The 94,644-nt window shown below is 53.7% G+C and carries 82 protein-coding genes and 1 riboswitch (1 of these 83 cut by a window edge); of the genes, 48 read left to right on the forward strand and 34 right to left on the reverse strand.

Annotated elements, in window-relative coordinates; genetic code table 11:
- Window positions 1-353: the 5' portion of a LexA family protein gene (locus tag BLP45_RS09150; RefSeq protein WP_090371907.1), read on the reverse strand. It extends 271 nt beyond the left edge of the window; only the first 353 of its 624 coding nucleotides appear in the window; it begins with the start codon at window positions 351-353; its stop codon lies beyond the left edge, outside the window.
- Between the two features lie 305 nt (window positions 354-658).
- Between BLP45_RS09150 and BLP45_RS09155 the strand changes: the two genes are divergently transcribed.
- The 12 genes from BLP45_RS09155 to pnp all read left to right on the forward strand — a co-directional run bounded on the left by BLP45_RS09155 (window position 659) and on the right by pnp (window position 16,622).
- Complete coding sequence (locus BLP45_RS09155; RefSeq protein WP_090371909.1) at window positions 659-1,222, forward strand: anthranilate synthase component II; 564 nt, start codon at window positions 659-661, stop codon at window positions 1,220-1,222.
- Between the two features lie 41 nt (window positions 1,223-1,263).
- Entirely contained in the window at window positions 1,264-2,307 is a 1,044-nt protein-coding gene (gene trpD / locus BLP45_RS09160; protein WP_090371911.1) for an anthranilate phosphoribosyltransferase, read from the forward strand.
- Window positions 2,308-2,310: 3 nt separating this feature from the next.
- Window positions 2,311-3,144, forward strand: coding sequence for an indole-3-glycerol phosphate synthase TrpC (gene trpC, locus BLP45_RS09165; RefSeq protein ID WP_090371913.1), 834 nt, complete (start codon window positions 2,311-2,313; stop codon window positions 3,142-3,144).
- Window positions 3,145-3,405: 261 nt separating this feature from the next.
- Window positions 3,406-4,668 carry a porin gene (locus BLP45_RS09170; protein WP_090371914.1) on the forward strand — a complete coding sequence of 421 codons (1,263 nt, stop codon included), beginning with the start codon at window positions 3,406-3,408 and terminating at the stop codon, window positions 4,666-4,668.
- Window positions 4,669-5,153: 485 nt separating this feature from the next.
- On the forward strand, window positions 5,154-6,263 hold the full coding sequence (gene hpnH / locus BLP45_RS09175; protein ID WP_090371916.1) for an adenosyl-hopene transferase HpnH: 1,110 nt from the start codon (window positions 5,154-5,156) through the stop codon (window positions 6,261-6,263).
- Between the two features lie 253 nt (window positions 6,264-6,516).
- Window positions 6,517-7,146 (forward strand): HpnM family protein, encoded by a 630-nt coding sequence (locus tag BLP45_RS09180; RefSeq protein ID WP_090371918.1) that lies wholly within the window; start codon window positions 6,517-6,519, stop codon window positions 7,144-7,146.
- Between the two features lie 50 nt (window positions 7,147-7,196).
- Window positions 7,197-9,854 (forward strand): efflux RND transporter permease subunit, encoded by a 2,658-nt coding sequence (locus tag BLP45_RS09185; RefSeq protein WP_090371919.1) that lies wholly within the window; start codon window positions 7,197-7,199, stop codon window positions 9,852-9,854.
- 197 nt (window positions 9,855-10,051) lie between these two features.
- Complete coding sequence (locus BLP45_RS09190; RefSeq protein ID WP_090371921.1) at window positions 10,052-10,882, forward strand: MlaA family lipoprotein; 831 nt, start codon at window positions 10,052-10,054, stop codon at window positions 10,880-10,882.
- A gap of 251 nt (window positions 10,883-11,133) precedes the next feature.
- Entirely contained in the window at window positions 11,134-13,080 is a 1,947-nt protein-coding gene (gene shc / locus BLP45_RS09195) for a squalene--hopene cyclase (RefSeq protein ID WP_090371925.1), read from the forward strand.
- A gap of 17 nt (window positions 13,081-13,097) precedes the next feature.
- A complete protein-coding gene (locus tag BLP45_RS09200) occupies window positions 13,098-13,811 on the forward strand; it encodes a phosphorylase family protein (protein WP_090372058.1) in 714 nt (237 codons plus the stop codon).
- Window positions 13,812-14,110: 299 nt separating this feature from the next.
- A complete protein-coding gene (gene rpsO / locus BLP45_RS09205; RefSeq protein ID WP_090371926.1) occupies window positions 14,111-14,380 on the forward strand; it encodes a 30S ribosomal protein S15 in 270 nt (89 codons plus the stop codon).
- Window positions 14,381-14,513: 133 nt separating this feature from the next.
- Complete coding sequence (gene pnp, locus BLP45_RS09210; protein WP_090371928.1) at window positions 14,514-16,622, forward strand: polyribonucleotide nucleotidyltransferase; 2,109 nt, start codon at window positions 14,514-14,516, stop codon at window positions 16,620-16,622.
- 130 nt (window positions 16,623-16,752) lie between these two features.
- On the opposite strand, the gene dksA is transcribed toward pnp, so the two are convergent.
- Window positions 16,753-17,175 carry an RNA polymerase-binding protein DksA gene (gene dksA / locus BLP45_RS09215; protein ID WP_090371930.1) on the reverse strand — a complete coding sequence of 141 codons (423 nt, stop codon included), beginning with the start codon at window positions 17,173-17,175 and terminating at the stop codon, window positions 16,753-16,755.
- Between the two features lie 477 nt (window positions 17,176-17,652).
- On the opposite strand from dksA, the gene BLP45_RS09220 reads away from it, so the two are divergent.
- The 5 genes from BLP45_RS09220 (at window position 17,653) to BLP45_RS09240 (ending at window position 21,710) form a co-directional block, all read left to right on the forward strand.
- Window positions 17,653-18,063, forward strand: coding sequence for an EF-hand domain-containing protein (locus tag BLP45_RS09220; protein WP_090371932.1), 411 nt, complete (start codon window positions 17,653-17,655; stop codon window positions 18,061-18,063).
- A 12-nt stretch (window positions 18,064-18,075) separates the two neighbouring features.
- A complete protein-coding gene (locus BLP45_RS09225; RefSeq protein ID WP_090371934.1) occupies window positions 18,076-18,927 on the forward strand; it encodes an HvfB family MNIO-type RiPP peptide maturase in 852 nt (283 codons plus the stop codon).
- Entirely contained in the window at window positions 18,908-19,702 is a 795-nt protein-coding gene (locus BLP45_RS09230) for an HvfC family RiPP maturation protein (RefSeq protein ID WP_090371936.1), read from the forward strand. Before BLP45_RS09225 ends, BLP45_RS09230 begins: the two co-directional genes overlap by 20 nt.
- 44 nt (window positions 19,703-19,746) lie before the next feature.
- Window positions 19,747-20,379 (forward strand): class I SAM-dependent methyltransferase, encoded by a 633-nt coding sequence (locus BLP45_RS09235; RefSeq protein ID WP_090372060.1) that lies wholly within the window; start codon window positions 19,747-19,749, stop codon window positions 20,377-20,379.
- Between the two features lie 128 nt (window positions 20,380-20,507).
- Window positions 20,508-21,710, forward strand: coding sequence for a BaiN/RdsA family NAD(P)/FAD-dependent oxidoreductase (locus BLP45_RS09240; protein WP_090371938.1), 1,203 nt, complete (start codon window positions 20,508-20,510; stop codon window positions 21,708-21,710).
- A 39-nt stretch (window positions 21,711-21,749) separates the two neighbouring features.
- Here BLP45_RS09240 and BLP45_RS09245 read toward each other — a convergent pair whose 3' ends face one another.
- The 6 genes from BLP45_RS09245 to dapF all read right to left on the reverse strand — a co-directional run bounded on the left by BLP45_RS09245 (window position 21,750) and on the right by dapF (window position 28,083).
- Entirely contained in the window at window positions 21,750-23,081 is a 1,332-nt protein-coding gene (locus tag BLP45_RS09245) for a DEAD/DEAH box helicase (RefSeq protein ID WP_090371940.1), read from the reverse strand.
- Window positions 23,082-23,277: 196 nt separating this feature from the next.
- Window positions 23,278-24,609 carry an ATP-dependent protease ATPase subunit HslU gene (gene hslU, locus BLP45_RS09250; protein WP_090371942.1) on the reverse strand — a complete coding sequence of 444 codons (1,332 nt, stop codon included), beginning with the start codon at window positions 24,607-24,609 and terminating at the stop codon, window positions 23,278-23,280.
- A gap of 185 nt (window positions 24,610-24,794) precedes the next feature.
- Entirely contained in the window at window positions 24,795-25,331 is a 537-nt protein-coding gene (gene hslV / locus BLP45_RS09255; protein WP_090371944.1) for an ATP-dependent protease subunit HslV, read from the reverse strand.
- Between the two features lie 222 nt (window positions 25,332-25,553).
- Window positions 25,554-26,456, reverse strand: a complete 903-nt coding sequence (xerC, locus tag BLP45_RS09260) for a tyrosine recombinase XerC (RefSeq protein WP_090371946.1) — start codon at window positions 26,454-26,456, stop codon at window positions 25,554-25,556.
- 36 nt (window positions 26,457-26,492) lie between these two features.
- Window positions 26,493-27,170: a DUF484 family protein gene (locus tag BLP45_RS09265; RefSeq protein ID WP_090371948.1), complete on the reverse strand. Its 678-nt coding sequence runs from the start codon at window positions 27,168-27,170 to the stop codon at window positions 26,493-26,495.
- An 85-nt stretch (window positions 27,171-27,255) separates the two neighbouring features.
- Window positions 27,256-28,083: a diaminopimelate epimerase gene (gene dapF, locus BLP45_RS09270; RefSeq protein ID WP_090371950.1), complete on the reverse strand. Its 828-nt coding sequence runs from the start codon at window positions 28,081-28,083 to the stop codon at window positions 27,256-27,258.
- 444 nt (window positions 28,084-28,527) lie between these two features.
- On the opposite strand from dapF, the gene metK reads away from it, so the two are divergent.
- From metK to metF, 3 genes are all read left to right on the forward strand, one after another.
- The gene (gene metK / locus BLP45_RS09275; protein WP_090371952.1) at window positions 28,528-29,709 is read left to right on the forward strand and encodes a methionine adenosyltransferase; all 1,182 of its coding nucleotides are present in this window, start codon (window positions 28,528-28,530) and stop codon (window positions 29,707-29,709) included.
- Window positions 29,710-29,755: 46 nt separating this feature from the next.
- Window positions 29,756-29,834, forward strand: a riboswitch (S-adenosyl-L-homocysteine riboswitch).
- A gap of 18 nt (window positions 29,835-29,852) precedes the next feature.
- The gene (gene ahcY, locus BLP45_RS09280) at window positions 29,853-31,319 is read left to right on the forward strand and encodes an adenosylhomocysteinase (RefSeq protein ID WP_090371953.1); all 1,467 of its coding nucleotides are present in this window, start codon (window positions 29,853-29,855) and stop codon (window positions 31,317-31,319) included.
- An 86-nt stretch (window positions 31,320-31,405) separates the two neighbouring features.
- Entirely contained in the window at window positions 31,406-32,251 is an 846-nt protein-coding gene (gene metF / locus BLP45_RS09285; protein WP_090371955.1) for a methylenetetrahydrofolate reductase [NAD(P)H], read from the forward strand.
- Between the two features lie 72 nt (window positions 32,252-32,323).
- On the opposite strand, the gene BLP45_RS09290 is transcribed toward metF, so the two are convergent.
- From BLP45_RS09290 to BLP45_RS09320, 7 genes are all read right to left on the reverse strand, one after another.
- Window positions 32,324-33,571 carry a pyridoxal-phosphate-dependent aminotransferase family protein gene (locus BLP45_RS09290; RefSeq protein ID WP_090371957.1) on the reverse strand — a complete coding sequence of 416 codons (1,248 nt, stop codon included), beginning with the start codon at window positions 33,569-33,571 and terminating at the stop codon, window positions 32,324-32,326.
- A 214-nt stretch (window positions 33,572-33,785) separates the two neighbouring features.
- Window positions 33,786-34,841 carry a septal ring lytic transglycosylase RlpA family protein gene (locus tag BLP45_RS09295; protein WP_371128747.1) on the reverse strand — a complete coding sequence of 352 codons (1,056 nt, stop codon included), beginning with the start codon at window positions 34,839-34,841 and terminating at the stop codon, window positions 33,786-33,788.
- Window positions 34,842-34,846: 5 nt separating this feature from the next.
- The gene (gene rodA, locus BLP45_RS09300; protein WP_090372063.1) at window positions 34,847-35,947 is read right to left on the reverse strand and encodes a rod shape-determining protein RodA; all 1,101 of its coding nucleotides are present in this window, start codon (window positions 35,945-35,947) and stop codon (window positions 34,847-34,849) included.
- Window positions 35,940-37,853 (reverse strand): penicillin-binding protein 2, encoded by a 1,914-nt coding sequence (gene mrdA, locus BLP45_RS09305; protein ID WP_090371959.1) that lies wholly within the window; start codon window positions 37,851-37,853, stop codon window positions 35,940-35,942. The genes rodA and mrdA overlap by 8 nt, the downstream gene beginning before the upstream one ends.
- Before the next feature lie 119 nt (window positions 37,854-37,972).
- Window positions 37,973-38,497, reverse strand: coding sequence for a rod shape-determining protein MreD (gene mreD / locus BLP45_RS09310; protein ID WP_090371960.1), 525 nt, complete (start codon window positions 38,495-38,497; stop codon window positions 37,973-37,975).
- Window positions 38,484-39,380, reverse strand: a complete 897-nt coding sequence (gene mreC / locus BLP45_RS09315) for a rod shape-determining protein MreC (protein WP_256327766.1) — start codon at window positions 39,378-39,380, stop codon at window positions 38,484-38,486. The genes mreD and mreC overlap by 14 nt, the downstream gene beginning before the upstream one ends.
- Window positions 39,381-39,443: 63 nt before the next feature.
- Window positions 39,444-40,502: a rod shape-determining protein gene (locus tag BLP45_RS09320; RefSeq protein WP_090371964.1), complete on the reverse strand. Its 1,059-nt coding sequence runs from the start codon at window positions 40,500-40,502 to the stop codon at window positions 39,444-39,446.
- A 119-nt stretch (window positions 40,503-40,621) separates the two neighbouring features.
- Between BLP45_RS09320 and gatC the strand changes: the two genes are divergently transcribed.
- From gatC to gatB, 3 genes are all read left to right on the forward strand, one after another.
- Complete coding sequence (gene gatC, locus BLP45_RS09325; protein ID WP_090371966.1) at window positions 40,622-40,909, forward strand: Asp-tRNA(Asn)/Glu-tRNA(Gln) amidotransferase subunit GatC; 288 nt, start codon at window positions 40,622-40,624, stop codon at window positions 40,907-40,909.
- A 66-nt stretch (window positions 40,910-40,975) separates the two neighbouring features.
- Complete coding sequence (gene gatA, locus BLP45_RS09330; protein WP_090371968.1) at window positions 40,976-42,424, forward strand: Asp-tRNA(Asn)/Glu-tRNA(Gln) amidotransferase subunit GatA; 1,449 nt, start codon at window positions 40,976-40,978, stop codon at window positions 42,422-42,424.
- Window positions 42,425-42,530: 106 nt separating this feature from the next.
- A complete protein-coding gene (gene gatB / locus BLP45_RS09335) occupies window positions 42,531-44,033 on the forward strand; it encodes an Asp-tRNA(Asn)/Glu-tRNA(Gln) amidotransferase subunit GatB (protein WP_090371969.1) in 1,503 nt (500 codons plus the stop codon).
- Between the two features lie 58 nt (window positions 44,034-44,091).
- On the opposite strand, the gene tkt is transcribed toward gatB, so the two are convergent.
- Complete coding sequence (tkt, locus tag BLP45_RS09340) at window positions 44,092-46,248, reverse strand: transketolase (RefSeq protein ID WP_090371971.1); 2,157 nt, start codon at window positions 46,246-46,248, stop codon at window positions 44,092-44,094.
- A gap of 330 nt (window positions 46,249-46,578) precedes the next feature.
- Entirely contained in the window at window positions 46,579-47,319 is a 741-nt protein-coding gene (locus tag BLP45_RS09345) for a pteridine reductase (RefSeq protein ID WP_090371973.1), read from the reverse strand.
- Between the two features lie 56 nt (window positions 47,320-47,375).
- Here BLP45_RS09345 and BLP45_RS09350 point away from each other — a divergent pair, with 56 nt between their 5' ends.
- Both BLP45_RS09350 and BLP45_RS09355 read left to right on the forward strand, forming a co-directional pair.
- Entirely contained in the window at window positions 47,376-48,560 is a 1,185-nt protein-coding gene (locus tag BLP45_RS09350) for a class I SAM-dependent methyltransferase (protein WP_090371974.1), read from the forward strand.
- Between the two features lie 174 nt (window positions 48,561-48,734).
- On the forward strand, window positions 48,735-49,169 hold the full coding sequence (locus BLP45_RS09355; RefSeq protein WP_090371976.1) for a CBS domain-containing protein: 435 nt from the start codon (window positions 48,735-48,737) through the stop codon (window positions 49,167-49,169).
- Window positions 49,170-49,212: 43 nt separating this feature from the next.
- Here the strand turns inward: BLP45_RS09355 and BLP45_RS09360 are convergent, their stop codons facing one another.
- On the reverse strand, window positions 49,213-49,770 hold the full coding sequence (locus BLP45_RS09360; protein WP_090372066.1) for a TMEM165/GDT1 family protein: 558 nt from the start codon (window positions 49,768-49,770) through the stop codon (window positions 49,213-49,215).
- A gap of 210 nt (window positions 49,771-49,980) precedes the next feature.
- Between BLP45_RS09360 and BLP45_RS09365 the strand changes: the two genes are divergently transcribed.
- Window positions 49,981-51,390 (forward strand): (Fe-S)-binding protein, encoded by a 1,410-nt coding sequence (locus tag BLP45_RS09365; RefSeq protein WP_090371978.1) that lies wholly within the window; start codon window positions 49,981-49,983, stop codon window positions 51,388-51,390.
- A 31-nt stretch (window positions 51,391-51,421) separates the two neighbouring features.
- On the forward strand, window positions 51,422-52,048 hold the full coding sequence (coq7, locus tag BLP45_RS09370) for a 2-polyprenyl-3-methyl-6-methoxy-1,4-benzoquinone monooxygenase (RefSeq protein ID WP_090371980.1): 627 nt from the start codon (window positions 51,422-51,424) through the stop codon (window positions 52,046-52,048).
- A 22-nt stretch (window positions 52,049-52,070) separates the two neighbouring features.
- Here the strand turns inward: coq7 and BLP45_RS09375 are convergent, their stop codons facing one another.
- From BLP45_RS09375 to ilvD, 5 genes are all read right to left on the reverse strand, one after another.
- Window positions 52,071-52,487: an OsmC family protein gene (locus BLP45_RS09375; RefSeq protein WP_090372068.1), complete on the reverse strand. Its 417-nt coding sequence runs from the start codon at window positions 52,485-52,487 to the stop codon at window positions 52,071-52,073.
- Window positions 52,488-52,607: 120 nt separating this feature from the next.
- Window positions 52,608-53,369 carry a YdcF family protein gene (locus tag BLP45_RS09380; protein ID WP_090371982.1) on the reverse strand — a complete coding sequence of 254 codons (762 nt, stop codon included), beginning with the start codon at window positions 53,367-53,369 and terminating at the stop codon, window positions 52,608-52,610.
- A 176-nt stretch (window positions 53,370-53,545) separates the two neighbouring features.
- Complete coding sequence (locus BLP45_RS09385; protein ID WP_090371984.1) at window positions 53,546-53,857, reverse strand: c-type cytochrome; 312 nt, start codon at window positions 53,855-53,857, stop codon at window positions 53,546-53,548.
- Window positions 53,858-53,884: 27 nt separating this feature from the next.
- Window positions 53,885-56,014, reverse strand: a complete 2,130-nt coding sequence (locus BLP45_RS09390) for a thioredoxin domain-containing protein (RefSeq protein WP_090371985.1) — start codon at window positions 56,012-56,014, stop codon at window positions 53,885-53,887.
- Window positions 56,015-56,037: 23 nt separating this feature from the next.
- Window positions 56,038-57,711, reverse strand: coding sequence for a dihydroxy-acid dehydratase (gene ilvD, locus BLP45_RS09395; RefSeq protein ID WP_090371987.1), 1,674 nt, complete (start codon window positions 57,709-57,711; stop codon window positions 56,038-56,040).
- 175 nt (window positions 57,712-57,886) lie between these two features.
- Here ilvD and lgt point away from each other — a divergent pair, with 175 nt between their 5' ends.
- The 7 genes from lgt to BLP45_RS09430 all read left to right on the forward strand — a co-directional run bounded on the left by lgt (window position 57,887) and on the right by BLP45_RS09430 (window position 63,188).
- The gene (gene lgt, locus BLP45_RS09400; RefSeq protein WP_090371988.1) at window positions 57,887-58,774 is read left to right on the forward strand and encodes a prolipoprotein diacylglyceryl transferase; all 888 of its coding nucleotides are present in this window, start codon (window positions 57,887-57,889) and stop codon (window positions 58,772-58,774) included.
- Between the two features lie 9 nt (window positions 58,775-58,783).
- Complete coding sequence (locus BLP45_RS09405) at window positions 58,784-59,380, forward strand: class I SAM-dependent methyltransferase (RefSeq protein WP_090371990.1); 597 nt, start codon at window positions 58,784-58,786, stop codon at window positions 59,378-59,380.
- Window positions 59,381-59,442: 62 nt separating this feature from the next.
- Window positions 59,443-60,156 (forward strand): SRPBCC family protein, encoded by a 714-nt coding sequence (locus BLP45_RS09410; RefSeq protein ID WP_090371991.1) that lies wholly within the window; start codon window positions 59,443-59,445, stop codon window positions 60,154-60,156.
- A 192-nt stretch (window positions 60,157-60,348) separates the two neighbouring features.
- Complete coding sequence (locus tag BLP45_RS09415) at window positions 60,349-61,494, forward strand: sensor histidine kinase (RefSeq protein ID WP_090371993.1); 1,146 nt, start codon at window positions 60,349-60,351, stop codon at window positions 61,492-61,494.
- Between the two features lie 336 nt (window positions 61,495-61,830).
- On the forward strand, window positions 61,831-62,163 hold the full coding sequence (locus BLP45_RS09420; protein WP_090371994.1) for a YnfA family protein: 333 nt from the start codon (window positions 61,831-61,833) through the stop codon (window positions 62,161-62,163).
- A 162-nt stretch (window positions 62,164-62,325) separates the two neighbouring features.
- The gene (locus BLP45_RS09425) at window positions 62,326-62,676 is read left to right on the forward strand and encodes a DUF4156 domain-containing protein (protein ID WP_090371996.1); all 351 of its coding nucleotides are present in this window, start codon (window positions 62,326-62,328) and stop codon (window positions 62,674-62,676) included.
- 143 nt (window positions 62,677-62,819) lie between these two features.
- Window positions 62,820-63,188: a thiol-disulfide oxidoreductase DCC family protein gene (locus tag BLP45_RS09430; RefSeq protein ID WP_090371997.1), complete on the forward strand. Its 369-nt coding sequence runs from the start codon at window positions 62,820-62,822 to the stop codon at window positions 63,186-63,188.
- Window positions 63,189-63,449: 261 nt separating this feature from the next.
- On the opposite strand, the gene recQ is transcribed toward BLP45_RS09430, so the two are convergent.
- The 3 genes from recQ to BLP45_RS09445 all read right to left on the reverse strand — a co-directional run bounded on the left by recQ (window position 63,450) and on the right by BLP45_RS09445 (window position 67,830).
- On the reverse strand, window positions 63,450-65,258 hold the full coding sequence (recQ, locus tag BLP45_RS09435; RefSeq protein WP_256327770.1) for a DNA helicase RecQ: 1,809 nt from the start codon (window positions 65,256-65,258) through the stop codon (window positions 63,450-63,452).
- 225 nt (window positions 65,259-65,483) lie between these two features.
- Window positions 65,484-66,518, reverse strand: coding sequence for a dihydroorotase (gene pyrC, locus BLP45_RS09440; RefSeq protein WP_090372072.1), 1,035 nt, complete (start codon window positions 66,516-66,518; stop codon window positions 65,484-65,486).
- 133 nt (window positions 66,519-66,651) lie between these two features.
- The gene (locus BLP45_RS09445; RefSeq protein ID WP_090371999.1) at window positions 66,652-67,830 is read right to left on the reverse strand and encodes an NAD(P)/FAD-dependent oxidoreductase; all 1,179 of its coding nucleotides are present in this window, start codon (window positions 67,828-67,830) and stop codon (window positions 66,652-66,654) included.
- A 341-nt stretch (window positions 67,831-68,171) separates the two neighbouring features.
- Between BLP45_RS09445 and BLP45_RS09455 the strand changes: the two genes are divergently transcribed.
- The 9 genes from BLP45_RS09455 to rng all read left to right on the forward strand — a co-directional run bounded on the left by BLP45_RS09455 (window position 68,172) and on the right by rng (window position 78,036).
- On the forward strand, window positions 68,172-68,828 hold the full coding sequence (locus BLP45_RS09455; RefSeq protein ID WP_090372003.1) for a hypothetical protein: 657 nt from the start codon (window positions 68,172-68,174) through the stop codon (window positions 68,826-68,828).
- Between the two features lie 190 nt (window positions 68,829-69,018).
- Window positions 69,019-69,894, forward strand: a complete 876-nt coding sequence (folD, locus tag BLP45_RS09460; RefSeq protein ID WP_090372005.1) for a bifunctional methylenetetrahydrofolate dehydrogenase/methenyltetrahydrofolate cyclohydrolase FolD — start codon at window positions 69,019-69,021, stop codon at window positions 69,892-69,894.
- A gap of 35 nt (window positions 69,895-69,929) precedes the next feature.
- The gene (aceE, locus tag BLP45_RS09465; protein ID WP_090372007.1) at window positions 69,930-72,596 is read left to right on the forward strand and encodes a pyruvate dehydrogenase (acetyl-transferring), homodimeric type; all 2,667 of its coding nucleotides are present in this window, start codon (window positions 69,930-69,932) and stop codon (window positions 72,594-72,596) included.
- Window positions 72,597-72,654: 58 nt separating this feature from the next.
- Complete coding sequence (aceF, locus tag BLP45_RS09470; protein WP_090372009.1) at window positions 72,655-74,034, forward strand: dihydrolipoyllysine-residue acetyltransferase; 1,380 nt, start codon at window positions 72,655-72,657, stop codon at window positions 74,032-74,034.
- 96 nt (window positions 74,035-74,130) lie between these two features.
- Complete coding sequence (nadD, locus tag BLP45_RS09475; protein ID WP_090372073.1) at window positions 74,131-74,805, forward strand: nicotinate-nucleotide adenylyltransferase; 675 nt, start codon at window positions 74,131-74,133, stop codon at window positions 74,803-74,805.
- The gene (gene rsfS, locus BLP45_RS09480) at window positions 74,802-75,269 is read left to right on the forward strand and encodes a ribosome silencing factor (RefSeq protein WP_090372011.1); all 468 of its coding nucleotides are present in this window, start codon (window positions 74,802-74,804) and stop codon (window positions 75,267-75,269) included. Before nadD ends, rsfS begins: the two co-directional genes overlap by 4 nt.
- A gap of 15 nt (window positions 75,270-75,284) precedes the next feature.
- Window positions 75,285-75,755, forward strand: coding sequence for a 23S rRNA (pseudouridine(1915)-N(3))-methyltransferase RlmH (gene rlmH / locus BLP45_RS09485; RefSeq protein ID WP_090372013.1), 471 nt, complete (start codon window positions 75,285-75,287; stop codon window positions 75,753-75,755).
- A gap of 74 nt (window positions 75,756-75,829) precedes the next feature.
- Entirely contained in the window at window positions 75,830-76,453 is a 624-nt protein-coding gene (locus tag BLP45_RS09490) for a Maf family protein (RefSeq protein WP_090372015.1), read from the forward strand.
- Between the two features lie 131 nt (window positions 76,454-76,584).
- Window positions 76,585-78,036 (forward strand): ribonuclease G, encoded by a 1,452-nt coding sequence (gene rng, locus BLP45_RS09495; RefSeq protein ID WP_090372017.1) that lies wholly within the window; start codon window positions 76,585-76,587, stop codon window positions 78,034-78,036.
- Between the two features lie 75 nt (window positions 78,037-78,111).
- Here rng and BLP45_RS09500 read toward each other — a convergent pair whose 3' ends face one another.
- From BLP45_RS09500 to BLP45_RS09510, 3 genes are all read right to left on the reverse strand, one after another.
- Window positions 78,112-79,317 carry an ammonium transporter gene (locus tag BLP45_RS09500; protein WP_256327767.1) on the reverse strand — a complete coding sequence of 402 codons (1,206 nt, stop codon included), beginning with the start codon at window positions 79,315-79,317 and terminating at the stop codon, window positions 78,112-78,114.
- Between the two features lie 335 nt (window positions 79,318-79,652).
- Window positions 79,653-80,387 (reverse strand): PEP-CTERM/exosortase system-associated acyltransferase, encoded by a 735-nt coding sequence (locus BLP45_RS09505; RefSeq protein WP_090372020.1) that lies wholly within the window; start codon window positions 80,385-80,387, stop codon window positions 79,653-79,655.
- 54 nt (window positions 80,388-80,441) lie between these two features.
- A complete protein-coding gene (locus tag BLP45_RS09510) occupies window positions 80,442-81,194 on the reverse strand; it encodes an outer membrane lipoprotein-sorting protein (protein ID WP_090372022.1) in 753 nt (250 codons plus the stop codon).
- Window positions 81,195-81,747: 553 nt separating this feature from the next.
- Here BLP45_RS09510 and BLP45_RS09515 point away from each other — a divergent pair.
- The 3 genes from BLP45_RS09515 (at window position 81,748) to BLP45_RS09525 (ending at window position 85,703) form a co-directional block, all read left to right on the forward strand.
- Window positions 81,748-83,403, forward strand: coding sequence for a DUF1302 family protein (locus BLP45_RS09515; RefSeq protein ID WP_090372024.1), 1,656 nt, complete (start codon window positions 81,748-81,750; stop codon window positions 83,401-83,403).
- A gap of 362 nt (window positions 83,404-83,765) precedes the next feature.
- Window positions 83,766-84,623 (forward strand): ThiF family adenylyltransferase, encoded by an 858-nt coding sequence (locus tag BLP45_RS09520; RefSeq protein ID WP_090372025.1) that lies wholly within the window; start codon window positions 83,766-83,768, stop codon window positions 84,621-84,623.
- Window positions 84,624-85,703 carry a nitroreductase family protein gene (locus BLP45_RS09525; protein WP_090372027.1) on the forward strand — a complete coding sequence of 360 codons (1,080 nt, stop codon included), beginning with the start codon at window positions 84,624-84,626 and terminating at the stop codon, window positions 85,701-85,703.
- Window positions 85,704-85,779: 76 nt separating this feature from the next.
- Here BLP45_RS09525 and BLP45_RS09530 read toward each other — a convergent pair whose 3' ends face one another.
- The 3 genes from BLP45_RS09530 to BLP45_RS09540 all read right to left on the reverse strand — a co-directional run bounded on the left by BLP45_RS09530 (window position 85,780) and on the right by BLP45_RS09540 (window position 89,027).
- The gene (locus tag BLP45_RS09530) at window positions 85,780-86,475 is read right to left on the reverse strand and encodes an ABC transporter ATP-binding protein (RefSeq protein ID WP_090372029.1); all 696 of its coding nucleotides are present in this window, start codon (window positions 86,473-86,475) and stop codon (window positions 85,780-85,782) included.
- 113 nt (window positions 86,476-86,588) lie between these two features.
- Window positions 86,589-87,800: an ABC transporter permease gene (locus BLP45_RS09535; protein ID WP_090372031.1), complete on the reverse strand. Its 1,212-nt coding sequence runs from the start codon at window positions 87,798-87,800 to the stop codon at window positions 86,589-86,591.
- 15 nt (window positions 87,801-87,815) lie between these two features.
- Window positions 87,816-89,027, reverse strand: a complete 1,212-nt coding sequence (locus BLP45_RS09540; protein WP_256327768.1) for an ABC transporter permease — start codon at window positions 89,025-89,027, stop codon at window positions 87,816-87,818.
- A gap of 296 nt (window positions 89,028-89,323) precedes the next feature.
- On the opposite strand from BLP45_RS09540, the gene BLP45_RS09545 reads away from it, so the two are divergent.
- Together BLP45_RS09545 and BLP45_RS09550 are read left to right on the forward strand one after the other, a co-directional pair.
- Window positions 89,324-90,556: a glycosyltransferase gene (locus BLP45_RS09545; RefSeq protein ID WP_090372035.1), complete on the forward strand. Its 1,233-nt coding sequence runs from the start codon at window positions 89,324-89,326 to the stop codon at window positions 90,554-90,556.
- 47 nt (window positions 90,557-90,603) lie between these two features.
- Window positions 90,604-91,416, forward strand: coding sequence for a 2-oxo acid dehydrogenase subunit E2 (locus tag BLP45_RS09550; RefSeq protein ID WP_090372036.1), 813 nt, complete (start codon window positions 90,604-90,606; stop codon window positions 91,414-91,416).
- A gap of 172 nt (window positions 91,417-91,588) precedes the next feature.
- Here BLP45_RS09550 and pepA read toward each other — a convergent pair whose 3' ends face one another.
- Both pepA and BLP45_RS09560 read right to left on the reverse strand, forming a co-directional pair.
- Window positions 91,589-92,404: a flocculation-associated PEP-CTERM protein PepA gene (gene pepA / locus BLP45_RS09555; protein ID WP_090372037.1), complete on the reverse strand. Its 816-nt coding sequence runs from the start codon at window positions 92,402-92,404 to the stop codon at window positions 91,589-91,591.
- A 733-nt stretch (window positions 92,405-93,137) separates the two neighbouring features.
- Window positions 93,138-93,914, reverse strand: a complete 777-nt coding sequence (locus BLP45_RS09560) for an N-acyl amino acid synthase FeeM domain-containing protein (protein ID WP_218117976.1) — start codon at window positions 93,912-93,914, stop codon at window positions 93,138-93,140.
- Between the last annotated feature and the right edge of the window lie 730 nt (window positions 93,915-94,644).

Below are 94,644 nucleotides of genomic sequence, written 5' to 3' on the forward strand. Positions count from 1 at the left end.
TCGATCATTGAATCGCCTTTAACGGGAAATAAAATGGTTTGAGAGGGATTCTCGATAAGATAATCATCGATGCGCAGCAATTCGGGTTGGACGTCGGCGGCCTGCTGAGGCATTCCCGCCCGAACCATATGCCCAACTGTTCGCTCAAAAAAGCGGGGGCCGGGACGCAATCGGCTACCCGGTGCATTCTCAAGAAAGTCCTCTTCCTTTAAACGCTGAACAATCTGGTGTGTCCAGGAACGCGCCTTCCCGTTCCATAGCACAGACAATTCAGTGATTGAGGGGATGACTTTTTCCTTGGCGTAGTAATCCTGGAGTTTGCCCAGATAAGAAGAAATGTCGAGTTGTTGCATGGCGAATAGGATTGAGAACAATTGTTCTTATTGTAGAGGACAATTGTTCTCAATTCAAGCGAAACCAGTTAGCGCGATCTTAAAAAACAGGTTTCATTTGGCGTAAACCAGCGGATTATTTATCTATCCTGCTAAGGGAAATGCGCCGCTGCGTTACTTATATTCCCTGATTTTCTTGCTCGCCCGATGCTGAGAAGGGATAATAGCGAGTTCTCCGCTGTTGCCCGCACTGGACACACGCCAACTCCAGCATAAGGTTATGGCGGGAAAAGCGGGTTTAATCGGCCTTCGAAATCATTCCATATATGCTGTTGATGATCGACAATTACGATTCCTTCACCTATAACCTGGTGCAATATTTTGGCGAACTGGGTGAGGAAGTGGTCGTGTTTCGCAATGACGAAATTACTCCGGATGAAATTGCGCAGCTAAAGCCCCGACGAATCGTCATTTCACCCGGCCCTTGCACGCCCAGCAAAGCGGGTATATCGATACCGTTGATTGAGCGCTACAATAGCCGCATTCCTATATTGGGCGTATGCCTGGGCCACCAGAGCATAGGGCAGGCTTTCGGCGGCAAGATCGTTCACGCCAAACAAGTCATGCACGGCAAGACTTCGCCCATCTTTCATCAAGGCGCGGGCATGTTTCGAGGCTTGCCAAATCCATTCACGGCAATTCGTTATCATTCGCTTGTCATTGAGCGTGAGAGCCTTCCGGATTGTCTGGAAATCACCGCCTGGACGGAGGATGGCGAAATCATGGGTGTGCGCCATAAAACCCTCGCGGTCGAAGGTGTGCAGTTTCATCCGGAGTCCATTCTGACCGAGCACGGACACAAGTTGCTGGAAAGCTTCCTGAATCAGTGAAGCCTGCCTGATGCGCGGACATACCCAAAAAGGAAATTATCATTAAGCCGCAGGAAGCGTTGGCCCGTATCATCGAGCATCGCGAGATCTTTCACGACGAAATGCTCTCGCTCATGCGCCAGATCATGAGCGGAGAGATGCCCCCGGCGCTCATCGCCGCTATTGTCACCGGACTTCGGGTAAAAAAGGAAACTATCGGCGAAATCGCCGCCGCCGCACAAGTGATGCGTGAATTTGCCACTCGCGTGGAGGTGGCGGATCATCGGCATCTTGTGGATACATGCGGGACTGGAGGGGATGCCGCGCATACTTTCAATATTTCCACTACCGCCGCTTTTGTTGCCGCGGCTGCAGGGGCGCGAGTCGCCAAGCATGGAGGCCGCTCCGTATCCAGCAAATCGGGAAGCGCCGATGTGCTTGAAGCCCTCGGCGTCAACCTTAACCAGACGCCCCCGCAAGTTGCGGAAAACATAAGGCAAATCGGCCTCGGTTTCATGTTCGCGCCCAATTTTCATAGCGCCATGAAACATGCCGCTCCAGTGCGGCGCGATCTCGGCGTACGTACCCTGTTCAATATCCTGGGACCGCTGACCAATCCCGCTGGAGCGAAGAATCAGGTACTGGGCGTATTTCACCCAGATCTTGTCGGCATCCTCGCCCGCGTGCTGCAGCGCCTGGGCAGCCATCATGTAATGGTGGTCCATGGCAGGAATGGGCAGGGAGGGCTGGACGAAATCACCATTGCGGGTGAAACCTGGATTGGCGAGCTCAGGCACGGCGAGGTGTCGGAATACGCCGTTAAACCGGAGGATTTCGGTATGAAGACGGCTGCGATCGAAACGATACAAGTGCAAGACAGCATGCAATCCAGGGAGATGCTGCTGTCGGTGCTGGATAATCAGCCGAGCCCCGCGCTGGATGTCGTGCTGCTTAACGCAGGGGCGGCGATCTATGTTGCAGGAGTGGCGGAATCACTGGAGCAGGGTCTGGAAAAGGCCCGTGTGGCGATAGAAAGCGGTGCAGCCAGGGTAAAGTTGCGTGAACTGGCCGAATTCTCAAATCGGGATAGCATTCCCCTGGTTTAACCGATGTCCAATATTCTGCAAGAGATTCTGAGCGTCAAGGTACAGGAAATTGCCGCGGCAAAGGCAGCCAAGCCCTCGTCCGCAATGCGTCAAGAAGCGGAAGCGGCAGCGCCGCCCCGTGATTTCACGGGAGCAATCCGCGATAAAATCGGTGCCGGCCTGCCCGCAGTCATTGCGGAAATCAAGAAAGCCAGTCCCAGCAGGGGCGTGTTGCGCGAGCGTTTCGATTCCGCGGCGATCGCGGCCAGTTATGCGCTGCATGGGGCGGCCTGCCTGTCGGTATTGACTGACGCACAATTTTTTGGCGGCAGCGCGGAATATCTCCGACAGGCCCGGGCCGCGTGCGAATTGCCGGTGCTGCGCAAGGATTTCATGCTGGACGAATACCAGGTGTTCGAGGCCCGCGCGATGGGAGCAGACTGCATTCTGATCATTGTCGCGGCGTTTTGCATGTCTTCATACTTGGCCGGAGAGCGTCAGGGAGAGGAGGAAGCGGTTGCGAGAATGCATAGGCTCGAAACGCTCGCACATGCGTTGGGCATGGCCGCGCTGGTGGAAGTTCACGATGGCGCCGAGCTGGAACTTGCGTTGCAATTAAATTCCCCACTGATCGGCATCAACAACCGCAACCTGCGCACTTTCGAAACAAGCCTGGACACCACGCTGCAATTGCTCGACCGTATTGCGCCATCACGCATTGTGATTACTGAAAGCGGCATCCTCACACCTGCCAATGTCGCGCTGATGAGTGATCATCAGGTCCACGCCTTCCTGGTCGGTGAAGCCTTTATGCGTGCCGATAACCCGGGAGAGGAGCTGACGCGATTGTTCGGGTAGCCCCCGCGTCGTCCGTACTGCTCGCGGTCTTGATATTTAAATCCGCTGTGAATCGCTGCTCAAACGATTTTGTTGCAAAAAAGCAACACAAGCTTCTTGCATATTCTGAAAGTAACTTGATTTCCTTGCTACGCGTTGCCGCGTTAGGCACAATCTCTCAACCTTCTCACTTTGAGAGGTCCAAAGCAGCGGGACGCACTCCACCGAAAATAGGGTCGGTGAGATGGCTCCACCGTTTCAACTTTAAAGGAGATTTTCCAAATGAAAAAGAAACTGATTGCACTGGCTGTCGCCGGGGCACTCGCGGCCCCAGTGGTTGCATCCGCGCAGGGGACAAACGTCACGATTTTTGGTAGGGCCCAAGCGGAATACAGCCTTGTCGATTTTTCAGGCCAGCCAAGCCAGGGAGCGCTTCAGGACAATTCCCGCTCGTCACGTTGGGGTCTGCATATCACCGAAGATCTCGGCAATGGGCTCAAAGCGAACGCCCGCCTGGAAATGGGCTTGAACATGGGTTCCGGTTCAGCCACGACTCCTCGTGAGCAGTGGGTTGGTCTCTCCAGCAATAACTGGGGCGATGTCAAGTTCGGCCGCGTCCAGTCTCCGTTCAAGGACTTTGCCGGCGGTATGACGATTGATCCATTTGCCTACACCACCCTGCAAGCCAACGGTGCCGGCGGCACAATGTCGGGCGGCGCTAACGGCATGGGTTCAGGCGCAAACGGTTTTGTCAACAGCGCTATCCGTTTTGACTCGGCGACCGTGGAAGGCTTCTCCTTCGCCGCTTTGCTGATGCCCGGTGACGCGAATAGTCTCGATCCTCAACTGACCAATTCTGGAATTGGGGGCGTTTCCGGCAGCTTTATGCCGAGTGGCTTGGGTAATCAGGGCAATACCGGCGGTAGAAACGGCGAATTCGACGGCCAGGCGGCTGCCAAATACCACGCTGATTTCATGGGCATGGGAATTGATGTATTCGGCGGTTATTCCAGGGACAACGCCAATAATTTCCAGAAGGGTCTTGGCCTCCAAACCGAAGAAGTTTGGCGTGTCGGTGCTTCCTGGGCCTATGAGAACTTCAAGCTCAGCGGCCAATATGAGGACATCAACAATGCTATCGGTTCTGCGACCTGTACCACCGCCGCATCTTTGACCGCCAACCCGCTGGACGTCGGCACCGCCACAGGGCAGTGTAATTCCGCAATGAATGCCGGCGCCGATGGCAATATCTGGCATGCAGGCGGGCAATACAAGTGGGGCAGTACCACGCTTGTGGCGCAAGGGGGTATGACTAACGCGCATGCGGGTGGTATTAATGCCGCCGGCGCACGCAACGTCGATAGCTTCACGGTGGGTGCTATTCACAACCTGAGCAAGCGTACCAGCCTTTTTGGTGGCTACCAGCATGTCTATGTTGATAACCCAAATGCCGGAGCTGCGAATAACGTAGGTGCCATTGTTGCACCCACTTATGCAACGGGTAATCGTGCCACCTACACGATTGGTGTCCGTCACAACTTTTAATCGAGTTAATCAGTTGAAATGGGGCGCTCCGGCGCCCCATTTTTTTGCCGTCTTCCACACTATAAGCCCGATGTCTGAATTCGCCACTAGATTCTGGCATCACTTGAATTTGCCCGATAGAGCAGGCTGATAAAAAGTGGAAGTTGGGCGGCACAAGAAGCGCACTGTGGATCATGGCGGCCAATTGGAAATACGTGAAAAAATGAACTGGAAAGTAGCTCCTCAAGTGTCGAATTCAATATGAATTCCTGGATTAAAGCCGGTGTATTAACCCTGAAACGGCTGTGTGTTTAGTTTATAAAACATACGTGCTAATATACTGACGCAATAAAATGTCATAAGAAGAAGAAAAAAATAGGGAGGTGATATGGAAGCCGTATTGCATCGTAAGAAGCTTTCGTGAGCTTCAAAATAACAGGAAAATCAGTGCGGTTATTTTGTATGGCTATCAATTAGTTTATTGAGGTTTTTTGGAGGATTTGCTCATGGGAGTTCCGTTGCGTCAACAGATTGCTGTAGGCAGCTATCTGATCAAGCAAAAGTTGAAAGGAGTAAAAAAATATCCTTTGGTTCTGATGCTGGAGCCTCTGTTCCGTTGTAATTTGGCCTGTGCGGGCTGTGGCAAAATTGATTACCCTGATGACGTCCTTGATCAGCGTCTTTCGTTTGAACAATGCATGCAGGCTGTCGACGAGTGCGATGCACCGATGGTATCGATTCCCGGTGGCGAACCGCTGATACACAAGGAAATGCCGCAAATCATTGCAGGCATTATTGCCCGGAAGAAGTATGTGTATTTGTGTACGAATGCGCTTCTGCTGAAAAAGAAGATAAACGACTATTCGCCATCTCCTTATCTGACCTTCTCTATTCATCTGGATGGCATGAAGGAAAGGCATGACGCCTCGGTTTGCCAGGATGGGGTTTTTGATCGGGCAGTTGAGGCAATAAAGTTGTGCGTGGAAAGAGGGTTCAGGGTCACCGTAAATTGCACGCTATTTCAGGGCGAAACCCCGGCGGATGTTGCCGAATTCCTGGATTATGCGATGGAACTGGGCATCGAGGGCGCAACTATCGCGCCGGGGTTCAGCTATGAACGTGCTCCCAAGCAGGACATCTTTATTAAAGGACAGGATACCAAGAAGTTATTCCGCGGTATTTTTGACATCGGCAAGACGCGCAACTGGAAACTGAATCATTCCAAGCTTTATCTTGATTTTCTCGCAGGCAATCAGGACTATGAGTGCACCCCGTGGGGTAACCCGACGCGTAACATATTTGGCTGGCAAAAACCCTGCTATTTATTACCGGATGAAGGTTACGCAACAAGCTTTCAGGAACTCCTGAATGATACGCCCTGGGAAAAATACGGTAACAGCAGCAATCCCAAGTGCGCCCAATGCATGGCCCATTGTGGTTATGAGGCAACCGCCGTTGAGGATACGTTGCAGCATCCGCTGAAAGCATTGCTAGCCTCTTTCAGGGGTCCCAGAACGACTGGCCCAATGGTCGCCGAGCCCACGCCTAAATGGGTGACAGAAGAACTGAAAGCTCGAAAAACAATTGGTGGGATTCCTGTCAAAGCCGAGCGATAAACGGCACCTGCAATGACGCGCATTCAAAGTACGCCCGGCTAGCTGTGCACGGGTCTTGATGGCAAGTGCGATCGCCATCGAATTTCGTGATCATTTTGAATTTGCAATCTCGGCAAAGGACTTTCCCTGGCGGAAGTGATTGCTTGAGCGTAAAGTAGGCGGCATCATTAGTAGAACATCATGCTGGCGATGACATGGACCTTGAACGCTACATATAAGCGCGGTTAGCGCATTTGCTGTAAAGGTTGTGAATATGAAAGTCCTGCATGCAATCAAAGCTGTATTACGCCTCCAGATAATAGTAATGATGATGCTGGTCGCGCCCGGTTCCTGGGCGGAGACTGCGGAGCCAGGCAGTCCGAAAGAGGTCGTAAATCGCCTGCACGAAGCACTTCTCAAGGCAATGCGCGAAGGTGAAAAACTAGGTTATCAGGGCCGCTTTGAATTACTGGCTCCCGTCGTTGACCAAACCCATGACCTCGATTTTATCGCGCGTACTACCTTGGGGGCCAACTGGACTCAGCTGGATGCGACGCAACAGCGTACTTTTACGGATATCTTCCGGAAGCTCAGCATTGGTACTTACGCGGGATGGTTTAAAAGTCACGATGGTGAGCGTTTTGAATTCGTGGAGCAGCAGTCCATGCCGCGGAATCAGGTAATGATACGCAGCAAGCTGGTTCCATTGAAAGGCGAGCCTGTACGTTTCGACTACATCCTGCGCCAAGGGAAAGAGGGTTGGCGCATTGTCAATATCCTGGCTGACGGCGTCAGCGACCTTGCGCTCAAGCGGGTAGAATATCGCGCCATCCTTCAGCGTGATGGCTTCCCCAAACTCATCGACATGCTCAAGAAAAAGATCGCCCTGACCGAAGAAGACTAAGTCAAGCCACGGAGTACCAGCGGTTGATCGTTCCAAATTCTTCCTGAAGGATGGCCATACCAACCAAAGCTTCCCACAGCCGCGTCTACGGCTTTTTTTCGCGCTGGGCCGCTGCTTGTTATCGTCACGCCGCCTGGATTCTGCTCGCGGCGGGGGTGCTTGCCGTGGTCTGTGCGCTGTATACCGCACGCAACCTCGGCATGGACACCGATACGACGGACATGCTCTCCGAGGACCTGCCATTTCGCGCCAATGACGAGCGCTATAGAAAAGCGTTCCCCCAGGATGCTGATATCATGTTGCTGGTGCTGGAGGCACCGACACCCGAGCAGGTCCATATCGCGGCACAGCGCCTCTCGGCGCGCCTGAAAAAAGATACCGGCAACTTTCAGGATGTTTACGCTCCCAACGTCGACGATTTTCTGATCCGCAACGGGCTGCTCTACGAAGACATTGCGGAACTGGAGCAAATAACCGACCGCCTGGCGGCGGCACAACCGCTGATCGCGCAAATCGCCCAGGATCCATCTCTCGAGACCTTCGCTTCCGTGCTGACCAGAGCGGTGGAGGAGTTGCGTAAAGGCCGCAGTTTCGAACTGCGACCTGTACTGCAAGGCGTTAACGCAACCTTGGAGGCGCAGCTTGCGGGGCATCCCCGGGCATTGTCATGGCAGTCCCTGTTCAGCGGCGAGCCACAGAAAAGCAGATACCAGCAGCTGATTATGGTAAAACCGGTACTGGACTATACCCAGCTGTTCCCGGCGGAACTCGCCATTACCGCATTGCGCAATACAGCGCAGGAGCTCGGCATAACGGATGACGGCCCGGTCCGTCTGCACGTTACTGGCGAGGTAGCGTTATCGCACGAAGAGCTTAACAGCTCATTAAGCGGCATGGAGTATGCCGGAGCGCTCTCACTGCTGCTGGTGGCGGCCGTGCTTTACGCCGGGATGCGGGCGGCCAGACCGGTACTGGTAATATTGCTCAGCCTGGTATTAGGTTTGATTTTCACCGCGGCCTTCGCCACGGTTGCCGTCGGGCACCTGAATGTGATTTCAATTGCATTTGCGGTTCTCTATATAGGACTCGGGGTGGATTATGCCATTCACTTCCTGATGCGGTATCGCGAAATATTGGAAAACGGTCGCCCCGCGGACGAGGTCATGCATGAGGCTGGCGGGGAGGTCGGCGATGCGCTCGCCGCGTGCGCTCTGACGACATCCATTGGCTTCTATGCATTCATGCCCACCGCTTACCGCGGCGTTGCGGAATTGGGGCTGATCTCGGGGACAGGGATGCTGATCAGCCTGTTCGTTACCCTGACCCTGCTGCCTGCGCTGCAACGTTATCTGCCGATGCGGCCGGCGGCGGTCTCCGGCATGGAAGAATCGCTGGGAAAATTGCTCGAGTTCACGCTGAGGTGGCGCAAATGGGTATATGCTGCCACCCTGGTTGGATTAGCCGCCGCTGTGGCCGTATTGCCCCAAGTCCGGTTCGATTACAACCTGCTGAATATGCAGAACCCAGAAGGCCGAGCGGTGCAAACTTTCCGCAAGCTTCTCGCCGACCCCGACAATTCGCCCTGGCAGGCCATCGCCCTGGCAGGGAGCCGTGATGAGGCGGAAGACTTGGCGCGGCGGCTGGCGAAGTTGCCGGAAGTAAGCAAAGCGGTCACGATTCTCGATTTTGTGCCGGCCGAGCAGGAGGAGAAACTTCCGCTCATCGAGGAGATGGCGCTGACGATGGGGCCGATCGCGCTGGCAACGCGGCCCCAGGCGGGGGGCGAGCAACAGCCCATGCGGCAACGTGCGGAACTTGAGCTGCTTGCCTCCGCTTTGGACGGATTCATTGCCGAGCATCCCGAGCATTCCGCGTCTACAGTCGTGCGTCATCTAAGGTCGTCCCTCGCAAAGCTGTTCACCCAACTCGATGCGGCCAATGCGGAGGAAAGACGCAGACTGCTCCAGTCGGTGGAAGAGGATCTGCTTTTGACATTACCTGCTGCTTTGCAGAGTTTGCGCGCTGCCACTGAAGCCGCTCCGTTTGTGCAACAAGATCTGCCCGCGTCATTGCGCGACCGTTGGCACAGCCAATCAGGGGAATACCGGGTGGCGATTTATCCCGCCGAGGACATCGACGAGAACCAGGCGCTGCGGCGTTTTGTACGGGCGGTGCAGAAAGTGGCGCCGGAGGCCACAGGAGCGCCGATGGTAAGCCTTGAAGCAGGGGAGGCTGTCGTGGAAGCGTTCGTTCAGGCTTTCACATTGGCGCTGGCAGGAGCTATGGTAGTGCTCCTGGTTTTGCTGCGCAGCATCGCATACTCGCTGCTGGTTCTCGCTCCTCTTCTGTTGGCCGCCACATTTACTGGTGCTTTAACCGTTCTGCTGAACGTCCCGTTCAATTTTGCCAATATTATCGCTCTGCCATTACTGCTGGGCGTCGGCATCGACAGCGCCCTGCATATGGTTCATCGAAGCCGTAAGGGCGAATCCATCAGCGAAGACCTGATTCACACGAGCACCACGCGCGCAATCTTCTACAGCGCATTGACTACGTTGGCTGGTTTCGGAAGCTTGATGTTTTCATCCCATCAAGGCACTGCCAGCATGGGGGTGCTGCTTACCGTGGGATTGAGTTTTACTCTCATCTGCACCCTTATCATACTTCCAGCACTGATGCGCGCTACAACTCACGATATAAAAGGGTAACCCTGTAATTTGCGCCGGACAAGTTTCGGCGCAGATGTTGGCACAATCTATTGAATCTGAATAAGACCGCTAGGAGGCAAACGGAGCATATTCGGGAGTCGATTGATTCCCCGCAATCCGATGTGGAACAATGGGTGCCAAAGTCGGCAATTATTGTTTATACTTCGCACCTTGTGACCACTCTGACGTAGTGAAAGATGCCGCGAATTCAGAAAACTGAAACATCAACCAAGCTTGATGTCCTTGCCGGCACGAGGCATAAGCAGTTGCACGTTTTACTATTATTATGCGCGGTACTGTTTGCGGGATGCGCGACGACGCGCCCGAACAGCGCGGGCGTTGATTCGGTTGACCCGAATGAGGAAACCAATCGCAAGTTCTATAACTTCACGGATACGATCGATCGCAATATTCTGGCGCCGGTTGCCGATGTTTACATTAAGTATGTGCCGGACCCCATGCAGCGTTCCATCGGAAACTTCTACGATAATCTTGCTTACCCAAACGTGATTCTTAACGCTTTTTTGCAAGGCAAGGTGCGCCAGGGATTTCAGGACAGTTTGCGATTCGTCGTTAATTCGACTATAGGGGGAGGCGGGCTTTTTGACATGGCCGCACCCATGGGGTTGCCGCAGCACGACGAAGATTTTGGGCAAACCCTCGGTGTATGGGGCGTCAAAACAGGGTCGTATTTGTTTGTCCCCTTGATTGGACCCAGTAGCTATCGTGACGCACCGGGTATTCCTGTCAGCCTGTTCAGTAACGTTCTTTTTTATGCGGGTTCCGTGGCAAGTCTCGCTATTACCGGACCCGTCGCCGTTTTGGGTATTGTTGACAAACGGGCGAGGCTATCCGGTCCCATGCGCATTCGTGACCAGGCCGCGCTGGATCCTTACCTGTTCGTGCGCGAGGGATTCTTGCAACAGCGTAAACACCTGATTTATGATGGGGATCCTCCGCCCGAAAGCTACGACGACCCGTTGGACGATGTCGTACAGAATGCGCCCGCAGCCACGCCGTTGCGCTGAGCCCGGTTTCGGGCGGAATGTGAGACAGACTCATACGCTTGGAGAAGCGGGCATCTCATCATTTCCGCCATGGAAAATGCTACTTCCCGAGCCAAAACCCCGATAATGGCAAGAAAGGCTTTGCGAGGTTGGTATGCGCATAGGAACTCCCAATGAATCCGGTCCTCATAAACGTCGGCGGTGCTATCACAATCATGGGATGGCTTGAATTCATGTTATTCATGTTAAGTAGGTAATGCAGGTAAAAACCAATGAAAAGATTTGAAGGTATTGCCAGATCAGCGCCTCAGGATCAATACCTGAGCGCCAACAATACAAAAGCGCTGGATGATGGATTGGCTGCGGCGCGCAAGGCTCTGCTGTCTCTGCAGAAAGAGGATGGCCACTGGTGCTTCCCATTGGAGGCCGACTGCACGATCCCGGCCGAATACATACTGATGATGCACTTCATGGATGATGTGGACGTGGACCTGGAGGTCAGGCTTGCCCGATTTATCCGTGACAAGCAGGATCCCGGGCATGGCGGCTGGTCATTGTACTACGGTGGTCATTTCGATCAAAGCTGCACGGTCAAGGCGTACTATGCCCTGAAACTGGTAGGCGACTCGCCCGATGCGCCGCATATGAAGCGCGCCCGTACGGCTGTTGTGGAACATGGAGGCGCGGCGCGGGCGAACGTTTTTACGCGCATATTACTTGCCATGTATGAGCAGATCCCTTGGCGCGGTGTTCCATTTACGCCGGTAGAGATCATATTGCTGCCGCGCTGGTTTCCGTTTCACTTGAGCAAAATTGCCTACTGGTCACGAACCGTAACGGTGCCGCTGTCCATTCTCTGCAGTTTGAAAGCGCGCGCCGCGAATCCGCGCAAAATTCATATCCGCGAGCTGTTTACGAGTCCTCCGGAGGAAGAGCGAAACTATTTTCCGGTGCGCACTCACCTTAATCGGGTATTCCTGCTCATCGAGCGCGTCGCTTCACTTTTCGAGCCGTTCATCCCCCAGGCCCTGCGCCGTATCGCGCTACGCCGGGCGGAACAGTGGATAGTGGAGCGGCTTAATGGTGATTGCGGTCTGGGAGGAATTTTTCCCGCCATGGTAAATGCCAGCGAGGCGCTGGCATTGCTGGGCTACCCCTACGAACATCCTTATCGGGAGCAGTGCCGCCAAGCACTTCGGGGGCTGTTGGTGGACGAAGGCGAGCGCGTCTGGTGCCAGCCTTGCACGTCACCCGTATGGGATACGGTCCTGGCTTCCCTCGCCTTGCAGGAAGACGCCGGTACGGATCAGCGGCCCATCCGGAAAGCCCTCGACTGGCTGGTTCCTAATCAAATACTCGATGCACCCGCCGATTGGCAGGAAGACCATCCGGGTTTGGCAGGTGGCGGCTGGGCCTTTCAGTATGCCAACCCCCATTACCCGGATCTGGACGATACCGCTGCGGTGGCATGGGCAATGCATGAGGCGGATCCACAAGCCTATCAGGAGAATATCGTACGCGCAGCAGACTGGCTTGCCGGCATGCAGTCGCACAACGGCGGCTTCGCGGCTTTCGATAGCGACAATACGTATTACTATCTTAATGAAATCCCATTTGCTGATCACGGCGCCTTGCTTGATCCGCCTAGCAGCGACGTCACCGCCCGCTGCACTGGCTTTCTGGCGCTACATGGTGACTCCAGGCACAAGGATAACGTGGAGCGAGGTCTGGCCTATCTATTTCGCGAGCAGGAGCCTAGTGGAGCCTGGTTCGGACGCTGGGGGAGCAATTATATTTACGGTACCTGGTCGGTGCTGGAGGCGCTTCGATTGGTGGGCCTGGATACCAGCCACCTCGCTATTCGACGTGCGACACAATGGCTGAAGTCCGTACAACGCGACGACGGAGGTTGGGGCGAAAGCAACGATAGTTACGCCGAACCGCAACGCGCCGGGCAATTTGAGACGAGCACATCTTTTCAGACGGCCTGGGCGCTGCTCGCTCTCATGGCGGCAGGGGAAGGACATAGTCAGGAAGTGCGGGGTGGCATCGACTACCTGTTGCGCCACCAGGGGAGTGACGGCCTATGGCATGACCCCTGGTTCACCGCACCCGGCTTTCCGCGGGTTTTCTACCTGAGGTATCACGGGTATGTAAAGTATTTCCCGTTCTGGGCTCTCGCCAGGTTTCATACGCTGAACCGGAAAACTTCTGTGTGATAGGGATCGTAACGGCCATGCGAATGGAGGCTCGCTGCGTTACCCCGCTCCGCTTACCTTTTAACCGGATGATCAGTCTGGGGGGAAGTGCGGCGATATGGCTGTGCGGAATGGGGGAAGAGCCGGCGCGCGAGGCAGCGGAAGGATTGAGGACAGGCGGTGCGACCGCGCTGATGAGCTTCGGGCTCGCCGGCGCGTTGATTCCTAGCTTGCGCCCGGGAGACCTGGTGCTGCCTGAATCGATTTATGCAGGGCGCTCACTGCAAGTGGATTTAAGCTGGCGCGCCCGTCTGCAACAGCAGCTTCCCCCTCATCTGAGTGTCGTTGGGGGCATATTGGTGACAAGCAGGCAGGTGGTGACTTCCGCAACCGAAAAACGTGCGCTGGCGCAAGTTACCGGGGCCTGCGCAGTGGATATGGAAAGCGGCGCGGTGGCGGAGACTGCTGCCCAGGCCGGTATGCCGTTCCTCGCGGTACGCGCTATCTCGGATCCAGCCGGATTTTCACCCCCTTCGGTTCTGCTCGGTGCGATACGCCGTGACGGGAGTGCCGATCTGACGCGCCTGCTGCCGCTGTTGCTGCGGGGATCCGTCACTCCCGGCACGTTGCTGCGTCTTGCGGTGGGCTCTCGTGCGGCGTGCTCCACGTTATCCGCGGTGGTGCGATATGCGGATAGGGAAATGGGAACCTCGACTCATGCTGCGGGTACACGGCGAATGAGCGAGGGATAAATATATATTTTGGAGCGGCAAGCGTTGTGATTGAGCAAAAAGAACGAAAACGGGTTGCCGGCGTAATTTCCTCCCCCAGCTTGTAAATTTCTCTGATAGGACAAATACAACAGAACTTTTTTGCTGCCCAGGCGGGGTGAATGGAAATTGAGGGACGATTTTATTCAAAAATAATCAACGCTTATTCGTTGTCCGGATGTTGAAATCGGGAAAATAAAATCATCATATTACTTGAGAATACGCCCTGTTAAAGAGTAAAATACCGGCCTTTCGTATCAGGCATTTAATGGAGAGTATGCATGCCAATCACAACCGATCAAAAAGCGCAGGTGGTGCGCGACTATCAGCGCGCTGCGGGGGATACGGGTTCTCCCGAAGTGCAAGTGGCGTTATTGACCACTCGTATCAATGATCTGGCTAATCATTTCAAAGCACACGTCAAGGATCACCATTCCCGCCGCGGTTTATTGCGCATGGTAAGCCGTCGCCGCAAGCTGCTTGATTATCTTAAGCGCAACAGCGCTGATAATTATCGTATATTAATCGGGCGTCTCGGCTTACGCAAATAGAATATCTCTGCTTACGAGACCTGCGGGATACATGAAAACTGCTTGTCTCTTCCGTATCGGCGATATTATCAATCTCGCGTTGAAACCGGCTGATCGCAAGTAGACGGATGATTTTTGAAAAAAGGGTAGTTAATTGAAATCAATCAAAAAAAGTATTGCCTACGGGCGTCACCAACTCACGCTGGAAACCGGGGAGATAGCAAGACAAGCGCACGGGGCGGTGATGGTTACCATGGACGACACCGTAGTTCTGGTTACCGTGGTGGGTGCCAAAAATGCCAAGCAGGGCCAGGATTTTTTCCCTTTGACAGTGGATTATCAGGAACGGAGCTACGCGGCCGGCAGAATACCCGGCAGTTTCTTTAAGCGTGAAGGCCGTCCCTCAGAAAAAGAAATTCTTACTTCCCGCCTCATCGACCGTCCCATCCGCCCCTTATTTCCTGAAAGTTTTTACAATGAAGTGCAGATCGTGGCTACCGTTCTGTCGTCCGATAACGAAGTGGACGCGGACATCCCCGCGCTTGTCGGGGCTTCGGCTGCGCTGGTGCTTTCTGGAATCCCCTTCGATGGTCCTGTCGCTGCCGCCCGGGTCGGCTACATCAATGGTGAGTATGTCTTGAATCCCACCACTACCGAACTGAAGCAAACTCAGTTGAATCTGGTGGTGGCAGGCACGCAGCAAGCGGTACTGATGGTGGAATCCGAAGCATTGGAACTATCAGAAGACATCATGCTGGGGGCTGTCATGTACGGCCATCAGCAAATGCAGACGGTAATCAACGCCATCAACGAACTGGCCGAGGAAGCGGGCGCCACGGCGTGGGACTGGACACCGGCGACAAGGGATGCCGCTCTAGCGACAAAAATCGCTGATTTGGCGGAAGCGGATTTGCGTGCCGCATTCCAATTAAGGCAAAAACAGGCGCGGTCCGAGGCCATCGATAATATCTGGACAAAAGTTTTCGCCGGAGTCGGGGTTGATACAGAAGATGGGCCGGATGGCCAGGCTGTAAAAGAGGCATGCTTTGCGCTTGAGTCAAAAATCGTACGCTCCCAGATTCTCGATGGCGAGCCTCGCATCGATGGACGTGACACGCGCAGCGTTCGTCCGATTACGATTCGCAATGGCTTGTTGCCGCGCACCCATGGTTCCGCCCTGTTTACGCGCGGGGAAACGCAAGCACTGGTTATCGCAACACTGGGTACGGGACGGGACGAACAAAAAATTGATGCGCTGCAAGGAGATTACTCCGAGCGCTTCATGCTTCATTACAACATGCCTCCCTACGCTACGGGTGAAACCGGCCGTGTAGGAACCCCCAAGCGCCGCGAAATCGGCCACGGACGTCTTGCCAAGCGTGCTTTGATCGCGGTGCTGCCTTCTCCCGAAGAGTTTGGTTATTCGTTACGGGTTGTGTCCGAGATTACCGAATCCAACGGCTCCAGTTCCATGGCATCTGTGTGCGGCGGCTGTCTGGCGTTAATGGATGCAGGCGTGCCATTGAAAGCGCACGTGGCGGGTATCGCCATGGGATTAATCAAAGAGGGAAACCGATTTGCCGTGCTGACCGATATTCTCGGCGATGAAGATCACTTGGGCGATATGGATTTCAAAGTGGCTGGTACCGAGCAGGGCATCACGGCGCTGCAAATGGATATCAAGATTCAAGGCATCACCAAAGATATTCTGCATGCCGCACTGATACAGGCCAGAGAAGGGCGCCTGCATATTCTTGATATTATGAAGCAGGCGCTGCCTTCAACGCGCGAGGATATTTCCGAACATGCTCCGCGCATTATTAAAATAAAAATAAATCCTGAGAAAATTCGTGACGTAATCGGTAAGGGCGGTGCGGTAATTCGTGCGTTGACCGAAGAAACCGGCACGACCATTGATATCGCCGACGACGGTACCGTTATGATAGCCTGTATTAACGCCGAGGGTGGCGAGGTAGCCAAAAAACGTATCGAAGCCATTACCGCCGAGGTAGAGGTGGGAAGAATATACGATGGGACGGTATTGAAGCTTCTGGATTTCGGTGCGATCGTTAGCGTTCTACCGGGCAAGGACGGCTTATTGCATATCTCCCAAATTGCCAACGAGCGTGTCAACAGCGTTGCCGATCATCTCAAGGAAGGTCAGGCAGTGCGTGTCAAGGTCCTGGAAGCCGATGATAAGGGACGGCTGCGTCTCAGCATGAAGGCCGTCGCCGTGGAGAGCACCGACAACGCCGTTTCATAATGGCCGCTGACGATGTTTTAGGATACTAAAAGATGCTTATGAGGAAGCCCCGGTCGCAAGATACGGGGCTTTTTATTTGTACAACGGCAAATTCCTTGATCCATTGAAAACGGAAAACAAATAGCGGATTTTATTTCGCTACCTGCTTTTCCCTTATCTCGTCCAGGGTCTTGCAGTCTATGCAAAGGGTGGCGGTGGGACGGGCTTCAAGGCGTTTCAGGCCAATCTCAATGCCGCAGCTGTCACAATAACCGTAGTCGCCGGAATCTATCTTGGCGATGGTCTCGTCGATTTTCTTGATCAGCTTGCGCTCACGGTCACGATTGCGCAGCTCCAGCGCCATATCCGATTCCTGGCTGGCGCGATCATTGGGATCGGCGAAGATCGTCGCTTCGTCCTGCATGGTATGTACAGTGCGATCTATATCCTGCCCCAATTCGGCTTTAATGCCTTCCAGTATGTTGCGGAAATGCATAAGCTGCTTGGAACTCATATAGCTTTCCCCTTTCTTCAGTTTATAAGGAGTAGCTTGTTTACGCAGTTCTTGCGGCATTTTTAGTATTCCTTTTATATCTCTGGATACGTGTGAGGATGCTTTTACAAAAAAATATATTATACAGCAAGTAGGTCAGCTGTTCGTGTGGAGTGCCGCACGGCAAACGCCAATTCTACCTTAGATAACAACCTGAATGAAAAACAAAAAACAAGTCCGGACGATATAATAAAGGGGGCTGGTGACACATTGAAAAGCGTCTGCCATATTTGAAAATCACCCTCACCCTCTTACGCTCATTTTCTTCCCCCAAAGGCAGCACGAAAGCAGCACGAATTCTTGCAGAATTTCTGTCGCTTGGACAGCCCTGGAAGGAAATAATTATGCCGTTGTTGCAGCATGAGCCTCTGGCATTTTGTTCAGGCTTGAGCCCGATTGCCGGGGCATGGAACGGGATTCAGCGCATGGGAATTCGGGTCTGCCCGCTTCCGCCGAATTGTGACATAATATTTTGTCCAAAATTTAGGAGGAAATACTATGCGCAACAAGAAATCAATCATTTCCATGGCTGTGGGTTCTGCGTTTGCCGCGACTCTCGGTACTGTACCGGTTGCCTCCGCGGCTGACAGTCCCTTTACCGTGCAGTCCTTGGACAAGGGCTACATGCTGGCCTATGCGGACAGGGTTGACCCAAATAAATATGGCGGCGGAGCAAAATCTGGCGAAGGTAAATCTGGCGAAGGTAGATGCGGCATGTCCATGGTAGATGCCAACAAGGATGGCAAGGTCAGCAAGGAAGAATTCCTCAAACATCACGAAGCCATATTCGACAGGATAGATACCAACAAGGATGGCGCTGTCGATCAACCTGAAGCTGACAAGTATGGCGGCGGTGGGGCGAAGCCTGGCCCCGCTCCGCAAGCTCCGCATGGCGGAATGAAGAAGTAATTTCCGCTCCCCATGGATCCCCTGCGTCTTGCCAGCGCGGGGCTGGGTTTTCGGCGGGAATTAATTCCCGCGCTGAAAACCCATGTTCCCGTAGCCATCGATTTTTTTGAAATCGCCCCAGAAAACTGGATTGATCTCGGCGGCACGGCAGGGCGTGATTTGCGGAGCTTCACCGAGCGCTACCCCTTTGTGTGCCATGGTTTGTCTCTCTCGATCGGTAGTCCGGCCCCGCTGGATGAAGTATTGCTGCACAAGATTCGACGGTTCCTGGACCAGCATCGAATTCTTTTTTATACCGAGCATCTCGCGTACTGCTCCGACGACGGCCATTTATACGATCTGCTTCCAATACCTTTTACCGAGGAAGCCGTGAAATACGTTGCCGCGCGTGTTCGCCGCGCTCAGAATATCCTGGAGCGGCGCATCGCGCTTGAAAATGCTTCGTTTTACCTGCGAGCCCCTATTACTGAAATGAGTGAAGCGGAATTTATCCGCGCCGTGCTAAGCGAGGCGGATTGCGATTTGCATCTCGACGTCAATAACGTATACGTCAACAGCATTAATCATGCTTACGATCCCATTGAATTCATCCGTTCCATGCCTACCGAACGCATTGTCTACATGCATATCGCGGGGCACCACAATGAGGCAAAGAATTTGATTATCGACACCCACGGCGCAGAGGTCATCGATCCGGTGTGGGAGCTGCTCGATCAGACCTACCGTATTCATGGGGTCGCCCCCACGCTGCTGGAGCGCGACTTCAATATCCCCCCCCTTGATGAACTGATGCGCGAAGTCGAACATATTCACCTGATTCAGACTCGGCATGTCGATGCCAGCCATGTCCGCGCCGCTTCCTGAATTTCAGCACTTCCAGTATGCCTTCACGGCGCATATCCGCGACCCCAAGGCGAATCCCTGTCCGCATGGCATTGAAGCGCGGCGTATGGGAATATACAAGAGGCTGGTTTATAACAACATTGAGAGTTTTCTCTTGACCTGCTTTCCCGTACTCAGGAAGGTGCTGGGAGCACGCCGGTGGGAACGGCTCCTGCGTCTTTTCCTCGCCACGCATCACAGTCGCTCACCTCTTTTTCGCGAGATACCCGGTGAGTTTATTCAGTTCCTGCAAAGCAATGGGCCGCTATCTTCCGACTATCCGGAATTCACGCTGGAACTTGCACATTATGAATGGGTGGAGTTGGTACTTTCCATTTCAACCCACGCACCGGATCGGAATGAGATCGATCCCGAAGGGAGCCTGCTGGAACAGCGCCCGGTTTTGAATCCGGTACTTGCGAATCTGTGTTACCGCTGGCCCGTGCATCGTGTTGGTCCCCACGTCCGAATTGCGCCAACAGAAACATGTTTACTGGTATTCCGCGATGCCGGTGACCACGTCCGATTTACTGAAATCAATGCATTTACTTCGCGCCTGATTAACCTTCTAGAGTCAACGGAACTCACCGGCCAAGCAGCGCTTGAAACCGTCGCTGTGGAAAGCCGTCATCCCTCGCCCGAGGTCGTCATCCAGGGAGGACTCGCGATTATGCGCGACTTACAGGTACGCGGTGCACTGCTTGGTACCCTGCGTAATGATGCCGGCGATACTCGAATTCCACCTACCGATAATTGAAATTGAATTCGAAGTTCCCTCCCGAAGCTCATGCAGGCGAGCATGTGAATCCTGATCGACAGGACCTCACGACAATTTCCTCTCTTACGCTCGCGCACTACAACGAGCGTGCCGATGATTTCTGGAAGGGCACGCGCGAACATGACGTCGGACAGAATATCGCAGCGTTGCTGAAACATATCAAGGGTGAATCTCCTTACACCATCCTGGATTTCGGCTGCGGGCCGGGCCGCGATCTCAAGACTTTTGCTAAACTTGGCCATATCCCGGTTGGGTTGGACGGCGCCGCGCGATTCGTCGAAATGGCTCGCGCCTACAGCGGCTGCGAAGTGTGGCATCAGGATTTTCTTAGGCTCGATCTGCCGGACGGGCACTTTGATGGAATATTCGCTAATGCTTCGCTGTTTCATATTCCCGGGCGTGCGCTACCGCGTGTACTGAAAGAGTTGCATGCGACGCTGAAACCGGACGGTGTACTGTTCAGTTCCAATCCACGCGGAGACAACGAAGAAGGCTGGAGCCGCGGGCGCTATGGCGCATATCATACTATTGAAGCGTGGCGAGGCTATATGATCGCTGCGGAGTTTATTGAAGTTACCCACTATTACCGGCCGGCTGGTTTGCCGCGCGAACAGCAGCCATGGCTCGCAAGCGTGTGGCGCAAGCCAGGTAGGTAATCCTGAATCCGGCCAGGCGACCGCTCATTTTTCGGCAGCGTCTACAACATCCATTGTCTCCTTGATCGTCATCTTTATGGTGAATCGCTGCAGTCAGATTTAAGATATGCCGGTGGCGCGATGCCCAGATGAAACTAAAAAAAGATGTGATAGTGATAGGCGCCGGCGCAGCGGGGATGATGTGCGCGATCGAAGCAGGCAAGCGCGGACGCTCGGTAGTGCTGCTGGATCATGCGAGGAAGCTTGCGGAAAAGATTCGTATTTCCGGCGGGGGGCGGTGCAACTTCACCAATCGCTACACCGCGCCGGAAAATTTCCTGTCACACAATCCGCATTTCTGCCGGTCCGCGCTGGCACGCTTCACCCCGCAACACTTTATTGCGCTGGTGGAGAGGCATGGCATCCATTATCATGAAAAGAAGCTGGGTCAATTATTTTGCGATGACAGTTCCCAGCAAATCATCGACCTGCTGCGGCATGAGTGCGATGCGGCAGGTGTCGAATGGCAAATGCCTAATCGCGTGAACAATACAAGCCGTACTCATGCCGCTGCGGCTCCCGGTGGGAGGTTCATGCTGGAAACCGAAAGGGGCATTTTGACTGCCGATTCATTAGTCATCGCTACCGGTGGCCTTTCCATTCCACAAATCGGCGCAAGTTCTTTCGGCTATCGTATTGCTGAGCAATTCGGCATCACAGTTACCCCGCGGCGGCCGGGGCTCGTTCCTCTGACTTTCATGCCGGAGCAATTTGCCGGTCTCTCTACGCTTTCAGGAGTTGCGGTTGATGCGGCGGTTAGCTGCAACGGCGCGAGCTTTCGTGAGAACCTGTTGCTTACGCACCGTGGTTTGAGCGGCCCCGCAATACTTCAGGTTTCTTCCTACTGGCAGCCAGGCGCTCCAATTCATATCAATTTGTTACCGGACATCGATGCGGCTGCGTGGCTGCTTGACTACAGACACAGCACTGTGCTGCTATCCAATCTGCTGACGCAATACCTGCCCAGACGTTTTGCACACGCCTGGTGCGAAGCGATTATGCCGGGGCAGCCAGCCCGGCCGGTAAAGCAGTACGGTGAAATCAGGTTGAAGCAAATTGCCACACAATTGCATAACTGGCAAATCACGCCAAACGGTACCGCGGGCTACAAAAAAGCGGAAGTGACGCTGGGCGGGATTGATACCCGTGAACTGTCATCCAGAACCATGGAGGCCAGGAAAGTGCCAGGGCTTTACTTTATCGGTGAAGTGGTGGACGTAACGGGACATCTGGGCGGTTTCAATTTCCAGTGGGCCTGGGCGTCCGGTTATGCGGCCGGGCAATGCGTATAGCCGTGTTCCCCGTTCATCATCCGGCTGGGAAGGCGCCGGTCAGCGCCCACGTCCACCTGAACGATGCAGCGCCGGTATGCGGCTAGCGGCCTGTCCCCCAAGGTTCCTCGTCGCACGAGGTTTGGCCGCTGGCTGGCCTCTTCGTTGACCACGTCCCGGTAGTCCGGGCAGCATGCGCCGCGGTCCTCCCCCGCTCCCATTCACAATCGGCTCAGCGCGGATGCGGGGATCCGGCTCGAAACCAGCGATAATTTTGTTGGACAAGTCTCGTTTGATCAGCCTTTCGATATCGGTCAACAGCTTGCGCTCATCCACGCACACCAGTGACACCGCGTCTCCTTCTGCCCCGGCACGGCCAGTGCGCCCGATGCGATGGACATAGTCCTCCGGCACGTTGGGCAATTCAAAGTTGACCACATGGGGTAGTTCGCTGATATCGATTCCGCGTGCGGCAATGTCCGTGGCGACCAGTACCTGCAGGCTGCCGGCCTTGAATTCCGCCAATGCCCGGGTGCGCGCAGACTGGCTTTTGTTACCGTGTATGGCGAGCGATGGAATGCCGCTTGCGACCAGGTGCTCGGCCAGTTTATTGGCGCCGTGCTTGGTCCGGGTGAACACCAGCACCTGTGACCAGTGGTGCTGCTTGATGAGATGGGCAAGCAGGTCGCGTTTTCGTTCACGGTCTACCGGATGCACCACATGCGTCACGTTGTCGGCGGTTGCGTTGGGGCGGGCAACCTCAATCATCGCCGGCTGGTTGAGCAAGCTTCCCGCCAATGCCCGAATCTCGTCGGAAAAAGTGGCGGAGAACAGCAGATTCTGCCGCTGCTTGGGCAACAGCACGAGTATTTTCTTAATGTCGCGAATGAAGCCCATGTCGAGCATGCGGTCAGCCTCGTCGAGCACCAGGATTTCGACGTGCGACAGATCAAGCGTTTTTTGCTGCACATGATCCAGCAGGCGCCCTGGGGTCGCGACCAGGATATCCACGCGGCTTTTCAGGCGGGTGATTTGCGGTCTGATGCTGACTCCCCCGATCATTATCATCGAACTCAGTTTCAGGTATTTACCGTAGTTACGAATGCTTTCTTCAACCTGCGCGGCAAGCTCGCGCGTGGGGACGAGGATCAATGCACGGATTGGCGGACGGCCCGTGGATGGTCCCTTGATGCTCTTGTCGGACAAGCGATTCAGAATGGGCAAGGTAAACCCGGCGGTCTTGCCAGTGCCGGTTTGCGCGCCGGCCATTAAATCCCCGCCGGCCAGCACGGCAGGGATCGCTTGCAGCTGAATGGGGGTCGGATTGGTATAGCCGCGCTCAGCTACGGCACGAATGATTTCATCGGACAGGCCGAAGATAGAGAAAGACATAAAACTCCAGGGGTAACATCGGCCTGCCGCCCCGTTATGGGACGCCAGTCTTAGGCAGACGGGTAAAGTTTGAAAAACAGAATGGACGGCGTGGAGACGTGGAGCGAACACCGCAGGCACGAATTATAACAGATCATGTGCCGAGGTGCCGTTTTCGTTCGCAATGCATTTTTCTATTGCAGAAGCCGAACCGAGGTTAAAGTACGTAGCGGGCTAAATCCTCGCTTTGGGACAAGCTTTCGAGCCGTTCATCCACGTACGCGGCATCAATGACAACGGTATCGCCACTATGTTTTGCGGCATCGAAGGAAATCTCTTCCAGAAGTTTCTCCATCACCGTGTAAAGGCGCCTGGCACCAATATTCTCGGTTCTTTCGTTGACTGCGAAAGCAATTTCCGCGAGACGTTTAACCGAATCCGGCGTAAATTCCAGCTTGATTCCTTCAGTTCCCAGCAGTGCCTCGTACTGGCGTGTCAGGCATGCGTCGGTGTTGGTAAGGATTTGTACAAAATCGCTCGCGCTAAGACTTGCCAATTCCACGCGAATTGGAAAGCGCCCCTGTAATTCGGGGATGAGATCAGAAGGCTTGGCGAGATGAAATGCGCCGCTGGCAATGAACAGAATATGATCGGTTTTGATCATGCCGTATTTGGTGGAAACGGTGGTGCCTTCCACCAGCGGCAGCAAGTCCCGCTGTACCCCTTGTCGAGACACATCCGCGCCGGAAGTTTCGGAGCGGCTCGTAATTTTATCGATTTCGTCCAGGAACACGATGCCGTTCTGCTCAACGTTTTGCACTGAACGAAGCTTCAGCTCCTCATCATTGACGAGCTTGGAGGCCTCCTCGTCGATGATTAGCTTCATGGCTTCACGGATTCTCAGCTTACGTGTTTTTTTTCTTTCTCCGCCCAGATTCTGGAACATGCCCTGAATTTGCGTGGTCAACTCTTCCATTCCCGGGGGGGCGAAGATCTCCATGTGAGTCTGTTGCGCGGCGACTTCAATTTCGATTTCTTTATCGTTGAGTTCACCTTCGCGCAGCTTCTTGCGAAATTTCTGCCGGGTCGCATTGTCGCCTTCAGCAACGTCCGATTGGGAACCCATCTCCCTCGCGGGTGGTAGCAATACATTGAGGATTCTCTCTTCGGCATGGTCCTCCGCGCGGGCCCGCATTTTTTGCGTTTCCTGTTCGCGGGATTGCTTGATGGCTGATTCCACCAGATCGCGAATGATAGAGTCCACATCGCGCCCGACATACCCCACCTCGGTGAATTTGGTTGCTTCCACCTTGATGAATGGCGCGTCAGCGAGTTTTGCCAGACGGCGCGCGATTTCGGTCTTGCCGACCCCGGTAGGACCAATCATCAAAATATTTTTTGGTGTGATTTCCTGCCGCAAGGGGTCCATTACCTGTTGTCTGCGCCAGCGATTTCTAAGCGCGATGGCCACGGAACGCTTGGCGGCATCCTGCCCGATGATGTGTTTGTCCAGCTCGTGGACGATTTCCTGCGGAGTCAGTTGGGACATGGTTTCACGGCATCAGTGGTAAATGGCAGGATGTAAAAAAATAACATGACAAAGGCAATTGAAGCAATGTGGGTGTGAGGGACAAGAGCAAGGTGTGCTTCGCTTGATCGCGTTTGGGGAAAAAGCATATTTCCCCCTTGTTTAACTTCACCTTCCACGTTCACTAACCGTTCACTTTTTTCACGTCACTCCAGAACCTCGATGATATGGTTCTGATTGGTATAGATACACAAGTCGCCCGCGACGGTCAGTGACTTCTTCACGATTTCCAGCGCTGGCAGGTCGGTATTCTCCAGAAGTGCCCGCGCGGCGGAATGCGCGTAAGAACCGCCGCTGCCGATTGCGGCAAGCCCAAGCTCAGGTTCAATTACATCGCCCGAGCCCGTGATGATGAGAGTAGTCGCCGGATCGGCCACGACCAGCATCGCTTCCAGCCGGCGCAAAATTCGATCGGTGCGCCAATCCTTCGCCAGCTCGACAGCGGAACGCATAAGATGCCCTTGATGCTTTTCAAGCTTGCCTTCAAAACGCTCGAACAAGGTAAAAGCGTCGGCTGTGCCGCCTGCAAATCCCGCGAGAATTTTGTCGTGGTAGAGCCTGCGCACCTTGCGGGCGCTGGCCTTGGCTACGATAGCACCCAAGGTTACCTGGCCGTCGCCCCCAAGCGCGACCTGCGTGCCGCGCCGTGCCGAAAGTATGGTGGTACCGTGATATTCTGGCATGAGTTAGCGCAAGATGGTTGAGAGCGAAGATTATACCTAAATCCGGCAGTAGGCCGCTCATTTTTCAGTCCAGGCTCTAATCGGGGAAGATGTTTTGCGCCGCCTGATTTTACCTTTTGGTGGACTGGCACATGGCTGCGTTGTGCACGCCGCTCAGGACAAGACGCAACGAATTCGCGGAGAAAATGTGGACTATGCAGCCAGTGTTTTCCGGGATTCAGGTCAGCCCTTCTTTTTCGCTCGCGGATGCGCCGCATCGTAGACCTTCGCCAAATGCTGAAAATCAAGGTGGGTATAAATTTGCGTAGTGCTGATACTGGCGTGTCCCAGCATATCCTGTACCGCGCGCAAGTCGCCACTGGATTGCAGCAGATGGGAGGCAAACGAATGCCGCAGCACGTGTGGGTGGATATTGGCGCTGATTCCTTGCCGCGTCGCCTGAATTTTCAGCCGGTGGCTGATGGAGCGCGAACTGATATTCTTGCCGTACCGGGACAGGAACAATGCGGTTTCTCCGGGTTTAACCAGGGTCTCGCGCTGCTTCATCCATTCCCGCAGGATTTGCAGGGCCTGGCTGCCGATGGGGACGATGCGTGTCTTTCCGCCTTTGCCGGTGACACGCACCATGCCGTCGGAAAAACTCAAATCCCCGGGTTTCAAGCCGGTAAGTTCCGCCAGCCGCAATCCGGAGGAGTAACATAGCTCGAACATGGCTTTATCCCGTAATGCCATCAAATCATCGACCGGAAATTCCAGCAGCATCGCGGCCTCATCGGGTGAAAGCGTGTGAGGCAATGACCGCGGCGATTTTGGCGCATGTACGCCGGCGCAGGGATTGCACATGTAGTTGTGGTCACGCGTCAGGTAGCGGTAGAAGCCGCGCCATGCCGACAGCATTCTTGCCAGGCTTCTGCCGGAAAATCCGGTCCCGTGAAGCTGAGCAACAAAACGGCGAATATGATGAACTTGCAGTTTCTCAAGCGATGTTTCTTTCGCAAGATTCACCAGGACAGCAATATCACGCGCATAACTTTCACAGGTGAGGGGAGATAAACGCCGTTCATTGGCAAGATGAAAAAGATAGGCGGAGGCAAGCGGTGTGGCTGTGTTATCAACGGATGTCATGTCACCTTTATTTCCTGTGATGAGGCCGGCTATACACTATCCGGCTTTTTCGGATTCTTCAGCCGGCTTGTACCGTCTTAATGCAGCGCTGACAAGCTCACCCAGTTGCGTCAGGTAGACGGTTCCCATTTCCGGATAAAACCGGCGCGGATCTTCGCTTCCCATTACCAATAGACCGATGGTTTGCTCCGTTCGCAGAGGCACCATTGCAAATGAGCACAGAGGAGCAGCATCCTCCCCGAACCAACTCCTGATTTCATTCAATACATGCGAACCGCAATAAGGATGTAGCAGACTTTCGGCTACGACGTGAATATCGGGGGTGGTTTGCGTAAGTTCGGGCAGCGCCGCATCCCCGGTTATATTCCATAACCGGAGCGCCATATGGGGGATGGAAAAAACTTCTCGCAGGCTTACATTCAGTCCATGCAGCAAATCATTCAGTCGCGTAAAAGTCAGTAGCGCAACGGCAAGGCGGTGCATCTTTTCGCTGATTAGCCCATTTTCCTCGCCACATATGACCAACTCCCTCAATTTCTCCTGCAAGATATGATTCTTATCCCGCAGCGCGATGATTTGCCGTTCGCTAATGGGTATTGCATTGCCGCCGTGAGGATGAGGAACTTGAATGTCCGCCAGCATGATGGCGTATTCCTCGAAAAACTGAGGGTGCTTCAGCAGGTATTGGGCGACTTCTTCTGAACTGAGTTTCATGTTTATCCCTGATTGAATTCGTAAGGATGCCTCGATAAATTTGAAAACCCAAGGAAGCCATTCTCGGGTTTATCGGGACGCGGGATCATAAGTCGATCTCTCCATCGAACACGGCAACGGCAGGACCGGTCATCCAGACCGGCTCAGTCCCGCCTTCCCAGCGCACGGTCAAGTCGCCCCCGCGGAAACTGACTGTGACCATTGACTTCAGCAACCCGAGGTTGATTCCCGTCACCACGGCGGCACAAGCACCGGTGCCACAGGCAAGCGTTTCCCCCGCGCCGCGCTCATATACCCGCAACCGGATATGGTCGCGATCCACCACCTGCATGTATCCGGCATTTACGCGCTGCGGAAAGCGTGGATGATGCTCGATCAACATCCCCTCGGTCAGTACCGGGGCATGGTCTACATCCGTCACCAGTTGCACCGCGTGGGGGTTTCCCATGGAAACGGCGCTGATTTCCACCTGCCTGTGGTCGATATCGAGCGGGTAAGTCAGCGCACGCTTATCGGCGATAAAAGGAATCTCGGGCGGCTCAAATTTCGGCGCGCCCATTTGGACAGTAACCTCACCATTGGCCTCCAGTCTGGGGATGATCAGCCCTCCGAGCGTTTCCACGCGAATTTCATTTTTTGTTGTCATTCCCCGATCATGCACGTAGCGGACGAAGCAGCGCGCACCATTGCCGCATTGCTCCACTTCGCCGCCATCGGCGTTGAAAATGCGGTAGCGAAAATCAGCGTCACCTTCCGCGGTTTCGATCAGTAGAATCTGATCGCAGCCGACACCAAAATGACGGTCGGCAAGCCGTCGCAATTGTTCAGGGCCCAGAAACGGCGACTGATTCATGCCGTCGATGACAACGAAATCATTGCCCAGCCCCTGCATTTTTGTAAACTTGAGTTTCATTCATGAATTACCGTTCATTCAGGCTATGTTCATTGATGCGGAACGCATATCGTTGGCGCAACATCAGTATATATTCTTTCCGCGCTGACGAGTAATTCCCTGCGGCATGAACAGATGTCTATCTGACCTTCATATGAATAACGGTATGCAGCGCGAGGGATCGCCGGAGAACAGTGTTTCACCGGATACCCGCAGCCATTAACCTCGTGGGAAAGCTCTTTCGGCCAAAAGAACAACCAGGAGCGTCACAATACCCAAAACCAGCCCTCGCGGGGTATTTTTGTTTTGATTCTTCAAATCCAGGAGCTGCCGCATGGCGCGGCACTATTTACGATACAGAAGGACTTCATTGAGCGGGTTCCGGTTTAACTATTTTCATCTTCTTAATACGCGCGTTATTTGGTATCCTACAAGCCCTTTCAAGACTATAAGCGGCTGGATAACATGAGCGAATATCTTTTTACGTCCGAATCCGTGTCCGAAGGTCATCCCGACAAGGTGGCCGATCAGATTTCCGATTCTATCCTGGATGCCATTCTGGCCCAGGATCCCAATGCCCGGGTAGCGTGCGAGACCCTGTGCAGTACCGGTTTGATCGTAATGTCGGGTGAAATCACGACGGAGGCGAACGTTGACTATATGCAGGTCGCGCGTGCGGCCGTCAAACGTATTGGTTACAACAGCTCCGATATCGGTTTTGATTACCATACCTGCGCGGTGCTGACCGCTTTCAACAAACAGTCCACTGATATTGCTCAGGGCGTCAACCGCACCAAGGAAGAGGAAATGGATCAGGGAGCGGGCGACCAGGGGCTCATGTTTGGCTATGCCTGTGACGAGACGCCCCAACTGATGCCGATGCCGATTTACTACGCCCATCGCCTGATGGAGCGGCAAGCGGAACTGAGAAAAGACGGACGCCTGCCATGGCTGCGCCCGGATGCCAAATCGCAAGTGTCAGTGCGTTACTTGAATGGGAAGCCATTGCGCATTGAAACCGTCGTGATCTCCACCCAGCATCATCCGGACATTCCTCACGCGGAACTGAGCGAAGCGGTAATCGAGGAGATCATTAAACCGGTGCTCCCGAAAAATATGCTGAACGGTGACACACGCTACATGATCAACCCTACCGGACGATTCGTAGTGGGTGGACCAATGGGTGATTGTGGATTGACCGGCCGCAAGATTATCGTGGACAGCTATGGTGGTACAGCGCATCACGGGGGCGGTGCATTCTCCGGCAAGGACCCTTCCAAAGTGGATCGCTCGGCGGCGTATGCCGGACGTTATGTGGCCAAGAATATCGTTGCTGCCGGTATCGCCAGCAGGTGCGAGGTGCAGATAGCCTATGCTATAGGCGTGGCGCGGCCGGTTTCGCTGATGGTCGACACATTCGGAACAGGAAAAATTTCCGACGATAAAATCGTCAGACTGATCGAGCGGCATTTCGATTTGCGCCCGCGTGCTATTATTCATACCCTTAATCTGTTACGTCCAATTTACGAAAAAACCGCCGCCTATGGCCATTTTGGCCGGGATGAACCGGAGTTCACCTGGGAGACCGCTGATAAAGCCGCGCGATTGCGTGCCGACGCGGGAATCGAGGTTGCGGTAGAGGCATAGGCCGGGCGAAACCCTTTTCCCGGTATCACATAAGCTTTATCCCTCCCCAGCTGAGGAGCGCTGCAGCGGGCACAGTCCCCGCGAGGCTCGGCAGGAGAGGATCGTAACAACGGCGCTCGTTCATTTTTTAGGAGATTTGTTCCATGAACGCTGTGCTCAGTCCTACGTCTACATCTGTCTCGACGCTTACCAGTAGCGAATTTATCGATTATAAAGTTGCCGATATGTCCCTGGCGGAATGGGGGCGCAAGGAAATCGCCATCGCCGAAACCGAAATGCCTGGTCTGATGGCCCTACGTGAAGAATACGCGGCGACGAAGCCTTTAGCGGGAGCGCGTATTGCCGGTTCACTTCACATGACTATCCAGACAGCCGTACTAATCGAAACCCTGATCGAATTGGGAGCGGAGGTACGTTGGGCTTCCTGCAATATTTTTTCCACTCAGGATCATGCCGCGGCGGCTATCGCAGCCGAGCGCATCCCCGTATTTGCCTACAAGGGTGAGTCGCTGAATGATTACTGGGAGTATACGCACCGTATTTTCGAATGGTCCGGTGACGGGAAGTCGGATGCGAACGGCGGGCCCAATATGATTCTGGACGATGGCGGCGACGCAACGCTGCTGCTCATCCTCGGCAGCAGGGCTGAAAAAGATCCATCGGTCATCGCCAATCCCGCCAATGAGGAAGAACACGCTTTATTCGCGGCAATCAAAAAAAGGCTGGACACTCAACCAGGCTGGTATTCCGGCAAGCTTGCCAATATCCGTGGCGTAACGGAAGAAACGACGACCGGTGTTCACCGTTTGTACGAAATGGAAAAAAAGGGTGAGCTGCCGTTTCCGGCCTTCAACGTCAACGATTCGGTGACCAAGTCCAAGTTTGACAATCTTTATGGTTGCCGCGAGTCGCTGGTAGATGGTATCAAGCGTGCTACCGACGTCATGATTGCCGGCAAGATTGCCCTGGTGTGTGGTTATGGGGATGTGGGTAAAGGATGTGCCCAATCCCTGCGTGGTCTGGGGGCGACAGTATGGATCACCGAGATAGATCCGATTTGTGCGCTGCAAGCGGCGATGGAAGGCTATCGTGTCGTCGCGATGGATGAAGTCTGCGATCAGGCCGACATTTTCGTCACCGCTACCGGCAATCTGCGCGTTATTACGCACGACCACATGCTGAGAATGAAAGATCAGGCTATTATTTGCAATATTGGCCATTTCGATTCGGAAATCGACATCGCCTCGGTCCAGAAATACCAGTGGGAAAATATCAAGCCGCAGGTGGACCATGTCATCTTTCCAACAGGCCGCCGCATCATCGTGCTTGCACAGGGGCGCCTGGTGAACCTGGGCTGCGCGACCGGCCACCCCTCGTTCGTCATGTCCAGCTCATTCACTAATCAGGTGCTGGCACAAATGGAGCTTTGGCAGAATGGCCCGAGCTACGGAAAGAATGTCTACGTGTTGCCCAAGCATCTGGACGAAAAAGTGGCGCGACTGCATATCAAGAAGTTGGGCGTCAAACTCACTGAATTGACCGACGAGCAGGCGGCATATCTGAACATGGATAAAAACGGCCCCTACAAGCCGACGATGTACCGGTACTGATATCCAGGTTCTGGAGAGGTGAGAGAAGCGTAAAAGATGGCTAAACAGTCCTTTTCGCTTCTCTGAACCTCTGCGGTTAGTACAAGATGGAATCCCAAAAAAAGTTTGCCCCCACTTTCAGCTTCGAGTTTTTTCCACCGCAAACACAGGAAGGGACGGAGAAGTTGCGCGCCACGCGCAGGCAGTTGGCGCAACTCAACCCAAAATTCTTTTCGGTGACATTTGGCGCCGGCGGCTCGACCCGTGATCGCACGCTTGAAACGGTTCTGGAAATCCAGGCAGAGGGCTATGCGGCGGCGCCCCATCTTTCCTGCATCGGCTCGACCAGCGAAAACATTCGCACCATGCTGCAGAAATATCGTGATGGGGGCATCCGTCACATAGTCGCCTTGCGGGGCGACCTGCCATCAGGCATGGCGCAGGGGGGGGAATTTCGCTACGCCGATGAGCTGGTAAAGTTTATCCGCAAGGAATTCGACGATGCCTTCCATATCGAGGTCGCATCCTATCCGGAATATCATCCTCAGGCGAACTCCGCGCAGGACGATTTGCGGAACTTCAAGCGCAAGGTGGAGGCCGGGGCGGATTCTGTCATCACCCAGTATTTCTACAATGCCGACGCTTACTTCAGATTCATTGAAGAGTGTGAGGCGATGGGCATTGGAATTCCCATCGTGCCCGGTATCATGCCGATCAATAAATTCTCCCAGCTGGCGAGATTTTCAGACGCCTGCGGCGCGGAAATCCCACGCTGGATCAGGAAGAAACTGGAAGGCTATGGCGATGACAGCGCATCAGTGCGGGCATTCGGACTGGATGTCGTGACCGATTTATGCGACCGGCTACTCCAAGCCGGCGCGCCCGGGTTGCATTTCTATACGCTGAACTCGGCAGGACTGACTACTACCATCTGGCAAAGACTGGGACTGTAGCGTCAAATGAAGCACGCCATTCATTTCTCCTCTTTTTTGAGAGGAAAATGACGGGATCTGCGCTGGGTTTAATCAGGCCGCAGCTTTTGCCGGTGTCGCAACGCGTTGCGATATCGGGTTCGCCGCATACGCATAATGAGCTGCTGATTCGGCGGCGCCATATTCAATTTTTTTGCCCATATCCGAGAATACGGTTTGCAGCGCGTTCAGGCATAGCATTACGTTTTCCATTTTGCTCGAATAACCCATCAGGCCGAAGCGCCAGATCTTCCCGGCGAGGTCGCCCAGTCCAGCACCGATCTCGAGGTTATAGTCGGCCAGTAGCCTGCGGCGCACTTCCTTTTCGTCTATGCCTTCCGGCACATACACTGAATTAAGCTGGGGTAACCGGGATTTCTCTTCCACCAGATACTCGATACCGAGCGTTTCCAGGCCTGCTTTAAGCGCTGTGTGATTGCGCTGATGGCGCGCCCACGAATGTTCCAACCCTTCCTCATACAGCATGAACAGGGCCTCATGCAGCGCATAAAGCGCGTTGGTGGGGGCGGTGTGGTGATAGGTTCGGGTAGTGCCCCAGTAGCCTAGCAGCAGGTTCAAATCCATAAACCAGCTTTGTACTTTTCCCTTACGATTCTTGACCAATTCCACTACACGCTCGGAGAAGCTTACAGGCGACAGCCCTGGCGGGCATGACAGGCACTTCTGGCTGCCGGAGTAAATCGCGTCGATCTTCCAGTCGTCAACCTTGAGGGGAGAGCCGCCAAGCGAGGTGACCGTATCGACGATGGTAAGGCAGTTATGGCGATGGGCAATTTCACACAGTAATTTTGCGTCCGACAGCGCGCCGGTGGATGTCTCGGCATGGACGAAAGCAATGATTCTGGTATCGGGATTCTGTTTTAACGCGTCTTCCACTTTCTGCGGATCAACCGGTGCTCCCCATTTGTCGTCCACCACTACCGCGGTACCACCGCAGCGTTGCACGTTCTCGATCATGCGCGCGCCAAATACGCCATTACGGCATACAATTACCTTATCGCCGGGATTGACCATATTGACGAAACACATCTCCATCCCGACCGAGCCAGGGCCGGAAACGGGAAAAGTCAGCAGATTTGCCGTCTGGAAGGCATAACGCAGCAGGCTTTTCAATTCTTCCATCATATCCGTGAATACCGGATCAAGGTGACCAAGCGTCGGCCGGGCCATCGCGGATAATACGCGCGGATGGGTATCCGACGGCCCCGGGCCCATCAAAACACGTTGGGGGGGATAAAACGTACCGATTTTTTTGGCGGGGTAGAAGTTGTTGTTGGTCATGAATTGATCCGTGTAGTGATGGACTGAATGAATTGAAGGAAAGAGCTGATTCTATCAAGTGAGCGGATATTTTGCTATCGGGTAGCCAGCCAAGCCGATATTTACTTTGCCGCCAGGTCTCCTGCACATTCCCGATATTCGGGATCCCTCCCCCCGTCACATTAAGCTACTGCAAATTTTTCGGTCCCGCCATCCTATATTGCAATGCAACGTCTCATCGTACCAGCAACATTGGTTTGACGGAAAGGGCCTGTGCGATTTTATCGGCTGCCTGTCTCGCCAGCAGTTGATCGGGATAGGGACCGGCATGGACCTTGAACAGGCCGTCTGTTGCAATGATGCCAAGAGTGCTGCCTAACGAAGGAAGTTCGGTGCGCATGCGCGCGAGGAAGTTATCCGCGTTATCGTAGGCGCTAAAGGCGCCCAATTGCAGATATATGCCCCGAGCATCGCCTGCGGTAGTGGAGCCGGAAACAGATGGATCTTCATACGCGGATGCGGAACTGACGATTAACAGGTCCGGTTTCGCTTCGCCGTTTTGCTCTTCTGCAGCACTTGACAGCGCTGGACTTATTTTCTCCCGAACAGCGGCCGGCGCGTTGACAGGTGCTGCCGCAACCTGCGCAATGGATTCCACCCCGGGAAGGATGCTTTCCACTTCCACCCAGGCACTGCCGCCGTCCAGCACACCTAGCTTATAAGCGGCGGTATAGGAAAGATCGATCAGACGATCGGAATGGAACGGGCCGCGGTCATTGACGCGTACGACCACTGATTTTCCGTTCCTGATGTTGGTGACGCGGGCGTAGCTCGGTAACGGCAATGTGGTGTGCGCGGCAGTCATGGTGTACATATCGTAGATTTCGCCGGATGCCGTTTTCTGTCCATGGTAACGACGGCCATACCACGACGCTATTCCACGCCCCTTGTATGGTTTCAGGGCGGTCATGGGTGTGTAGGATTTCCCTAGTGCGACATAGGGCCGCATATTGGCCTGGCGCAATGGTTCACCGCGTGGAACGGCGTCCGGAATTGAAGCAAGGTCGGCTGGCGGATTATCGCCGGGGCCGTCGTCCAGATAATAGCCGCCCTTTTTTGGCGCGATGCCGGATTTTACCGGTGTGGCGGAAGGCGTTTTTCCCAACGTATCACGTTTCAGGATACTGCCGCAGCCCCCGGCAAAAATTAAAATGGTTGCCGCAATGATGATCCGGGCAGTCGTTACCGTAATAGACGGAACGCTCTGCACGTTGCCTGACCCGGAATTGATGTTCTTCACGTCTTCACCAGTTTAGGATGCGTCTGTATGCTCATCAAAATACCAAATCCCAGCAGCATTGTCACCATTGATGTGCCGCCGTAGCTGATCAGGGGGAGAGGCACCCCCACCACAGGCAGGATACCAATTACCATGCCGATGTTGACGAAAATATAGGTAAAGAAAGTGAGCGTAATGGAGCCTGCGATCAGGCGGGTAAACTGGGTCGAAGCATTGGCGGCAATAATCAGGCCGCGGCCGATCACCATCAGATACAACAACAGCAGCAATGAATTGCCAACCAGGCCAAATTCCTCGGAAAATACCGCAAAGATAAAATCGGTACTCCTTTCAGGGAGGAAATCGAGATGGGTCTGGGTCCCGTTCTGCCAGCCTTTACCGAGAACCCCACCGGATCCTATGGCGATGGTTGACTGGATAGTGTGATAACCCGCTCCCAACGCATCCTGCGTCGGATCAAGCAACGTCATAACACGCCGCCGCTGGTAATCGTGCATCATTGACCAGAGGATTGGCAGGCTGCCGGCTCCGGCGACCAGTAATGTTCCCATAACGCGCCACGACAACCCCGTGAGAAACAGAACATAGAAGCCGCTGGACGCAATCAGCAATGCCGTTCCCAAATCGGGCTGACGCATAATCATGACTACCGGCAGCAACAGCAGCAATGTTGCCACCGCGTAATCCCTCAGCCGCAGGGTCGCTTCATGTTTGTCAAAATACCACGCCATCATCAGCGGCACCGCGATCTTCATCAGCTCCGAGGGCTGGATACGCGTGACCCCGATATTCAGCCATCGCCGTGCTCCATTATTGATTTCTCCGAACAGCATCACGCCGATCAGCAGGAAAAGACCTGCTACATATATCGGCAGGGCGATGCGCATGATATGCTCCAACGGGATGTTGGCAATCAGCCACATGATGGCAAGCGCCACCAGCATGTTGAGCGCCTGGTTGGTGACGCGGTTCAGGTTCGCATCCGTGGCGCTATATAGCGTAAAAAGGCCGGTCAGCATCAGCAGCAATATACCGCCCAGCAAAAAACCGTCCACGTAACGCGTTAGGTAGTGCCATAAGCGCAATGGCTTAGTCATGCGCGTGCTCGTCTCCATCTCCCTGACTGACCGGCTTTGCCGCTGCTTCTTCCGGCAATTTTCCGAGCAGGAAGTAGTCCATCACCAGCCTGGCTATCGGGGCAGCGGTAGCGCCTCCGTGCCCGCCATTTTCCACTAAAACCGACAGCGCAATTTTCGGGTTTTCGGCCGGCGCGTAGGCAACAAATAATGCATGATCACGATGGCGTTCCTGGATCTTGCTTTCAACATATTTCTCCCCTTGCTTCATCCCGATCACCTGCGATGTACCGGTTTTGCCTGCGAAACTATAAGCGGCACCCGCACCGGCTAGCGCGGCCGTGCCACCGGGCCGCGTAACGTCTATGAGCGCGTTTCGCACGTGCGTCAAGTTGTCGGGATTGAGATCGAGCGTATATAGCGGTTGCGTTACGATTTCACGCACCGTGCCATTCCTGTTATTGTGAACCTGCTTCACCAGATGCGGCCGGAAGGCGGCACCCTTGCTGGCAAGTATCGCAGTGGCGAAAGCCAGTTGCAGAGGTGTGGTCAGATTGTAGCCTTGGCCGATACCCACGGAAATTGTATCGCCCGCGTACCATTTCTGCTTGTACCGCCGCATTTTCCATTCCTGCGAAGGCAACAGACCAGAGACTTCGCCTTCAATATCGATTCCGGTTTTCTTCCCCAGTCCGAATTGGCTGATGAAATTGAAAATGTTGTCGATACCGAGGTCGTTAGCCAGCCCGTAGTAATAGGTATCACACGATATGACGAGGGATTTGTGTAAATCCACGTACCCGTGGCCACCCGCTTTCCAGTCACGGAAGCGATGCGTGCTGCCGGGCAGGCTGAAGTATCCGGGATCATTAATTCCGTTTTGGGCTGAACGTTTTTTTAGCTCGAGACCGGCTAGCGCCATGAATGGCTTGAAAGTGGAGCCGGGTGGATACAGTCCGCGTAGCGCCCGGTTATTGAGCGGTCTATCGATGGAATTATTCAGCAAGTCCCAATTCTCGGAGTCAATGCCGTCGACAAATAAATTGGGGTCGAAGCCCGGCTTGCTCACGAACGCCAACACATCACCGGTGGCCGGATCAATCGCCACCAGCGAGCCGCGTCGCTCGCCGAACGCTTTTTCCGCCACCTCCTGCAATTTGATATCAAGCGATAGCGTCAGATTATTGCCCGAGGTCGGCGGAGTACGGGATATTACCCTTATCACTCGGCCGGCTGCATCGGTTTCCATTTCCTCGAAGCCGGTGAGACCGTGCAATTCCTTTTCGTAGCTTTGTTCGATCCCGATTTTACCCATGTACTGGGAACCGCGATAATTGGCCAAGTCCTCATTGGCCTCCAACTGCTCCAGATCCTTGTCGTTAATGCGGCCAATATAACCGACAACATGAGATGCAATATCGCCTTTTGGATATTGACGGAATAAACGTGCCTTGATTTCCACCCCCGGAAAACGATAGCGGTTGGCGGCGAAGCGCGCAACTTCCACGTCCGATAAACGTGTGCGGATGGGCAGGCTTTCAAATCTCTTGCTCTCATCCATCAATTTCTTGAAACGCTTGCGGTCTCTCGCCGCTATCTCGACGACAGAGGACAATTCGTTAATGAGCGCGTCGAGATCGGCAACCTTGTTGGGCACAATTTCGAGCGTATAAGCCGAATAGTTATGCGCTAATATTTCGCCATTGCGGTCGAAAATCAGGCCGCGGTTGGGCACAATGGGGGAAATGGATATCCGGTTGGCTTCCGCCAGGGTGTGATAGTGCTCCTGCTGCGATACCTGCAGGTAAAAGAAACGGGTGAACAGCAGTAGGAACAGCAGCAGCACGAACCCGGCGCCGATAGCAAGCCGCAACCGGAAATGATGCAGCTCACGCGGGTGATTACGAAGCTCTACTGCGCGACTCATAATCCTAAACCCGGCAATTGGAATGGAGGGTAGTGTGCGATTTCGAGCGCAAAAAGTTTTTGCGGATCATGGCCCCGAGCTGAAAAATGAGAGAGAAATTGAGGGGCCAGGTGCCAGATTCAGGATAACGCATCGGAATCAGACCTGGGCCTCTGGGGTATTCTCAATAGTGAGGAGAGTAGCGGCCACAGCAATGTACCGGTGGCGCTGGCAAAAAAGAAATTCCAGCCGGGAAAATGAGACCCATCCAATAGTCCCGTCAGAAGTAAGACGGATTGTCCGATAAGCAGCATCAATCCTATCTGGGGGGCCTGCTTCAGAAAGCCAAAAACAAGCAAGCGTCGATGGAATACCAGCGCGGCAAACGCCATGATAACGTATGCCAGAGCATGTTGGCCGAAGGTGCTGGCGTTGCCGATATCCATTAATAGACCCATAGCGAAAGCCGTGCTCATACCGACCCGCTGCGGCTGATTGATACACCAGTAAAGCACGACCAAAGCGACGAAGTCCGGCCACAATGACAGTACTACACCTTTTAGTGGTAACAGATTCAGAAATAACGCCATGATCAGGCTGAGAACGATAAAGGAGCCTTTGACCGGCAGCAGGATTTCCTGCTTAGGATAATTAGCGAACGCCAATCTTTTCTCCTTTCCTGCTCTTCGGTCGCTCTTCGATGGCTTCCGGCGGATTTTCCATCGCCGGCGCTAGCAAAGATAATATCAATAACTGCCGATGGTGACCTACTCCGGCGGCAGGCGTGCAGGTAACCTGGGCAAAGACATACGTGGGATTGCGCTCGATTTTCGACACCACTGCCACGGGAAGGCCGGGTGGATAAACGCCATCTATTCCGGAAGTCACCAGCATATCGCCCTCCCGGATATCCATGTTCATCGCGAGATAGCGCAATTCCAGCGTTCCATCCCTGCCGGTGCCGGATACCACCGAGCGCAAGCCGTTACGTACCACCTGTACCGGCACTGAGTGGTCCTTGTCAGTGATAAGAGTGACTTCGGACAGCCATGGATAGTTGCGAGTAATCTGTCCCACCACGCCTACGTCGTCCACCACGACCTGGCCTGGCTGAATACCGCTTTGACTACCTTTATCAAGTATGACCTTGCGGCTGAAGGGATCGCGCGGAACGCGCAGGATCTCGGCCATGACAGCTTTGCTTTCCAGTCGCTGAGCGGCTTCCAGCAGTTTGCGCAACTGCGCATTTTCCGCCTCCAATCCCCGCAACTGCTGGAGTTGCCCCCGGTCGGCAAGATATTGATGCTTAAGATGCACGTTTTCATCCGCCAACTGCCGGCTGACGAAAAACTCGCTGATCGTGTCGTAGATTGTTGCGGGTACATTGGCCAGTTGCTGTAGTGGATGGATCACGACAGCGAAAGCCTGGCGAATTTCGAAGAGATATTTGAATCGGGTATCAACTGCCATCAGCAGTAACGACAGCAATACAAAAAAAACCAGCCGCGCCAGCAGACTGGGGCCTTGTCTGAAAAACTGCGGGGCCATCTCCATCAGGTCTCAGCTTCGGATTCCCGATTCGGCGCGCGTCCGGCCAACGCTTGAAGCCACCTAATCACTGGCAAATATGCCGACCAGTTGATCCATATTTTCCAGCGCAACACCTGACCCGCGTACGACGCAGGTCAGCGGGTCTTCCGCGATGATTACCGACAAACCGGTTTCTTCCATTAGCAAGCGATCAATGTCGCGCAGCAATGCGCCACCCCCGGTTAAAACCATGCCCTTTTCGGCGATGTCGGCGCCCAGTTCAGGCAGTGTATGCTCAAGCGCGGATTTGACGGCACTGACGATACTGTTCAGGGGGTCGGTCAGAGCCTCGAGAATTTCGTTACTGGAAATAGTAAAGCTGCGCGGAATGCCTTCCGCCAGATTACGTCCCTTGACTTCCATTTCACGTACTTCCGATCCCGGAAAGGCGGAGCCGATTTCCTTTTTGATCAATTCAGCGGTAACTTCGCCGATCAGCATGCCATAGTTGCGGCGAATGTAATTGATAATGGCTTCATCGAACTTGTCACCGCCGACACGCACAGAGTTTGAATAAACGATGCCGCCCAGCGAAATCACACCGACTTCCGTCGTCCCCCCGCCAATATCGACCACCATTGAACCGGTAGCCTCCTCGACCGGTAAATTGGCGCCAATAGCTGCCGCCATCGGTTCCTCGATCAGCTCGACCTTGCGTGCTCCGGCGCCATAGGCGGCTTCGCGGATGGCGCGGCGCTCAACCTGCGTGGAGCCGTAAGGCACGCAAATGACGATGCGGGGATTGGCGGAGAATAATCGTGGCGGATTCACTTTTTTGATGAAGTGCTTCAGCATTTGCTCGGTAACGGTGAAGTCGGCAATGACGCCGTCCTTCATCGGCCGGATGGCAGTGATATTGCCGGGTGTGCGCCCCAGCATCTGCTTGGCCGCCAGACCGACCTGCTGAATGACTTTCTTGCCGTTGGGCCCGCCATCCTGACGTATCGCCACCACTGAAGGTTCGTTCAGCACAATGCCCTGCCCGCGAACATAAATCAGGGTATTGGCAGTACCGAGGTCTATCGCCATATCGGTCGAAAAATAGCCCCGCAATATATTATTGTTGATAAAGTTAAGCATGGTTACGGAATCCGTTGGATGGCGATGATAAAAGCGCGCGAAAAGAATGCGTCGCTCAGGCCGGCTATGATACTCTATTAGCTATTTGAATATAAGGGTTATAAGGAGTTTGGCAGCGAATGTTACTGTCCCTGGATGATGTAAAGCGCGTTGCAAATCTTGCCCGCATTGAAGTTAGCGAGGATGAGGCACATACCACGCTGGCGCAATTATCCGGCATCTTCGGTCTGATCGAGCAGATGCAGGCAGTGAATACATCGGCGGTAAAACCGATGTCGCACGCCCAGGATGTTATGCAGCGGTTACGTGAGGATGTTGTAACAGAGATCGATCAACGAGAAATGTTCCAGTCGATAGCACCTCAGGTAGAGATGGGGCTTTACCTGGTGCCCAAAGTTATCGAATGAGCCCAGGCGCAAGCCTGGGGCTCTTCTTTCACACCTTTCCATGATTTGCTCCATCCCGCGAACCCCATGTTGAACTTGAGCCTCAAGCAACTTTCTGCGCTGCTCGCGGCGAGAAAGATCTCCAGCGCTGAATTGACCGGTGAGTTTCTCAAGCGGACACGCACGCTGAATCCGGACTACAACGCTTTCATTACCATCGATGAAGAAACAAGTCTGGCTCAGGCGCGCGCCGCAGATATGCTATTGGCATCAGGACGGGCACGCCCGTTGACTGGTATTCCTGTCGCCCAGAAGGATATTTTTTGTACCAAGGGATGGCATACCACTTGCGGGTCGAAGATGCTGTCGAACTTCATTTCGCCTTACGATGCCGATGTGGTTGAGCGTTTCAATGCTGCTGGGGCGGTCAATATCGGCAAGACCAACATGGACGAGTTTGCCATGGGGTCAAGCAACGAAACCTCTTTTTACGGGCCGGTAAAAAATCCGTGGGATACCGCGGCCGTACCCGGCGGCAGTTCAGGTGGCTCCGCTTGTGCGGTCGCCGCACGCATGGCTCCTGCCGCAACCGGCACCGATACCGGCGGTTCAATTCGCCAACCGGCGGCGCTGTGCGGCATTTCAGGAATCAAGCCCACGTACGGGCTGGTATCGCGCTACGGCATGATCGCATTTGCGTCCAGTCTCGACCAGGGAGGGGCAATGGCGAAATCAGCGGAAGATCTCGCATTGATGCTGAATGTCATGGCAGGCTTCGATGAGCGCGATTCCACCAGCCTGCAACGTGAGCCTGAAGACTATACTCGCAACCTCGAAAAGCCGCTGGAGGGGCTGCGTATCGGGCTGCCCAAGGAATATTTTGTCAAGGAAATAAGCGGTGACGTGGCACGTGCGGTGGAAGGGGCCATCGCGGAATACCGCAAGCTTGGTGCAAAAACAGTGGAGGTGTCGCTACCTACTACGAAACTTTCCGTTCCTGTTTATTACGTACTGGCTCCAGCGGAAGCATCGAGCAATCTCTCCCGTTTCGATGGCGTGCGTTACGGCTACCGCGCGTCTGAATATATCGACCTCAACGACATGTACCGGAAAAGCCGTGCCCTCGGATTTGGCCCGGAGGTGAAGCGCCGCATTCTGATTGGCACTTACGTGCTGTCGCACGGGTATTACGACGCGTACTACATTCAGGCGCAGAAACTGCGCCGGCTGATAGCGGAGGATTTTGCCGAGGTATTCAAGCAATGCGACATCATCATGGGACCGACTTCGCCCACCGTTGCATTCGATCTTGGAGAGAGAAGCAGCGATCCGGTGCAGATGTATCTATCCGACGCTTACACCATCGCGGTCAACCTGGCCGGGCTGCCAGGGATGTCCATTCCGGCCGGCTTTGGCGACAAGAACAGGCCCGTGGGATTGCACATTGTCGGCAATTATTTTGCGGAAGCGCAAATGCTGAATGTGGCGCATCAATACCAGCACGTAACAGACTGGCATGTCCGGATGCCCAATTAAACGGCAGGCCTGTGCTGCCCAACATTCGGGACATGGATATCCAATGATTATTTTTATTTTCTCAGCGCGTCCGGGATAAAGCTCGGGACAACAAAAGGTTCGCGAAATGCAATGGGAAATTGTTATCGGTCTTGAGGTGCATACGCAGCTCTCGACCCAGTCAAAAATATTTTCCGGCGCCTCGATCGCGTTTGGCGCCGCGCCCAATTCTGAGGCTTGCGCCGTCGATCTCGCGTTGCCCGGGGTATTGCCGGTATTGAATCGCGGCGCGGTGGAGCGGGCAATCAAGCTTGGTCTGGCGGTGGGCGGCAAAATTAATCCGCTTTCAATTTTTGCGCGTAAGAATTATTTCTATCCCGATCTGCCAAAAGGTTATCAGATCAGCCAGTACGAATTGCCGGTGATCGAGGGTGGCAGTGTCAAGATTCAGGTCGGCCGGGATGGAAACGAGCAGGAGAAAACCATACGCCTTACCCGAGCTCACCTCGAGGAAGATGCGGGCAAGTCACTGCATGAGGATTTTCATGGCATGACCGGCATCGATCTGAACCGCGCCGGTACGCCTCTGCTCGAGATCGTTTCCGAGCCGGACTTGCGCAGTAGCGCGGAAGCGGTAGCCTATGCCAAAACGTTGCATTCTCTGGTGCGCTGGATTGGTATCTGCGATGGCAACATGCAGGAAGGCTCCTTTCGCTGCGACGCCAACATCTCGGTACGCCCCCACGGATCAGACAGGCTTGGCACCCGTTGTGAAATAAAGAATCTCAATTCGTTCCGCTTTCTTGAGAAGGCGATTGATTATGAGGCCAGACGGCAGATCGAAATCCTTGAAGATGGCGGAACCATACATCAGCAAACCAGGCTCTACGATTCGGACAGGGATGAAACCCGTGCCATGCGCAGCAAGGAAGATGCGCAGGATTATCGCTACTTTCCCGATCCGGATTTGCTGCCGCTTGAAATCACGGAGAGCTGGATCGCGGAGATTCAGGGATCGCTCCCAGAGTTGCCGCAGCGAATGCGCGAGCGTCTTGAGCGTGACTATGGGCTTTCCGGCTACGACGCAACCACTCTGACAGCCGACCGGGAAATTGCGGAATACTATGAAGCGGTGGTTGATAAACTTCCATCCGACCCGAAGCTTTGCGCAAACTGGGTGATGGGCGAGATCTTCAGTTATCTCAATAACGAAGGAAAATTTTTCGATAGCTGTCCGTTGTCCCCGCTACAGCTTGCGCAACTTCTCATGCGCATCAAAGATGGAACGATTTCCGGAAAGATTGCCAAGGAGGTGCTCAGGCAGATGTGGTTGCAGGCCAGCTCGGCCAAGGTGGATGTGTCGACATGGAAGAGCCGGGACTCACGGTTCGATGAGAACCTCGCTGACCGGATTATCGAGTCACAGGGATTGAAGCAGATCTCCGATTCAGGCGAACTGGAAAAATTGATTGACGAGGTGGTTGCCGCCAACTCGAAATCCGTTGAAGAATTCAAGGCTGGCAAGGAGAAAGCCTTTAATTCCCTCGTCGGTCAAGTAATGAAGGCCGCCAAAGGCAAGGCCAATCCGGCGCAGGTGAATGACATATTGAGGAAAAAGCTGCTGGAATGAGATGGAATTCAGAACTATCCTACTCAGAAATAGGATGCTCTTTTTACCCATGGCGCAGTCAGGAATGTCCTTCGGTCGGAGCCGTGGCTGCCACAGAGGTATCCCCTTGCTCATGCTGGCCCGCCTCTTCCCGGGCGGCATCTTCCTGACGCCCCAGAAGCCGCAGCGCAGCAGCGGTGACTCGCTCGGCGGTAAAGCCGAATCGTTTCATGGTTTCTTCTCCCGGAGCAGAGGCCCCGAACCGGTCGATGCCAATGATGGTTCCTTCTTCTCCCGCAAATCGTTCCCATCCGAGCGTTGCACCGGCTTCCACTGTGACGCGCTTACGCACGGCCGCAGGCAGCACCTGCTCGCGATAGGCGCTTTCCTGCTCGGCAAACAACTTCCAGCTCGGCAGGCTGACCACGCGAACGCGGATACCCAGATCTCTCAACCGGGCTTGCGCTTTGACGCATAATTCGACCTCGGAGCCGGTTCCAATCAGCAGTACCTGAGGGTTGCCACCCTCGCCCTCCGAAAGAATATATCCCCCTCTCGCCACTCCCGCATCTTGTGCGCGAGAGCGGTCCAGGATGGAAATGTTCTGGCGCGTTAACGCTAATAGCGTAGCCGAATTCCTCTTTACCGCAACTGCCCATGCCTCTGCGGCTTCGTTCGCGTCGGCTGGCCGAATAACAGTCAGACCGGGAATCGCCCGCAGGCCGGCCAACTGCCCAATCGGCTGGTGCGTCGGCCCATCCTCGCCCAAAGCAATGCTATCGTGCGTGAAGACGTAAATTACCCGCAGGCCCATCAGTGCTCCCAAGCGTATCGCTGGCTTCATGTAATCGGAGAACACGAGGAACGTCGCACTGAAGGGAAGTACGCCACCATGCGCAGCCATGCCATTGACGGCAGCGCCCATTGCATGCTCCCGAACGCCGAAAGCAATATTGCGGCCCGCGTAACTCCACATACCGCCGACCGCTCCGGCGGTGGCTGGCGTTCCATCCGACGGCTGAAAATCCCCCCGCTCTTTCAAAGCCGTATTGGTAGAGGGGTTCAAATCGGCCGAACCACCAATAATATTTGGAATGTGCTGCGCGAGCGCGTTCAAAGCTTGCCCCGCCGCCACGCGTGTCGAGACTGGCTTGTCGCTGGGTTTCCATTGTGGCAGCTGCGCCGCATCTGGAGACACCTGGCCGCCCATCACCTGGTCCCATTCGGCAGCTTCCGCGGGAAAGACTGTCCGGTAAGCGTCGAGGCGCTGCTGCCATTCCTGCTGTGCCTTTGCTCCGCGCTCGACCGCTTGCCGAAAGTGCGTCACCGCCTCGGGCGGAAGGAAGAAAGAGTTGGTCGTCGACCACCCCAGTGCCTTTTTGGCGGCTGCTACTTCTTCTTCGCCGAGGGGAGACCCGTGGGCATGGAACGTGTCCTGTTTATGAGGACTGCCATAACCGATATGCGTCCGTACCAGCAGCAATGATGGGCGGTTCTTCTCGGCCTGTGCCTCCCGCAGAGCGGCATCCACGTCGTCCGTGTTGTTTCCGTCCGGTACGATACGGGTATGCCACCCGTATGCCTCAAATCGCTGGGCGATGTCTTCGGTAAATGTAAGCTCGGTTGCGCCGGCGAGCGAGATATGATTTTGATCATAAAGATAGATCAGCTTGCCCAGGCGAAGATGTCCGGCGAGGGACGCGGCTTCCGCAGCAACCCCTTCCATCAGATCGCCATCCGAAACAAGCGCATAAGTGTAATGATCCATCAGGTTATGATCAGGACGGTTATATCGAGCGGCCAGCCATGCTTCGGCGATGGCCATGCCTACACCGTTGCCAAAGCCTTGCCCGAGGGGACCGGTTGTAACCTCGACTCCAGGCGTATGCCCTCGCTCGGGATGGCCCGGGGTACGGCTGCCCCATTGGCGAAAATGTTTAATCTCGTCCAGCGGCAGATCGTAGCCGGTAAGATGCAGCAGGCTGTATAGGAGCATGGAGCCGTGTCCGGCGGATAGCACGAAGCGGTCGCGATCCGGCCATAATGGATCCCGGGGGTTGTAACGGAGGAAGCGCGTCCAGAGAACATAGGCCATCGACGCCGCACCCATGGGTAAACCAGGGTGTCCCGAGTTGGCCTTCTGGACCGCATCCATCGACAGCACGCGTATAGTGTTGATGCACAAATCGTCCAGGTCCTTGCCTGCTTTTGCTAGACTGCTGCTTTTGTTCGCCATATTGCTATCTTCATCTGCGGCTGGAGTATCAGTATCTCCTGTTCCAGCTCGATGAGCCGCTTTTCTTCAAGCTAAAACAAATAAGGTCAAGAAGGGTAAGGCCCGTACCTTTATCGAATCGCTATTTATTTTTATGATTTTGGCTGCTGCCTTGAGATGCCGCTTCTCACCGCGGATGTTTAGAAAGCCTGAATGACCTACCCAGGAAATTCCGCCATTAAATTTAATGCGGAATGAGAATATAGTTTAAGAGGGTATATGGTTTTGATCTGTACGGTGGCACACCATCGTTTGCGCATCGCGATTTGGCTCTTAACCTTCGCGGCATGGTCATAAATTTATGCTGCGTCCGCCATCCACCGCAATAATCTGACCGGTGATATATGGCGCATGCGCGATCAAAAAAAGCACTGTTCTGGCAATGTCATCCGGGTCGCCCGCGCGTTTCAAGGGAGTTTTGTCGATAATGCGCCGTTGCAACGTTTCATCCGTCCACTCACCTTGCTCAGGCCATAAAATGGGCCCCGGAGAGATGCCGTTAACCCGGACTTCCGGTGCGAGATCCAGCGCCAGCGAGCGGGTAAGCGAAGCCAAGCCGCCTTTTGCCGAGTTGTATACCACGTATTTTTTCAGCGGCCACTCGGCGTGGATGTCGACGATATTCACGATGCAGCCATGCCGTTTCCTGAGCTGTGGTGCTGCCGCCTGGGACAGGAACAGCGGGGCTTTCAGATTGCTGCCGATAAGATTATCCCAAGTCTTCTCTGTAATCTCTCCCAGCGGAGTGGGAAAAAAGCTGGAAGCATTATTGACGAGGGCATCGAGTTGTCCGAAATGCTTCATGGTTTCGTCAATCAGGTCTGGTAGTAGCCCGGTATCGAACAAGTCGGCTTGAACCAACGCCACTGATCCGGGACGAATTTGATTAAGTTCAGCCTGTAATGTGCGTGCATTCTCCACCGACGTTCGATAATGCACGACCAGGTTTGCGCCCCGGGCATGCAGCCGGCGGCAAGTAGCTGCACCCAGACGTTTGGCCCCACCGGTGACAAGTACTACTTTCCCTTGCATGGCTATCTCCCCTACACTTGCGCTTTCGTCAGTTTCTACAATTTACCATAGAGCCGATGCCGTCACTACCCACACCAAGCGAAGCGGCTTTCCAGCATAGCCGCGCCGTGCTGGAGCTGATTCGCGCCGAGATTGCCGCGGCGGGCGGCTGGATTTCGTTTGCGCGGTACATGGAACTGGCACTTTACACCCCGGGCATGGGTTATTACAGTGGCGGCGCGGCCAAATTTGGCGGTGCCGGAGATTTTGTCACCGCGCCTGAAATTTCTTCACTATTCGGCATGGCTGTGGCACGGCAGGCGGCCCAGGTGCTGCAATTGATGGACGGAGGCGGTGGGGATATTCTGGAATTTGGTGCGGGCACCGGGAAACTTGCGCTCGATTTGCTGCTTGAACTGGAAAAACTCGGCAGCTTGCCAGAACAGTATTTTATCCTTGAAGTCAGTGCAGAGCTGCAACAGCGGCAACGGCAGTTATTTGAAAGGTTTGCGCCGCATCTCTCGGCGCAGGTAATCTGGCTTGAACATTTTCCCGCCAAATTCAAGGGGCTGATGCTTGCCAACGAGGTACTCGACGCGATGCCGGTGCATCTGGTGATGTGGCGTGATGCCGGTTTGTTCGAGCGCGGTGTAGCGTGGGGGGGCGATAACTTCAGCTGGAGCGAGCGAGCGCTCACGGAAGGAGAGCTTTACGAGGCTGCATGCCAGTTAACGCCTCCGATTGATCCTGACAGCGGCGCTGCTGGCGCCTACGTCAGCGAAATCAGTCTTGTTGCAAGGGGCTTCATGCGCAGTCTCGCGCGCATTTTGCAACAGGGCGCGGTAGTGCTGATCGATTATGGTTTCGGGCGGAGCGAGTATTATCATTCCCAGCGCAATCGTGGGACATTGATGTGCCATTATCGTCACCATGCCCACGCCGACCCGTTTTATCTGCCGGGCTTGCAGGATATTACCAGTCATGTGGATTTCACTGCCGTTGCGAACGCCGCGACCGCTGCGGGATTGGAGTTGTTGGGTTATACCACTCAGGCGAATTTCCTCATCAACTGCAGAATAACCGAAACCTTGGCGCGAACGTCAGTAGACAGCACAAAGGAGTATTTGCCGCTGGCGAACCAGTTGCAAAAGCTGACGAGCCCCGCTGAAATGGGTGAGTTGTTCAAAGTGATTGCTGTCGGCAGGAACATTTTCCAACCTCTTACCGGGTTCATCCGTGGAGATAAAAGCCGAATGTTGTAAAACCCCACCATTCAATACTGTCATGGATCGGGTGGCAGCGGGATACGAAATAGCGGTGATCTTGCCGCTTCGCAAACTGGACAAACCGCCCAGATCGCAACGCTGACGTGCTATGATTGGATGGCTCGCTAAACAGGGCGAGCGTTCCAAATCGAGGTGCGGGAGAGTGATGTCATGGCGACTGTAAAGCAATTACTGGAAGGCAAAGGATTTGAAGTTGCAAGCATCGAGCCGGATAAGTCCGTATACGACGCCATGCAATTGATGGCCGCAAAGAACATTGGCGCATTGCTGGTGCTGCAAGATGGAAAACTGGCCGGTATCTTTACGGAAAGAGATTATTCGCGCAAGGCATACCTGCTGGATAAGTCCGCGAAAGATATTCGCGTAAGAGAAATCATGACTCCGCAAGTGGCATATGTCAGTCCCGATTATACGGCTGAAGATTGCATGGCATTGGTTACCGAGATGCGGGTACGCCATTTGCCTGTGCTGGAAAACAATGAGGTGGTCGGCATTGTTTCCATTGGCGACCTGGTTAAAGATGCCATTTCCGGGCAGCAATTCATCATTCATCAGCTCGAACGTTACATACACGGGATCCGCTAATCGACATGACGTCGGGATTGCCCTTTACGACATAGCTGGGTAATTATTCACCCGCAGCAAGTGACCAAAGCCCCATCAGGACGAACGAAGCGGCCGCGAACCACCGCATCCACCTCATGTTGATACGGTCGGCGAGTGCCTTGCCGATCCAGACCGCCGGTATGTTCGCGAGCACCATCCCGAACGTGGTTCCTAACACAACCAGCACCAGCGCATCGTAGCGCGCCGCCAGCGCCACAGTGGCAAACTGTGTCTTGTCTCCCATTTCCGCCACGAAGAAAGCGACCAGCGTGGTGACAAACACGCCAGCACTAAAAATGCGCGGATTTCCGTCGAGTGTATCGGGCTTCAGCGCCCACAAGCCGAAACCGATGAATGACAGTCCGACGATCCAGGTGAGAGCTTGCGGCGAAATCAGGCTTGCCAGCCAGGCACCGATGGAGGCCGCCAGCGCGTGATTAAGTATCGTGGCGGCAAAAATACCTGCCATGATGGGATAGGGCCGCCGTAGTTTGGCCGCCAGCACAAATGAAAGAAGCTGAGTCTTGTCGCCGATTTCAGCGAGAGCGACCAGCAGGGTGGATGTGAAAAAGGCTTCCAAGGTGGGGGCGATGCAAAAGAGCGGAGAATTGTAACGTGATTTCTCTGTCCAATACTCTTCTTCCATTCAGATGATTTCAATGATCAAAGCCCAAACTGCCTGTAAGCAATTCGAGGGGACGCTGGAGCGGATTGTGATTAATCCTGAATTTTCAGGGAAGTTTTCATCGGCACCCCTACCCATGGCCTTTTTCTTTCGGCGGAGACGATCATAAAACCTTCTGATCTTCCGCCTGATGTTTCCTCCGATTGGCTAGCCGCCGAAGCTAACCGCTGCGTTGCGTGTGGCCTTTGCCTGCCGCATTGCCCTACATATCGCATCACGTTATCAGAGGCCGATTCACCTCGCGGGCGCATCGCCCTGATGAGCGGGGTTGCGGGAGGACGTATCCCCATGAATGCACGTTTTGCATTGCATATGGACCGGTGTCTCACTTGCCGCGCCTGTGAGGCGGCCTGTCCGAGCCACGTAAATTTCGGGCAATTGATAGACGGGACTCGCGCCAGGATGCTGGCATCCGCTCCTCCTCTCCTGGAGGGGAAAATAATGCGGGAATCCTGGTTTCGTCGCGTGCTGGAGCGTGAGTTAATCGCCAAACCAGCACGTCTGGATGCGTTTCGTCCGTTCTTGCGTTTTTACCAGAGAAGCGGAATGCAGGAATTGGTGCGTAAATCCGGCTTACTGGGTAAAACAAAGCTCGCCTTGCTGGAGGCGCAGTTGCCACGCGTCGATATGCCCTGCTCTTTTTCCGCTGAAACAGGAACAGGTGTGGCCAAATCATGGCAAGCAATTTATCCTTCAATTGGCAAACCGCGCGGCGAGGTCGGTCTGTTTCTTGGGTGTGTGGCGCGGCTGACGGATGCCGCTACGCTTAATGCCGGAATATTCGTGCTCAACCGCCTGGGTTATACGGTACATGTGCCACCGATGCAAACTTGTTGCGGCGCCCTGCACCAACATGGTGGAGATAGCCACATGGCGGCACAGCTGGCACATCAGAATATGAATGCGTTTGACGGGTTGAATTTGTCCGCGGTGATAAGCATGGCATCGGGTTGTGGCGCGCAATTGGCTGAATACCCTTCTCCCCCCCTATCACAATCGTTAAGACAGTCTCCGGGAAGATCTGTCCCGGGGCAGCCGGAAGCGGGTGCCGATCTTTCCGGCGAGTGGCTGAAGGGTGCTCAAGCTCGCAATTTTTCCACCAAGGTGATGGATATCAGCGCATTTCTCGCGGCGGCTGATGGATGGGATGACGTACAGCTTGCACCGTTGCCTCGCAAAATAGCGATACATGAACCATGCAGTCTGCGGAACGCGTTACGCGGTACCGCCCATCCTTATACATTGCTATCGCGCATTCCCGGCTCACAGGTTGTGCCTCTTGCCGGGAATGATCAATGCTGTGGAGCGGCCGGAACATATTTTCTCGACCAGCCGGAGATGGCAAAGGCACTGCTGCATGACAAGACGGCTGCATGCGATGCGAGTGGCGCGCACTACCTCGCCACATCCAATATCGGTTGCGCCATGCATATTGCCAGTGCTTTACGCACAGCAGCGTCGGAGACCGAAGTGCTGCATCCGGTAACGCTATTGGCGCGGCAGATGGGTATATAATGCAAGTATCTCGTTTTGCCAGAGAACTCTTATGCCAAATATCGATAAATTCATCATCGGCTTCGATCACGCGCTGCGTACGTTGTTGACGCCGGCACAAACCTTGCGTCCTGTTCCCGGAACCGAACTGCCGGAAATCGAATTGAATGATTCGGAAAAAAGCGAATCTACCGCCCTGATGCGCGTCAATCATGTCGGCGAAATTTGTGCACAAGCGCTATACCAGGGGCAGGCGCTTACCGCGCGTAATACGGAGGTGCAGCATACCCTCACCCAAGCCGCACGTGAGGAAACCGAACATCTTGCCTGGACCGAGCGGCGTATCGCGGAATTAAGCGGGCGTAAAAGCCTGCTGAATCCCCTTTGGTATGGCGGCTCCTTTGCTATTGGCGCATTGGCCGGCATGCTCGGCGATAAATGGAACCTCGGATTTCTGGCGGAAACCGAACGCCAGGTGGAAGTCCATCTGGCTGGACACTTGAAGCGGTTACCGCGTCAAGACCGGAAAAGCCGTGCCATCGTCGCACAGATGCAGGTGGATGAAGCGGGCCATGCGACAGCGGCCATGTCCCACGGCGGCGCGGAATTGCCGGTGCCCGTGAAGCTGGCAATGAAATTGGGATCAAAAGTCATGACAAAAACCGCGTATTGGGTTTGACCAGGGGGATTTGACGAAAAGCTCATCCTTCCAGGATTTCAAAGTCGTGGGTTAGTTCCGCCGTTTTTTCCAGCATTATCGAGGCGGAGCAGTATTTTTCCGCGGAAAGGCTGATGGCCCGCTCCACTTGCCCCGGCTTCAGTTTTTTCCCGGTCAGGATGAAATGGAAATGGATACGGGTGAACACCTTAGGTTCTTCCTGTGCCCGCTCCGCTTCGATTTCCACCACACAATCGCTGATGTCCTGACGGCTTTTTTTAAGAATCAGCACCACGTCGAAAGCGGTGCAGCCTCCGGTCCCCATTAACACCATTTCCATCGGGCGCGGTCCCAGATTTCTGCCGCCCGCTTCCGGCGGTCCGTCCATCAGCACCGTATGGCCACTGCCGGATTCGCCTAGAAAGCTCATTCCATCCTTCCACTCAATACGTGTTTTCATGCTGTTTTTTCCGAAAACATTTTCAGGCATTATTTTAATCCCGTTCTGCAGGTAAAGCATCCGGCATAAAGCGTGGCGAGAGCGGCCGCGGTCACGGGTGATGAGATTAAATGCAAGGTTTTAAGGTGGATCAGGCGCCGGGGTCAGTCGATACCATAACATGCCAATGGCTTCGTGCAGGAAGAGTCTGCTTTTTTGCAGGGCTTCAGCAGTGGGAATGAATGCGAACAAGTTCGTTTTATATCTCGTAGTGAATGCGGTAGCCGCTGGTGTAACCTTGAAGCCGGCCTGTTCAAACTCCCGTGATGCTCTTGGCATATGCCAGGCGTGAGTAACTAGCGCGATATGCGTAATTCCGTCTTTTTTCAGCATGGCGAAGCTTTTGTAGGCGTTTTCGCGGGTATTTCCGGAAGCTCCTTCTATCCATTTAACCGGAACCAGAAACTCCTTTTCCAACGCCGCCTTCATTTGTGCCGCTTCAGAGATGCCGCTGCCCAGGGGGCCTCCACCCGTCGCCAATATCGGTTTACCAGTGAGCCGATGTAGCCGCGCGGCGTATCGAACGCGCTCCAGGCCAAGGCGGCTTACAGTATGGCCATGATATTCCGGGGCGTTGAAATATGTACTGCTACCCAGCACTACGATGGCTTGTATACCGTTATTGGCGAAGCTGGGAGGAGGTAGCGTTTCCAGCTTACGCAGTGCGGTTTCAGCGACAAATGGGGTAGACAGCAGATAAAGGAGAGTCAGCGTGACTGCCACCAAAACCTTGCCGGCCACTGGGCGGCGCTTGAGAAGCAGAACTCCCATGACACCCAACAGAATGAGATTTAATGGAGGAAGCAAGAATGCGCTTACCAAGGTCGTCGTAAACCAGCCCATGACTCAATTGGTGGGTTCATGAATAGGAAAGCAAGTTATTCCTATTGATATAACATACGTGTGCGGCATAAAATCGGTAACGTCATTATCTGCCGATATCATTGTTCCAATCGAGAAATAAAAAAGCCGACGGATCCGTCGGCTTTTTTATTAACTAACGTCGGCGTACGTAAGCTTTACTTAAGTGTCAGGATCCACGTCGTCAGGGCCTTGGCATTGTCGTCACTGACGTTTGCATTCGGCGGCATCGGAACCGGACCCCAAACTCCCTGGCTTCCTTTCTTCACTTTCTCCGCCAGTTTGGTTGGGGCGTCCGCATCATCCTTGTATTTGGCTGCAATGTCCTTGAATGCTGGTCCAACCAATTTCTTGTCAACCGTGTGACAATTCATGCAACCGCTACTTTTTGCCAAGTCCGCGTTCGCTTGCGCGGTACCGACGATCAACAGGGCTGATGCTGCAACCATTCCCATCCAGACAGCTTTCATGCTTGCTCCTTTTATCCGTTAATTTAGTTAGAAAGGGGATTCTATCTTACCTTGAATTTCGCAGACGCGCAGCAATTCCCGCAAGTCAGAGATTTCCGGTAAGCATTTAACGCCGTGGCAGACCCACGCGTTGACAGCTTTATCCGTTGCCATCGGTTTATTCAGACTCAACGGCAGCCCGGCAAGTTCCGCGTGCAAGGCAAATATAAGCGTATAAGGGGAACCGCACACCAATGCTTGTCTCCATTCCGCCAGAGCATGCATCTGACCGCGGAGAATGACAACCTGCGGCGGCGCGAGTGATTGCTCCAGCGCTACCAGGAAACTGCAGCAGGAACTGGCCTGGCGGGATATGGTGGAATAGAATAATTCCAGCGCGCGCTCCGCCGTTTGCAAATAGCGGAACTCGCCGAGCAGATGCCCCAGTCGCTGCAGAGCATACGCCGCCACGCCGTTGCCTGAAGGTGTGACATTGTCATGACCAGGCTTGGGGCGAAAAATCAGCTTCTCGTGATCGTGGCTGGTGAAGAAAAATCCTCCGGCCTGCCTGTCTTCAAATTGCTCCAGCAGCACGTCGGCCAGTGCAATGGCAAAATCCAGATCAGCCTGACGATACTCGGCTTGCATCAGTTCCAGTAAACCATCCAGCAGGAACGCGTAATCGTCAAGATAAGCGTTGAGATGCGCATTCCCATCCTTATACGTCGCCAGCAGGCGGTTATCTTTCCATAGCGTGGAACGAATGAAATCCACTGCCAGCGCAGCCGATTGCACCCACTCGGCGCGCCCGAATACACGGCCCGCACGCGCCATTCCTTTGATCATCAAGCCGTTCCAGCTGGTTAGAATTTTCTCGTCACGCCCCGGATGCACGCGTAATTCGCGCTCGGTGAAAAGTTTTCTGCGCGCCGACGCAAGCCATTGTTGCGCTTCTTCGTCACTGATGTCGGCAGCCAGCGCAACTTCCGCAAGCGGCTGGGCGATCTCCAGGTTCCAGTGCTTCTGTTCGAAGTTTGGACTACGCGAGAGGCCGTAGTAGGAGGCAATCACGGCATATTCTTCCGGCAGCAGAATTTGGGCGATCTGGTTGCGATCCCACACGTAGAACTTGCCTTCCTCGTTTTCAGAATCGGCATCCAAGGTGGAGTAATAACCGCCCTGCGTCACCTCCGTATTCTCTGTACTCGTCGCGCTCTCTTTGTTCCCGGTCTCTGTCCCGCCTTCTCTTCGCGGCTGCATTTCGCGCAGCACCCATTCGGCCGTTTCCTCCACAATCCGCTTGAACAGGGCGTTGCCGGTGGCTAGCCAGGCGTCGGCGTAGAGCCGCAACAACGGGGCGTTGTCATAAAGCATTTTTTCGAAATGCGGGATATGCCAGTACCGATCCGTGCTGTAACGGCAGAAACCGCCGCCGAGCTGGTCATAGATGCCGCCTTCCGCCATCTTCTGCAGGGTATTGGTTGCCATCCCCAATGCTTCCTCATTCCCGGTGGTAAAGTAACGGCGCAAGCAGAACTCGAGTTCGGTGGGATGAAGGAACTTTGGTGCATCACCAAAACCGCCATTCACCGGATCGAACCGGTCTCTCAACTCCGCCAGCGCCTGATCAAGCGGCTGTGTCGAGAATGCTGGCGTCATCGTGGTTTTTGCCGGGAGCAGGTTAGCGAACGATTTTAGCAGCGAGACGCTCTGTTTTTCGATTTCCGTACCGCGTGCATAATAAGCCTCGGCGACACGTGGCAACAGATCCAGGAAGCCCGGGAGGCCGTGACGGGGGGCTTTAGGAAAATATGTGCCGCCGAAAAATGGTTTTTGGTCAGGCGTCAGAAACAGGGTCAGCGGCCAGCCGCCATGACGCTGGGTTAGCATGTAAAGGGCGGTCTGATAAATCTGGTCGAGATCAGGACGCTCCTCGCGATCCACCTTGATGTTTACGAAGTGCTGATTCATCATCGCTGCCACTTCCGCATCTTCAAAAGATTCATGCGCCATGACATGGCACCAGTGGCAAGCCGAGTAACCGACGGAAAGCAGTATCGGCTTGTTCTGCATACCCGCCAGCGTCAGCGCTTCCTCTCCCCATGGATACCAGTCCACAGGATTGTCCGCGTGCTGAAGAAGATAAGGGCTGGTTTCGTTGACGAGATGGTTGAGCATGGTTTTACGTGTTGGGCCAGCGATTAATCTGTTATTGCTCCCTGGCTGGCAGTGGAAACCGATTTGGCATATTTTGCCAGTACTCCGCGTGTATAGCGCGGCTGCGGTGCTCGCCATTCAGCACGCCGCCGCGCAAGCTCATCCTCCGAGACATTGAGTTGCAGCAGACGCTGCTCGGCATCTATGGTGATGGCATCTCCTTCATGCACCAGCGCGATCGTTCCGCCCACAAATGCTTCCGGAGCGACGTGGCCGACCACCATGCCGTAGGTGCCGCCCGAGAAGCGGCCGTCTGTAATGAGTCCCACTGAATCCCCCAATCCTTCCCCGATGAGGGCGGAGGTGGGCGAGAGCATCTCACGCATGCCCGGACCTCCCTTGGGGCCTTCATACCGTATGACAACTACATCGCCTGGCCGGATTTGACGCGCGAGTATTGCTGCCATGCAAGCTTCTTCCGACTCGAATACCCGCGCCGGACCAGTGATCTTTGGTGTTTTCACTCCGGTGATTTTGGCGACGCAACCCTCGATGGAGAGATTGCCTTTGAGTATCGCGAGATGTCCCTGCGCATACATGGGATTTTCCCATTGCCGGATGACATCCTGATCCTTGCGTGGCGTTGCAGGAATGCCCTCTAATACTTCAGTGATGGTCTGGCCGCTTATAGTCAGGCAATCGCCATGCAGCAGGCCATGTTCAAGCAGCATCTTCATTACTTGAGGAATGCCTCCCGCCTTGTGCAGATCGGTCGCAACATACCGCCCGGAAGGTTTCAGATCGCACAGTACCGGCACTTTGCCGCGCATGCGTTCGAAATCGTCGATAGTGAGCTCCACTTCCGCCGCATGGGCAATGGCGAGGAAATGCAGCACCGCATTGGTCGAACCGCCGATCGCCATGATCACGGCAATCGCATTTTCGATGGATTTTTTGGTAATGATGTCACGCGGACGGATTTGTGACCTGATTGCGTCAACGAGCGTTTCGGCCGAGCGGGCGGCGCTCACGCATTTCTCGTCATCCTCCGCCGCCATTGTCGAAGAGTACGGCAGGCTCATTCCCATCGCTTCAAATGCTGATGACATGGTGTTGGCGGTAAACATGCCTCCACAGGAACCGGCGCCGGGGCACGCGCGGCGCTCTACTTCAAGCAGTTCCCTTTCGTCTATCTTGTGTGATGTATATTGGCCGACTGCTTCGAAGGCACTGACAATCGTCAAATCTCTTCCCTTATAATGGCCGGGTTTGATGGTGCCGCCGTAAACGAAGATGGCCGGAACATTCATTCGCGCCATCGCAATCATTGCGCCGGGCATGTTTTTGTCGCAGCCGCCAATCGCAATGACTCCGTCCATGCTTTCCGCCTGCACCGCGGTTTCAATCGAGTCCGCGATCACTTCACGGGAGACCAGCGAATATTTCATGCCCTCCGTGCCCATGGAGATCCCGTCCGACACGGTGATCGTGCCGAACATCTGAGGCATTGCACCCGCTTCTTTCAAAGCATTTTCGGCATTGATCGCCAACACGTTCAATCCCTTATTGCACGGTGTGATGGTGGAGAAGCCGTTGGCTATGCCGACGATGGGCTTGTCGAAATCCTTGTCACTGAAACCCACCGCTCGCAGCATGGCACGGTTGGGAGTGCGCTGCGCACCTTGGGTGATTGCCCGGCTGCGGGGATTATCTGGCATGAATACTCCTGGAGAGTGTTGAAAACCTGGAAAGTCCTTGAATCATGGAGGTCGCGGGAGGAAGTGCTTTAACGTTGAATCATGATACAGAAAGAAAACAGTCGAACCAGCGCCCCCTGCGGCAAGCGGCTGTTGCCGTATAATTCATTATTTTACCGCAAAAAAAGCAAACCTTATGCTCGTTCATCCGCAGTTCGACCCTGTCGCCATTTCTCTTGGGCCCCTTGCAATCCGATGGTACGGCCTCATGTATCTCCTGGGATTTGCGCTGTTCATACTGCTGGGCCGCTATCGTATCAAGCGTCATCCTGAAAGAGCGTTCACGACCAGTATGCTCGACGACATGCTGTTTTACGGCGTCCTGGGGGTTATACTTGGCGGCCGCCTGGGACATGTATTATTTTATCAGCCCGGCTATTATCTACAGCACCCGCTGGAAGTCTTTGCGGTGTGGCAGGGCGGAATGTCGTTTCATGGCGGTTTTCTTGGCGTGATATCCGCAATGGCGCTGCTGGCCCGAAAATATAAATTGCAGTGGCTGGCTGTCACGGATTTTATCGCGCCGCTGGTACCCTTGGGGCTGGGTGCGGGCCGCATTGGTAATTTCATCAATGCGGAGTTGTGGGGACGCCCAACCGACGTGGCGTGGGGGATGATTTTCCCCCATGTGGACGACTTGCCGCGTCATCCTTCCCAGCTCTATGAATTTGCGCTGGAGGGGTTGGCATTCTTTGCATTGATGTGGATTTACTCAGCCAAGGCGCGACCGGTAGGAGCGGTCTCGGGCATGTTCCTGATCGGCTATGGCGTATTCCGTTCGTTTGCCGAGTTTTACCGCGAACCGGAGGATGGTTTCATAGGTGTGATGACTCTGGGCATCAGCATGGGACAATGGTTATCGCTACCGATGATTGCAGCGGGCGCGGGCATGCTGATTTGGGCGTATCGGGCGAAGGGAAGTCCGCCGTCGCCCGGGTTGGAGTCGCACGAGCCAGATAGGCCAGACAGGCCAAGCAAGCCGGACAGGCCGGGAAGAAAGAAGAGTAGACGAGATCTGAAGTAGGATTTCTGCATGTCCTTACGCCATTCCTACACTGTTATTGCTCCGCTTTATGACGCCTTGCTTGCCACGGCGGGCACCGGTGTGCGTGCGGCGAGCCTCGGGCAATTGCCGCAGCAAGGCGATCTCGATATCCTCATCAGCGGCATCGGTTCCGGCCTGGATCTGCCTTATCTTCCCTTATGCCATCATTATGTAGGCCTGGATCTTACCGCCGCCATGTTAACGCGTGCAAAATCCCGCATCGGAGGTCATCGCCTGAATCTCATTCGGGGCAACAGTATGTCACTGCCGTTCGCGGATGAATCCTTTGATCATGTGGTGCTGCATTTGATTCTCGCGATAGTGCCTGACGCGGCTGCCTGTTTGCGGGAAACCGCGCGTGTACTAAAACCCGGCGGAAATGTGCTGATACTCGACAAATTTCTTAAGCCGGGGGAAACTGCGTGGATCAGGCGAACGTTGAACCTGCTGTCGCGGCATATCGTTACGCGGCTGGATGTCATATTTGAGGAGGCATTGGCGGGTGTTCCGCAATTGAAACTAAAAGTGGATGTGCCAGTGCTCGCGGGTGGCTGGTTTCGTAGTATCTGCCTGGCGAAAGAATAACCATAATGCGGAATGAATGCGGCGACCACGGGCCTGCTTCAGGTTTAAGGATTTTGGGGCGTATGCGAGCAGAATTTACTGTCTCTGCGCTGAACCATCGATACGGTTTATTGGGAAATCTCCTGCCCTGTCTTGTCATCTTCGCGCTCGCCGTTGCACTCTCTTTCTCATTTGCCATCCTGCCTGCCTGGGCACTCGATGTCAAAAGCCCTGGTGCGGGCTGGACCGAGGCATACCGTACCGGCGAGCTTGTCATTTTTACGAAAGATGTGGAAGCGGGCCGCAGCATTGTGGCAACCGCCGAAGTCGAGGCTTCACCAGAGACCGTTTTCAACGTGGTTAACGACTTCGATCACTACCCGGATTTCATGCCATATGTAAAGGAATCGCGCGTGCTCAGCCGCAAGAGCGACAGTGAAGTTGTGACGTACACCCGTATTACGCCGCCGTTTGTGAGCGAGCGCGATTATCCGCTCAAGTTCAGAATGACTCGTGGCACGCCCGCAAACAACGGCGTATTCAAGACCGAATGGACCGCGCGTCCCGACGCTCAACCTGAGGTCGAGGGCGTCGTGCGAATCAGGCTCAGCGAAGGCTCATGGCTCGCGGAACCGTTGGATGGCGGCACCCGCACTCGGCTCACCTACACATTGCTGACGAATCCGGGCGGCCTGATCCCCGACTTTGTCGCAAATATGTCGAACACCATCGCAATCCCCAAACTCTTCAAGGCTGTGATGAAACGCTCGGCCGAAAAAGCGGCGGCGGAGAAGTAAACAGCTGCGCTAATCAACCCCTTATCATAATATGCAATCGCCGCTTATCGGTTCGTTAACCAAAGTCCGGCGCCTGTAGCGAATTCACGTAAAGGTGAATATAGTGAGTGACAGCTAAACCAAAAAATGAAGCGCAAGCCGAATTAGGTTCAGTACGTTTACAAATTGAATAATTAGCAAGGCGTAATTATTATGACTATGGCAAATGACCAAAATCTCGATACTGATAAACTTTCTCCAACTGCCAGAAAAATGCTCGGGCTTCGAGACGAAGTACTCCTGGAATGGGGAAAAAGGCTTCGACAGACTGTCAAGGAAGCCGAAAAACTGCCCCAGCCAATCCTGATCAATACCTTACCCGCCCTATACTGCAACCTTGCAGAAGCTATTACGCCTGGCTACCCAAGAGCCACAGCAGATGAAGGTAACACTGTTGCCACTGAACACGGCGGCGAACGGGCGCGGCTAACGAACTACAATGCCCATTCTGTTATTTCAGAATATCAGATACTGAGATGGACGATCTTTGATGTTCTAAAGCTAAATGGCATTCAGCTTAACGACGATGAATTTTTTTTGATCAATGTTTCTATTGATGGATCGATACGTGAGGCAGTGAATGCCTTCGCTCTAGCGCAAGCGGCCCTGCACGAAGGATTCATCGCAGCCCTTACGCACGACTTGAGAAATCCACTATCAAATGCGCTTGTTTATGCTGAGCTGATCAAATGCTCTTCAGATTTAGCCAAGATAAAGGAGTTTGCGCAAGGAATCACTGACAATCTAAGCCGCATGGATGAAATGATTCGGGATTTGCTCGATTCCGTAAAATTCCACGCTGGAGAACGCCTCCACCTTCGTCTTGAGGAATTCGACATACAAAAGGTCGTGAAGGAAGTGTGCGACCAATTTACTGTCGCGCATGGTCCACGCTTTCGATTTGTTGGCAATACGTGCAAAGGCTGGTGGGACCGTGAGGCAATAAAAAGGGCAATTGAAAATATTGTTGGCAATGCGGTGAAATACGGCGCTCCCGACACTCCTGTTCGAATTAATATCGATTCGCAAAATGGACGCATGCTGCTGAGTGTGCATAATGAAGGAGAACCTATCCCCCCCGAACAAATCGAGTGTATATTTCAGGTGTTCCGTAGAGCAGTTGCTGCAAAAGAAGGAAACAAAGAAGGTTGGGGTATAGGCTTGCCGTATGTTCGCAATGTCGCGGAAAGTCATGGTGGAAGTGTTGCAGTCGATAGCGCAATAAACCGAGGAACAACCTTCACCATAGACATTCCGCTGGACTCAAGGGCCTACCAGGATGCTCCTACGCTCGGCTGAAATTGGATTAATCCAGGAATAGCGGCCGGCGGGCAATGAGACTGAACGAATGCCTGAAGGCGAAATGAAGATGCCGCGTTCGCATAATTTGTAGTAGTTTCGATTTTAGTCTAATGGAATTATCGTCCTTTCCCAAACGGATCAGAGTGAAGGGGGAACGGGAATTTCCATATACGAGGAGAGGCGACCGAAATCAATATTATGACAGCGGTATCTATCGCCGGCATAGAATGTTATGCGAGTGCATGACATGGATGAGCGCGGGGCAGAGGTCCTGCCTCAAAGAAAGCCCGGGATCTATGGCTGCAATCTTTACCTTCCTAGACTCATTGCTGCATGTTTGCGCTAAAAACCTTCTTTCTTTTCGCGGCCACAGCGATTGCGGAAATCGTCGGTTGCTATTTGCCCTACCTCTGGCTCAAGCAGGGCCAGAGCGCGTGGCTTCTTTTGCCTGCCGCCGCAAGCCTCGCGTTGTTTGCATGGTTGCTCACGCTCCACCCCACAGCCGCCGGCCGCACCTATGCCGCGTATGGAGGCGTCTACATTTTTGTGGCGGTGCTCTGGCTCTGGTCCGTCGAGGGTATCAGGCCAACGGCCTGGGATGTGGCAGGTTCCATGGTGGCGCTCGCGGGTATGGCTATTATCATGTTTGGACCAAGACATGGATAACCGAACAGGAGGCATTATTTCCACTCCGGGAATTTTTCGTGCTTCCATGACGTTTGGTTGACTTCTCTACTCGAAACCTTACAATCGCACTGAATATCCGGATTTTTTGGTCTGGCGAACAACGATCAGATAAAAATGCATAAGCTTTCAAGGAGAAAATAGATGGCCGCGAAAATAAAGGGTGCTTTGCCAGTCCTTCTCTCAGTATTTCTTGTTGGTTGCTCAGCAACTTCAACGACACCCGAAGGAAAGTCCGTTGAGCTTGTGACTGAAAAGCCGCCCGGTAATTGCAAGCCGCTAGGTGACGTCGTCGGTTCCCAAGGCAATTGGTTCACGGGAGACTACACATCAAATAAGAACCTGCTCATCGGCGCCAGAAACGATCTGCGCAACAAGGCGGCTGAAATGGGTGGAAACTATGTTTGGGTGCAAGACTCAAATAATACCAATGCATGGGGAAGCCTGGGGACGACAAACACGACGGTCTTGGGTGTTGTCTACCGCTGCGAGTAAGTCAACGAGGGCTTCCAGGTGCTTTTAAGGGGCAAGGAAATGCTGTGTCCCTACGCAGAATTTCTCCGGTTCAACCGAACCGCTAAATAAAGCTGCGCCAGTTGCTTAATTTGCATGCTGGCGATCACGAGTACCATTGGAGCATGCCCAGCAAGGTCTACTACAACAGCGCCTGCCCGGTTTGTAATGCGGGAATCAAGGATCAACGCCAGCGCATGGAGGCATGCGGCATCAAGGATATTGAATGGGTCGATGTGCATACACATCCGGAGGCCGTGTCGGAGGTGGGAGTCCCGCTAGAGCAGGTGCGGGAGCGATTGTATGTCAAAGACCCGGATGGCCAGCTCAATGTGGGAGCAGACGCATTCACGACACTATGGTCCCGGACGCCTGGCCAGCGTTGGCTCGCAAGGCTGTTGCGGTTACCTGTACTCAAGCAACTGACGCACCTGGCATACAACGTCTTTGCCCGCCTGCTTTACCAATGGAATCGCGCCAAGAAGCACTGGTAACGTGCGCCGCTAACCAGTTGCTGCACGAAGCACATGGAGCATACGCGGGAACGCCCGCTATTGTTCCCAAGCAATGCCGTGATGATCGGTATGCGGAATTTGCCACTAGTGGTATTTCTGGTCGCTTCGCCGGAGTCTGTCCTCACCCGGTCACTTTTTTCCTTCGATTCTTCAAGTCCGGCAGTTGCTAGCTGTCGTCGAGCGGCATGAATTTATCAGATGAGTAACGAGAGGGCCTGCGTTTCCTGTCCTCCTTTGCTATCAAGCGCGAAGAATCTCCAGCAGGTCGTTGCCGTAACGCTCCAGTTTACGCGCACCAATACCAGGCACTTCGCGCAATTCGCTTTCCGTTTGCGGACGCAGGCGCACCAATTCCGACAGCGTTGCATCGTGAAACACGACATAAGCGGGAACGCCATGCTTTTTCGCAGTTTCGGTGCGCCATGCCCGTAAGTGCTCCCACAGTATACGAGCCGCCGGATCAAGCGTGGCAAACTTGTTTTCATGCGCAGCCGCGGCCTTAGCCGCGGTCTTCTTGCGTTCAGGCTGCAAGCGCAGAAAGACGGTTTGACTCCCATTCAATACCGCGCGGCTGGTTGTGGTGAGACGCAGCGAGCCATGTCCATCGTTGTCCGCCGCGAGCAAGCCGAGTGCCGCCAGTTGGCGAAACACCGCTCGCCATGTTTTTTCTTCCAGTTCCTTGCCGATACCGAAGGTGCTGACCTTATCATGACCCCATTGCCTCATGCGCGCGGTATCATTGCCGCGCAGCACGTCGATCAGATGCCCGGCGCCAAAGCGCTGGCCAGTGCGGAAGGCGCAAGACAGCGCCTTTTGTGCCGCCACCGTGCCGTCCCATACTTGCGGCGGATTGAGGCAAACATCGCAATTGCCACAAGTGGCGCTGGTTGCAGTCTCGCCAAAATAATCAAGCAGGCGCACGCGGCGGCAGGTGGTGGCCTCGCACAGCGCCAGCAGCGCATCGAGCTTGGTCGAAGCTATCCGTTTAAACTGCGCCTGTGCCTCGGAACCCTCGATCATGCGCCGCTGCTGCACCACATCGCCCAAACCGTAAGCCATCCATGCATTGGCCGCCTGACCATCGCGCCCCGCCCGGCCAGTTTCCTGATAATAGCCTTCGACACTTTTGGGCAGGTCGAGATGCGCAACGAAGCGCACGTCCGGCTTGTCGATGCCCATGCCGAATGCAATTGTGGCAACCATCACAACGCCATCTTCGCGCAGAAATTTTTCCTGATTGCGGCTGCGCTCGGGCGCGGACATGCCAGCGTGGTACGCAAGCGCGGGAATGCCCTTTTCGGCCAGCCATACCGCGGTTTCCTCGACTTTCTTGCGCGATAGGCAATAAACGATGCCAGCATCGCCATCATGCTCAGCTTGGATAAAAGCAAGCAATTGCGCCTTCGCGTTCACCTTATCCACGATCTGGTAGCGGATATTGGGACGGTCGAAACTGGAAACGAAAATCCGCCCGCCATCGAGGCCAAGGCGCTCGACGATTTCCTTGCGCGTCACGCTATCCGCCGTCGCCGTCAGGGCAATGCGCGGTACGTCTGGAAATCGCTCATGCAGAATCGAAAGCTGGATGTATTCCGGCCGGAAGTCGTGCCCCCACTGCGATACACAGTGCGCCTCATCAATGGCGAACAGCGAAAGCGGGCTGCGCGCCAGAAAATCGAGAAAGCGTGGCGTCAGCAACCGTTCCGGCGCTACATACACTAGGTCGTATGCCCCTTTGAGCATGGCGCCCTCGACTGCCGCGGCTTCCATTTGTGATAGAGAAGAATTGAGAAACGCTGCGCGCACCCCGGCTTCATGCAACGCCGCTACCTGATTCTGCATCAGCGCAATCAGCGGCGAGACCACTACCGCAACGCCGTCGCGCAATAACGCCGGAATCTGGTAACACAACGATTTGCCACCGCCGGTCGGCATTAGCACCAGGCAATCCCCGCCGTCGGCAACATGCGCGATCACTTCGGCCTGCCGACCGCGAAAAGCGGGATAGCCGAAGACGTCTTTGAGAAAGGCGAGCGCGCGAGACATCATGTTCAACCGAGATAATCCATTAGGCGGCTCCATTTTCGCCGCTTGTCCCAGCGTCCAGAGACCAGGCTATGGACTTCTCCCAATCGGCAAAACTGTCTCCCGACCTGCCTCACCATCATCTCGGTCCTAATGGATTATCCGGGTTCAAAAACGGGTCGCGCTACCGAAAACGAATTGACAGAGAATCTGGATTTGTCTGCGCGGATGTTATGCGTTATGCATGCGTCAGCTAATCAATTTCCAGGCCAGATATTCTCCCGCCCGCAACGGAATTAGTGTTTCTCCCGCAAATTCCAGTTGTTCAGGCATGATCCAGCTCTCCTTTTTCAGCGTTATGCTAACCGTATTGCGCGGCAGCTTATAGAAATCCGCCCCGTGAAAGCTGGCAAATGCTTCCAGTTTGTCTAGGGCGCCCGCATGTTCAAAAACTTCCGCATAGAGTTCAATCGCTGCGCGAGCGGTGTAAATGCCTGCGCAGCCACAGGCATTTTCCTTAGCGGATCTGGAATGCGGCGCGCTGTCAGTACCGAGAAAAAATTTAGGGTTACCGGTGGTCGCGGCTCCAACCAGTTCGCGCCGGTGGACTTCGCGTTTCAATATCGGAAGACAATAATGGTGCGGCCGGATGCCTCCTTGAAACAGCGCATTTCGACTGAGCAGCAGATGATGGGCGGTAATGGTGGCGGCAATATTGCCTGACGCCCCCTTGACGAATTCCACCGCCTCCCGAGTCGTAATATGCTCGAACACAATCCGTAATTGCGGGAAGCGCTGCGTAATGGGGATCAGCACCCGTTCCAGGAAAACTTTTTCCTTGTCGAACACGTCCACTTCGGGATCGGTCACTTCGCCATGCACCAACAGGGGGATGTCGGTCCGCTCCATGGTTTCGAGCGTGGCATAGCACTTGGCGATATCGCTAACACCCGCGTCCGAGTTTGTGGTGGCGCCTGCGGGGTAGTATTTCACGCCGTGTATGGCGCCATTTTTTCTAGCCGCGATAATTTCCGAAGGTGCGGTGTTATCGGTAAGGTAGAGCGTCATCAGCGGCTCGAAGCGCATTCCTGGCGGCAGGGCAGCAAGAATGCGCTTGCGGTACGCCAGCGCCATTCCGGTTGTCACCACCGGTGGTCTGAGGTTCGGCATGACGATAGCGCGGCCGAAGCGGCGCGCGGTGTCCGGCAGTACCGCGCGCATTTGCTCGCCGTCGCGCAGGTGGAGGTGCCAGTCGTCTGGCCGGGTGAGGGTTAGCGTTGTCAAGAAGGTGATGCGTGGTAGCGCGCTCGCAATGATTCCATAAATGCGTAAATTGAGATCCTGGCCCGTAGCGGTCAACTATCGTCCTGGATGAAGTCGGATGCAACCGTTTCTACTGCTTATACGACATATGTCGCTAGTCTGTTATTCGGCCCTCCAGCGTCGCTTGGGAGTGCATGGCTTTTTCTGCGATCAACTGGGTAGCAGCGGCAACCTGTCCCCATGTGTTCCAGAGCAGGACACCGCGTACGCGCCCGTCGCGTAGATAATAAATGACACCTTTGCGGAAAGGTTCTTTCCAATCTTCGACAATATCAAGGCTGGCATCCAGTTCTCCCACTGCTTCATAACCCAGTTCAAACAGATCGGAATAAAAGAATGGCTGGTGGCGATAGACATCCGATTGACCGGCCATGTTTCGGCCCGCCATTTCTCCCATGACATTAGCATTATCCTCATGTTCCACGCGCATACGTTTTTCCAATATCGCGCTATGGAAATTTGCCACATCACCCGCCGCATAGATGTCGGCGTTGCTGGTGCGCAACTGCTCGTCCACGACAATGCCGTTGTCCACCGCGAGTCCGGATTGCGTGGCCAGCTCTGTATTGGGGAGAATGCCCAGTCCGGCCACAACTCCATCAGCCGGGATTTCCGTACCGCTTCCGGTGGTCACAATCGTTTTGGCGCCCGCCGTACGGACAGATTTAACGCTTTCGGACGTAAGCACGGTGACGCCCTTTTCGCGATAATAAGAATTTATGAACTCAACCAGGGGTTGCGGATAAACACGCGCACCGATGCCATTTTCCGGAAAAATCATGGTGACCCGCTTGTTGTTCATTGCAAGTGCGGCGGCGATTTCGGAACCAATGAAGCCCCCGCCGATCACAACAAAATCCGAGCCGTGTTCGCTCAGCTCGCGCAACTTCCGATAGTCGTCCGCGGTTCTGAAATAGATGATGCTTTTGCTGGAATCGGGAAAACGCCGTACCACACCACCTGTGGCAAGCAAAAGCTTTTCATAGGTATAGACGTTTCCGGCATCGTCAGTCGCAGTCTTTTTTGACGGGTCAAGCGCCACCACTTTTTTGCCGAGATGCATAGCGACGTTGAGACCGTGGGGGTTGCGCCAAATGGATTCGTATGGCGTGTCCTTCCATAGCGATTTGGTAAGGGGGGGGCGGTCATAGGGCAGATGGATCTCCTCGCATATCATCGCGATGGCACCGTTCTGATCGATTTTGCGGATACCGTGAACAGCAGAATCGGCGGTCATTCCACCGCCAACGATAAGGTATTTATGATGTTTCATGACAGTTCCTTGTAGACGTGCACCACCCGGCGCTTATTAAAAATTGACCACGTTATTCCAAAAGTTTGCCGTCCTATATCCAATGAAAGAAGATTGCTTAGGCATATTGCCGAATACATTATAGAGGGGACCCTTCCGGTAGCTTGGAAAATCCATGAATTCCCGCCATAGCGAGAATGACGCGTAATGCTTTTTGAAGGACGGACGGTCATCAGTGCGAGCGCTATCGCGGGGCAACATAATTCATCCTTCTTCAACAAACTTATGCCAGTATATAATGGGTTCCTCTACAAATTCAAAGTTATGGCCGAACATGGCCGCTGACGACCACGATGACCACAATGGATGATACGAAAACCGATTCGGGAACGAACGCGATTGATATTTGCGTGCAGCATGCGCGAAAAACCCTGGAATCCCAGCTCCCGCGAATTAAAGACAAGGGATATGATTTCGCACCTCAGTTCAGGCAAATGACAATTCAGCTCTATCTGGTAGGTGTTATGTGGCGCTGCGGCGAGGGCCTGGGTTTATCAACCAACGCTCGTGATCACGGTTTCGCGGCACTTCAAGCAATGCTCATCGCCGACGGCATGAGCAAAAAGCAGGCTCAACAGCGGATTGCATTTTTGAACAACATGTCTCGAGTGGAAGACGGCAGCGATACGCTCGCTATTGCGGCCGGTCATGAAGCGGTACCGGACGACGATAGCCTGGCAATGGTCTTTGATGAGTATCGAGATGAGATACGGGTTTCGGGTTCCTTGTGGCGCTTTTACGAGCGCGGTAAAAAAATTATGTTTATCGGTGGTGCGGCAGCAGCTTTTGTAACGATTTGGGCCGTGACCATTTTCCTTCCAAAAACTGAAGGAATTGATGTGCTGGCGGCGGGACTTCTGGCTGCTACTCTGGTTGTGCTTCCGACCTTCCTGATTGGGTTGGTGATATACCGGACAAAGATCAAAAAATCAAATCAGACAACTTTGCCCCCGCCGTGATTTCCTGCGACCGTCCCGATTCGGAACCGTTTTTGGTCTTTTCGGGGGCCGGCAACCGAATTGATCTCTGCTCGCGTGCGTATTCATGAGCGCATTCTCACGATAAGTCTGCAGGGAAGGTGAAAGCCACCGGCGGACAAAGTATAATTGCCTGCCTACCATCCCCGCGATATTGTCGATTCGACTACAAATGAGTGCCAAAATCATGGATGGCAATGCGTTAGCCAAAGAAGTGCGGGCCGAATGGAAGGTTCGCGCCGAGCGCTTAACGAAAAAAGGTGTGCAACCGGGGTTGGCCGTAGTCATTGTCGGCGATAATCCCGCTTCAAGCATATATGTACGGAATAAGGCCAAGGCCTGCAGCGAAACCGGGATTTATTCGGAAGTGCATGAATTTCCTGAAAATGTGAGTCAGGATGAAGTGATGCGGCGCATCCGGGAGTTGAACAATAACCCCAGAATCCACGGCATACTGGTGCAGTTGCCGCTGCCCCCGCATCTTGAAAGCAGCAAGGTAATTGCCTCCATCGCGGTAGAAAAGGATGCGGATGGCTTCCATCTCTATAATGTTGGCGCACTTGTCACGGGCAATACCGTTTTTCCGCCGTGTACTCCCTACGGCGTGATGAAAATGCTGGAAAAATGCGGCATTCCGGTTGAAGGCCAACATGCGGTAGTGGTAGGGCGCAGCAACATCGTAGGTAAGCCGATGGCGCTGATGCTATTGCAAAAAGGGGCAACCGTCACAATCTGCACCTCGAAGACGCGTGAATTGGCTGAACACACCAGACGCGCCGACATTCTGGTGGTGGCGGTCGGAAAACCACACATCATTAACGCCAGCATGGTGAAGGCCGGCGCAACGGTAATAGACGTCGGCATCAATCGCATGCCTGACGGTAAACTTACAGGTGACGTCGATTTCGAGTCAGTTAAGGAAAAAGCCGGTCATGTCACGCCTGTCCCTGGCGGAGTGGGGCCGATGACGATCACGATGTTACTAGGCAATACCATTGAAGCCGCGGAGCGGGCTCAACCGCCCGAGCACGGTTTTAACCACAATTAGCCCGGTAAACCTCACAATAATTTGCGAGATAAAACATGGAACCCATACCTGACATAGACCCATCTGAAACACAGGAGTGGCTAGAGGCGCTGGAATCCGTTCTGACACACGAGGGGACCGAGCGAGCGCATTATCTGCTGGAAAGGCTGGTGGAAAAAGCCCGCCGTTCCGGCGCCTATCTTCCCTATAGTGCAACCACCGCCTATATCAACACAATTCCGCCGGGCAAGGAGGACCGCTCTCCTGGTAATCATGCGCTGGAGCACCGTATCCGTTCCTACGTACGCTGGAACTCCATGGCAATGGTGTTACGCGCCAACAAAAATTCCAATGTTGGCGGCCATATTGCCAGTTTCGCGTCCGCCGCAACGCTCTATGATGTCGGCTATAATCATTTTTGGCACGCCGTCATTGATACCCACGGCGGAGACCTGATATTTGCACAGGGGCACTCCTCGCCCGGTCTTTACGCCTATGCTTTTCTGCTGGGGGAGTTGACGCAGGAACAACTCGATAATTTCCGCCAGGAGGTTGAAGGAAAGGGCATATCTTCTTATCCGCATCCGTGGCTGATGCCTGATTTCTGGCAATTCCCGACGGTATCCATGGGGCTGGGGCCATTGATGGCCATCTATCAGGCGCGTTTCATGAAATATCTGGACAGCCGCGGGCTCGTCAAGACCCAGGGTCGCAAAGTCTGGGCTTTCATGGGTGACGGAGAAATGGACGAGCCCGAGTCCATGGGCGCAATTTCGCTGGCTTCACGCGAGAATCTGGACAATCTGATTTTTGTCGTCAACTGCAACCTTCAACGCCTTGATGGACCGGTACGGGGCAATGGGAAAATTATCCAGGAACTGGAGGCCGCTTTTCGTGGTGCCGGCTGGAATGTCATCAAGGTCATCTGGGGCTCTTATTGGGACCCTTTGCTTGCGAAGGATACCAAAGGTCTACTGCAGCAACGCATGATGGAATGTGTTGACGGTGAATATCAGACTTTCAAGTCCAGAGACGGCGCCTACGTGCGCGAACACTTCTTCGGCAAGTATCCCGAACTGCTGGAAATGGTTGCCAACATGTCTGACGATGATATCTGGCGCTTGAATCGGGGCGGGCACGATCCACATAAGGTATATGCCGCTTACGCTGCCGCGGCAAGGCACACCGGGCAGCCTACCGTGATACTCGCCAAAACCATCAAGGGCTATGGTATGGGCGAGGCGGGCGAGGCGCAGAATATTACACATCAGCAAAAGAAGATGGGTACCACTTCACTGAAAGCATTCCGTGACCGCTTCGGTTTACCGATTACGGACGATGCGATAGACGGCATCCCGTATCTGAAATTCGATAAAGATTCGCCCGAATTCGGTTACATGCAGCAGCGGCAGCAGGCGCTGGGAGGCTTCATTCACCACCGGCGTCGCAAGGCCGAAGCACTGCAGATACCGCCATTATCCGCGTTCGAGACGCTGCTCAAGGCGAGCGGAGAAGGGCGGGAGTCCTCCACTACCATGGCGTTTGTGCGCATACTCAATGTCCTGGTGAAAGACAAGAGTATCGGGCAGCGTGTAGTGCCGATCGTTGCGGATGAGTCACGCACTTTCGGCATGGAAGGCATGTTCCGGCAATTGGGCATCTGGTCCTCGACGGGGCAGCTCTATACGCCGCAGGACGCTGAACAACTCATGTATTACAAGGAGGACAAAAACGGTCAGATTCTGCAAGAGGGGATTAACGAAGCAGGTGCCATGTCGTCATGGATGGCGGCGGCTACCGCTTACAGCACGCATGGCGTGCAAATGATTCCGTTCTACATCTTCTATTCAATGTTCGGCTTTCAGCGTGTCGGCGATCTTGCCTGGGCTGCGGGGGATATGCGCTGCCGTGGATTTTTACTGGGCGGCACCGCCGGGCGTACAACTCTGAACGGAGAGGGGTTGCAGCATGAGGACGGCCATAGCCACCTGTCCGCATCCACTATTCCCAACTGCGTATCCTACGACCCCACGTTTGCGTACGAGCTTGCGGTCATCATTCAGGACGGCCTGCGCCGTATGTATGGGATGCAGGAAGATGTCTATTATTACATTACCGTAATGAACGAAAATTACTCGCACCCGGAAATGCCGGTCAATGCTGAACAGGGCATATTGAAAGGCATGTATCTGTTCCGCGAAGGTAACCAGGCAGAGGGGGATTCCGGATTGCGGGTGCAATTGCTCGGTTCCGGTACCATTCTGCGGGAAGTGATTGCGGCGGCGGGTATACTGGAAAAAGAATATGGCGTTGCTGCCGATATCTGGAGTGTTACCAGTTTCAACGAATTGCGACGCGAGGCGCTGGACGTAACCCGCTGGAACATGCTGCATCCGGCTGAACCGGCAAAGCTGTCATACGTGGGTATGTGTCTTAAAGATCGCGAGGGACCTGTGGTGGCAGCTACCGACTATATGAAAATTTTTGCCGACCAGATACGTGAATTTGTGCCAGGACGCTACAAGGTATTGGGCACAGACGGTTTTGGGCGTTCCGATACGCGCGAAAAACTACGCTACTTTTTCGAAGTGGACCGCCATTATGTCACCATCGCGGCACTTAAAGCGCTGGCGGAGGAAGGCAGGATGCCGGCGGAGAAAGTAGCACAAGCGATAAGCAGGTTCGGAATCGATCCGGACAAGCCGAATCCGGTGACGGTATGAGGGAATGGAAATTGCATGAACTGACTCTCGTACATAAATGCGAGTAAAGGATTAAGGCGTGGCAGAGACTAAACAGGTATTGATTCCCGATATCGGCGACTTTAAAGACGTTCCGGTGATAGAAGTACTGGTGAAAGCCGGCGACTCGATCAAGGCAGAAGATCCGCTGATCGTACTGGAATCAGACAAGGCAACGATAGAGGTGCCTTCCCCCTTTACCGGACTAGTCAGCGAGGTATTTGTAAAGGTCGGCGATAAGGTTGCCGAAGGGACGCTTATTTTGACAATGCAAGTCTCTGAAGCGGACAATGCCGCGGCAATTGCTCAGCCAGCATCGACCTCCGCTTCCCAGCCTTCTCCCAAGCCCCCGCCTTCTTCCACGTCAGCCCAACGTCCCGATTCTGGCGCGGCAACTCCCGAATCAGCACCAGCTTCGGCCTCAACTCCACAACCAGCTCCGCAGCTGGCCCACCCATCGAGGCCTGCCCTCCCGCCGTTGGATGACGCCACTTTCGCGAAAGCTCATGCCAGTCCGTCGGCGCGGCGATTTGCGCGAGAGCTTGGAGTGAACCTTGGCTTGGTGAGTGGCAGCGGACCAAAACGGCGCATACTCAGGGAGGACATACAGGACTACGTCAAGGCTGCATTATCGAAGCCCGGCGGCGGTGGCGGCGCCGGACTCAATCTGCTGCCTTGGCCACAAGTGGATTTTGCAAAATTTGGTCCGGTGGAGCTGAAGCCACTGTCGCGTATCAAAAAGATGTCGGGAGCGAATCTGCACCGTAACTGGGTGATGATCCCGCATGTTACGCAGTTCGACGAGGCGGACATTACTGATCTGGAGGATTTGCGCAAGGAATCCAATGAGACGACAAAACAAGACGGCGTCAAAGTCACGATACTCGCTTTTTTGATGCGGGCATCGATATCGGCGTTGAAAAAGTTTCCCGAATTCAATGCGTCGCTTGATACCTCCTCAGCTGACACCGGCGGCGGCGAAGTGAATCTGGTAGTCAAGAATTATTACCACATTGGTTTTGCGGCGGATACCCCCAACGGCCTGGTGGTTCCGGTGATCCGCGATGTCGATAAAAAAGGCGTGATCGCTATCGGCAGGGAGATGGCAGACCTTGCAACACTAGCCCGCGAGGGTAAGCTTAAACCTGCCGAAATGCAGGGCGCAAGCTTTACCATTTCCAGCCTGGGAGGTATCGGCGGAACCGCATTCACGCCCATTATCAACGCGCCGGAAGTCGCTATTCTAGGCGTATCACGCGCCAGCATGAGACCCGTTTATCGCGATGGTCAATTTATTCCGCGTTTAATGTTGCCTTTATCTTTGTCCTATGATCATCGCGTCATCGATGGCGCAACCGCAGCGCGCTTCACTTCCCATCTGGCCGAGGTGCTGGCTGACATGCGCCGGGTATTGTTGTGAAAACCAATTTCTCACGGCGAAAACACCAGGATAAAGATATTACAGGAAATCGTTTCCGCACTTCTTCCGCTTCCGCGCGTCGTGCCTTACCAAGTTATGAATAAAGCTGAATTTCCGCTCATTGGTATCTTCGGCGGGACATTCGATCCTATTCATTACGGTCATCTGCGCGTCGCTGAGGAAATTGCTGAAACGGCCAGCTTGCAAGAGATGCGTTTTGTTCCTGCCGGTATCCCGCGTTTGCGCTGCGCTCCTGTTGCGTCGCTTCAACACCGCGCGGCGATGGTGCGGGTAGCGATCCGGGACAATTCCAGGTTTATTCTGGACGAGCGCGAAACTCGCCGGGATGGCGTAAGCTATAGCGTGGACTCGTTGCGCGAACTCAAGCGGGAATTGGGGACGGACGTCATACTATGCTTCATTATCGGAGCGGATGCTTTCATGAAACTTGCCGAGTGGCATAGCTGGCGTGAACTGTTCGGACTATGTCATTTCATCATCGCGGCGCGCCCGGGTCATCCGTTAACAGTTAACCACGGCGCGCTGCCCCAGGAATTGGCGGAAGAGTGCGCGCAACGCTGGGTATCGAGAGAGGACGATCTCAAACACACATCCTGCGGACTGATTTTTGTTGCCCCGACGACTTTGCTGGATATTTCAGCCACTGCCATCCGCGCGCGCATTGCCGCCGGGAGAAGTATTCGGTACCTGATTCCCGACGCGGCTCTTGCTTATATCGCAGCGAATCACTTGTATTCAGGAGAAGGATGACACTCGCTAAACTGGTAAAAACGGTTGTTGCCGCGCTGGAAGAAATCAAGGCGCGCGATGTTGAGGTGCTGGACGTGACCAAAATGACGGATTTATTCGATCGCATGATTATCGCCAGCGGAGATTCTACCCGTCAGACCAAGGCAATCGCGAATAACGTGCAGGAGAAGGTCAAAGCCGGGGGGGGTACGGTTTATGGCATGGAAGGCGAAGAAACCGGCGAGTGGGTACTGGTAGACCTTGGCAACGTGCTGGTGCATGTCATGCAGACTGCTGTGCGCGCGCATTACAATCTTGAAGAACTATGGGCGGAAGCGAAAAAGGTAAACAGAACAACTTCCGATGCAGGCAAAAGCAAGGCCGGTATCAAGCCGCGCATTGCTAAACCCCGCGGAGCGTCAGCTAAATCGATCTCTACCCGGCAAAAAACTAAATCATCCAAGCAAGATGACGCTAGTGAGTAGCAAGCGCTTCTTGATATGAAATTCCTCATTTTTGCGGTTGGCAATAAGATGCCGGAGTGGGTAGAGGCCGGGTTTAAAGAATATGCGAGACGCATGCCGCATGAGGCCGCCATTGAGTTGCTGGAACTCAGGCCGGAAAAACGCGGAGAGGGGAAAAAAGTGGAGCAGTTGCTGGATGCGGAGGGTGCCCGTATCCTGGCGGCCCTGCCGCCCAAATGTCGTATCGTGGCAATGGACGAGCGGGGCAGGCAATGGACTACCGCCCAACTGGCTAATTCGATTACCGGCTGGATGAGAAATGGCGGTGATACCGCTTTTATTGTGGGCGGGGCGGACGGGCTGGACGCCAGTATCAAGAACTTGGCTGACGAGGTCCTGGCATTATCCGCTCTAACGCTGCCCCATGGCTTGGTGCGGATACTGCTGGCGGAACAATTATACCGCGCGGTGTCGCTTATCAAGCGGCATCCCTATCACCGAGCGTAACGACGAACAGGCGGCCAAAGTGTGAATAGGACATCTTGCAGGGAAGGTGAATTGACGTACAAAGCGCGCATATCATGATCCTTCCGGAAAATCGTATCTACCTTGCATCCCGCAGTCCCCGCAGACGTGAGTTGTTGAAGCAGATCGGGGTGAATTTCGGAACGCTACTGCTGCGCGAGGCCTCGCCTCGCTTGCCGGATATGGACGAAACCCCATTGCCGCATGAATCACCGGCAAATTATACCAGCCGCATTGCTCGTGCGAAGGCTGAGGCGGGTTGGACGCGGCTCATACAACGCAAGTTGCCGCACCTCCCGGTGCTGGCGGCCGATACGGTAGTGGTGCTGAAGGAGCGTATTTTTGGCAAGCCAGCGAACTCCTCTCACGCGGAAGAGATGCTAAGTGCGCTTTCCGGCCAGACCCATCAAGCATTGACTGCGGTAGCATTGGCGACGCAAAATGGAATACAGGTGCGTGTCTCTACTTCTACCGTGCGATTCCGTGACATCAGTGAACGCGAAATTCGTATTTACCTCGCTAGCGATGAGGCGCATGACAAAGCCGGCGGCTACGCAATTCAAGGTATGGCAGCGGTTTTTATCGCGGAGATTTCCGGCAGCTACAGCGGCGTAATGGGACTACCGCTGTTCGAGACCGCGCAGCTGCTGGAAGAATCCGGTATAAAAATATTTCCCTGAACCTGCAATAGACTCCAGGGAATCGTTGACCGCTCATTTTTTCAGCTCCGCGCCATGATCTGCCAAAGCGTTTTACGCCACTCGACCTTCACCCTGGCAATGATTTCGCTACAACTACCGGATTCAGGTTCATGACCAGCGAAATTCTCGTCAACGTTACTCCGCAGGAAACCCGCGTTGCCGTGATGGAGCATGGTGTAGTACAAGAGTTGCACATAGAGCGCACCAGCAGTTGCGGGATCGTCGGCAATATTTACAATGGGCGCGTCACCAGGGTATTGCCTGGGATGCAATCCGCTTTTGTAGACATTGGCCTTGATCGCGCGGCATTCCTTCATCTGGCCGATATTTGGAGGTTGCGGCAAAGCGAGGATGCCGACAAACCCATCGAAAGATTGCTGCACGAAGGAAAAAGCATTCTCGTCCAGGTCATCAAGGACTCGATTGGCACCAAGGGTGCGCGACTCTCGACCCAGGTAAGTATTGCCGGACGAATGCTGGTTTATCTGCCGCAGGTATCCCATATCGGCATTTCCCAGCGCATCGAGGATGAAACCGAGCGCAAGTTATTACGCGAAAAACTCAAACAATTACTGCCGCCGGACGAAAAGGGTGGTTTTATCATCCGCACCATGGCGGAAGCTGCCAGCGAGCATGATTTGCAGACAGATATCGGATATCTGCATAAGCTATGGGGCGACATCAAGGAAAAATCCTCAACCGCTGTGCCTGCGCTGCTCTATCAGGACCTGAACCTTAGCCATCGTGTGCTCCGGGATTTCATTGATGAACACACGGCGCGTATTCTGGTGGATTCACGCGAGACTTTCCAGAAGATGACCGGTTTCGCTCAGGATTACATGGCCAACGTGACGGAACGAATCGACCATTATGCTGGAGAGCGTCCGTTGTTCGATCTGTATGGAGTGGAAGACGAAATTGAAAGATCCCTTGCGAGACGGGTAAATCTTAAATCCGGTGGCTATCTCATTATTGATCAGACCGAGGCGCTCACCACCGTGGATGTGAATACCGGGGGATTCATTGGTGTACGCAGCTTCGACGACACTGTTTTCAAAACCAACCTGGAAGCTGCTCAAGTCATCGCGCGTCAGCTGCGTCTGAGAAATCTGGGCGGCATTATTATTATTGATTTTATAGATATGGAAAACGGCGAGCATAAGAATGCAGTGCTCACCGAGTTCAAAAAATCGCTGCTGAAAGACCGGACGCGCATGACGGTAAATGGCTTTACCGCGCTCGGACTGGTGGAGATGACCCGCAAGCGGACGCGCGAAAGCCTCGCTCATATCCTATGCGAGACGTGCCCTACCTGTCAGGGGCGTAGCGAGGTCAGAACCGCACAAACGATGTGTTACGAAATCCTGCGCGAATTGTTGCGTGAATCCCGTCAATTCGACGCTCGCGAATTTCGCATTCTCGCTTCGCAACAAGTGATTGATCTATTTCTTGATGAAGAATCCCAAAGCTTGGCTCAACTTGGCGATTTTATCGCGAAACCCATCAGTTTGCAGGTGGAGGCCTCTTATACGCAGGAACAATACGATGTAATCCTGATGTAGCGGTCGCCGAGGATAGAACTCGGCAACCGCCAGTTACGCATCGCTTCACCTAGTTCTTAATGGGCAAAGCAATTTTTAAGCCCGTGTCTCGATTTCAAGCTCCGCTATAGGCTCGATAGGTTCGATTTCCGGACCTTCAACATGCGTGAATTCCTCACTGTCTTCATAAGCCAGGCGCGTCGTACCAGTGGCCTTTATCAGCGCCCCTGCAATGAGGCCGGTGACGAAGGCAAATGTTACACTGAAGGCAATTCCAATGAGTTGAGCAACCGCGATCCCCGGCACCACCATGATGGCGATCACCGCACCTAACAGTCCGGGCATTCCATGCAGATTGTGGACACCGCAGGTATCGACGATTTTGAAGCGACGCTCCAGTGCCGGCTGAATAAACACATATCCAAGGACACTCACCGCTCCGGCTAACAGGCCGATTCCGAACGCCCCTGCCGGTGACACGATGTTGCACGTCGATCCGATGGCCACTCCCCCGGCCAGTGCCGCATTCGCCATGTCGACCATCGACGTCTTGCCTTTGTGGAAATATGTGCTCAGGAAATAGGTGCTGATGGTGGCCCCGCATAGTGCAAGCACAGTGTTGACCACGGTCTGCGGCATCTCCTCAAAAGGGACGATGGCGGTGGCGAAGCTGGGCCAGAAAAGCCACAACACCATTGAACCAATCATCGCAAAGCGATCAGAAGTTGCATCGGATTCGATCGGTTGACTGCGTTGACGCGCGGTAGTCAGGGCAAGAGACAGTCCCAAGCCGAAATAAGCGCCAAAGGCGTGGATGATGACCGACCCGGCGGTATCTTGGTAACCCTCCGTCAGACCCATTCCGTTATCCAACACCAGGTATTCGTTCGTCAGATACGCGGGAACCAGAAAAAGAGCCAGTAAAGCATATTGGAAAACCCGTAGACGTCCAAGAACGGCGCCCATGGCGATCAATGCAGTTGCTACTGCGAATTCTGCGAAAAGCAGAGCTGTGACCGTGTTTGGAGCAATTTCGTGCCCCAAAATTCCATTTGCGCGTAGCAGCATGTAAAGGGGAAGACCGACGGCTACCACCAGGTAAGTGCCGGTCGTAGCTCCAAATCCATATTTCCGGACGAACACCATGAGAAAACCGAAACCTACCAGCAACATCGCCAGTATGTGGATAACATAATTGTACTGAGCCACCTGCCGCGCTTCGCTGAGCTCGGGTCCAACACCGCTCTCGCTCGCCCAGGCGCTAAAACACAGCAGAAACAGATTAGCGATGCCACACAGCATCAAGCAGAAGCTTTTCCTCATTTGACTCCCCCTATTTTTCGCGATTATTGAGCCTGCCCACGCCAGAGTGTGAACCTCAATAGCCTTAAACACAATAGGGATATATCGAATAACTTGCTGCAGTAGCACCAATCGAACCGGACACGGATGCACTGATGACAGGAGACAGGCATATGCCTATTGAAATGCATAACGCTTCAGGTATTGAGCGTATTGAAGTGTCACTCGGGGTCGAGCGCCGCAGCGCTGAAGCTGGGTGAGAAATTAGAAGCTGTCGAAGAATCCGGTGAACCCGGCATATTATTCCGCTGGAGAAAGCTCACGACCGGAGCCAATCACATGGCTTTCTCTATATCTGCTGCAATGGTGTGATAGAGCGATCGCAAATTGGCACGCATATTGTGAATCGTCACACCCACATTCATCATTGAGGGAAGACGCTCGCCATGGTGCTGAACCGGGCCGCCAATGTATCGAAGGTCGAAGCCCAGTTTGCTGAAATGGCTCGCAAGGCGCTCCTCTGTCAAGACAAACAGCGTATCGATTCCATTCAATCGCGCCAGTTCGAACGTGCTCAGATAAAGGCTAACCGGCAAGTAAGGAAAGCGCGGCAATTTCGGCGTGCCAAAATCTTCGTCGGAGATGCTGACCGCTTTATTTGCTTCACCTTTACGCCTGCGGTAGCGGGAGATGATAGCGAGACGCGATACTTCAGCCATCCTGTGGCGCGGGAATTCTGCCGGATCGATGATCGATCTATCAAGCACGTTCGCGCAAGCTATCTCGAAGGGAAGCGGGTAGTCTGGATCTTCCGGCCGGGGACGGACAATGCGAGTGCAGCCAACGAACTCATCGGTATGGACGCTTCGTACTAAAAAATGCAGCGAGTAAGGGTCATACTCATCAGTTTCGAGTCCATCAGATCGTACCGGTTCAAATTTCAGGTCTTCACAATAAACGTGGTGCCTCACGCGATATACCTCGTGCTTTAGCGCCTCTGAAAATGCCGGCACAATTTCAAAGTACTGGCTGAAAGTGTTACCCAAATCGGATACATCGGATGTAAGCACGGTCGACCCCCTCGGGCATTCTACCCTTTACTGATTATGTTGCTTCAGCCTGACCTATTCAATTCTTTTCAGATAATCCTTGGTGAAAACCTTGTCGGGAAGGTCCCGTAGCTTCATATCGGAATATTCAAGTACGGATTGCTCACCCTTGCGCAATGCGTCTTCCATGACGAGACGGGTAGGCCGCTCCTTGCCCAGCAGCGTCTGAAAGTTTTCGTAGCGGCTAGTCTTGAGCAGACGGTTGGACAGCGAGTAGAACTCGGCACGGTATGGCCAGAAATTCGATTGCCGTACCCAATATAAGACTCTATGATATGTAACGCTCCGATCGACGCCAGTAAGTTCCAGGACGTAATATTTGTCATTATCGATGGTTTCGGTACGCAAAACCGTAGCATTGTAGTCGCCGGCGAAGTTTGCGCGGGCCAAATCGCCATTAGCGACTTGCCCTGTCAGCCGTTGTGACATTGACAGACGCACAGGTTGTGAGATGTCTGGCAGGAATACCCAAAGATCGCGCCCCTTCATCAGCAAGATCTGCCCCCGCTCGGAAGCAGGTTCGGTGGTCAATACTACGCTGTTTTCATTGCCCTTGGATAGAACTCGATATTTACGCAAATCCGCTTGCTGATCAGGCGTAGTGGTATTAATGCTAACGTCAACTTGGAAGCTTTCAGGCGGGAAACGTATCCGGTCGGCTTTTTCTAATATGCTTTGAGCAAGCTCCGTATCGTCGGAGGCGTTGGACGCTACGGTCCCAGCCAGGAGAGCTGCCATTAATAGATATTGCAAAGATTTTTTTTGCATCATAATTCCTCATTGTGAATTCGGTTACCTCCGAGGTTGCACATTTTAGGATTCTTCTCATAAGACTTGCTTGATTTGAGCATATTTTAGAACCCTTGGTGAATAACAATTCCAGGCATTCAAGGATGTCATGTGACTGGCAAGAAGCTCATCAACAAGATACCGTGTCATCGCGAGCCTGTCCAAAGTTCACTGGTAGTTGACAGAGCCGGCTTAGAAGACGGCGGCGCCGGTCGGTGTCGGGGTCACTTGAGGGTGCGCTGACGACGCAGCCGGCGGTTCTTTCTTCTGGCGGGTGAATCAGTTATCAAGTAATAATAGGATTGGCAAAGGCTTTCCGCAATCGAGAAAGTATATAGAATGCGGTTTCAGGTGACCTTTTATTTTTCTTCCACGACTGGCGTGCAGCGGGTGGTGCACCGACAGGGTGCATATCGAAGATGGCCAGACGGCGAGAAGAAGTCCACGGGACGAAAGATTGGCTATGGTACTCGAATTTAGCCATGCAAGTGATAAAACAATATGGTCAAGGGCCGGATCGAAGTCGAGGCGGATGAGACACAAAGGTAAATTTGGCTATTTGGCATTCGTTGCAGCATTGATTGTTTTGCCACTGCGCAGTTTTGCGGAAGCGCAGGCACCAAATTCTACAGGGACGGCGGGATCATCGTCCAATTCGCCGATGGATAAGACTGATAGGGATATTCTGACCCTGTCGATGTCCTTGTCCCTATCCTCGTTTTCAGTCCGTCAGACGGCCAAGCCCACCTCAGACGGTGAAAGTAGCGCTACCGTACATGGCGGAGCTGCCGGTGACTCCCTACCCATAAAATTATCTTTTACTCTTACCCCGCCCCCAAATCAGTCGATAAGTAGAGATGGTGAGATCAACGCAGCCGCGTCTGACAAAAGCTTTAGTCTCAGGGACGACGATATAAATTCCCGCGAATCGCTATTCGGCAACATTGAACCTGCCACGGAAAAAGCACCTCATGTGCCTGCCTGGAAGAAACTGGTGACGGGTTGGAGGGGGTTTTCCCAGTTGGAAATTGCGGATACCTATAGTAGTCCAGAGCATTTCTCCAAAGCGAAGCTGAGAACTGAGCTTTCCCGCACGGGACAATTCAATGAACACATAAAATGGAAAATCAGCGGCCGCTTCGACTACGACGCCGCCTATGATGTGTCCAACTTCTACCCCCCGGCAGTTCGTCGGGATCAGCGCCAAGAGTTCTTCCTGCGCGAAAATTATCTGGATATTTCCGCAGGCAATTTCGACTTTCGCGTTGGCCGCCAACACGTTATATGGGGCGAAATGGTTGGATTATTTTTTGCCGATGTTGTGTCTGCCAAGGACATGCGCGAGTTTGTTTTGCCGGCGTTCGATATATTACGCATCCCGCAGTGGGCAGTGCGAGCCGAATATTCGAAGAATGATATTCATGCCGAAGTGCTGTGGATTCCCGTACCAACCATTGACGAGAGCGGCCGACCAGGGGCGGATTTCTACCCCGGTCCGCTCCAAGGGACGGCCGCCTTCCTGCCTGAGGACCGCTCCGGACGCAATATTGGCAACTCGAATTATGGGCTTCGCCTGTCGCAACTGAAAAATGGCTGGGATATTTCGGGTTTCTACTATCACAGCCTTGATGCCTCGCCTACATTCTACCGTACCAGCGGTTTTACCGAACCGCTTGTCTTCCAAGCGCGCCATGACAAGATCGATCAGTTTGGCACAACGCTTGCAAAGGATTTCGGTTCGATTGTGCTCAAGGGTGAACTGGTTTATACCGATGGACGCAAGTTTAACGTTGCACGCCCAACTGCCATCAATGGACTGGTCGGGCAGAATACCCTGGATTATGTGCTCGGCCTTGATTTCAGCTTGCCAGCTGAGACCCGTTTGAATGTGCAATTTTTTCAGCGTGTCTTTTTCTCGCATGATCCCGGGATTGTCCCCGATAAAAGAGAGAGCGGAGCCAGCATTCTGCTCGCCGGTAAGGTCTGGCATAATCTCGAGGCGCAAACCTTGCTTATTCACAGCCTGAACCGCAGTGACTGGATGCTGCGGCCACGGCTGTCCTGGAATTTCCAGAGAAACTGGCGCTGGGCGCTTGGCGCCGATGTTTTCGGTGGAGAACCCACCGGTTTGTTTGGCCGCTTCGATCAAAGCGATCGTGTTTATACGGAACTTCGTTACTCGTTTTGAGGATGCCAATGCCCGAAGCCCGCCGGTTCGCCGCATTATTCGTTAGCTCTTACTTTTCGGCAGCGTCAAAAGATCCGTGTTCGTCATATCTTTGAAGATAATCCCGGTTGAGCGTAGTCACATTGACTCAACATTCCAACGAGTGAATATGTATAATAAGAATCAATTCGCTCCCCTATATTTTTTGCATTACTTCGGCTTTACTGGAGCCCCACTGTAGGGGTAAGTGAACATGGGTTGATAGGATATACCGCGAATGTGAACCAATTATCCCTTCTATTTTTCGCACGGTGGAATGTCGAGCATAGCGCAGCGCTTTGCGTAGGGAAGGATGACTTGACGGAACGCTCTGGTTTGATTGCATGCCTTCCTTTACTTATGACGAAGCTTTTTCCAGAAATATTGGCTGGCTGACCCGCCCGGAGCAGGAAAAGCTGCGGCATAAACGCGTTGCGATAGCTGGTTTGGGCGGAGTGGGTGGAGTTCATCTATTGACGCTTTGCCGACTGGGTATTGGAAAATTCCATTTGGCCGATTTTGATACCTTCGATCTGGCCAATTTCAATCGTCAGGCAGGGGCAACTACCAGCACTCTCGGGCTTGGCAAGCTTGAGGTCATGATTCGCCAGGCGCTTGACATCAACCCTGAGCTTGAGCTCAAGGGATTCGCCAATGGGGTGACGGCGGATAACCTGGATGATTTTCTGGAAGGCGTGGATATTTACGTTGACGGACTGGATTTCTTCGCTTTTCAAGCTCGCCAGCAAGTTTTTGACGCGTGTTCAACAAAACGCATTCCTGCTGTTACCGCCGCTCCACTGGGCATGGGTACGGCGGTGCTCAATTTTATGCCCGGCAGCATGAGTTTCAATGATTACTTTCGGTTCGACGACGGTCCTGAAGCGGAGAAGGGCCTGCGCTTTCTCATCGGGCTGGCGCCTGCTGGCCTGCATATGGGTTACCTTGTCGATCCCTCGAAAATAGATCTTGCAGCGCGGAAGGGGCCGTCCACCAGCATGGCATGTCAACTCTGTGCCGGAGTGGCCGCCACAGAATGTATGAAAATTCTGCTCGGTCGCGGATCAGTCCGGGCAGCCCCGAAAGGACTGCATTTCGATGCATATCACAATAAGCTCGCTCTGACCTGGCGGCCGGGCGGTAATCGCAACCCCCTGCAACGGCTTGCGATTGCTCTCGCAAAGCGCAGGCTAGGGTTATAAATGACTCCCATCTCTCATCCCATTGAGGATATTCTCGAACTTGCTCGCTGGGCGCCCAGCGGCGACAATACTCAGCCTTGGCGTTTTGAAGTTCTTGATGAACGTCATTTGATCGTCCATGCATTCGATACCCGCGATCATTGCGTGTATGATCTGGACGGCCATCCCAGCCAGATCGGCCTGGGCGCGCTGCTGGAAACCTTGACCATTGCGGCCAGCGCGCATGGAATGCGGGCAGAATGCACGCGCGACCTAGAATCGCCGGAAGCAAATCCGCAATATATGGTAGAACTGATCCCAGACGGTCAATTGTTACCCGATTCCCTGCGGACCCATGTAAAGGGCCGTTCTGTGCAGCGCCGGCCCATGCGGACCAAGCCGCTCACGCAGCCCCAAAAAGAGGCTCTACAAAGTGCTGTCGGAGACGTCTATCACGTCCGCTGGTTTGACGGGCGCATGCAACGTTACCAGTTCGCCAAATTGATGTTTGACAACGGCAAACTCAGGCTTACGTTGCCCGAAGCCTATCCCGTCCACCGGAGTATCATTGAATGGAAGAGCCGCTTCAGCGAAGACCGGGTACCGGATCAAGCCCTGGGACTGGATGCCATGACCCTCCAGTTGATGCGCTGGGTAATGGCCAATTGGCAGCGTGTCAATTTTTTTAACACTTATTTGGCTGGCCACTTAGTCCCACGAGTTGAAATGGATTTGTTGCCCGGCCTGTTCTGTGCCGCCCACTTTGCCATTCTGGCCCCAAAACCGCCGGAGACAATAGACGATTATGTGGCCGCAGGCCGGGCAGTTCAGCGCTTCTGGCTAACTGCCACCGGTCTTGGTCTCCAGTTGCAGCCGGAGATGACGCCTTTGATCTTCAGCCGCTATGTGCGCGAAGGCAGGGTTTTCAGCCGCTTGCCGAGTGCCGTGGAGTCGGCGACCGCGCTTGGTGCTCGTTTGTCGCGGTTGATGAAGGGACTTCCCGTCGAACAGGCAGTTTTTCTCGGGCGGATTGGCAATGGAACCACGGCAACCAGTCGATCTTTGCGATTGCCCATCGATCGATTGATGAGCGAGAGGTAAAGCAACAGCTATTGGATGTATTCCAGAGCGCGGGTTAAGCCGACTGCGGGGAGTCTTGCCCAGGTTTGCGGAAAGACTATTTTGTTATGCGGCCATCGGTCAGTTCAATAACCCGGTCAGCCATTTGCATGACTTTCGCATCATGCGTGGAAAAAATGAAAGTTGTTCCCTCTTTCTGATTGATGTCTTTCATCAGCGTGAGAATGCCTTCCCCGGTCTTGTGATCAAGGTTGGCGGTGGGTTCGTCTGCTAGAACAATGCTTGGATGGGTTGCGAGGGCGCGTGCGATCGCAACCCGCTGGCGTTGACCTCCACTGAGTTCGTTTGGTCTATGATGGGCATAGCGCTCCAATCCCACTACATTCAGATAATGCCGCACGCGCTCCTGCCGCATCTTTTTGTCTACGCTGGATTGCTGCATTAGGGGATATTCGACATTTTCCTGGGCTGATAATACCGGTAACAAATTGAATGTTTGAAAGACAAATCCTAGCTTGTTTAACCGCAAGTCGGCCAGTTCATCTGCCGTTTTGCCGCTAATATCGTGTCCTTCAATATGAATTGTGCCCCCGGTGGGCGTGTCAATGCAGCCGATCAGATTGAGGAGCGTTGATTTGCCGCTTCCGGAGGGGCCGGCCAAGGCCATAAATTCGCTTTTTTCAATCGAAAGCCAGATTTCGTGCAGTGCGGTGACCGTTTGTCCCCCGAGCGCATATTCCTTACTGACTGCTTGCGCTTCGACGATCGCGCCAGGTTCAGCATTATTTTCCATCGGTAACAAGCTCCGGTTTAAAATCGCGAATAATCATTTTGTTGGCATGCCGTGATTGCGCGGCCTGGACTTTTTGCATATGACAGAAGCAATACGCTCATTGAAGAGAATTTTTAAATATTATGGCGGAGTGCGTTCACGACCGAAAGTCGCGACGCCCGACGCGCTGGAAGCACTGCTGCCACAATCGCGGCCAGCGCCCCGGTAAAAGCAGCCAGTGCAAGAACCCATGGCACTAGTCGAATCGTGGCGATATAGCCAACATTCGACCCAGGCGGAGGTGGCATGGCAATGCCGACACCTGATATCGCGCTTGCAAGCGCAACCCCAACTCCTACACCGAGCAAGCTTCCCAATAAGCCTAATAGGGCATTCTCGAGCAGTACAAGCTTAAAGATGTGATTCCTTCGCAGTCCCAGGGCAAGGAGAGTTCCAAACTCGCCGGTTCGTTCGTAAACCACCATATTGATGGTGCTGGCCACGCTCAGGACCAGCATGATCAGGATGATGAACTGCAGAGCCCCCATCTGACGGCGATACAATGCCTCGGTTTTCTGATAAAAATCTGCCAGCTCATGCCAGGGTTTCACGACGTAGCCGTTCGGTTCCAGCTTGCTTCGCATCATCATTGTTACTGTATCGGTTGCGGTGGTGTCATCCAACAATACGACTATGCTATGTACGGATGGGGTGAACATCAATTCCTGCGCCGATGACAACGGGATACGCACCGCCCGGTCATCGTATTCCTTGGAGAAAGTGCGAAACACACCTACGACTTCGTACTCGAGCGTATTCAGTGCGCCTTCCGGCGTGTTGACCATCAGGGTTACAAAGCTGCCCGGACCAAGATGCAGGGCGGCAGCGACTCCTTCTCCAATCACGGCACTGAATGCATCCGCCTCCTGCAGCGCGCGTCCCGTAACAATGGATGTCGAGGTTCCCAACCGCGCTTCCTTGGCCGGCTCAATCCCCTCGCCCATGATTGGTAGATCGGCACGGCTATTATTGGCGAGTCCAAAAAAATTCAGGCGGGTCATTACCATCTCCACATGCGGCACGTGCCGTATCGTGTCCAATACCGCCTGCGGTTGTGAAAACAGATAGCGCGATGGCTCCCTCCGGCCATATTCGAGGTAACCGTGGCGGAAAACCTGTAGATGCCCAATGCGCGAATGAATCGTTGCTTCCCGCAATTGCACAAACACGTCCTCGACAAATCCGCCGCTTATGATGATGGCGATCACGCCGGTGCTAATGGCGGCCAGCGTCAGTCCGGTGCGCAGTCGATTGCGGAAGATGTTGCGGAAGGCAAGCTTGAGCATATGACTTTGCAGCTTTCAAATATTATGGCGAAGTGCGTTAATGATATGCAGACGCGATGCTTTCCATGCTGGATATAAGCCTGCCAGTGCAGCCGTGACCAGAGGGATCAAAAATGAATTTATCATCACATGCGATGTCAGCCGGATTTCGCCGGTATAGCCTTCTTCCATGCCTGGGGGCGGCGGCATAGGAATGCCAATCGCGGATATTAGTTCAGCCAGCCCATAACCGATCGCTAGTCCCAGCGATGCGCCGGCCAGCCCCAGCAGAAACCCCTCGATGGCAAACATGTGCAGGATTTTCTTTCGCTTGAAACCGATAGCCAGGAGTGTGCCGATCTCGCCAGTTCGCTCAAGCACATTCATCACCAGCATATTAGAAATGCTGAGCACGATGATGCAGCCGATAATCAGCCTTAGTACTTCCATTTGCTGAGAGAACAGCACAACAGTCTTATTGTAGAAATCCGCTTGTTCGTACCAGGGCACAAACTCCAGTTTATTGAAGCGGGCACGTAATTGTAAGAGATAGTTGTCGGTCTGCTCCGTCTCGTTGAGCAAGGCCAGCCAGACATGGGCACTGTTAACGCGCAGCAGTGATTGTGCCAACCCTAGTGGCATACGCAAGGCGGAATCGTCGTACGCCTGGTTTACGCTGACAAATAGTCCGGCGACCTTTGCTTCAACCGCATTGATGCCTCCACCAGCGGTGTTTACCAACAGCACCACGGTTTCACCGGGTCCAATGTCGAGACTACGTGCCAGTCCTCGTCCAAGCACGACCTCCTTTGCAGCTGCGTCAGCCAGGTTTTGGCCCTCTACAATGCGCAGGGCCTTGCTCAATATCTCTTCCTTTAGGGGATCAACGCCGTCCGCCACAAAGGCAACCGTTGTTTCGCCGTGACTGATAAGACCGGTCACAGCCAGCCGCGGCGCCACCACGTTTATGCCAGGCATGGATTCAATCTCTCTACGCTCCGATGAATTCTCCGGCAATAGATAAGCGTAAGGATCGGCAACCCCCGCGCTAAGGTATCCGGGCCGTACAACTTGAATGTGGCCGAGCTGAGACTGAATGGTACCTTCGCGCATGGCCCAGAAAATCCACTGGATAAAACCGTCGGCGAGTATTAGGCAAATGGCGCCGGCCGCAATTGTAAGCAGGGCCGCCAGCGTCCGACGCGGATTTCGTGCTAGATTCCGTGCAGCGATAAGCAGGTTAGCCACGTCAATCCGATAAGCGACAGGATAGAATTTTGATAGAACGGTCCATTAATACTTCATTAATTGTCGGCACAGGGTTCGTGATAAGGCCGTGAGGTTTCAGGTCCGTACAAGCTGAAAGAAGCAGAGAGCAAGGAGCTCCTATCTTGACTTTCGGCGGCTTCTGCGCGACGGCCAGTAACAGTTGAGTTATAGTTGTCATGCGATTTCCGGAGAAAATCCCTGCCACCCCCCACCCGTAGATTCATGATACAAAATAATCGGCATGTTATGGTACGAGTTTACTGTGAACGACAATAGTGAAAACCCGAAATAAGCCGATTATTCTGCTGATTGCTGAAGCGGTCACGCTTGCGCATTTCGGTCGGATTGTGACACTGGCCAAGGCGCTCGACCCAGCGGTGTATGAAGTAATCATTGCATCGGATCCACGCTATCTGCACCTCGAAGCGCCATTGGATTGCGCCTTTCGTTCCATCCGATCGATTCCCTCTGCCGAATTTGCGGCAGCCCTTTCCCAAGGTAAGCCACTATACAGTATTGAAACTCTTACCCGCTATGTCGAAGATGATCTCGCGCTGCTTGACAGTATCAAGCCCGATCTGGTCATCGGCGACTTCAGACTATCACTGGCTGTAAGCGTGCCGTTGCGAGGCATACCTTATGCTGCAGTGGTTAACGCTTACTGGAGTCCTTATTCGGATGTCAGCTATCCGATACCCGATTTGCAAATGACTCGTATACTTGGTGTTCGCCTGGCGCAAAAGCTGTTCGATATCGTCAGGCCCATGGCATTCGCTTTGCATGCCAAACCGATGAATCAGCTACGTCAGCACTTCGGACTGCCATCTTTAGGCCGCGATCTTAGAAGTACATATACCTGGGCTGATTACACGCTGTATGCGGATATTCCGGAAGTGGTGCCGACCCGTAATCTACCAACCCATCATCGCTATCTGGGACCAGTTCTCTGGTCCGCCGAGGTGCCACTTCCTGAATGGTGGAACTGCTTTCCCAAAGACAAGCCGCTGGTATTCCTGACACTGGGCAGCTCGGGCGAGGCCGAACTTCTGCCGATGGCGCTTTCCGTACTGTCGCATCTCGCGATCACCGTTATCGTTGCCACGGCGGGAAGAATCACGCTTGCCGATGCGCCACCCAATGCGTACATTACCGATTACTTACCCGTGGATATGGCAATCCGGTGCTCGCAAATTGTGATCAGCAATGGTGGCAGCTTGACGACTTACCAGGCACTTGCAAGCGGAGTGCCGATTATCGGTCTATGTTCCAATATGGATCAACTGCTAAGTATGAATAGTGTCCAGCGTTTGGGTGCCGGTATCATGCTGCGTGCCGCCAGCTTGTCTGCTGCCAATTTGCTGGATTCTGTAACCGCCATGCTGAATAACCCAGCGTATGCGCAGGCAGCCAGCAAAGTTAGCCTAATCCTGTCGAAGTCCGACGCCGGCCAGCGCCTGCGTGAGTTTGTGGCGGAAATTCTGGCTAAGGTTACTAAGGTTAGTAAGTAGATACAATGGACATTTAATAACATTCCGTCCATCTATAGGGGATTAAGATGAGTCAATACACGACACTTGAAAGGAATCGATATTTTGAGGTGCTGGGTAGCCTCAATGTAGAAAATCGTGGGGACAACAAAGTCGCTATGCTATCCGAGCTGGATATGACTTCCGCGCAAGCACTACGCGCCGCCATTAACCAGCAGGCCGGTATCAAGCCTTCATATACCGCAATTGTAGCAAAAGCAATCTCAATAGCCCTAAGAGAGCATCCGTATGCAAACCGGATGGCTGTGGAAAGGTTGTTCTGGAAACGTATCCTTCAATTACATGATGTGCATATGACTATCGCGGTGGAGCGTGACCGCCCGGGTATTGAGCAAGCTGTATTTGCCGGTACGATCCGCGATACAGACAAATTAGATCTGACTGCTATCACTAGAGAATTGCAAAGCCTGGCACAGTCGACGGAGGAAACCAATGAGCGCTGGCGTCTGCTCAAGCGTATGGTCGAAACGGTTCCTCCTTCCCTGGCGCGTTGGTTGATCTCAATTCCGCGCTGGTTCCCTGATCAATGGATTCAGCATCGGGGGGGGGCTGTCATGATTTCGTCACCCGCAAAATATGGCGTCGATATGATGGTGGCAAATTGGCCCTGGCCTATAGGGTATTCTTTCGGCTTGGTGAAAGACCGTGTCATCGCCGTGAATGGAGCGATACTGATACGTCCAACCATGGTGCTTACCATGAGCTTCGACCGCCGCTTGATGGGGGGCGCTCCTGCGGCGCGCTTCTTTCGCGCGGTGTGCGAGCATATCGAGCACGCTGAGCGCGATATGGCCTTGCCCGTCAGTATGGTTGAAAGCTAATGCGGTGCTTGCCGTTCGAATGGAAGAACTGCAGTATTGTGCGGACAGAATCCCAGATAATGGTATCGAAGCGGAACAGTAAACGGTAGATTATGCACTGCGAAGTGCTGTGGCATGACAAAAAGGCCACCCTACCGGGTGGCCTTTTTGATTGCTTGTTTTGCTTGTCAGATCAGGTACGGCGGCGACGGCTTGCAAGGCCAAAGCCAAGCAGACCAATGCCGACTAGGGCCATCATGCTGGGCTCCGGGACTTGCTGGGTAAAGTCTTGCGACGTATCTGTCTGTATCACGAAGGCTGTCGCGCTGTCGGCGCCCGTGGCAGCACCATTAAAAGCCGCCGGCCGGGTATAGGTCGGCGAGGACTGGCCTGGAAAAATCAACGATGCTTGCAACGTGGTCCCGAGCAGGTCGGGGTTTACAAAGGTATTATTGGTATCGGTGACGGTGCCGGTCAGGAAACCGCCTCCTACACCGGTCGTCGCGGAGAAGCTGCTATCTCCGGTATTCCACGTACCGCTCAATATGTTCACTCCGTCGAGGAAGCCGGTACCGGCTGCCTGATTCGCGTCAGGACTATCATCGTGAAAAACATCCCAAGTTCCCGAGTTCAATGTGATGTCGATGGAGGAACAACCGTCATTTACGCAAGTCGCGGTTTGCGTAATGGTCGAGAATATCGTGGCTTCATAGCTTCCACTTGCGGAACCGGGGGATGCCACGTACAGTTCATTTACCGGTGAGGTCGTGCTGATGACGCCCGCGAAGGCCTGATAGGTTAAGGTGAAAACGTCGGTGTCGCCAGTGGTGTTCGCGCCAGTGAGATTAAAGTCCTGAATCCAGCCACCGCCATTTGAATGCCAGTCGATGCCTGAGAAATTCTGCAGCACCCCATCCGGACTGAATGTATTGTAACTGGCGGCATGTCCAATGGTCACTCCCCCAGTTAATGCTGTGGCTATTACTAAATTAATAAGCTTTTTTTTCATGGTTTCTCCGAGGCGTAATTTAAACAAAGTCGTGGTAATTACACTTTTTTATGAAGCAATCATTGTGCCAGACCTTATATCAATCCATTATTGTTCAACATTACCAATTAAATCAATAAGGTGCAAGTGACAGTGGCACATGTGCCTGGAATAACAAATTACGAGATGTAAAAAATCTCGACAAATAAGCAGGGTCTTAGGAAGTTAAAGCGGTTGAGTCTTAACATTTAAGTATTGAAATGTAGAGGGCATCACGGCAATGATTGAAGCGGAACCTGGTTTCTTTGGGATGCGGGTAGAAGGTTCCTATAGCCACGCCTTTGAACTTGATCAGTCTTCTTTTTTGTGTTCCTAAATAAGTCCTTGATTATATTTTCTTTATCGAATGGAGGAGTCGTTGGTCGATTGCGGGGGTAGCGGAGAATAAGTGGTGGGAAATGGCGAGGCTGATCCAGAAGAGTGATTCTGCGTGTGCGTGTCTGAGCTGAGGGGTATTCACTTCTGCAGTAGTATCCCTACTGCTAACAAAGTCGGACGTTGCTCTAGCTACCAAGCATCAACGTTAAACAACCACCAGACGCTTGGTGTGAGATGCGATGTCTATTACACGGTGTCGGAAAAATTTACATTCCTGTGGCTGTTCTTTGTATTCTGTATTACCGCTCAATCATGAAGGGGAGATGGGACTGACACAAATCCGCGTTACGCCAGTTTCTGTTTAGAATTTCCCCAACTAATTATTTTCCTCATGCTTAGAGAAACAGTAGGGGTAAAGGGATCGTTCATTGTGGTTACGAGAGCCAGCTAAAAAAGCAATTTTCTTACCGACATAACCCAGTTCTAAGTGCAGCAGCACGGCTGGTGCGCCAACACGCGGACAGGTACGTATGTCGCTGATTTGGCGGAAACCAAACATACGCTTGTGAGATGCGGCGTGGCGGGGATTGACTTCGCCGAATAAATCAGTCGCTTTGTAGACGTTATGTGCGTAGATGTAAGCAAGGTGAAAGAGCGCCGCAAGTATCTCCTTTGAGCTGTGCTGTGGATCTAAAGCAAATTTCGACAGCTCGCAGACTTTTCTACCCTTCGACCGGAAGGTGTCGATTTCCTCCCCGTAAAGTTCATCGGCAAGTAGACCATCATCCGAATCGAGCCCTAATGTGACCGTGCCGACCAGCTTCTGCCCACTAGATGCCACGAGCGTGAGCCGGTTAGGGTTAGGTGAACAAACCTCAGTATTCTCGACATGATAACCGCGCCAGGAATACATGCGCTCAATGAGCGCGCTTGCTCCGTTGCGAAGTCCAAGAGAATCGGCCAGACGAATACTATAGTCACCACGCTTCAAAACGCATTTTTTGTGGTCGGGGATTTCATCCCGGAACTCCTCGATTAAGGGTGCATTCGACGTTGGCAGTACACGCAGCGCACTACAGTGTCCGCTTGTTCTGACAGACGAGGGAGAACGGGCTCTATTGGCGTGAAGGCCTTTATCGTTTTGTAATTGCATGACGTAATGTCCAGGGATCTATTCGATTAATTCAAAAAACATCGGATTGACAGGAGCTCAAGCAATTCCTGCGATGCGATCTTTCCGTTGATAAACTGTGTAAACGTCTTATGTAGGACTTGCAAATTGAGAGCACTTTACTTTAAAGCATGTACTACTTAAGGTTCGTTCGCTTTACTAAAAAATATCTTTGCAAAATATAGTAGGGTAACTTGCCTTGCATTAGCATAAGCACAATTCATGCCAGAATATTTAACTATTTGTAATCATGTTGTTAACAATATAGTTAAATGTTTTGGTGTCGCCAAACCCAGTCAGCTATTTATCTCAATAAGCTAACTAATTGTTTTTATGAAGATTTTAATGTCGCCAGGAAGCGACAGTTTTCCGAGCGTTTGCGGTGGAAGGTCGTTATCGGTTAAGCGAAAGGATTAGGGATGGGTGTAGTGCAACGATTGCACTCGTGTGCTGCTTGATGATCAGGCTGATAGTTTACGGAACCATGATATTTGATTAGGATCCTACTGTAGCGCGCAGGCATGTTACGTACATTTCTTACAACTGTTTGAGCAATATTTTTGCTTCATTGACGGAAGAGAAGTGCTTATCGGTAGCGAGCAACTGCTCAAGTTCCTTGCGCGCTTTCTCCTTCTCACCGGCTTTAACCAGGCCGAGAATAAAATGATAGCGGATTTGGCCTACTTTCGGGGCCATGGAGACGGCTTCCGCC

Origin of the sequence: Nitrosospira sp. Nl5 (genome assembly GCF_900102495.1) — a bacterium.
In the GTDB taxonomy this organism is placed as follows: Bacteria; Pseudomonadota; Gammaproteobacteria; order Burkholderiales; family Nitrosomonadaceae; genus Nitrosospira.

What these genes read in the sequence shown, in the direction of transcription:
- dksA (WP_090371930.1), bottom strand. Translation starts at nt 17,175, where the DNA reads ATGCCGCAAGAACTGCGTAAACAAGCTACTCCTTATAAACTGAAGAAA.
- recQ (WP_256327770.1), bottom strand. Translation starts at nt 65,258, where the DNA reads ATGATGTCTCGCGCGCTCGCCTTTCTCAAAGACGTCTTCGGCTATCCC.
- BLP45_RS09455 (WP_090372003.1), top strand. Translation starts at nt 68,172, where the DNA reads ATGGATGATACGAAAACCGATTCGGGAACGAACGCGATTGATATTTGC.
- ahcY (WP_090371953.1), top strand. Translation starts at nt 29,853, where the DNA reads ATGAACGCTGTGCTCAGTCCTACGTCTACATCTGTCTCGACGCTTACC.
- BLP45_RS09430 (WP_090371997.1), top strand. Translation starts at nt 62,820, where the DNA reads ATGCCCAGCAAGGTCTACTACAACAGCGCCTGCCCGGTTTGTAATGCG.
- BLP45_RS09225 (WP_090371934.1), top strand. Translation starts at nt 18,076, where the DNA reads ATGGATCCCCTGCGTCTTGCCAGCGCGGGGCTGGGTTTTCGGCGGGAA.
- BLP45_RS09550 (WP_090372036.1), top strand. Translation starts at nt 90,604, where the DNA reads ATGAGTCAATACACGACACTTGAAAGGAATCGATATTTTGAGGTGCTG.
- rlmH (WP_090372013.1), top strand. Translation starts at nt 75,285, where the DNA reads ATGAAATTCCTCATTTTTGCGGTTGGCAATAAGATGCCGGAGTGGGTA.
- BLP45_RS09180 (WP_090371918.1), top strand. Translation starts at nt 6,517, where the DNA reads ATGAAAGTCCTGCATGCAATCAAAGCTGTATTACGCCTCCAGATAATA.
- hslV (WP_090371944.1), bottom strand. Translation starts at nt 25,331, where the DNA reads ATGCCAGAATATCACGGTACCACCATACTTTCGGCACGGCGCGGCACG.
- BLP45_RS09410 (WP_090371991.1), top strand. Translation starts at nt 59,443, where the DNA reads ATGCGAGCAGAATTTACTGTCTCTGCGCTGAACCATCGATACGGTTTA.
- hpnH (WP_090371916.1), top strand. Translation starts at nt 5,154, where the DNA reads ATGGGAGTTCCGTTGCGTCAACAGATTGCTGTAGGCAGCTATCTGATC.
- BLP45_RS09220 (WP_090371932.1), top strand. Translation starts at nt 17,653, where the DNA reads ATGCGCAACAAGAAATCAATCATTTCCATGGCTGTGGGTTCTGCGTTT.
- coq7 (WP_090371980.1), top strand. Translation starts at nt 51,422, where the DNA reads ATGCCAAATATCGATAAATTCATCATCGGCTTCGATCACGCGCTGCGT.
- BLP45_RS09520 (WP_090372025.1), top strand. Translation starts at nt 83,766, where the DNA reads ATGCCTTCCTTTACTTATGACGAAGCTTTTTCCAGAAATATTGGCTGG.
- ilvD (WP_090371987.1), bottom strand. Translation starts at nt 57,711, where the DNA reads ATGCCAGATAATCCCCGCAGCCGGGCAATCACCCAAGGTGCGCAGCGC.
- BLP45_RS09490 (WP_090372015.1), top strand. Translation starts at nt 75,830, where the DNA reads ATGATCCTTCCGGAAAATCGTATCTACCTTGCATCCCGCAGTCCCCGC.
- BLP45_RS09560 (WP_218117976.1), bottom strand. Translation starts at nt 93,914, where the DNA reads ATGCAATTACAAAACGATAAAGGCCTTCACGCCAATAGAGCCCGTTCT.
- trpC (WP_090371913.1), top strand. Translation starts at nt 2,311, where the DNA reads ATGTCCAATATTCTGCAAGAGATTCTGAGCGTCAAGGTACAGGAAATT.
- BLP45_RS09245 (WP_090371940.1), bottom strand. Translation starts at nt 23,081, where the DNA reads ATGTCTTTCTCTATCTTCGGCCTGTCCGATGAAATCATTCGTGCCGTA.
- BLP45_RS09500 (WP_256327767.1), bottom strand. Translation starts at nt 79,317, where the DNA reads ATGCTGTGTGGCATCGCTAATCTGTTTCTGCTGTGTTTTAGCGCCTGG.
- BLP45_RS09170 (WP_090371914.1), top strand. Translation starts at nt 3,406, where the DNA reads ATGAAAAAGAAACTGATTGCACTGGCTGTCGCCGGGGCACTCGCGGCC.
- BLP45_RS09515 (WP_090372024.1), top strand. Translation starts at nt 81,748, where the DNA reads ATGAGACACAAAGGTAAATTTGGCTATTTGGCATTCGTTGCAGCATTG.
- nadD (WP_090372073.1), top strand. Translation starts at nt 74,131, where the DNA reads ATGAATAAAGCTGAATTTCCGCTCATTGGTATCTTCGGCGGGACATTC.
- BLP45_RS09530 (WP_090372029.1), bottom strand. Translation starts at nt 86,475, where the DNA reads ATGGAAAATAATGCTGAACCTGGCGCGATCGTCGAAGCGCAAGCAGTC.
- BLP45_RS09265 (WP_090371948.1), bottom strand. Translation starts at nt 27,170, where the DNA reads ATGAAACTCAGTTCAGAAGAAGTCGCCCAATACCTGCTGAAGCACCCT.
- BLP45_RS09155 (WP_090371909.1), top strand. Translation starts at nt 659, where the DNA reads ATGCTGTTGATGATCGACAATTACGATTCCTTCACCTATAACCTGGTG.
- rsfS (WP_090372011.1), top strand. Translation starts at nt 74,802, where the DNA reads ATGACACTCGCTAAACTGGTAAAAACGGTTGTTGCCGCGCTGGAAGAA.
- pepA (WP_090372037.1), bottom strand. Translation starts at nt 92,404, where the DNA reads ATGAAAAAAAAGCTTATTAATTTAGTAATAGCCACAGCATTAACTGGG.
- BLP45_RS09535 (WP_090372031.1), bottom strand. Translation starts at nt 87,800, where the DNA reads ATGCTCAAGCTTGCCTTCCGCAACATCTTCCGCAATCGACTGCGCACC.
- rng (WP_090372017.1), top strand. Translation starts at nt 76,585, where the DNA reads ATGACCAGCGAAATTCTCGTCAACGTTACTCCGCAGGAAACCCGCGTT.
- BLP45_RS09190 (WP_090371921.1), top strand. Translation starts at nt 10,052, where the DNA reads ATGCCGCGAATTCAGAAAACTGAAACATCAACCAAGCTTGATGTCCTT.
- BLP45_RS09320 (WP_090371964.1), bottom strand. Translation starts at nt 40,502, where the DNA reads ATGCTTAACTTTATCAACAATAATATATTGCGGGGCTATTTTTCGACC.
- shc (WP_090371925.1), top strand. Translation starts at nt 11,134, where the DNA reads ATGAAAAGATTTGAAGGTATTGCCAGATCAGCGCCTCAGGATCAATAC.
- BLP45_RS09355 (WP_090371976.1), top strand. Translation starts at nt 48,735, where the DNA reads ATGGCGACTGTAAAGCAATTACTGGAAGGCAAAGGATTTGAAGTTGCA.
- BLP45_RS09385 (WP_090371984.1), bottom strand. Translation starts at nt 53,857, where the DNA reads ATGAAAGCTGTCTGGATGGGAATGGTTGCAGCATCAGCCCTGTTGATC.
- BLP45_RS09420 (WP_090371994.1), top strand. Translation starts at nt 61,831, where the DNA reads ATGTTTGCGCTAAAAACCTTCTTTCTTTTCGCGGCCACAGCGATTGCG.
- BLP45_RS09240 (WP_090371938.1), top strand. Translation starts at nt 20,508, where the DNA reads ATGAAACTAAAAAAAGATGTGATAGTGATAGGCGCCGGCGCAGCGGGG.
- BLP45_RS09525 (WP_090372027.1), top strand. Translation starts at nt 84,624, where the DNA reads ATGACTCCCATCTCTCATCCCATTGAGGATATTCTCGAACTTGCTCGC.
- rpsO (WP_090371926.1), top strand. Translation starts at nt 14,111, where the DNA reads ATGCCAATCACAACCGATCAAAAAGCGCAGGTGGTGCGCGACTATCAG.
- BLP45_RS09185 (WP_090371919.1), top strand. Translation starts at nt 7,197, where the DNA reads ATGGCCATACCAACCAAAGCTTCCCACAGCCGCGTCTACGGCTTTTTT.
- BLP45_RS09380 (WP_090371982.1), bottom strand. Translation starts at nt 53,369, where the DNA reads ATGGGCTGGTTTACGACGACCTTGGTAAGCGCATTCTTGCTTCCTCCA.
- gatC (WP_090371966.1), top strand. Translation starts at nt 40,622, where the DNA reads ATGTTACTGTCCCTGGATGATGTAAAGCGCGTTGCAAATCTTGCCCGC.
- BLP45_RS09350 (WP_090371974.1), top strand. Translation starts at nt 47,376, where the DNA reads ATGCCGTCACTACCCACACCAAGCGAAGCGGCTTTCCAGCATAGCCGC.
- mrdA (WP_090371959.1), bottom strand. Translation starts at nt 37,853, where the DNA reads ATGAGTCGCGCAGTAGAGCTTCGTAATCACCCGCGTGAGCTGCATCAT.
- BLP45_RS09290 (WP_090371957.1), bottom strand. Translation starts at nt 33,571, where the DNA reads ATGACCAACAACAACTTCTACCCCGCCAAAAAAATCGGTACGTTTTAT.
- rodA (WP_090372063.1), bottom strand. Translation starts at nt 35,947, where the DNA reads ATGACTAAGCCATTGCGCTTATGGCACTACCTAACGCGTTACGTGGAC.
- aceE (WP_090372007.1), top strand. Translation starts at nt 69,930, where the DNA reads ATGGAACCCATACCTGACATAGACCCATCTGAAACACAGGAGTGGCTA.
- BLP45_RS09510 (WP_090372022.1), bottom strand. Translation starts at nt 81,194, where the DNA reads ATGCAAAAAAAATCTTTGCAATATCTATTAATGGCAGCTCTCCTGGCT.
- BLP45_RS09390 (WP_090371985.1), bottom strand. Translation starts at nt 56,014, where the DNA reads ATGCTCAACCATCTCGTCAACGAAACCAGCCCTTATCTTCTTCAGCAC.
- gatB (WP_090371969.1), top strand. Translation starts at nt 42,531, where the DNA reads ATGCAATGGGAAATTGTTATCGGTCTTGAGGTGCATACGCAGCTCTCG.
- BLP45_RS09425 (WP_090371996.1), top strand. Translation starts at nt 62,326, where the DNA reads ATGGCCGCGAAAATAAAGGGTGCTTTGCCAGTCCTTCTCTCAGTATTT.
- dapF (WP_090371950.1), bottom strand. Translation starts at nt 28,083, where the DNA reads ATGAAACTCAAGTTTACAAAAATGCAGGGGCTGGGCAATGATTTCGTT.
- BLP45_RS09445 (WP_090371999.1), bottom strand. Translation starts at nt 67,830, where the DNA reads ATGAAACATCATAAATACCTTATCGTTGGCGGTGGAATGACCGCCGAT.
- BLP45_RS09345 (WP_090371973.1), bottom strand. Translation starts at nt 47,319, where the DNA reads ATGCAAGGGAAAGTAGTACTTGTCACCGGTGGGGCCAAACGTCTGGGT.
- hslU (WP_090371942.1), bottom strand. Translation starts at nt 24,609, where the DNA reads ATGTCCCAACTGACTCCGCAGGAAATCGTCCACGAGCTGGACAAACAC.
- BLP45_RS09415 (WP_090371993.1), top strand. Translation starts at nt 60,349, where the DNA reads ATGACTATGGCAAATGACCAAAATCTCGATACTGATAAACTTTCTCCA.
- BLP45_RS09405 (WP_090371990.1), top strand. Translation starts at nt 58,784, where the DNA reads ATGTCCTTACGCCATTCCTACACTGTTATTGCTCCGCTTTATGACGCC.
- BLP45_RS09375 (WP_090372068.1), bottom strand. Translation starts at nt 52,487, where the DNA reads ATGAAAACACGTATTGAGTGGAAGGATGGAATGAGCTTTCTAGGCGAA.
- metF (WP_090371955.1), top strand. Translation starts at nt 31,406, where the DNA reads ATGGAATCCCAAAAAAAGTTTGCCCCCACTTTCAGCTTCGAGTTTTTT.
- mreC (WP_256327766.1), bottom strand. Translation starts at nt 39,380, where the DNA reads ATGGCCCCGCAGTTTTTCAGACAAGGCCCCAGTCTGCTGGCGCGGCTG.
- metK (WP_090371952.1), top strand. Translation starts at nt 28,528, where the DNA reads ATGAGCGAATATCTTTTTACGTCCGAATCCGTGTCCGAAGGTCATCCC.
- folD (WP_090372005.1), top strand. Translation starts at nt 69,019, where the DNA reads ATGAGTGCCAAAATCATGGATGGCAATGCGTTAGCCAAAGAAGTGCGG.
- xerC (WP_090371946.1), bottom strand. Translation starts at nt 26,456, where the DNA reads ATGACATCCGTTGATAACACAGCCACACCGCTTGCCTCCGCCTATCTT.
- gatA (WP_090371968.1), top strand. Translation starts at nt 40,976, where the DNA reads ATGTTGAACTTGAGCCTCAAGCAACTTTCTGCGCTGCTCGCGGCGAGA.
- BLP45_RS09230 (WP_090371936.1), top strand. Translation starts at nt 18,908, where the DNA reads ATGTCCGCGCCGCTTCCTGAATTTCAGCACTTCCAGTATGCCTTCACG.
- BLP45_RS09200 (WP_090372058.1), top strand. Translation starts at nt 13,098, where the DNA reads ATGCGAATGGAGGCTCGCTGCGTTACCCCGCTCCGCTTACCTTTTAAC.
- tkt (WP_090371971.1), bottom strand. Translation starts at nt 46,248, where the DNA reads ATGGCGAACAAAAGCAGCAGTCTAGCAAAAGCAGGCAAGGACCTGGAC.
- lgt (WP_090371988.1), top strand. Translation starts at nt 57,887, where the DNA reads ATGCTCGTTCATCCGCAGTTCGACCCTGTCGCCATTTCTCTTGGGCCC.